At 70.8% G+C, this 91,097-nt stretch carries 88 protein-coding genes and 1 tRNA gene (1 of these 89 cut by a window edge); 28 read left to right on the forward strand and 61 right to left on the reverse strand.

The genetic code is table 11. The features are described 5' to 3' along the window. Nucleotides 1–3,251 carry the 5' portion of a pyruvate carboxylase gene (locus ACFWJ8_RS14040; protein WP_378812456.1) on the reverse strand. The gene continues 157 nt to the left of window position 1, outside the view, so 3,251 of the gene's 3,408 nt are visible here — the first part of the coding sequence; it begins with the start codon at nucleotides 3,249–3,251; its stop codon lies off the left edge, out of view. Between the two features lie 109 nt (nucleotides 3,252–3,360). Here ACFWJ8_RS14040 and ACFWJ8_RS14045 point away from each other — a divergent pair, with 109 nt between their 5' ends. Further along, nucleotides 3,361–4,170, forward strand: a complete 810-nt coding sequence (locus ACFWJ8_RS14045) for a ParA family protein (RefSeq protein WP_220300764.1) — start codon at nucleotides 3,361–3,363, stop codon at nucleotides 4,168–4,170. A 143-nt stretch (nucleotides 4,171–4,313) separates the two neighbouring features. Then, nucleotides 4,314–5,528: a trans-sulfuration enzyme family protein gene (locus ACFWJ8_RS14050; RefSeq protein ID WP_378812459.1), complete on the forward strand. Its 1,215-nt coding sequence runs from the start codon at nucleotides 4,314–4,316 to the stop codon at nucleotides 5,526–5,528. A gap of 1 nt (nucleotide 5,529) precedes the next feature. Here the strand turns inward: ACFWJ8_RS14050 and ACFWJ8_RS14055 are convergent, their stop codons facing one another. The 3 genes from ACFWJ8_RS14055 to ACFWJ8_RS14065 form a co-directional block, all read right to left on the reverse strand. Further along, a complete protein-coding gene (locus ACFWJ8_RS14055) occupies nucleotides 5,530–6,072 on the reverse strand; it encodes a MerR family transcriptional regulator (RefSeq protein ID WP_378812462.1) in 543 nt (180 codons plus the stop codon). Between the two features lie 121 nt (nucleotides 6,073–6,193). Continuing rightward, a complete protein-coding gene (locus ACFWJ8_RS14060) occupies nucleotides 6,194–6,886 on the reverse strand; it encodes a MerR family transcriptional regulator (RefSeq protein WP_378812464.1) in 693 nt (230 codons plus the stop codon). Then, nucleotides 6,886–7,389, reverse strand: a complete 504-nt coding sequence (locus ACFWJ8_RS14065) for an FHA domain-containing protein (RefSeq protein WP_378812467.1) — start codon at nucleotides 7,387–7,389, stop codon at nucleotides 6,886–6,888. Before ACFWJ8_RS14065 ends, ACFWJ8_RS14060 begins: the two co-directional genes overlap by 1 nt. A 201-nt stretch (nucleotides 7,390–7,590) precedes the next feature. Here ACFWJ8_RS14065 and ACFWJ8_RS14070 point away from each other — a divergent pair, with 201 nt between their 5' ends. Then, complete coding sequence (locus ACFWJ8_RS14070) at nucleotides 7,591–7,938, forward strand: hypothetical protein (RefSeq protein ID WP_378812470.1); 348 nt, start codon at nucleotides 7,591–7,593, stop codon at nucleotides 7,936–7,938. A 41-nt stretch (nucleotides 7,939–7,979) separates the two neighbouring features. On the opposite strand, the gene ACFWJ8_RS14075 is transcribed toward ACFWJ8_RS14070, so the two are convergent. After that, nucleotides 7,980–8,381 (reverse strand): hypothetical protein, encoded by a 402-nt coding sequence (locus tag ACFWJ8_RS14075; RefSeq protein WP_378812473.1) that lies wholly within the window; start codon nucleotides 8,379–8,381, stop codon nucleotides 7,980–7,982. Nucleotides 8,382–8,487: 106 nt separating this feature from the next. Between ACFWJ8_RS14075 and ACFWJ8_RS14080 the strand changes: the two genes are divergently transcribed. Both ACFWJ8_RS14080 and lpdA read left to right on the forward strand, forming a co-directional pair. Beyond that, nucleotides 8,488–9,195 (forward strand): copper resistance protein CopC, encoded by a 708-nt coding sequence (locus ACFWJ8_RS14080; protein ID WP_378812475.1) that lies wholly within the window; start codon nucleotides 8,488–8,490, stop codon nucleotides 9,193–9,195. Nucleotides 9,196–9,204: 9 nt separating this feature from the next. Then, a complete protein-coding gene (gene lpdA / locus ACFWJ8_RS14085; protein ID WP_378812478.1) occupies nucleotides 9,205–10,602 on the forward strand; it encodes a dihydrolipoyl dehydrogenase in 1,398 nt (465 codons plus the stop codon). Nucleotides 10,603–10,816: 214 nt separating this feature from the next. Here lpdA and ACFWJ8_RS14090 read toward each other — a convergent pair whose 3' ends face one another. Beyond that, entirely contained in the window at nucleotides 10,817–11,455 is a 639-nt protein-coding gene (locus ACFWJ8_RS14090; RefSeq protein ID WP_378812481.1) for a CYTH domain-containing protein, read from the reverse strand. Beyond that, complete coding sequence (locus ACFWJ8_RS14095; RefSeq protein WP_378812483.1) at nucleotides 11,445–11,672, reverse strand: response regulator; 228 nt, start codon at nucleotides 11,670–11,672, stop codon at nucleotides 11,445–11,447. The genes ACFWJ8_RS14090 and ACFWJ8_RS14095 overlap by 11 nt, the downstream gene beginning before the upstream one ends. Nucleotides 11,673–11,758: 86 nt before the next feature. Between ACFWJ8_RS14095 and glgP the strand changes: the two genes are divergently transcribed. The 4 genes from glgP (at nucleotide 11,759) to ACFWJ8_RS14115 (ending at nucleotide 18,192) form a co-directional block, all read left to right on the forward strand. Beyond that, nucleotides 11,759–14,311, forward strand: coding sequence for an alpha-glucan family phosphorylase (gene glgP, locus ACFWJ8_RS14100; RefSeq protein ID WP_378812485.1), 2,553 nt, complete (start codon nucleotides 11,759–11,761; stop codon nucleotides 14,309–14,311). Nucleotides 14,312–14,501: 190 nt separating this feature from the next. After that, nucleotides 14,502–17,048, forward strand: coding sequence for a rhamnogalacturonan lyase (locus tag ACFWJ8_RS14105; protein WP_378812487.1), 2,547 nt, complete (start codon nucleotides 14,502–14,504; stop codon nucleotides 17,046–17,048). 66 nt (nucleotides 17,049–17,114) lie between these two features. After that, the gene (locus ACFWJ8_RS14110; protein ID WP_378812490.1) at nucleotides 17,115–17,846 is read left to right on the forward strand and encodes a glutamine amidotransferase; all 732 of its coding nucleotides are present in this window, start codon (nucleotides 17,115–17,117) and stop codon (nucleotides 17,844–17,846) included. A gap of 79 nt (nucleotides 17,847–17,925) precedes the next feature. Then, nucleotides 17,926–18,192 carry a hypothetical protein gene (locus ACFWJ8_RS14115; protein ID WP_378812492.1) on the forward strand — a complete coding sequence of 89 codons (267 nt, stop codon included), beginning with the start codon at nucleotides 17,926–17,928 and terminating at the stop codon, nucleotides 18,190–18,192. Between the two features lie 5 nt (nucleotides 18,193–18,197). Here ACFWJ8_RS14115 and ACFWJ8_RS14120 read toward each other — a convergent pair whose 3' ends face one another. Next, the gene (locus ACFWJ8_RS14120; RefSeq protein ID WP_378812494.1) at nucleotides 18,198–18,959 is read right to left on the reverse strand and encodes an NAD(P)H-hydrate epimerase; all 762 of its coding nucleotides are present in this window, start codon (nucleotides 18,957–18,959) and stop codon (nucleotides 18,198–18,200) included. After that, the gene (locus ACFWJ8_RS14125) at nucleotides 18,956–20,005 is read right to left on the reverse strand and encodes a YihY/virulence factor BrkB family protein (protein ID WP_378812496.1); all 1,050 of its coding nucleotides are present in this window, start codon (nucleotides 20,003–20,005) and stop codon (nucleotides 18,956–18,958) included. The genes ACFWJ8_RS14120 and ACFWJ8_RS14125 overlap by 4 nt, the downstream gene beginning before the upstream one ends. An 85-nt stretch (nucleotides 20,006–20,090) precedes the next feature. On the opposite strand from ACFWJ8_RS14125, the gene ACFWJ8_RS14130 reads away from it, so the two are divergent. Beyond that, nucleotides 20,091–21,764, forward strand: a complete 1,674-nt coding sequence (locus tag ACFWJ8_RS14130; protein WP_378812499.1) for a GspE/PulE family protein — start codon at nucleotides 20,091–20,093, stop codon at nucleotides 21,762–21,764. Between the two features lie 63 nt (nucleotides 21,765–21,827). On the opposite strand, the gene ACFWJ8_RS14135 is transcribed toward ACFWJ8_RS14130, so the two are convergent. The 11 genes from ACFWJ8_RS14135 to ACFWJ8_RS14185 all read right to left on the reverse strand — a co-directional run bounded on the left by ACFWJ8_RS14135 (nucleotide 21,828) and on the right by ACFWJ8_RS14185 (nucleotide 31,272). Continuing rightward, nucleotides 21,828–23,066: a type II secretion system F family protein gene (locus tag ACFWJ8_RS14135; RefSeq protein WP_378812501.1), complete on the reverse strand. Its 1,239-nt coding sequence runs from the start codon at nucleotides 23,064–23,066 to the stop codon at nucleotides 21,828–21,830. Nucleotide 23,067: 1 nt separating this feature from the next. Further along, nucleotides 23,068–24,351, reverse strand: a complete 1,284-nt coding sequence (locus ACFWJ8_RS14140; protein ID WP_378812503.1) for a type IV pilus twitching motility protein PilT — start codon at nucleotides 24,349–24,351, stop codon at nucleotides 23,068–23,070. Nucleotides 24,352–24,353: 2 nt separating this feature from the next. Continuing rightward, nucleotides 24,354–25,022, reverse strand: coding sequence for a type 4a pilus biogenesis protein PilO (gene pilO, locus ACFWJ8_RS14145; RefSeq protein ID WP_378812504.1), 669 nt, complete (start codon nucleotides 25,020–25,022; stop codon nucleotides 24,354–24,356). Then, complete coding sequence (locus tag ACFWJ8_RS14150; RefSeq protein WP_378812507.1) at nucleotides 25,022–25,669, reverse strand: hypothetical protein; 648 nt, start codon at nucleotides 25,667–25,669, stop codon at nucleotides 25,022–25,024. Before ACFWJ8_RS14150 ends, pilO begins: the two co-directional genes overlap by 1 nt. Beyond that, entirely contained in the window at nucleotides 25,666–26,739 is a 1,074-nt protein-coding gene (pilM, locus tag ACFWJ8_RS14155) for a pilus assembly protein PilM (protein ID WP_378812509.1), read from the reverse strand. The genes ACFWJ8_RS14150 and pilM overlap by 4 nt, the downstream gene beginning before the upstream one ends. Nucleotides 26,740–26,764: 25 nt before the next feature. Beyond that, entirely contained in the window at nucleotides 26,765–27,727 is a 963-nt protein-coding gene (locus tag ACFWJ8_RS14160; protein ID WP_378812511.1) for a prepilin peptidase, read from the reverse strand. A 9-nt stretch (nucleotides 27,728–27,736) separates the two neighbouring features. Then, entirely contained in the window at nucleotides 27,737–29,293 is a 1,557-nt protein-coding gene (locus ACFWJ8_RS14165) for a hypothetical protein (protein WP_378812513.1), read from the reverse strand. Beyond that, on the reverse strand, nucleotides 29,284–29,835 hold the full coding sequence (locus tag ACFWJ8_RS14170) for a prepilin-type N-terminal cleavage/methylation domain-containing protein (RefSeq protein ID WP_378812515.1): 552 nt from the start codon (nucleotides 29,833–29,835) through the stop codon (nucleotides 29,284–29,286). The genes ACFWJ8_RS14165 and ACFWJ8_RS14170 overlap by 10 nt, the downstream gene beginning before the upstream one ends. Beyond that, nucleotides 29,832–30,224: a type II secretion system protein gene (locus ACFWJ8_RS14175; protein ID WP_378812518.1), complete on the reverse strand. Its 393-nt coding sequence runs from the start codon at nucleotides 30,222–30,224 to the stop codon at nucleotides 29,832–29,834. The genes ACFWJ8_RS14170 and ACFWJ8_RS14175 overlap by 4 nt, the downstream gene beginning before the upstream one ends. A gap of 86 nt (nucleotides 30,225–30,310) precedes the next feature. Continuing rightward, nucleotides 30,311–30,736, reverse strand: coding sequence for a type II secretion system protein (locus ACFWJ8_RS14180; RefSeq protein ID WP_378812520.1), 426 nt, complete (start codon nucleotides 30,734–30,736; stop codon nucleotides 30,311–30,313). A gap of 275 nt (nucleotides 30,737–31,011) precedes the next feature. Continuing rightward, nucleotides 31,012–31,272 carry a hypothetical protein gene (locus ACFWJ8_RS14185; protein ID WP_378812523.1) on the reverse strand — a complete coding sequence of 87 codons (261 nt, stop codon included), beginning with the start codon at nucleotides 31,270–31,272 and terminating at the stop codon, nucleotides 31,012–31,014. Nucleotides 31,273–31,425: 153 nt separating this feature from the next. Here ACFWJ8_RS14185 and ACFWJ8_RS14190 point away from each other — a divergent pair, with 153 nt between their 5' ends. The 3 genes from ACFWJ8_RS14190 (at nucleotide 31,426) to ACFWJ8_RS14200 (ending at nucleotide 34,948) form a co-directional block, all read left to right on the forward strand. After that, a complete protein-coding gene (locus ACFWJ8_RS14190; protein ID WP_378812525.1) occupies nucleotides 31,426–32,037 on the forward strand; it encodes a class I SAM-dependent methyltransferase in 612 nt (203 codons plus the stop codon). A 61-nt stretch (nucleotides 32,038–32,098) separates the two neighbouring features. Beyond that, complete coding sequence (locus ACFWJ8_RS14195; protein WP_378812528.1) at nucleotides 32,099–33,586, forward strand: DUF222 domain-containing protein; 1,488 nt, start codon at nucleotides 32,099–32,101, stop codon at nucleotides 33,584–33,586. Between the two features lie 87 nt (nucleotides 33,587–33,673). After that, nucleotides 33,674–34,948 carry a Fic family protein gene (locus ACFWJ8_RS14200; RefSeq protein WP_378812531.1) on the forward strand — a complete coding sequence of 425 codons (1,275 nt, stop codon included), beginning with the start codon at nucleotides 33,674–33,676 and terminating at the stop codon, nucleotides 34,946–34,948. 18 nt (nucleotides 34,949–34,966) lie between these two features. On the opposite strand, the gene ACFWJ8_RS14205 is transcribed toward ACFWJ8_RS14200, so the two are convergent. From ACFWJ8_RS14205 to ACFWJ8_RS14220, 4 genes are all read right to left on the reverse strand, one after another. After that, on the reverse strand, nucleotides 34,967–35,599 hold the full coding sequence (locus ACFWJ8_RS14205) for a hypothetical protein (RefSeq protein ID WP_378812533.1): 633 nt from the start codon (nucleotides 35,597–35,599) through the stop codon (nucleotides 34,967–34,969). A 146-nt stretch (nucleotides 35,600–35,745) separates the two neighbouring features. Next, on the reverse strand, nucleotides 35,746–36,042 hold the full coding sequence (locus tag ACFWJ8_RS14210) for a DUF1905 domain-containing protein (RefSeq protein ID WP_378812535.1): 297 nt from the start codon (nucleotides 36,040–36,042) through the stop codon (nucleotides 35,746–35,748). After that, entirely contained in the window at nucleotides 36,039–36,470 is a 432-nt protein-coding gene (locus ACFWJ8_RS14215) for an SRPBCC domain-containing protein (protein WP_378812538.1), read from the reverse strand. Before ACFWJ8_RS14215 ends, ACFWJ8_RS14210 begins: the two co-directional genes overlap by 4 nt. A 213-nt stretch (nucleotides 36,471–36,683) precedes the next feature. After that, nucleotides 36,684–37,478 carry a glycosyltransferase gene (locus ACFWJ8_RS14220; protein ID WP_378812540.1) on the reverse strand — a complete coding sequence of 265 codons (795 nt, stop codon included), beginning with the start codon at nucleotides 37,476–37,478 and terminating at the stop codon, nucleotides 36,684–36,686. A 49-nt stretch (nucleotides 37,479–37,527) separates the two neighbouring features. On the opposite strand from ACFWJ8_RS14220, the gene ACFWJ8_RS14225 reads away from it, so the two are divergent. Further along, the gene (locus ACFWJ8_RS14225; RefSeq protein ID WP_378812543.1) at nucleotides 37,528–38,115 is read left to right on the forward strand and encodes a GNAT family N-acetyltransferase; all 588 of its coding nucleotides are present in this window, start codon (nucleotides 37,528–37,530) and stop codon (nucleotides 38,113–38,115) included. Nucleotides 38,116–38,239: 124 nt separating this feature from the next. Beyond that, nucleotides 38,240–40,126 (forward strand): adenylyl cyclase, encoded by a 1,887-nt coding sequence (locus tag ACFWJ8_RS14230; protein WP_378812546.1) that lies wholly within the window; start codon nucleotides 38,240–38,242, stop codon nucleotides 40,124–40,126. A gap of 64 nt (nucleotides 40,127–40,190) precedes the next feature. Here ACFWJ8_RS14230 and ACFWJ8_RS14235 read toward each other — a convergent pair whose 3' ends face one another. After that, a complete protein-coding gene (locus ACFWJ8_RS14235) occupies nucleotides 40,191–41,195 on the reverse strand; it encodes an aldo/keto reductase (RefSeq protein WP_378812548.1) in 1,005 nt (334 codons plus the stop codon). A 96-nt stretch (nucleotides 41,196–41,291) separates the two neighbouring features. Between ACFWJ8_RS14235 and ACFWJ8_RS14240 the strand changes: the two genes are divergently transcribed. Both ACFWJ8_RS14240 and ACFWJ8_RS14245 read left to right on the forward strand, forming a co-directional pair. Then, nucleotides 41,292–42,341, forward strand: coding sequence for an LLM class flavin-dependent oxidoreductase (locus tag ACFWJ8_RS14240; protein ID WP_378812550.1), 1,050 nt, complete (start codon nucleotides 41,292–41,294; stop codon nucleotides 42,339–42,341). A gap of 17 nt (nucleotides 42,342–42,358) precedes the next feature. After that, entirely contained in the window at nucleotides 42,359–43,102 is a 744-nt protein-coding gene (locus ACFWJ8_RS14245) for an NADPH-dependent F420 reductase (RefSeq protein WP_378812552.1), read from the forward strand. Here ACFWJ8_RS14245 and ACFWJ8_RS14250 read toward each other — a convergent pair. The 6 genes from ACFWJ8_RS14250 to ACFWJ8_RS14275 all read right to left on the reverse strand — a co-directional run bounded on the left by ACFWJ8_RS14250 (nucleotide 43,099) and on the right by ACFWJ8_RS14275 (nucleotide 50,513). Beyond that, nucleotides 43,099–44,007 carry a L,D-transpeptidase gene (locus ACFWJ8_RS14250; RefSeq protein WP_378812554.1) on the reverse strand — a complete coding sequence of 303 codons (909 nt, stop codon included), beginning with the start codon at nucleotides 44,005–44,007 and terminating at the stop codon, nucleotides 43,099–43,101. The genes ACFWJ8_RS14245 and ACFWJ8_RS14250 overlap by 4 nt on opposite strands. A gap of 377 nt (nucleotides 44,008–44,384) precedes the next feature. Then, on the reverse strand, nucleotides 44,385–44,777 hold the full coding sequence (locus tag ACFWJ8_RS14255; protein WP_378812556.1) for a DUF2809 domain-containing protein: 393 nt from the start codon (nucleotides 44,775–44,777) through the stop codon (nucleotides 44,385–44,387). Between the two features lie 49 nt (nucleotides 44,778–44,826). After that, on the reverse strand, nucleotides 44,827–45,789 hold the full coding sequence (speB, locus tag ACFWJ8_RS14260) for an agmatinase (RefSeq protein ID WP_378812559.1): 963 nt from the start codon (nucleotides 45,787–45,789) through the stop codon (nucleotides 44,827–44,829). Next, complete coding sequence (locus ACFWJ8_RS14265) at nucleotides 45,786–47,459, reverse strand: thiamine pyrophosphate-binding protein (RefSeq protein WP_378812562.1); 1,674 nt, start codon at nucleotides 47,457–47,459, stop codon at nucleotides 45,786–45,788. The genes speB and ACFWJ8_RS14265 overlap by 4 nt, the downstream gene beginning before the upstream one ends. Nucleotides 47,460–47,473: 14 nt before the next feature. Next, nucleotides 47,474–49,144: an amidohydrolase gene (locus ACFWJ8_RS14270; RefSeq protein ID WP_378812563.1), complete on the reverse strand. Its 1,671-nt coding sequence runs from the start codon at nucleotides 49,142–49,144 to the stop codon at nucleotides 47,474–47,476. 43 nt (nucleotides 49,145–49,187) lie between these two features. After that, a complete protein-coding gene (locus tag ACFWJ8_RS14275) occupies nucleotides 49,188–50,513 on the reverse strand; it encodes an MFS transporter (RefSeq protein ID WP_378812565.1) in 1,326 nt (441 codons plus the stop codon). A gap of 219 nt (nucleotides 50,514–50,732) precedes the next feature. Between ACFWJ8_RS14275 and ACFWJ8_RS14280 the strand changes: the two genes are divergently transcribed. After that, nucleotides 50,733–51,659 carry an Lrp/AsnC family transcriptional regulator gene (locus ACFWJ8_RS14280; RefSeq protein WP_378812568.1) on the forward strand — a complete coding sequence of 309 codons (927 nt, stop codon included), beginning with the start codon at nucleotides 50,733–50,735 and terminating at the stop codon, nucleotides 51,657–51,659. A gap of 9 nt (nucleotides 51,660–51,668) precedes the next feature. On the opposite strand, the gene ACFWJ8_RS14285 is transcribed toward ACFWJ8_RS14280, so the two are convergent. Together ACFWJ8_RS14285 and ACFWJ8_RS14290 are read right to left on the reverse strand one after the other, a co-directional pair. Then, on the reverse strand, nucleotides 51,669–53,111 hold the full coding sequence (locus ACFWJ8_RS14285) for a multicopper oxidase family protein (protein ID WP_378812571.1): 1,443 nt from the start codon (nucleotides 53,109–53,111) through the stop codon (nucleotides 51,669–51,671). 127 nt (nucleotides 53,112–53,238) lie between these two features. After that, nucleotides 53,239–53,718: a hypothetical protein gene (locus tag ACFWJ8_RS14290; protein ID WP_378812573.1), complete on the reverse strand. Its 480-nt coding sequence runs from the start codon at nucleotides 53,716–53,718 to the stop codon at nucleotides 53,239–53,241. An 82-nt stretch (nucleotides 53,719–53,800) separates the two neighbouring features. On the opposite strand from ACFWJ8_RS14290, the gene ACFWJ8_RS14295 reads away from it, so the two are divergent. Beyond that, on the forward strand, nucleotides 53,801–55,039 hold the full coding sequence (locus ACFWJ8_RS14295) for an MFS transporter (protein WP_378812575.1): 1,239 nt from the start codon (nucleotides 53,801–53,803) through the stop codon (nucleotides 55,037–55,039). Here ACFWJ8_RS14295 and ACFWJ8_RS14300 read toward each other — a convergent pair. The 5 genes from ACFWJ8_RS14300 to ACFWJ8_RS14320 all read right to left on the reverse strand — a co-directional run bounded on the left by ACFWJ8_RS14300 (nucleotide 55,036) and on the right by ACFWJ8_RS14320 (nucleotide 61,681). Beyond that, nucleotides 55,036–58,386 carry an ATP-binding protein gene (locus ACFWJ8_RS14300; RefSeq protein ID WP_378812577.1) on the reverse strand — a complete coding sequence of 1,117 codons (3,351 nt, stop codon included), beginning with the start codon at nucleotides 58,384–58,386 and terminating at the stop codon, nucleotides 55,036–55,038. The genes ACFWJ8_RS14295 and ACFWJ8_RS14300 overlap by 4 nt on opposite strands. Next, nucleotides 58,383–59,183: a DUF4194 domain-containing protein gene (locus tag ACFWJ8_RS14305; protein ID WP_378812579.1), complete on the reverse strand. Its 801-nt coding sequence runs from the start codon at nucleotides 59,181–59,183 to the stop codon at nucleotides 58,383–58,385. The genes ACFWJ8_RS14300 and ACFWJ8_RS14305 overlap by 4 nt, the downstream gene beginning before the upstream one ends. Then, nucleotides 59,176–60,648: a DUF3375 domain-containing protein gene (locus ACFWJ8_RS14310; protein ID WP_378812582.1), complete on the reverse strand. Its 1,473-nt coding sequence runs from the start codon at nucleotides 60,646–60,648 to the stop codon at nucleotides 59,176–59,178. Before ACFWJ8_RS14310 ends, ACFWJ8_RS14305 begins: the two co-directional genes overlap by 8 nt. A 31-nt stretch (nucleotides 60,649–60,679) precedes the next feature. Continuing rightward, complete coding sequence (locus ACFWJ8_RS14315) at nucleotides 60,680–61,177, reverse strand: carboxymuconolactone decarboxylase family protein (RefSeq protein ID WP_378812584.1); 498 nt, start codon at nucleotides 61,175–61,177, stop codon at nucleotides 60,680–60,682. Nucleotides 61,178–61,279: 102 nt separating this feature from the next. Continuing rightward, a complete protein-coding gene (locus ACFWJ8_RS14320) occupies nucleotides 61,280–61,681 on the reverse strand; it encodes a hypothetical protein (RefSeq protein WP_378812587.1) in 402 nt (133 codons plus the stop codon). 73 nt (nucleotides 61,682–61,754) lie between these two features. On the opposite strand from ACFWJ8_RS14320, the gene ACFWJ8_RS14325 reads away from it, so the two are divergent. After that, on the forward strand, nucleotides 61,755–62,183 hold the full coding sequence (locus ACFWJ8_RS14325) for a MarR family winged helix-turn-helix transcriptional regulator (RefSeq protein ID WP_378812590.1): 429 nt from the start codon (nucleotides 61,755–61,757) through the stop codon (nucleotides 62,181–62,183). A 74-nt stretch (nucleotides 62,184–62,257) separates the two neighbouring features. Continuing rightward, nucleotides 62,258–62,755 carry a winged helix-turn-helix transcriptional regulator gene (locus ACFWJ8_RS14330; RefSeq protein ID WP_378812592.1) on the forward strand — a complete coding sequence of 166 codons (498 nt, stop codon included), beginning with the start codon at nucleotides 62,258–62,260 and terminating at the stop codon, nucleotides 62,753–62,755. Nucleotides 62,756–62,794: 39 nt separating this feature from the next. On the opposite strand, the gene ACFWJ8_RS14335 is transcribed toward ACFWJ8_RS14330, so the two are convergent. Both ACFWJ8_RS14335 and ACFWJ8_RS14340 read right to left on the reverse strand, forming a co-directional pair. After that, a complete protein-coding gene (locus ACFWJ8_RS14335; protein ID WP_378812594.1) occupies nucleotides 62,795–63,583 on the reverse strand; it encodes an SDR family NAD(P)-dependent oxidoreductase in 789 nt (262 codons plus the stop codon). A 1-nt stretch (nucleotide 63,584) separates the two neighbouring features. Continuing rightward, nucleotides 63,585–64,385, reverse strand: a complete 801-nt coding sequence (locus ACFWJ8_RS14340; protein WP_378812597.1) for an alpha/beta hydrolase — start codon at nucleotides 64,383–64,385, stop codon at nucleotides 63,585–63,587. A 138-nt stretch (nucleotides 64,386–64,523) separates the two neighbouring features. On the opposite strand from ACFWJ8_RS14340, the gene ACFWJ8_RS14345 reads away from it, so the two are divergent. Beyond that, nucleotides 64,524–65,483 (forward strand): LysR family transcriptional regulator, encoded by a 960-nt coding sequence (locus tag ACFWJ8_RS14345; RefSeq protein ID WP_378812600.1) that lies wholly within the window; start codon nucleotides 64,524–64,526, stop codon nucleotides 65,481–65,483. Nucleotides 65,484–65,517: 34 nt separating this feature from the next. After that, nucleotides 65,518–66,273 (forward strand): GH25 family lysozyme, encoded by a 756-nt coding sequence (locus ACFWJ8_RS14350; RefSeq protein ID WP_378812603.1) that lies wholly within the window; start codon nucleotides 65,518–65,520, stop codon nucleotides 66,271–66,273. Nucleotides 66,274–66,354: 81 nt separating this feature from the next. Here the strand turns inward: ACFWJ8_RS14350 and ACFWJ8_RS14355 are convergent. Then, nucleotides 66,355–66,428, reverse strand: a tRNA-Pro gene (locus ACFWJ8_RS14355). A 154-nt stretch (nucleotides 66,429–66,582) separates the two neighbouring features. Here ACFWJ8_RS14355 and ACFWJ8_RS14360 point away from each other — a divergent pair. Then, a complete protein-coding gene (locus ACFWJ8_RS14360) occupies nucleotides 66,583–67,167 on the forward strand; it encodes a GNAT family N-acetyltransferase (protein WP_378812606.1) in 585 nt (194 codons plus the stop codon). On the opposite strand, the gene ACFWJ8_RS14365 is transcribed toward ACFWJ8_RS14360, so the two are convergent. Further along, nucleotides 67,157–68,350 carry a low temperature requirement protein A gene (locus ACFWJ8_RS14365; RefSeq protein ID WP_378812609.1) on the reverse strand — a complete coding sequence of 398 codons (1,194 nt, stop codon included), beginning with the start codon at nucleotides 68,348–68,350 and terminating at the stop codon, nucleotides 67,157–67,159. The genes ACFWJ8_RS14360 and ACFWJ8_RS14365 overlap by 11 nt on opposite strands. Nucleotides 68,351–68,387: 37 nt before the next feature. Here ACFWJ8_RS14365 and ACFWJ8_RS14370 point away from each other — a divergent pair, with 37 nt between their 5' ends. Both ACFWJ8_RS14370 and ACFWJ8_RS14375 read left to right on the forward strand, forming a co-directional pair. Further along, nucleotides 68,388–69,068, forward strand: a complete 681-nt coding sequence (locus ACFWJ8_RS14370) for a lysoplasmalogenase family protein (protein WP_378812612.1) — start codon at nucleotides 68,388–68,390, stop codon at nucleotides 69,066–69,068. Further along, the gene (locus ACFWJ8_RS14375) at nucleotides 69,065–69,439 is read left to right on the forward strand and encodes an RNA-binding S4 domain-containing protein (protein ID WP_378812615.1); all 375 of its coding nucleotides are present in this window, start codon (nucleotides 69,065–69,067) and stop codon (nucleotides 69,437–69,439) included. The genes ACFWJ8_RS14370 and ACFWJ8_RS14375 overlap by 4 nt, the downstream gene beginning before the upstream one ends. On the opposite strand, the gene ACFWJ8_RS14380 is transcribed toward ACFWJ8_RS14375, so the two are convergent. Both ACFWJ8_RS14380 and ACFWJ8_RS14385 read right to left on the reverse strand, forming a co-directional pair. Next, entirely contained in the window at nucleotides 69,354–69,695 is a 342-nt protein-coding gene (locus ACFWJ8_RS14380; protein WP_378812618.1) for a hypothetical protein, read from the reverse strand. The two genes, ACFWJ8_RS14375 and ACFWJ8_RS14380, sit on opposite strands and share 86 nt — an antisense overlap. Nucleotides 69,696–69,812: 117 nt before the next feature. Then, nucleotides 69,813–71,435, reverse strand: a complete 1,623-nt coding sequence (locus ACFWJ8_RS14385; RefSeq protein ID WP_378812621.1) for a LuxR C-terminal-related transcriptional regulator — start codon at nucleotides 71,433–71,435, stop codon at nucleotides 69,813–69,815. 241 nt (nucleotides 71,436–71,676) lie between these two features. On the opposite strand from ACFWJ8_RS14385, the gene ACFWJ8_RS14390 reads away from it, so the two are divergent. Further along, entirely contained in the window at nucleotides 71,677–73,044 is a 1,368-nt protein-coding gene (locus ACFWJ8_RS14390) for an N-acetylmuramoyl-L-alanine amidase (protein WP_378812624.1), read from the forward strand. Between the two features lie 54 nt (nucleotides 73,045–73,098). Here ACFWJ8_RS14390 and ACFWJ8_RS14395 read toward each other — a convergent pair whose 3' ends face one another. Continuing rightward, nucleotides 73,099–73,998, reverse strand: coding sequence for an NUDIX domain-containing protein (locus ACFWJ8_RS14395; RefSeq protein ID WP_378812626.1), 900 nt, complete (start codon nucleotides 73,996–73,998; stop codon nucleotides 73,099–73,101). Between the two features lie 82 nt (nucleotides 73,999–74,080). Here ACFWJ8_RS14395 and ACFWJ8_RS14400 point away from each other — a divergent pair, with 82 nt between their 5' ends. Further along, complete coding sequence (locus ACFWJ8_RS14400) at nucleotides 74,081–74,512, forward strand: GNAT family N-acetyltransferase (protein WP_378812628.1); 432 nt, start codon at nucleotides 74,081–74,083, stop codon at nucleotides 74,510–74,512. A 1-nt stretch (nucleotide 74,513) separates the two neighbouring features. Here the strand turns inward: ACFWJ8_RS14400 and der are convergent, their stop codons facing one another. The 16 genes from der to ACFWJ8_RS14480 all read right to left on the reverse strand — a co-directional run bounded on the left by der (nucleotide 74,514) and on the right by ACFWJ8_RS14480 (nucleotide 90,960). Then, on the reverse strand, nucleotides 74,514–76,052 hold the full coding sequence (gene der, locus ACFWJ8_RS14405) for a ribosome biogenesis GTPase Der (protein WP_378812631.1): 1,539 nt from the start codon (nucleotides 76,050–76,052) through the stop codon (nucleotides 74,514–74,516). A gap of 1 nt (nucleotide 76,053) precedes the next feature. Further along, entirely contained in the window at nucleotides 76,054–76,788 is a 735-nt protein-coding gene (cmk, locus tag ACFWJ8_RS14410; protein ID WP_378812633.1) for a (d)CMP kinase, read from the reverse strand. After that, nucleotides 76,781–77,902 (reverse strand): prephenate dehydrogenase, encoded by a 1,122-nt coding sequence (locus tag ACFWJ8_RS14415; RefSeq protein WP_378812636.1) that lies wholly within the window; start codon nucleotides 77,900–77,902, stop codon nucleotides 76,781–76,783. Before ACFWJ8_RS14415 ends, cmk begins: the two co-directional genes overlap by 8 nt. After that, a complete protein-coding gene (locus ACFWJ8_RS14420; protein ID WP_378812638.1) occupies nucleotides 77,895–78,704 on the reverse strand; it encodes a pseudouridine synthase in 810 nt (269 codons plus the stop codon). The genes ACFWJ8_RS14415 and ACFWJ8_RS14420 overlap by 8 nt, the downstream gene beginning before the upstream one ends. Further along, nucleotides 78,701–79,318: an SMC-Scp complex subunit ScpB gene (scpB, locus tag ACFWJ8_RS14425; RefSeq protein ID WP_378812641.1), complete on the reverse strand. Its 618-nt coding sequence runs from the start codon at nucleotides 79,316–79,318 to the stop codon at nucleotides 78,701–78,703. The genes ACFWJ8_RS14420 and scpB overlap by 4 nt, the downstream gene beginning before the upstream one ends. Next, nucleotides 79,308–80,156 (reverse strand): segregation and condensation protein A, encoded by an 849-nt coding sequence (locus ACFWJ8_RS14430; protein ID WP_378812644.1) that lies wholly within the window; start codon nucleotides 80,154–80,156, stop codon nucleotides 79,308–79,310. Before ACFWJ8_RS14430 ends, scpB begins: the two co-directional genes overlap by 11 nt. Continuing rightward, nucleotides 80,140–81,030: a ParA family protein gene (locus ACFWJ8_RS14435; protein ID WP_378812647.1), complete on the reverse strand. Its 891-nt coding sequence runs from the start codon at nucleotides 81,028–81,030 to the stop codon at nucleotides 80,140–80,142. The genes ACFWJ8_RS14430 and ACFWJ8_RS14435 overlap by 17 nt, the downstream gene beginning before the upstream one ends. A gap of 54 nt (nucleotides 81,031–81,084) precedes the next feature. After that, the gene (xerD, locus tag ACFWJ8_RS14440) at nucleotides 81,085–81,990 is read right to left on the reverse strand and encodes a site-specific tyrosine recombinase XerD (protein ID WP_378812650.1); all 906 of its coding nucleotides are present in this window, start codon (nucleotides 81,988–81,990) and stop codon (nucleotides 81,085–81,087) included. Nucleotides 81,991–82,005: 15 nt separating this feature from the next. Further along, the gene (locus ACFWJ8_RS14445; RefSeq protein WP_378812652.1) at nucleotides 82,006–82,578 is read right to left on the reverse strand and encodes an NUDIX domain-containing protein; all 573 of its coding nucleotides are present in this window, start codon (nucleotides 82,576–82,578) and stop codon (nucleotides 82,006–82,008) included. Further along, the gene (locus ACFWJ8_RS14450; protein WP_378812655.1) at nucleotides 82,578–84,275 is read right to left on the reverse strand and encodes a CTP synthase; all 1,698 of its coding nucleotides are present in this window, start codon (nucleotides 84,273–84,275) and stop codon (nucleotides 82,578–82,580) included. Before ACFWJ8_RS14450 ends, ACFWJ8_RS14445 begins: the two co-directional genes overlap by 1 nt. Before the next feature lie 78 nt (nucleotides 84,276–84,353). After that, nucleotides 84,354–86,045 carry a DNA repair protein RecN gene (gene recN / locus ACFWJ8_RS14455; protein WP_378812658.1) on the reverse strand — a complete coding sequence of 564 codons (1,692 nt, stop codon included), beginning with the start codon at nucleotides 86,043–86,045 and terminating at the stop codon, nucleotides 84,354–84,356. Continuing rightward, nucleotides 86,042–87,010: an NAD kinase gene (locus ACFWJ8_RS14460; RefSeq protein ID WP_378812660.1), complete on the reverse strand. Its 969-nt coding sequence runs from the start codon at nucleotides 87,008–87,010 to the stop codon at nucleotides 86,042–86,044. Before ACFWJ8_RS14460 ends, recN begins: the two co-directional genes overlap by 4 nt. Before the next feature lie 136 nt (nucleotides 87,011–87,146). Continuing rightward, on the reverse strand, nucleotides 87,147–87,941 hold the full coding sequence (locus ACFWJ8_RS14465) for a TlyA family RNA methyltransferase (RefSeq protein WP_378812662.1): 795 nt from the start codon (nucleotides 87,939–87,941) through the stop codon (nucleotides 87,147–87,149). Continuing rightward, nucleotides 87,938–88,096 carry a hypothetical protein gene (locus ACFWJ8_RS14470; protein WP_378812665.1) on the reverse strand — a complete coding sequence of 53 codons (159 nt, stop codon included), beginning with the start codon at nucleotides 88,094–88,096 and terminating at the stop codon, nucleotides 87,938–87,940. Before ACFWJ8_RS14470 ends, ACFWJ8_RS14465 begins: the two co-directional genes overlap by 4 nt. A 24-nt stretch (nucleotides 88,097–88,120) precedes the next feature. Further along, nucleotides 88,121–89,170: an HAD-IIA family hydrolase gene (locus tag ACFWJ8_RS14475; protein WP_378812668.1), complete on the reverse strand. Its 1,050-nt coding sequence runs from the start codon at nucleotides 89,168–89,170 to the stop codon at nucleotides 88,121–88,123. Then, nucleotides 89,170–90,960, reverse strand: a complete 1,791-nt coding sequence (locus ACFWJ8_RS14480) for a primosomal protein (protein ID WP_378812670.1) — start codon at nucleotides 90,958–90,960, stop codon at nucleotides 89,170–89,172. Before ACFWJ8_RS14480 ends, ACFWJ8_RS14475 begins: the two co-directional genes overlap by 1 nt. Between the last annotated feature and the right edge of the window lie 137 nt (nucleotides 90,961–91,097).

The following is a 91,097-nucleotide window of genomic DNA, read 5'->3' on the forward strand; positions in this document are numbered from 1 at the left end:
GTGTCGCCGACGAGCGTCTTGAGCGTCACGACACCCGAGAACGGCGCCGCGACCTGACCCGGCCGCGTGGTGTCGGCCTTCTCGGCCTGCCGCGCCTCGACGGTGATGCTCCGGTCGCGCACGAACACCGGACGCAGCTGGCCGTTGAGCGTGGTCATGACCGTGCGGATGCCCTTGTCGTCGGCCTCGCCGATCGCCTCGAGCCCCACGTACAGCTGCACGCCGCGCTCGATCTCGACGACGTGCTCGGCGCCGGCGGTCAGCCCGTAGAGGTAGTCGGCCGTGTCGAGCACGCTCAGGTCGCCGAACACCTCACGCGTCTGCTGGAACGCCCGGGTCGGTCCCGGAAACAGCAGCTTGTTCAGCATCTCGCGCCGTGATGCGGGGTCGGCGTCGAGCGCGGTCGATTCGGCGTCCGTCAGCGGCGTGATGTCGATGCTGACCTGACGGCCCTGCAGCACCTTGGTGCGGAACGGCTCCGGCCAGCCGCCCGGAAGGTCGCCGAGCTCCCCCGCCATGAAGCCCACGACCGAGTCGGGGATGTCGTAGTTCTGCGGGTTCTCGGCGAAGTCCTTCGGGTCCGCCTTGACGGCCGCGAGGTGCAGTGCGAGGTCGCCGACGACCTTCGACGACGGCGTGACCTTGGGCACGCGGCCGAGGATCTCGTTGGCGGCGGCGTACATGTCCTCGATGAGCTCGAAGTCCTCGGCGAGGCCCAGCGCGATCGCCTGCTGACGCAGGTTCGACAGCTGCCCGCCGGGGATCTCGTGGTGGTACACCCGGCCGGTGGGGCCCGGCAGTCCCGACTCGAAAGGGCGGTACAGGTGGCGCACGGCCTCCCAGTACGGCTCGAGGTCGCTCACGGCGTCCAGCGAGATGCCGGTGTCGCGCTCGGTGTGCGACAGCGCCGCGACCAGCGCCGACAGCGAGGGCTGGCTCGTCGTGCCCGACATCGGCGCGGCTGCCGCGTCGACGGCGTCGGCCCCGGCCGCACTCGCGGCGAGGAGCGTCGCGAGCTGGCCGCCGGCGGTGTCGTGCGTGTGCACGTGCACCGGGACGTCGAACCTCTCGCGCAGCGCGCTGACGAGGCGGGATGCCGCGGCCGGGCGCAGCAGGCCGGCCATGTCCTTGATCGCCAGGACGTGGGCCCCGGCATCCACGATCTGCTCGGCCAGCCGCAGGTAGTAGTCCAGGGTGTAGAGGTCTTCCGCCGGGTTCAGCAGGTCGCCGGTGTAGCAGACGGCGACCTCGGCGACCGCGGTGTCGGTGGCGAGCACGGCGTCGATCGCAGGGCGCATCTGCGCCACGTCGTTGAGCGCATCGAAGATGCGGAAGATGTCGATGCCCGACGCCGCGGCCTCGCGCACGAACGCATCGGTGACCTCGGTGGGATACGGCGTGTAGCCGACCGTGTTGCGGCCGCGCAGCAGCATCTGGATCGCGACGTTGGGCAGCGCGGTGCGCAGGCGGTCGAGGCGCTCCCACGGGTCCTCGCCGAGGAAGCGCAGCGCGACGTCGTACGTCGCCCCGCCCCACGCCTCGACCGACAGCAGCTGGGGCGTCAGGCGCGCGACGTACGGCGCGACGGTCACGAGGTCCTTCGTGCGCACACGCGTCGCCAGCAGCGACTGGTGCGCGTCCCGGAACGTCGTCTCGGTGACCGCCAGCGACTTCTGGTCGCGCAGCGCCTTCGCGAAGCCGGCCGGACCGAGCTCGAGCAGCCGCTGGCGCGAGCCTGCGGGAGGCTCGGTCGTGAGGTCGAGGGCGGGCAGCTTCAGCCGCGGGTCGACGGTGACGGGGTTGTCGCCGTGGGGCTTGTTGACCGTGGTGTCGGTGAGCCAGTTGAGGATCTTCGTGCCGCGGTCCTTGGACTCGCGCCCCTTGAGCAGTCCGGGGCGCTCGTCGATGAAGGACGTGCTGACATCGCCGGCCACGAACGACGGGTCGTCCAGCACCGCCTGCAGGAACGGGATGTTGGTGGAGACGCCGCGAATGCGGAACTCCGCCAGGGCGCGGCGGGCGCGCACGACGGCGGCGCCGAAGTCGCGGCCTCGGCAGGTGAGCTTGGCCAGCATCGAGTCGAAGTGCGGGCTGATCTGCGCGCCCGCGGCCGTGGTCCCGCCATCGAGGCGGATGCCGGCGCCGCCGGGCGAGCGGTACGTCGTGATCTTGCCGGTGTCGGGACGGAAGCCCTGGGTGGGGTCCTCGGTCGTGATGCGGCACTGCAGTGCGGCGCCGCGCAGGTGGATCTTGTCCTGCGTGAGGCCGAGGTCGGCGAGGCTCTGCCCCGAGGCGATGCGCATCTGCGACTGCACGAGGTCGACATCCGTCACCTCCTCGGTGACCGTGTGCTCGACCTGGATGCGCGGGTTCATCTCGATGAAGACGACCTCGCCGGTGCGGGGCCCCGCCGTCTCGAGGAGGAACTCGACGGTGCCGGCGTTCTCGTACCCGATCGACCGGGCGAACGCGACGGCGTAGCCGTGCAGGGCGTCGCGGACCGCGGGGTCGAGGTTGGGCGCCGGGGCGATCTCGATGACCTTCTGATGGCGGCGCTGCACCGAACAGTCGCGCTCGAACAGGTGCACCGTCTCCCCCGTGCGGTCGGCGAGGATCTGCACCTCGACGTGCCGCGGGCGCAGGACCGCCTGCTCCAGGAACACGCGGGCGTCGCCGAACGCGCTCCCCGCTTCGCGCATGGCCTCGGCGAGGGCGGGCGCGAGCTCTTCGGCACGCTCGACGCGGCGCATCCCTCGTCCGCCGCCGCCGGCGACCGCCTTGACGAAGATGGGGAACCCGATCGCTTCGGCCTGCTCGAGGAGCGCGTCGACGTCTTCGGAGGCCTCCGTCGAGCGCAGCACCGGCACACCGGCGGCGACCGCGTGCTGCTTGGCGGTGACCTTGTTGCCGGCCATCTCGAGCACGGTGGCGGGCGGGCCGATGAAGGCGATGCCGTTCGCCGCGGCCTTCTCGGCGAGCTCGGGGTTCTCGGACAGGAAGCCGTAGCCGGGATAGATGGCGTCGGCGCCCGCCTCCTTCGCGACGCGGATGATCTCGTCGACGTCGAGATAGGCCCGGACGGGATGCCCGACCTCGCCGATCCGGTACGCCTCGTCGGCCTTGAGCCGGTGCAGCGAGTTGCGGTCCTCGTAGGGGAACACCGCGACCGTGCGAGCCCCCAGTTCATACGCGGCGCGGAATGCGCGGATGGCGATCTCTCCGCGATTGGCGACCAGGATCTTGCGGAACATTCGACCTCCGTGAGCGGCGGTGCGGGCGGCCCCTGGAACGGGCCCGGGATACGGGCCCTGGAACCGGCTGAGTGTGCTCTCAGCCTAGGGGACGGTAACGTGGTGGCTTGTGCACGTCCTATCCGTCAGCTCGCTCAAGGGTGGCGTCGGCAAGACGACCGTGACTCTCGGACTCGCATCGGCGGCTTTCGCCCGCGGTGTCCGCACGCTCGTCGTCGACCTCGACCCGCAGTCCGACGTCTCCACGGGCATGGACATCCAAGTCGCGGGACGCCTCAACGTCGCCGACGTCCTCGCCAATCCCAAGGAGAAGACGGTCCGTCAGGCCATCACCTCCAGCGGCTGGGCGAAGGTCCACCCGGGCACGATCGACGTCATGATCGGCAGCCCGTCGGCCATCAACTTCGACGGCCCGCACCCGAGCGTGCGCGACGTCTGGAAGATGGAGGAGGCGCTGGCCACCATCGAGGCCGACTACGACCTCGTGCTGATCGACTGCGCGCCCTCGCTCAACGCCCTCACGCGCACGGCGTGGGCGGCATCCGACCGTGTCGTCGTGGTGACCGAGCCCGGCCTGTTCTCGGTGGCCGCCGCCGACCGCGCGCTGCGAGCGATCGAGGAGATCCGCCGCGGCCTCTCCCCCCGCCTGCAGCCGCTCGGCATCGTCGTGAACCGCGTGCGCCCGCAGTCGATCGAGCACCAGTTCCGCATCAAGGAGCTGCGCGACATGTTCGGCCCCCTGGTCCTGTCGCCCCAGCTGCCGGAGCGCACGTCGCTGCAGCAGGCGCAGGGCGCGGCCAAGCCGCTGCACATCTGGCCGGGCGACTCCGCCCAGGAGCTCGCGGCCGACTTCGACTCGCTGCTCGACCGCATCATGCGCACGGGCCGCATCCCGTCGCCCGACGAGCCTCGTCCCTGAATCGCTGCGCGGAGCGGCCGGATGCCGGGTGCCCGGCATCCACGATTCACCACTTTGCTCACCCGATGAGCACTCTGCGTATTTTGTGCACGCGACCGTGAACACGACTTGCTATCGAAGCCGATTTCACTGACCATATCGCCATGGCACCGATGACGTTGCATCCCGACAGCATTGCCGTGCACGCCGGCCGCGAAGACCTCGCGGACCTCGGCGTCCACGCCCTCCCTCTCGACCTCTCGTCGACCAATCCACTGCCCGACCTCGAGCTCGGAGGCATGTCTTACGAAGTGCTCGCGACCGGCGGCCATCCGTTCGAGGGCGGCTCCAACGTCTACGCGCGACTGTGGAACCCCACCGTCGCCCGGTTCGAGGAGGCGCTCGCGCGCCTGGAGCACGCCGAGGAGGCGGTCGCGTTCTCGTCGGGCATGGCCGCCATGACGGCCGTGCTGCTCGGCGTCTCGCACGAGTCGGCCAAGCGGCACATCGTCGCGGTGCGCCCGCTGTACGGCGGCACGGACCATCTCCTCGCCTCCGGCCTGCTCGGGCTGCAGACCACGTTCTGCGCACCGGAGGACGTCGCCGCCGCGGTGCGCGACGACACCGCACTGGTGGTGCTCGAGACCCCCGCGAACCCGACGCTCGAGCTCGTCGACCTGCGTGCCGTGGTCGCCGCGGCCGGCGACGTGCCGGTGCTCGTCGACAACACGTTCGCGACCCCCGTGCTGCAGCAGCCGCTGGAGCTCGGCGCCGCGCTGTCGCTCCACAGCGCCACGAAGTACCTGGGCGGGCACGGCGACGTCGTCGGCGGTGTCGTGGCGTGCGACGCGCCCCTCGCGGCCGCGCTGCGGCGCACGCGCGCCATCACGGGCGCGATCATGCATCCGCTCGCGGCGTACCTGCTGCACCGGGGCCTCGCGACGCTGCCGGTGCGGGTGCGCGCGCAGCAGGAAGGTGCCCGCATCGTCGCCGAGTGGCTCACGACGCGTCCCGAGGTGGCGCGCGTGCACTTCCCCGGCTTCGCCGCGTGCGACCCGCAGGGCCTCGTGGGCCGTCAGCAGGCCGGGCCCGGCGCCATGATCGCGGTCGAGCTGGCCGGAGGCTTCGAGGCCGCGGCCGCGCTCACGTCCGCGGTGGAGCTGTTCACGCACGCCGTGTCACTCGGGAGCGTCGATTCGCTCATCCAGCACCCGGCGGCCCTCACCCACCGCCCGGTCACGTCGGACGCGAAGCCCTCGGACGCTCTCGTGCGCCTGTCGATCGGACTGGAGGACCCGCAGGATCTCATCGCCGATCTTGCTCAGGCGCTGACGGCCGCGGCTCGCACGGGAGCCCCGGCGATGTCGACGACGGGCTGAGTCAGGCGGTGCGCGCCGCGCGGCGGGCCGCGAGCTCGTCCATGGCGTCGGGCTTCTCGACCTCGAACTCGACGAGCTCGGACTCGACCTCGCGCAGCACCTTGCCGACGGCGATGCCGAAGACGCCCTGACCGCGGCTGACCAGGTCGATGACCTCGTCGTTCGAGGTGCACAGGTACACAGACGCGCCGTCGCTCATGAGCGTGGTGCCGGCGAGGTCGCGGATGCCGGAGGCGCGCAGCTGGTCGACCGCGGTGCGGATCTGCTGCAGCGAGATGCCGGTGTCGAGCAGGCGCTTGACGAGCTTGAGCACGAGGATGTCACGGAAGCCGTACAGGCGCTGCGAGCCGGAGCCGCTCGCGCCGCGCACGGTGGGCACGACGAGTTCGGTGCGGGCCCAGTAGTCCAGCTGGCGGTAGGTGATGCCGGCCGCGCGCGCCGCCACGGCGCCGCGGTAGCCGACCTCGTCGTCCATCGCCGGAAGCCCGTCGGTGAAGAGGAGTTCGGCGGAGAAAGGCTCGTTGTCAGCCATGTCACGGGTCATGCCCGTCCCCCCTCCGAATCGGTATCTCCCACGCTAGATCAGCCTCGTGCCCGCGGCAACGACATCCGGCGTTCGGGCCTCGGCGTGTCGCGCGCGCGGGCCGAGAATCGACGCCCGGGCGTCAGGACAGCAGCCGGTCGAGGGCCGTCCGCACGAAGATCGCGCGCACCTCGTCGAGCCGCTTGGCGAGCTCGGGCGCCACTTCGCCCGCACGGCCGCGGGAGGCGGCATCCGTGCGCCGGAGCAGTGGCGCGAGGGCCGATTCGACCAGCGCCACGTCGCGTTCGGCGTTCTGTCGCAGCGCCCGCACGTGGCGCGGCTCGATGCCGTGCCGGTCGAGCGCGACGAGCGCGCGCAGCAGCGCCACCTGCTGCTCGGTGTACGACTCCGCGCCCGTCATGACGCCTGTGCTGATCGCGTCGTTGAGCAGCTGCGGCGCGGCGCCGGCGGAGGCCAGCAGCTCGTCGCGGCGGTATCGGCGCGGCGCGGGGACGATCGACGGCGGCGGAACCGCCGTGGGCGTGGCCGGGTCGCGGCCGGCATCGACGTCCTCGAGGTAGTCGCGGATGACCGACAGCGGCAGATAGTGGTCGCGCTGCAGCGTCAGCGCGAGACGCAGCCGCTCGAGGTCGGCCTGCGAGAACTTGCGGTACCCCGACTCGGTGCGCAGCGGCGTGACGATGCCCTGCACCTCGAGGAACCGCAGCTTGCTCGACGTGAGCGCGGGGAACTCGGGCGACAGGCGCGCCAGAACCTGACCGATGCTGAGAAGACCCGCGGACGTCGCGTTTTCACGGACGGAAGCCGCGGGCATCAGGCGTCCGCCGCCCGCGCGAGGTCTGCCGGCGAGACGAAGAAGTTCAGGCGGAACTTTCCGATCCGCACCTCGGCGCCGTTGCTCAGCGTGGCGCGGTCGACGCGTTCGCCGTTGACGTACGTGCCGTTGAGAGACCGCTGATCGACGAGGTCGAACGTCGTGCCCGCGCGGGTGATCTCGGCGTGACGGCGCGACACGGTCACGTCGTCGAAGAAGATGTCGGCCTCGGGATGCCGTCCCACCGTGGTGACGTCGGCATCGAGCAGGTAGCGCGCACCTGCTGTGGGTCCGGAGCGCACGAGCAACAGCGCGGCGCCCGACGGCAGCGCATCGATCGCATCGAGCTCGGCCTCGCCCAGTTCGCTGCCGAACGGCACGAACGACAGGTCGGAGTCGTGGCCGAAGGTCTGCGTCGTATCGGCCGCACGGTCGGAATCGTGTGCGTCGGCCCCCGCTGCGCGGCGGATGTCGCCCTCATCGGGTCGGCGGTCGTGCTCCACGGTGTCCTCCTCTGTTCGTTCAGCCTATCCGATCGACTCGGCCGCGGACGAGGTCGAATCCGCGTGCCGGTCACGCTCCGTCCACCGCGCGGACCTGATCGCGCAATGTTTCGCCCCGTGTCGCGCGGGATGCCGCCGATCCCGCACCCGTCTTAGCCTGGCTTCACCGATCCGAACCGATCCGCATTCAAGGAGCACCCCGTGTCCAGCCCGTACAGCCGCATTCCCGCCCTCGAGGTGCGTGAGCGTGCGGCGTGCATGTGCGACCACGGCGACACCTGCTCCTCGTTCGCACCGGGTCACGCGCTGCACCTCATCCAGGCGCGCCTCGCCTCGGCGACGCCGTCGGACTGGGCGGACGCGATCGTCACCGAGGCGGACGCCCGCTCGGGCTTCGTGGTCGTGCGCACGCTCGCAGGCGACGAGATCGCGCTGTGGAACGGCACGGGCGCCGCGGGATCCGTGGCACCGGGCACGCCGGTCGCACTGCACGAGCGCTATCACGTGCTCGCGGTCGGCACCACGCGCTTCAACGTGCTGCGCGGCTGAGCCGGCCGCCGGCCGGCCCGTCGGAACTCTGAGGACTCCGCTCAGCTCATCGCCATCATCATGTCCTTGACGGCCATGCAGGCGTCCATGCACGCCTTGCAGGACTGAGCGCACATCTTGCAGACCTCGCTGTGGTCGGCGTGCTCCATGCACTCGTCCATGGTCATCTGGCACATCGCCATGCACGCGTCGAGCATCGACATCATGACCGCGGGGGTCATGCCCTGCATCCGCATCATCGAGCGCATCATCGTGTTGCACATGTCGGCGCAGTTCATGCAGGCCGTCGCGCACGACATCATCTGCGTGGAGCACACCGTGCACGCCTGCTCGCAGGCCGAGCAGGCGTCCATACAGGCCTGCATGACGGCCATGTCCATGCTCTGCATACCGGGCATCGACATCATGTCCTTCGACATGGCGCCCATCATCATCGCGTCCATCCGCCGCTTCCTTCCGTTGCCGGGTCGGCGGGCAGATCCCCCGCCTTGCCGCCATGCTAGACCTCGGCCGTGCCGGATCGAAGGGCCGGTTAGGCTCGATCGGGTGATGTCACAAACTCTTCACAATCCCCTCACAGCCCGTCTGTCGGCCGCGCTGGCCGCCCTCGCCCTGGCCGTCGTGGCCGTGCTGGCGACGGCATCCCCCGCCGCCGCCCACGACGCGATCATCGGCACCGATCCCGCGGACGGCAGCACGGTCGCCACCCTCCCCGCGCAGCTGACGCTCACGTTCAGCGCAGACATCGCCGACGACCCGGGCGCATCCGAGGTGCAGGTCACGGACGCGTCCGGCGCGAGCCTGGCCGACGGCGCGCCGACCACGACCGACAACGTGCTGACGCAGCCCCTCACCGGCGAGGCGTCCGGCCTGGTGACGGTGCTGTGGAAGGTCGTCTCCAGCGACGGCCACCCCACGTCGGGACAGTTCACCTTCACGGTCGAGGGCGGTGCACCCACGCCCACCCCGTCGCAGTCCGCGACCGCCGCGCCCACGCCGACCGAGAGCACGGCGCCGTCCGAGTCGGCCGCGCCGTCCCCGACGGCGACCGACGCCGATTCCGACACGACGTCCGGTGAGGCGTGGCCGTGGATCCTCGCCGGCCTCGCGGCGGTCGCCGTGCTGGGAGGGGTCGTCTACCTGCTGGTGTCGCGCGCACGGCGCGAGAAGGACCTCTCCGAGCTGTCCGACGAGCAGGCTCGGGATGCCGCCGGCCAGGGTCCCACGCCCGGCTCCGAGTCCGATTCCGACCACTAGGCTGGAAGCATGCCTCACTACGACGTCGCCATCCTCGGCGCGGGGCCCGGCGGGTACGTCGCGGCCGTCCGTGCTGCTCAGCTCGGCCTCAAGGTCGCGATCATCGAAGAGAAGTACTGGGGCGGTGTGTGCCTCAACGTCGGCTGCATCCCCTCGAAGGCTCTGCTCAAGAACGCCGACCTCGCGCACCAGTTCCACCACAAGGCCGAGCTCTTCGGCATCTCGGGTGACGTGCACTTCGACTTCGGGGTCGCGTGGGATCGCAGCCGCACCGTGGCCAACGGCCACGTCAAGGGCATCCACTACCTGATGAAGAATAACAAGGTCGACGAGTACGAGGGTCGCGGCTCCTTCACGGGCCCCAACGCGATCCGCGTCACGAAGGCCGACGGCACCACCGAGGACGTCACGTTCGACAACGCGATCATCTCGACCGGTTCGAAGGTGCGCCTGCTCCCGGGCGTGCAGCTCAGCGAGAACGTCGTGACGTACGAGGAGCAGATCCTCGACCGCGACCTCCCCGAGTCGATCGTCATCGTCGGCGCCGGCGCCATCGGCATGGAGTTCGGCTTCGTGCTGACCAACTACGGCGTCAAGGTCACGATCATCGAGTTCCTCGACCGCGCCCTGCCCAACGAGGACGTGGACGTCTCGAAGGAGATCGCGAAGCAGTACAAGTCGTACGGCGTCGACATCCTCACCTCGACCAAGGTGGAGTCGGTCACCGACCACGGCGACAAGGTCACCGTCACGTACACGGCGAAGGACGGCACTGCCGGCTCCATCGACGCCGACAAGGTGCTCATGTCGATCGGCTTCGCGCCGAACGTCGAGGGCTTCGGCCTGGAGACCACGGGTGTCAAGCTCACCGAGCGCGGCGCCATCGACATCGACGACTACATGCGCACGAACGTGCCGCACATCTACGCGATCGGCGACGTGACGGCGAAGCTGCAGCTCGCGCACGTGGCCGAGGCGCAGGGCGTGGTGGCCGCCGAGACGATCGGCAAGGCCGAGACCCAGACGCTGGGCGACTACCGCATGATGCCGCGCGCGACGTTCTGCTCGCCGCAGGTGGCCTCGTTCGGCCTCACCGAGCAGCAGGCGCGCGACGCCGGCTACGACGTCAAGGTCGCGAAGTTCCCGTTCTCGGCCAACGGCAAGGCCAACGGCCTGGGCGAGCCGATCGGCTTCGTGAAGGTCATCGCCGACGGCGAGCACCTGGAGCTCCTGGGCGCCCACATGATCGGCCCGGACGTGTCGGAGCTCCTCCCCGAGCTGACCTTGGCGCAGAAGTGGGACCTCACCGCCCTCGAGGCCGCCCGCAACGTCCACACGCACCCGACGCTGTCGGAGGCCGTGCAAGAGGCCTTCCACGGCCTCGCCGGTCACATGATCAACCTCTGAACCGACGCACGCAGAGCGCCCCGGACTTCATCGGAAGTCCGGGGCGTTTCGTCTGCGGGCGCTGGAGCGCCCTCCGCTCAACGACCGACACCCGGTCGTTGAGCGAGCGAGGAACGAGCGACACCCGGTCGTTGAGCGAGCGAGGAACGAGCGACACCCGGTCGTTGAGCGAGCGAGGAACGAGCGAGACGAAACGCCTCGATCGCACGAAGGCTCAGGCGCCGAGCGCCCTCGCGAGCTTGGACGCGGATGCCGCTTCCCGGCCGCCCGCGGCGCTCACGGCACGCTCGACGGCGGCGAACAGCGCGGCGCGATCCGCGGGGGCTGCCGGACCGAGCTCGAACTCCCACTCGCGCCATGTGCGCCGCATGCCGTCGCGCTCGTCGGTGGCGACGACGCGGTCGTCGACGAACTCGGCGACCAGTCCCCCGTCGGCATCCCGCAGCGCGTACGCCGTGCGCTGGTTGCGGATGCGCGCGATCGGGGCGTAGTCCGTGGATGCCGCGACCGACGCGAGCGCGGCGGCGACGGCATCCGGAACCGTCCCCTCGGCGCCGAGGGGCCAGTGCAGCTCGATGCGGCCGCCCTCGGTGTCGCGCGGTCCCTTGATGTGCCACCCCTCGTCGGGACCGCCGGTGCGGCGACGGACGGCATACCCGGCACGCGCGAGTGCGAGGTCGGCGGTGTCGAGGTAGACGGCGTCGAGGTCGCGCGGTTCGGCGGCGCCTACCGATGTCACGCCGGGCAGGCCTGACCAGTCGGGCAGCGCCGTGTCGTCGTCGACGTCGAACTTGAGCTCGATCTCGACCGAGCGTGCCGGGTGGGCGTGCGGCCCGCCCGGCTCAGTCGTCACGGCCGTCGGGATTCGGGTCGATGTCTTCGGTGGCCTCGACGTAGACGAAGCGCGTCTCGGTGGGCCCGTCGGCGTCGCCGGTGTTGGCGTCCTCGCCTTCGCGGCGGTAGACGAGCTGTCCCTCGCCGTAGGGAACGATGTACGCGTCGTCGATGGCGGGGTCGAGCGGGATGATCTGTCCGTCGAGGGGTCCGCCGTGCAGTCGTGCGATGGCCATGACGCCAGCGTAGACCCGAACCCTCGTCGGCCCCCTCGGACACGGGCGTGCAAGCGCTTCCAGCTTTTGCCCCTAGAATCGCGAGCGTGAAGGCCATCCGAACGTTCACCGTCCGTCCCGTCCTCGCCGCCCCGCTCGCCCCCCTCGACAGGCTCGCCTCGAACTGGCGCTGGTCGTGGAGCCGGGCCACCCACTCCTTGTTCGCCTCGATGGATCCCGCCCTGTGGGACGAGATCGGCGCGAACCCCGCCCGCATGCTCGGCGCCCTCGGGCAGGAGCGGCTCGACCAGCTCGCGCAGGACGAGACCTTCGTCGCCCGCGTCCGCGAGGAGGACGAACGGCTGACCGCCTACCTCGAGGGCGATCGCTGGTTCCAGCGCCTCGAGGGCGACAAGCCCGTGCACATCGCGTACTTCTCCCCCGAGTTCGGCGTCGACGGCTCGCTGCCGCAGTACTCCGGCGGGCTCGGCATCCTCGCCGGCGACCACCTCAAGAGCGCCTCCGACCTCGGCGTGCCGCTCACCGGCGTCGGCCTGTTCTACCGCGCCGGCTACTTCCGCCAGTCGATCGGCGACGACGGCTGGCAGCGCGAGAGCTACCCGCTGCTCGACCCGTACGGGCTCGGCCTCACGCTGCTGCGGGACCGCGACGGCGTGCCCGTCGAGATCGCCCTCCAGCTGCCGGGTGACCGCCGCCTGCACGCCCGCGTGTGGGTGGCCGACATCGGCCGCATCCCGCTGCTGCTGCTCGACTCCGAGACCCCGTCCAACACCGACGAGATGCGCCGCGTCACCGACCGCCTGTACGGCGGCGGCGGCGAGCACCGCCTGCTGCAGGAGCTGCTGCTCGGCGTCGGCGGCGTGCGGGCCGTGCGGGCCTTCAGCGAACTGACGGGGCGTCCGACGCCCGACGTCTACCACACGAACGAGGGCCACGCCGGGTTCCAGGGCCTCGAGCGCATGTCGGAGCTCATCACGCACGACGGGCTCACGTTCGACGAGGCCCTCGCGCAGGTGCGCGCGGGCACGGTGTTCACGACGCACACCCCGGTGCCCGCCGGCATCGACCGTTTCCCCCGCGACCTCATCGCCGACTTCCTGACGAGCGGCCTCTTCGAGGGCCTCGACGCCGGCCGGGCGATCTCGCTCGGGCTGGAGACGTGGGACGGCGGCGACCAGGGCGTCTTCAACATGGCGGTGCTCGGCCTGCACCTCGGTCAGCACGCCAACGGCGTCTCGGTGCTGCACGGCGAGGTGAGCCGCGGCATGTTCGGGATGCTGTGGCCCGGTGTCGACACCGACGAGGTGCCGATCACGTCCATCACGAACGGCGTGCATGCGCCGACGTGGGTGCATCCGGCTCTCAAGTCCGTGAGCGAGCGGGCGTGGGGCGACGCGTACACCGACACGCACGACTGGAACGACCGCGCGGTCGTGAGCGACGCCGAGCTGTGGGGTGTGCGCCAGCAGATGAAGGGCGAGCTGGTGGCGGAGGCACGGCGGCGCGTGGCGGCATCCCTCTCCAACGGCCACACGCCGGCGTGGATCGAGGACCTGCTCGACCCCGAGGTCCTCACCATCGGCTTCGCGCGCCGCGTGCCGACGTACAAGCGCCTGACACTCATGCTGCGCGACCCCGAGCGGCTGACACGCCTGCTCACCGACCCCGAGCGGCCGGTGCAGATCGTCATCGGCGGCAAGTCGCACCCGGCGGACGACTCGGGCAAGATCCTCATCCAGGAGCTCGTGCGCTTCAGCCGCGACCCGAAGGTGCGCGGTCGCATCGTGTTCCTGCCGGACTACGACATCACGCTGGCGAAGGATCTGTACCCCGGCTGCGACGTGTGGCTCAACAACCCGCTGCGTCCGCTGGAGGCGTGCGGCACGAGCGGCATGAAGGCCGCGCTCAACGGCGCACTCAACCTGTCGATCCTCGACGGCTGGTGGGACGAGTGGTACGACGGCGAGAACGGCTGGGCGATCCCGACGGCCGACACGGCGTCGAACGACGAGGAGCGCGACGACGCCGAGGCCGCGGCCCTGTACGACCTCATCGAGCACCAGCTGGTGCCGAAGTTCTACGACCGCGAGGGCGGCATCCCGGTCGCGTGGCTGAGCATGGTGCGTCACACGATGACCGACCTCGGCACGAAGGCGACGAGCGACCGCATGGTGCGCGACTACGTCCAGCGCCTGTACGTTCCGGCGGCGGCGCACGATGTCGCGCTGCGGGCCGATGGCTTCGCCGAGGCGCGCACGGTGGCGGCGTTCGTGACGCGCGTCAAGGACGCATGGGACCGCGTGTCGATCGCGAGCGTCGAGGGGTCGGGCATCCCGCAGCAGGCGCAGGCCGGCGACACGCTCGAGGTGCGCGCCGATGTGCGCCTGGACGGCCTGTCGCCCGACGACGTCGTTGTCGAGCTGCTGTACGGCCGCACGAACGAGGACGACGCGCTCGCCCGCGACCACTCGGTGCACGTCCTCTCGCCCGCAGGCGATCCGGTCGACGGCGTGACGGCCTTCACCGCCACCCTGCCGCTGTCGGTCACCGGCACGTTCGGCTACACCGTGCGGGTGCGTCCGGCGCACGCGCAGCTGGTGTCTCCGGTGGAGCTCGGGCTGGTCACGTACGCGTCGTAGGACGAACGAAGGGATGCCGGCGGCCGCGGCCGCCGGCATCCCTTCGTTAAATCGTTCCAATGTTCGGGGCGGATCGCTTGACCCGCTCGGCCGAACCGGGCTACGGTCGGTGCGGAAAACGTATTCCCACGTCTCTGACCTGGGTCTACAACGATGCACAGATCCTCACGATTCCGAGAGCGGTTCGACGATGAATCTCCGTAAGACACCCGTACTGCTCGTGGCCGGCACGGCCGCGTGCGCCCTCACCCTCGGCTTGGCGCAACCTGCGGTGGCCGCCCCCTCCGTCCCAGCCGGGACGAAGACTCCGGCATCCACCGGTCCGCAGCTCGAGTCGCTCGACCGCGGGCTCGTCGCCGTCTCGACCGATGAGGGCGTGTTCCTCAGCTGGCGCCTGCTCGGCACCGAGGCCGGGCCCGCCACCGACACCGGCGTGAGCGGTCCCTCGTTCGCGGTGTACCGCGACGGTGAGCGCATCGCCACCGTCGACGACAGCACGAACTACGCGGACCCCGACGGCACATCGGCCTCCGTCTACACGGTGGCTCCGACGTGGCACGACGTGACCGGTGAGCAGTCCGCGCCGGTGGCGGTGTGGGGCGACGGCTTCTACGATCTGCCGCTCACGAAGCCGGCCGACGGCGTGACCCCCGCCGGCGAGGCGTACACGTACTCGGCCAACGACGCGTCGGTCGCCGATGTCGACGGCGACGGGGCGTACGAGTTCGTCGTCAAGTGGGATCCGTCCAACTCGAAGGACGTGTCGCAGAAGGGCTACACCGGCCCTGTCTACATCGACACCTACGAGCTCGACGGCACGCTGCTCAACCGGATCGATCTGGGTGTCAACATCCGGGCCGGCGCGCACTACACGCAGTTCATGGTCTACGACTTCGACGGCGACGGCCGCGCCGAGACCATGCTCAAGACGGCGCCCGGCACGAAGTCGGTCCGCTACGACGCGGACGGCACGGTGGCGGCCGAGTCGTACGTCACGATGCTCGCCGACGACCTCGCCGCCGGGTACACGAACGACGACGACTACCGGATGAGCGCCGCCGACTACCGGCAGCACCTCATCGAAGTGTTCCAGGGCTGGTCGTCGCATCCCGAAGTCGTCGCCGGGCACTGGCCGGCGACGCTGGAAGAGGCGTTCGGCATCCCGGTGACGCACGAGTATCCGCTGTCGGAGGCATCCGCCACCGAACTCGTCGACTACTTCATCTCGACGTACGCGCCCGCCCGCAGCGCCCGCAACGACCTCACGACGTTCGAGGGCTTCATCGTCGACGGTCCCGAGTACCTGACGGTGTTCGACTCGGCGACCGGCGAGGAGCTCGAGACGGTGCGGTACGAGCCCGGGCGCGACGACGACGGGCTGCTGTGGGGCGACTACGCCATGGCGCGCATCGAGCCCGGCAACCGGGTCGACCGCTTCCTCGCGGGAGTGGCATACCTCGACGGGCAGCATCCCTCGGCGATCTTCGCGCGCGGCTACTACACGCGCACGACGGTCCGCGCCTACGACTGGGACGGCGAGCACCTGAGCACGCGCTGGGCGATCGACAGCGGCCACGTGCCGATGACGAACCCGTTCAACGACAGCCCGCACGGGCGCGACGGCACCGACCCGGTGTACGGCTCGATCACGACGCAGGGCTTCCACTCGCTGAGCGCGGCCGACGTAGACGGCGACGGCAAGCACGAGATCGTGTACGGTTCGGCGACGATCGACGACGACGGCGGCCTGCTGTACAGCTCGACCGACGTGCTGCCCGAGGGCAGCGCGGCCCCGGGTGAGGACGTCCGGCTCGGCCACGGCGACGCGATGCACGTGACCGACATCGACCCGAACCGTCCGGGCCTGGAGATCTGGACCTCGCACGAGGGCGCCACGTTCGCCCCCTACGGCTCCGACCTGCGCGACGCGGCGACCGGGCAGGTGCTGTTCGGCGCGTACTCGGGTCGTGACACCGGTCGCGCCATGATCGGCGACGTGCGTGCCGACGTGCCGGGTCTGGAGACGTGGGCGAGCATGCCCGGCGGCACCGAGGCCTCCGGCCTCATGAGCGCGACGGGTCAGATCCTCGGCTCGGCCATCCCCGGCACCAACCAGTCGATCCGCTGGGCGGCCGACATGACGACGCAGATCGTCAACGGCAGCGGCGACCAGACGCCGACGGTCGACGACTGGACCCGCGGCACGGTGCTGACGGCGACGGGCACGCGCGCCAACAACGGCACGAAGGGCAATCCGTCGCTCGTGGCCGACGTGTTCGGCGACTGGCGTGAGGAGCTGCTCGTGCGCACGACCGACTCGCACGCTCTGCGGATCTACACCAGCACCGAGGTCACGACGCACAAGCTGCCGACGCTCATGAGCGACGTGCAGTACCGCGCCGAGGTGGCCCGCCAGAACACCACCTACAACCAGCCGTCGTACACGAGCTACTACTTCGCGAGCGACATGGACTTCGCGAAGGTGCCCGTCCGTACGACGGCCGCGACGCCGAAGCAGCCGAAGTTCGTCGATCCGAAGGGCTCGGCCTCGGACCACGTGGTGGTGACGCCCGACGCGTCGTTCGACTACTACGTCAACGGCGTCAAGGCCGACAAGCCGCTCGTGAAGGTTCCGGCGGGCTCCGCCGTGCAGGTGACGGCGGTGCCGAAGGCGGGCATCGCGGTGGCCGCCGGCGCGGCCTCGACCTGGACCCACCAGTTCGGCGCCGACCGCTGAGACCCGTGGATGCCGGCGGCCGCGGCCGCCGGCATCCACTGTCCCTGTCGCCTCTAGGCTGGAGGGGTGAAGCCGTTCGTCCTCCTCGCGACGCGTGCCGAGGATCTGCCGGCCGACGAGGAGTACGCGCTGTTCCTGCGGTACGCGGGGCTGGAGCCGGAGCAGCTCGTGCGGGTGCGGCTGGAGGCCGACCGGATGCCGCGGCTCGATCTCGACGCACTGTCGGGCATCTTCGTGGGCGGCGGGCCGTTCAACGCGTCCGATCCTCCCGAGAAGAAGTCTTCGGTGCAGCAGCGGGTCGAGGCGGAGTTCGCGACGCTGCTGGACGAGGTCGTCGCGCGGGACTTCCCGTTCCTCGGCGCCTGCTACGGCATCGGCACGCTCGGCGCTCATCAGGGCGCGGTGATCGACCGCACCCACCCCGAGCCGATCAGCGTCGTGCCCGTCACGGTGACGGCGGCCGGGGCAGCCGATCCCCTGCTCGCCGACATGCCGTCGACGTTCGACGCGTTCGTCGGCCACAAGGAGGCGATCTCGCAGCTGCCTGCCTCGGCGACGCTGCTGGCGTCGTCGCCGGCCTGCCCGGTGCAGATGTTCCGCGTCGGCGAGAACGTGTACGCGACCCAGTTCCACCCCGAGCTCGATGTCGAGGGCATCACGACGCGCATCCACGCCTACGCCGAGCACGGGTACTTCGCGTCCGACGAGCTGGAGCTGACGCTCTCGGCCGTGCGACGGGTCGCGGTCTCACACCCGAGCCGCATCCTGCGCGCGTTCGTCGAGCGCTACACGCGCTAGCGACACCTCTACGCACGGCGGAATCGCGGTGGTACGCTCCCCGCATCGACGGCATCCGTCTCCCGAACCGAGGTGCGTCATGAGCCCGAAGAAGCTGCTCGTCACCGCAGCCGCGATCGCGGTCGCCGCGGGCGCCGCGATCCTCGCTCCCGGTGTCGCAGCGGGGGTCCCGCTCGCGCTGGTTCCGGCGTCGTCCGTCGTCGCGCCGCACATCGCGCCGGGCGATGACGCCGGCGGGCACGGCAACGGCAAGGCCTGGGGCCATCACAAGGACGACCCCGGCTTCCCCGGCAGCAACGGCCGCGGCCACGGCCACGGCCACGCAAAGGACTCCCCCGACGACTGACCCCCTCAGCCGCGAGCGTCGACGACCCGGGCGACCTCCGTCTCGCCGATGGGCTCGACGTCCGCGAGGCCGGGCCCGAGGCCGATGTCGACGAGCACGAGCTCGCCGGCGAGCTCGGGGCCGCGCCCGGCGGCGAGCCCTGCCTTGACGGCACCGAACGTGACGGTGAGGGATGCCGCCAGCACGGCCGCGTCCGCGACACCGGTGTCGGGGTGCAGCCCGCTCGGCAGATCGACGGCGATGACGCGCGGCATCCCCCGCCGGGTCTGCGCGAGCGATTGCAGCGTCGTCACCGCCTCGCGCGCGAAGCCGTGCAGCGCCGGGTCACGGGTCGCGCCGATGCCCAGGACGGCGTCCAGGACGAGGGCGTACCGGGCGTCGCGCACCTCGGGCAGGTCCACGCGCCGTGCGCCCGCGGCGAAGGCGGCGGCGAAGGCGTGCTCGTGGACGCGACTGCCGACGAGCAGCACGTCGACATCGGCGATGTCGCCCACGAGGGATGCGGCGTAGAGGGCGTCGCCGCCGTTGTCGCCCGAGCCGACCAGGACGAGCACGCGCGGGCGCGGTGCGTCGGGGTCGTCCTGCAGGAAGGGCTCCAGCACGATCGAGACCGTGATCGGAGCGATGGGGGCGCCGGCGAGCTCGTCCCGCACGATGTCGGCGAGTGCTCCGGCAGCACGGCGCATGAGGGGCACCCCGGCATCGAGCAGCGGCCGTTCGGCGGCCCGCACCTGCTCGGCCGTGTACGTGGGGACGCGCCGGCTCACGACGACTCCTCGGTCACGCGCTCGCGGGTGCGACGCGCGAGACGGTCCTGCCGCTCGCGGTCGGCGTCGGCCTGTGCGAGCGCGAGCTCTGCCGTGGCGACGCGGACGGCGTCTTCGGCGCGCTGCACGCGCCGGCGGGCGAAGGTGAGCGCGCCGTACCGTTCGCGCACGGGGTCGACGCGCTCGGCGACGCCGACGATGATCCAGGTCGAGGCGATCAGCATGACCTGCGCCGACAGGTTGAACCACAGCAGTAGGGCGATGAGCCCCGCGAACGTGGCAAACAGCGGGTTCGAGGCCGCCCCGCGCACGAACAGGCCCGACAGCTGCTGCAGGACGGTGAGCCCGACCGCGCCGATGAGCGCGCCCGGCCACAGCACCCGGGCGGGCGCACGTACGCCGCTCAGCACGACGAACCCGAGTGCGATGATGCCGGCGTCGAGTCCGAAGATCGCGAGCAGGGCCAGGGTCCACGATGCCAGGTCGGCGACCCAGCCCTCGCCGCCGAACCAGTCGTTCATGGCGTCGATGAGCGCCGAGCCGTACATCGTGGCGGCCGCCGACAGCACGAACCCGCCGCCGATCGCGAGCGCCAGCAGGAGGTTGCGGACGATCACCCAGATCCAGAAGACGTCGTCGTGGATCTCGTCGGCGAGGGTGCGCAGCGCCGCGCGCAGTGACCCGATCGCGCCGATCGCGGCTCCGGCGAGGGCGATGAGCGAGGCGACGCCCGTGAGGGTGAATGCGATCGGCTGGCTGAGCGCCTCGGGCTTGATGAGGCCGTTCTCACCGATGAGCCCGGGGATCGCGGCGTTGACGGTGTCGATCATCGCCTGCCACGCGACCGGGTTGTCGTGCAGCCAGAGCCCGGCGAACGAGAACCCGAGCAGCACCGCCGCGAACACCGAGAACAGCGCCCGGTAGGTGATGCTGTCGGCCAGCATGAAACCGCGGCGCTCCAGATAGTGGAACCATACGCGCACGGGCTTGAGCACCAGCGCCCACGCCGTGACGCGGTCGACGGTGTTCGCGATCCACTGCGGCATGCGCTCACCCTACCGATCGTGCGGCGGACTCCCCCGGGGGTTGACGTGTGCGCCGTAGGATGTCCCTGGGGATTGGGGAATCACTATGCGAGGTCTTGCACAGACGCTCGTGCTCACCGGAGCCGTACGAGCCGCCGACATGTCCGCCGCGATCGCGCAGGCGGGTGGGGCCGACGGGCCCGAGCTGCAGCAGCTCCTGGTGAGCCAGAAGCTCGTGACCGAGGCGCAGGTCGCCGAGGCCATCGCCCTGCACACGGGGCACCGCTACATCGATCTGGCGAATCTGCCGCTCGACCCGGGCGTCGTGGCCCTCGTGCCCGGCAACCTGTGCCGCAAGTACGGCCTCATCCCGGTCGACCGCCGCGGCGACCGCCTGACGGTGGGCGTGCTCGACCCGACCGACATCGTGGCGCTCGACGACGTCGCGAGCATCACCGACCTGTTCGTCGAACCGGTCGTGGTGGCGCAGGACGCGCTGACGCAGATGTTCGAGCGCTTCCTGCGGTCGGACGAAGAGCTCAGCGAGCTGTCGATGACGATCGAGGAGTCGAGCGAGTCGAACCAGGCGGCGTTCACCGAGAGCCTCGAGGAGCAGGACGACACCGCGCCGATCGTGCGGTTCGTGAACCTGCTCATCGCGCAGGCGATCAACGACCGTGCGAGCGACATCCACGTCGAGCCGGGCGAGAAGCAGCTGACGGTGCGGTTCCGCATCGACGGCGTGCTGCACGAGATGCAGAAGGCCGACCGCGCGATCCAGGACGGCATCATCTCGCGCCTGAAGATCATGTCGTCGATCGACATCGCCGAGAAGCGCAAGCCGCAGGACGGCCGCCTGTCAGTCGCGCACGAGGGACGCACGGTCGACCTGCGCGTGGCGACGCTGCCGACGGTGTGGGGCGAGAAGATCGTCATGCGCATCCTCGACAACACCGGCCAGGTCATGACGATGCGCGACCTGCTGTTCTCGACCACGAACGAGCGCCGCTTCCGTGACGCCATCTCGAAGCCGCACGGCATGATCCTCGCGACGGGCCCGACGGGTTCGGGCAAGTCGACCAGCCTGTACACGGCGTTGCGGGCGATCGCGAATCCGAAGATCAACGTCATCACGGTCGAGGATCCGGTGGAGTACCGCATCCCGGGCATCAACCAGGTGCAGGTGAACAACCGCGCCGGGCTGACGTTCTCGACCGCGCTGCGGTCGATCCTGCGGTCGGACCCCGATGTCGTGCTGGTGGGCGAGATCCGCGACTTCGAGACGGCGAACATCTCGATCGAGGCGGCGCTCACCGGTCACCTGGTGCTCTCGACGCTGCACACGAACGATGCGCCGTCCGCCCTCACGCGTCTGACCGAGATCGGCTGCGAGCCGTTCCTCGTCGCGACGGCGCTCAGCGCGGTGATTGCCCAGCGTCTCGCCCGACGCCTGTGCATGCGCTGCCGCGAACCGCTGGTCGAGACGAGCGAGGTGCTGTCGTCCCTCGGCTTCCCGCACGACCCCGACGACGTGCCCCAGCTGTACAAGGCCGTGGGATGCCCCGCCTGCAGCGGCACCGGCTACCGCGGCCGCGTCGCCCTGCACGAGATCATGACGCTCTCGGACGACATCGAGTCGCTCGTCGTGACGCGGTCCACGGGTTCGGAGATCCGTCAGGCCGCGCTGCGCGAGGGCATGGTGTCGCTCCGCCACGACGGCTGGTCGAAGGTCGCGCAGGGCCTGACGACGATCGAGGAGGTGCTCCGCGTCTCGGTGTGAGACCCGGAGCACCCCTGCCGCGCCGGGGCGCGGCATCCCGAGCGGTCGCTGGATGCCGGAGAGTCAGGCCTGCTTGGCGAGCTCTCCGTAGAGGGTGAAGATCGGCAGGTACAGCGAGATGACCATGCCGCCGATGACGATGCCGAGGCCGACGATGAGGATGGGCTCGATCGTCGACGACAGCTGCGCGGTGGCGGTCTCGACCTCGTCCTCGTAGAAGTCAGCGATCGACGAGAGCATGTCGACGAGGGTGCCGGACTCCTCGCCGACCGACACCATCTGCGGCACCATCGCCGGGAAGACGTCGGCCTTCGCGAGCGGTGCGGCGAACGAGCGGCCCTGGCGGATCGATTCCTGCACGTCACGGACGGCCTGCTCGATCTTCCAGTTGTTCGAGGCCTGCCCGACGATCGCCAGCGCCTGGATGATCGGCACGCCGGCGTTGAGCATCATCGACAGGTTGCGGGCGAACCGGGCGACCGCGATCTTCGTGGTCAGCTTGCCGAAGACCGGCATCTTGAGCTTGATCGGGTCGACGAAGCGCCGGTACTGCTCGGTGTGCCGGTTGGCACGCCACCAGATGACGGCGGCGATGACGACGAGCGCGATGGCGGGCAGCACCCACCACATGTTGTTCGACAGCGTCACCAGGATCTGGGTGGGCAGCGGCAGCTCCGAGCCGAGCCCCTTGAACATGCCCTCGAAGATCGGCACCACGAACGTCACCATGACGAGCACGCCGATGATGGCGATGACGAGCACGATCGCCGGATAGGTCACGGCGGCGCGGATCTTGTTGTGCAGCTCGGCTTCGCGCTGGTAGTTGTCGGCGATGGAGCCGAGCGCGCTGCCGAGGAAGCCGCCGGCCTCGCCGACCTTCACGATCGAGAGCATGAGCGGCGGGAACGTCTGCGGATGCCGCGCGAGCGCCGCCGAGAACGACGACCCGGATTCGACGTCGGCCTGCACCTGGACGAGCGCCGGCTGCAGACGCTTGTCGTCGGTCTGCTCGATGAGGATCGCAAGGGTCCGCATGAGCGGCAGGCCGGCGTTGATGAGGCCCGCCATCTGCCGCGAGAACACCGCGAGGGTGCGCGCCGAGACGTGCTTCGTCGCCCCGGGCAGCTTGATCTCGCGGTTGAGGCCGGTGGTGGACTTGAGGGTCACCTCCAGTGGCGTGAGCCCCTGCGCCTTGAGCTTGCCGGTGACGGCCGACTCGCTGGCCGCCTCGATGGTGCCCTTGACGACGGACCCTGCGCGCGGGTCGACCGCGCGGTAGACGAACTCCTGGACGATGGCCATGTCAGACCCCCTCCGAACCCGGCCAGCCGGTGTCGTCGTCGGCCCAGTCCACGTCGCGCGCGGTCGGGTCCACGCGCCCGCCGACGGTGGGGGTGCCGAACCTCGAGCCCATGCCGATGCCGGTTCCGGCGGCGGCGTTGGGGGTGGATGCCGCGAGCTCGCCTTGACGCCATTCCCCGGCGTGATGCGCCCAGTCCTCGGCGTCGAGGTCGCGCGGCTTGATGTAGACCCCGTCGAGGCTCTTCGGGTCGACGGCGAAGTCCATCGCGACGTTGCGCGCGATGGTGCCGTCGGCGACGAGGCGGCGCAGGTCCTGGTCGAGCGTGTGCATGCCGATCTCGGATCCGGCCTGCATGGCGGAGTAGATCTGGGCGACCTGGCCCTCGCGGATCATGTTCGCCACGGCCGGGGTGTTGATGAGCACCTCGGTGGCGATCGTGCGTCCGTCGGTCTGCGCGAGCGGCAGCAGCGTCTGGCTGATGATGCCCTGCAGCGTGTCGCCCAGCTGTGTGCGGATCTGGTGCTGCTGGTCGGCGGGGAACACGTCGATGATGCGGTTGATGCTCTTGGCGGCGCCCTGCGTGTGCAGGGTCGAGAGCACGAGGTGGCCGGTCTCCGCCGCCGACAGTGCGGTCGAGATGGACTCGGGGTCGCGCAGCTCGCCGATGAGGATCACGTCGGGGTCCTGGCGCAGCACCCGGCGCAGGGCCTCGGCGAACGAGTTCGTGTCGCGTCCGACCTCGCGCTGGTGGATGAGCGCGCGCTTGGATTCGTGGTGGAACTCGATCGGGTCCTCGATCGTGATGATGTGGGCCGGCACGAGCTGGTTGACGATGTCGACCATCGCGGTGAGCGTCGTCGACTTGCCCGACCCGGTGGGGCCGGTGAGCAGCACGAGCCCGCGCGGGCGCAGGGCGAGGTCGGCGGCGATCGCCGGCGCGCCGAGCTCTTCGAGCGAGTACACCCGGTCGGGGATGTAGCGCAGGGCGATCGCGATCGACCCGAGCTGGCGGTACACGTTGGTGCGGAACCGGCCGATGCCCGGCGTGGCGTGGGCGAGGTCGACCTCGCCGCTCTCCAGGAACTCGCGGTGCTGCTGCTCGCTCATGAGGTCGAACGCGGTGCGCTCGACCCATTCGGCCGACAGGGCGTCGGGGTAGCCGGGGACGGGCACGAGGTCACCGTCGATGCGCAGCAGCGGCGGCGCCCCGGCGGTGATGTGCACGTCCGAGGCGCGGTGCCGGGCACCGCGTGCGAGGAGCGTCTCGAAATCGAGGTCTTCCATCGTCATCCCTCCGCATCCACGTAGGTGAGCGCCGAGATCTGCAGCGACACCGTGCCCTCGCCCGACTGGGTCGAGGTGGCGGTGATGCTGCTCAGCAGGCGGGGCCCGGCGCGCAGCGCGTCGAGGAACGCGGTCGCCTGAGCCATGTCGCCCGCTGTGGCGCTGATCGTGAAGTCGACCTGCTCGCGCGAGTCCGTGGCCGCCGGCGGCGCCGGGGTGGCGGCATCCGTCGTCCCCGTCGTGTCGGTGGCGGCGTCGGTCGCTGCGGGCGTGGGCTCGGGAGCCGGGGCGGCGGCGGTGCCGTCGGCGCTCTCCGCCTCCGTGCGCACGACGAACGCGACCTGCTCGCCGGCCGTGACGGCGGTGAGCTGGACCCCGGTGGACTCGGCGGCATGTCCCACGACCTCGAAGACGTCGTCGAGCTGGCCGTCGGCGGGGATCTGGGCGCGCAGCTCGTCCACGTCGGAGTTGATCTGGTCGAGGTTCTCCTGCTGCGCGGTGAGGTTGTCGACCTGGGCCTGGTAGATCGTGTTGGTGCCGGCGACGGTGGCGGTCTGCGCGTCGACGTCGACCGCCTGGAAGTACAGCGGCACCGCGACGAGGAAGACGCCGAGCGCGATGATGCCGAGCGACACGACGAGGCCGATGGCGGTGACCAGGTGCTTGGGCATCACTCATCACCTTCCTTCGCGGCGTACTCGTTCGAGTACACGGTCTGATCGAACTGCACCGTGAGCTGGTACGCGTACCGGCCGGCCGACACCTGGCTCGAGGTCACCGACTGGCCGTCGGCGAACAGCACGCCCTCGACGCCGCGCAGCGACCGGATGATCGAGACGATGTCGAGCGGGGTGGCGCTGTCGACCGAGATCGTGCCGACGAGTCCCTGCTCGAGCGTCGGGTCGTCGCCCTGGGGCGCACCGCCGACCGCGACGTCGAAGCCCGTGAGGGTCGCGTCGGGGGGAAGGATGCCGGTGACCTTGGCGATCACCGGCGACCACGCGAGGTCGCTGGCCATGGCCTCGGTGCGGAAGTCGGTGAGCTCCGACTGCGTCGACAGCGCTTCACTGACGTCGGAGAGCGCGGCGATCTCGCCGAGGAGCGTGTTGGTCTCGGTCTGCTCGGCGACGAGCCGCTGGTCGGCGACGAACTTGAGCGCGAACGCGCCGGCGATGATCAGCAGGGCGACGACGAGCGCGCCGAGCACGATCCACGCCCACAGGTTGACGAGCTTGTCGCGTTCGCGCCGTGCGACCTCGCTGCGCGGCATGAGGTTGACGCGGGGCGTCCCCGAGAACGGGGCGGGGATGGCGGTCATCGCTGCACCTCCCCGAGTGCGATCCCGACGGTGCCGACGAGGTTGAGGGCGACTTCGCCGGCGGGCGGCGGCGTCGACATCGAGATGACGTCGCCGACCGACACGACCTGCATGGGCGTGTCGATGGCGGAGGTGAGGGCGGGCATGACGCCGTCGACGACGGCTCCTCCCCCGGTGACGAACACGCGGGTGAGCGGTTCGGAGGTGGCGCGGCTGGCGAAGAACGCGAGCGTCGAGCGCAGGCGGGCGGCGAGGTCCGAGACGCCGGGCGGCGTGTTGGCGCGGATGGCGCCGCGCGTGCGGTTCTGCGCCGAGAGCCCTGCACCGTTGCCGGCCGGGCTGCCGACCGAGCCGGTCGCGGCGACGCCTGCGACGCCGCTCGTGACGGCGGCGAGCTCGAACTCGGGAGTGGATGCCTCGGCCGTGTGCCGGCGGACGGCCGCGGTGGCGACGTCGATCGGCAGCAGGCGGACGAACTGCGGCACGCCGCCCCGTGAAATGACGACCTGCGTCGTGTGGTCGCCGATGTGGACGGTGGCGACGGTCTCTTCCGGTGCGGCGAGCGGTGCGGTGGCGCGGGCGAGGCCGAACGCGGCGAGGTCGACGGCCTGTGCCTTCACCTTGACCTTCGAGAGGGTCGAGATGATGTGCTCGATGTTCTCCGACACGGCCGCGACGAGCAGGCCCGAGACCTGGTCGCCGGTCTGCGACAGCGGGAAGAAGTCGAGCACGGCCTGGCTGGCGGGCACCGGGAGCAGGTCCTGCACCTGGTAGGGCAGCGCTTCGCGCAACAGGTCAGGGCGCATGGCCTGCGTGGTGTACTCGCGCACGAGGATGCGTCTGCTGGCGACGCCGAGCACGGCATCCTTGCTCTTGAACTTGGCGCCGGTCCACAACTGGCGCAGGGCGACGGCGACGGCGCCCGCGTCGAGCACTTCAGAGTCTTTCGCGGCGTCGGCCGGCAGCGGCACTTCGCCGTAGGCGATGAGCTGGGGCCTGCGACCGAGTGAGATCTCCGCTGCGCGGACGCTCTCTTCGGTCACCTCCAGCCCGACGATCGTCTTCCCCATGATTTCCCTTCCCCAAGGTCGCCGGTCAGGTCCCGACGAAAAGATTCACGTACCACCGTCCGACGGCTTCGCCGGCGAACACTCCCGTCCAGGCGCCGAGGATCATCCACGGGCCGAACGGGATGGCGGTCTTGCGTCCGGCGCGGCGCAGCAGGATGAGCGCGACGCCGAACAGTCCGCCATACAGGAAAGCTGCGAACGCTCCGACGGCGAGTGCTCCCCAGCCGATCCAGCCGAGGTAGATCCCCACGACACCGGCGAGCTTGACGTCTCCGCCGCCCATGCCGCCCGGTCGGGCGAGGCGCAGGACGAAATAGAACGAGTACATCGCCGCCATGCCGATCGCGGCGCGCAGCAGGGAGCCCCAGTCCCCGAGCAGCCACGCCGCGATCGTGAAGAGGATGCCGGCGACGAGGTAGCTCGGCAGCACGATGCTGTTCGGCAGCCGGTGCGTGTCGAGGTCGATCAGCGTGAGCACGATCGAGACCGCCGCGAAGTACAGGAACGCGACGATGATCAGCGCGAGCGCCCATGCCTCGATCGCTGAGCCATCCAACGTCGCTGAGCCGGTTTCGGTCGCTGAGCCTGTCGAAGCGCCGATCGCTGAGCCGCCCCCGGTCGCTGGGCCGCCTCCGGTCGCTGAGCCGCCTCCGGTCGCTGAGCCTGTCGAAGCGCCCAGCACCGCCGGATACGTCAGCCCCACCCACGTGATGACCGCGAACGCGATGCCGGTGATCGCCTCGACGATCGGGTACCGCGGCGAGATCGGCGCCTTGCAGTTCCCGCACCGGCCGCGCAGAACGATCCACCCCAGCACCGGCACGTTGTGCCACGGCTTGATCGCCGCATCGCAGTGGGGGCACCGGCTCTCGCGCATCAACGACACCTTCGCCGGCACGCGGTACGCGACGACGTTGAGGAACGACCCGATGAGGAGGCCGAACACCCCGGCGATGACGACGAGGAAGATGATGAGCGAGCTGGGCATCCGCGCAGGCTACTCGGTCTGTGTCAGCAGGGTCGGCGGAAGCAGCTTCGTGATGATGTCACCCGAGCCGTCGGGGGCTTCCGCGAGGTAGCAGCCCAGGTCGATCCGAGGCTCCCAGGTCATCGGTTGGCAGGAGAAGTCGGGCTGCTCGAGCTTGGTGCTCCCGCTGTCGCCTGAGTAATACTGACCGCGGAAGTTGTCCTTCTTCGGTGCGGTCTTGATGCCGCACGGGGTGTACAGCATGAGCTTCGCCGACGGACTCACGTTCTGGTTCAAGGCATCGCCCCCCGAGCCCACGCTGGTGGGGCAGGTCACAGCCCGGTTGGCCGTGTTATCGGCGTGCACGAAGAACAGCTGGCGATCAGGCGTATCAGTCGTCAGTCCGTTGATGTTCACCGTCATCGTCGCGCCCGGAGGAACAAGGAACAGGACGTCCTTGGTGATCGTCGGGGATGCAGACAGTGTGATGACCACCGAGCCCGTGCAGGCGGAGTAGTCGATCCCCACGCGCGTGGTCCCCGCGGCGAGGGCCGCCGCAGCCTTCGCGGTCGCGTCTCCGGAGCACGACGCCGGTGTTCGCCAGTCCACGCCAGTTCCCCAGGCGCTTCGGGTATTCGGGAAATCGACCCACGTCGTCATGTCGTAAACGGCCTGAAGGCTCGGGACGAATGCGTTCGCAGGCAACGGAGCGGTCGTCACGGTGCCGCTGACGAGACCGGCCGACTTGATATCGGGCGCCAGCGGCGACTGGACATTGCCATTGACATGCATGTCTTTGACGGTCACCTTCGTGCCTGACATGGCGTTGCCGCCCACGGTGCCACCCGTCGATTCGAGCTTCACTTCGCCGTTCGCGACGATGTTCTTGTCGACGAGCGCGTTCGATCCCGATGTCGTGACGGTCCCGTTGGCGTAGACGTTGCCGGTCACATGGCACTTGGCGCTGAGGAGGATCGAGCCCTTCGGCGCCCACAAGTCGCCGTCGATCGTGGTGTCGGAGTTGCAGGTGTAGTCACCCGTGCGGATGACCAGGTCGCCCTTGTAGGAAGACTGCGTGAGCTTGAACTGGCCCGCGAAGTACGCCAAGGTCCCGCCAGGCTGACGCTCATATGTGACGGCGCGCTGATAGTCCGAGACGATCGTCGTCTTCGAGCCGTCCTTGGCCTTGCCCGTCGCTGTGATGCGGATGACGGACGACGCCGAGGCGCTGAGGCATGCGTCAGTGAGGTGATCGGCGTCAGCGCCGAACTGTGCGCTCACGCTCTCATACAAGGGTTCCGACGAAGCGTTCGCGATCGTCTTCGTGCAGGGATTCGCGATGACGGCCTGGAGCATCATGTCGCGTCCCGACTCGGCGGAGACGAACGCTTGCGTGTTGCTCTTGTTCTGCACGTTCGTCTGCATCGCGAAGATGACGGAGCCCGCGATCACGGTGGCTGCGATGACGCCGACCATCATCACGACAACTACCGCGACGAGGGCAGCGCCCGAGTCGTCGTGCCGTCCGACTCGGGGTGATGACGCGGCATCCGCGACCCGGATCGGGTGAAGATGATTCACCAGCATGGCGACATCGTCCCTTCTGCAGCGTTTCTCATGTACGCATCGCCGGTGAAGTGCACCGGTCCGGTGGAATCCGCGTGCGAGCTTTCGGACGTTGCGTCGAACGTGTAGGTCACACCGTTTGCGCCTATGGCAGCGAAATATGGAGTGGTCCCCGCTTTTCGGACCTGGTCTTGCCAGACCGGCCACGTCGCTGGCGCCGGATCGTCGCTTACGACCATTCGCACCTGACCGGAATCGAACCTGAAAGCCTGACACTGCATTGACCCGTCGGTGAGTGAGGTGTTCACCTTGAGCGTGTTTCCGGCATCCTCGATCTCGAACGCGATGGCGTTTCGCATCGCACGTTCGATCTCACTCGCGATCAGCTGCCCGCGTGTGGTCGCTTGAGTCTGGTCCGTGACGTTCGCCTGCGTGCGCCAGGTGTTGGCGAAGATGATCGCGATCGCTGATCCGAGAATGCCGAGTATGACCACGACAACGATGAGCTCGACAAGAGAGTATCCCGCGTCGCGTGACGTCGATCCCCGCAGAACGCGGGTCATGAGCTCGCCGGAACGTAGATGATGGCGTCGATCGAGGCGAGCGTGGAGCTCCCCTGAACGGCCTCGAGTGAAATCGAGACAGCCGAACCGGCGGTGCACGACCCGTGCACGACGCCTTGCGTGGAGAACGCTCGGCCCGAACCGTCCGTGAACCCAGTCTTTATAGCGACGGCATTGGCGATCACGGTGCAAGTCGGCGACTGGCGGGCATCCTCAACCAAGCTGTTGAGCTGCCGTGTCGCCGTTGCGACCGCTGATTGCTGAGTGGACAACTGAATCCCCTGCCAGAGCGCAGGCAGGATGGCGACGGCGATGAGTCCCAGCAGGAACATCGCGATGATCACCTCGACAAGGCTGAACCCCGCAGCATCGGCGCTACGATCCCTCATCCGCGCACCTCCCCAAGTGGCAGAATCCCCAACAGCAATAATGCCACGAGGGCCGGGGTTCGCACCCCGACCCCCTTCGACAACTGCTACCAGCTCTGCGCAGCCAGTCCGGCGGCAGCGCACCCGGGGCCAGCGTGAGCGACCAGGGAATCCTTCGTCGCGGATACACAGATGTTCGTCGTCGTTGCATCGGCCTCAGCCGCGGGCGCCGCCAACGCAGTGGCGATACCGTTCGTTCCCGCGGAGACGGCGGCAGCGCTTACGCCCACGCCCGAGTCCGGGTCAGCCGCAGCTGCAGCCGCAGCAGTCGCTCCGTTTGCGGCTGCGGCAAGGACGGCGTTCTGCTCCGCGGTCTGCTGAATGTTCACAAAGATCGGCACTGCGATCGCGACAAGGATGCCGAGGATCACGACGACGATGATGAGTTCGATGAGCGAGAAGCCGCCATCGCGACCCTCTTCCTCTCGGCGTGCTTTCTCGGCCTCGAGGTAGTTCTTGATAGTTGCACGCATGGCGTGTCTCTCCCCAGTGTGAGTTGAAAGGTCAGCTCTAACCGACCGGCACCCCAAGTACCGGTCCTCAACCACTTCAGTTATAGATCCCAGACTCCGTTAGAGCTGGGTTCGAGACACACGCCTGAGCGTGAATCCCCTCCCACGCAAGAGAGTCGCAAATCGCCGCCGCAGAAGTCAATGCAGGCGGATGCAACGTTCCCTCAAGACTTGCTCAAGACGACCGCAGCGCAGGGCGGTCGTCGGACAGGCTCTGGGCGCCGGCATCCACTCGATCACTTCGTCGGAGTCGGGCGGATGATGGGTCCCACGACGACCGGCGTCGGGTCGGGGTCGTGGCGCAGCAGCCCTGTCTTGCGCAGTTCTGCCTTGCGCCACGCGGTGCGGAGGCTCGAGCGGCGCGCGATCACGGCGATCCCGCCGAGGTATACCGCCAGCCCGCCGATGCAGCAGCCGAGCGCCCACCAGATGTTGAAGTCGATGAGGGCGTTCAGCATCTGACCGCCGACCATGACGAGCAGCCCCAGCGCGACCATCGTGATGCCTTACCGTCGGCGCTGGCGCGCCGGTAGTGCCGGAGCACCAGCAGCGGAGGCGCGTCACAAGAGCCCGGGCCGATCGGCGATGCCGAGGTTCGGGCACCGCTAGGGTGGCTGACAATCGCGTCTCTCCCGATCGCAAGGCGGACCATGGCGGACCTGTCGAATGACCAACCCCACACCGCGGGCGCGGAGTACGCGGAGCGGCTGAGGCGGCTGCAGGGTGCCCGCTGGAAGCAGGTGCTCGACGTGCAGGCGCCGTACCGGCACAACCTGCAGCGCATGACGCTCGGCCGCACGATCGACGTCGGGTGCGGCATCGGCCGCAACCTCGCGTACCTCTCGCCCGACTCCCTCGGGGTCGACCACAACGCCACCTCGGTCGGCTTCGCTCGCGAGCGCGGCCTCAATGCGATCACCGTCGACGAATACGCCGCAGATCCCGACCGCTACGCCGGCGGCTTCGACGCGCTGCTCGCAGCCCACCTCATCGAGCACATGCCGTACGACGTCGCTCTGAGCATCCTCCGGAGCTACCTGCCGGCGCTGCGCCCTCATGCGCGCCTCGTCTTCATCTGCCCGCAGGAGCGCGGATACCGCAGCGATGCCACGCACGTGGCGTTCGCGGACTTCGCCGTGCTGCGACGGCTGGCCCGCGAGCTCGGAGCCACCCCCGAGCTGCAGTATTCGTTTCCCTTCCCCCGGTCGGCCGGGCGCCTGTTCATTTACAACGAGTTCGTGGTCGTCTCGCGGATGCCTTAGCAGCGATCTCTGGAATCGAACATATCTTCCAATGTCAGAGGGGCTTTGGTAGGCTCGACATGTGAGCATTTCATCGAACCCCGAGAGCGATCTCGAGTGGCGCGCTGAACACTCCGAGGACTGGCGCTTCACTCCCGATCCGCGGGATTCCGACCCGGTTCACCCCGACGACGCCCTGTTCGCGCTGGAGTCCAGCGGTGAGGCGCATGTCGTGGCCGCCGTCGCGCTCGAAGGCCTCAGCATCCGGGCGCGCGTGCTGGTCGCCGATCAGTACGCGGCGATCGCGACGATCCTGCGGGATGCCGCGGCCTGCCCTGATCCGTGGGTCGGGCCCGATCCCACCCTCGACCCCGCGTGGCGCGATCCGCAGGACCGCACGCCGGCGCAGGTCCGCGCCGAGCGCCGCGACATCGCGGGGCGTGCGGCGGCGCTCGACCTGTCGGTACGACTCGGGTTGTCGGAGTCGATGATCCGCGGACGCGCACACGACGCCGACACGCTGCAGGAACGGTGCCCGAAGGTGTGGGCGGCGTTCCGCGCCGGGGGCGTGTCCGAGCAGAACGCCGGCACCGCGGCCCAGCACGCGGCGACGCTTCCCGCCGACGACCGCGGCAGCTGGGCGGCCTTCGACGACGCCGTCGAGCAGGCCGCCCGCAGCCTCACGCCCGGGCGGTTCCGCCTGCGCGCGCGGATCGTCCGCGAACGCGTGCACCCCGAACACATCGACGAGCGCCATCAGCGCGCCACGGCCGACCGCACCGTGTGGATCACGGGCGAGCCCGACGGCATGGCCACGCTCAGCATCTTCGGCCCTGCTGCCGGCCTCCACCGCTCCTATCGCCGCATCGACGACCAGGCCCGGCACCTGCGCGCCCAGCCCGACGAGACACGAACCCTCGCCCAGCTGCGCACCGACGTCGCCGCCGACCTGCTGCTCGACGGCGATGTCGAGGTCTCCGGCATGCCCGTCCGGAACATGGATGCCGCCACCTCGGCACCCATCGACCCGTCGGGCTCCGCGACCGGCGTCGCACCCGCGCACGACTCCCCCGCCGCACCTGCAGCTCGCCGCCGCGACCGGGTGTCCATCGCCATCACGGTTCCCGTCATGACGCTGCTCGGCCAGGGCGACGAACCGGCCGTGCTGCACGGCTACGGCCCCATCGACACCGAGACGGCGCGGCGGCTGGCGGGCGAGGCATCCAGCTGGGTCCGGATCCTCACTCACCCGGTCACCGGCACCGTGCTCGACGTCGACCGCACCACGTACCGCGTGCCGAACGCGCTGCGACGATGGCTGGGGGTGCGGGATCCGGTGTGCATCGCGCCCGGGTGCCTGCGCCTCGCGCGCGACTGCGACATCGACCATCGACGGGACTGGCAATACGGCGGCATCACCGCCGACACGAACCTCGCACCGCTGTGCGAGAGTCACCACGTCGTCAAAACGAAGAGCAGGATGACGCTGTACCGCGACGAGACCACCGGCGCACGCTGGTGGGTGACGCCGACCCACCTCGCCGTGCCGGTCGATCCGCCTCCGTTCTGAGCCGTCGCCGCTTGCCCGCCGAGATTAACGTTAGTACCCTTAAAGTTAATTTGAACCGATGCCGACGAACGTTAGGAGGTCCGCGCCATGCCTGCCCTCGTCGAACGCCTGTGGGACGCCCGTGATGCCGCGCACCTCGGTCGCCGCGATCGCGCGGCCGGACGCTACCTGGCGTTCGTTCCCGACGAGCTCGGGCGGTCCGTGCCGCCGATCGGCCCGGACGCTCAGGCGGCCGCAGAGGACGCCCTCGCCGTGCTCGCCCGCGCCGACGAGCGCATCGGCGCGCACGGCGCGTATCTCAACCACCTGCTGATCCGCTCCGAGAGCATCTCCTCCTCGTGGATCGAGGGCAACCGCATCACGCCGAAGCGGCTCGCGATCGCCGAGACGCTCGACACCGGCACGCGGGTCGCCCTCGATGTCATCGGCAACGTCCGTGCCACCGAGGCGGCCATCGCCGCCCTCGCCGATCGCTCCCGCCCCGTCACGACCGACGACATCGTCGCCCTGCAGCACGTGATCGAGCCGACCCTGCCACCGGGCCTGCGCACCGAGCAGAACTGGGTCGGCGGCCCCGGATGGAGCCCGCTGCGTGCCGAGTTCGTGCCGCCGCCCGAGACGGAGGTGCGCCGCCTCGTCGACGACCTCGCGTCGTTCGTCACCGATACGACGGGCAACCCCGTCGTGCGCGCGGCCATCGCGCACGCCCAGTTCGAGACCATCCACCCGTTCATCGACGGCAACGGCCGCACCGGCCGGGCGCTCATCCACACGGTCCTGCACCGCGCCGACGCGCTGCGCGGCATCCTCATCCCCATCAGCACCGTCTTCGCCGGCGACACCGACGCGTACATCTCGGGGCTCACCGCGTTCCGGGCCGACCCGCCGCGGCTCGATGACTGGATCATCGGCTTCGCACAGGCCACGGAACGCGCCGCCGCGAACGCCGTGCAGCTCGCCGCCGACGTCGCCCGGCTCGACGAGCAGACGCTCGCCGAGCTCATCGCCTACCGCGAGAGTCGCGGCCTCTCCCCCGCCACGCCCCGCCGCGACGCGGTCGTGCTGCGCATCCTCGCCTCCCTCGCCGCCGACCCCGTGCCGACGATCGAGTCGGTCGCACTCACGCACGGCGTCTCGACGGTCGCCGCCCACCGGGCGCTGACCGAGCTGGCGGATGCCGGCATCCTCGGGCGCACCAAAGACCAGCGCGGCCGCCTCATCTGCTGGACGGCCGACCGCCACCTGGCGCTCGTCGCGCTCACCGAGCGCAGCAACCGCATCGGAGGGGGCAACACCGACCACCGCCGCCCCGCCGGCGGACCGGCGATCCCCGACGCCGCGCACGTCGGCCGCCTGCGCTGACGCGGGCGCGCCGCCCGGTCAGCTCACGATCGCGAGCGCCTGCGTCACCGTCATCACACCGAGCCACGCCACGAGCAGCAGCGCCAGCACGAGCGCGACGATCGAGGCCGTCTTCTTCGTCGGCCGCTGCACCGCGACCACCAGCCCGCCGATCGCCAGGAAGAAAGCCGCCACCGCCAGCGTGAGGCTCACTAGAGCCACGACCCCGGCGACGGTGGGCGCCGCCTGCGCCCACCACAGCACGACCGACGCGCCGCCCAGCGCGGCCAACGGGATCAGCACCAGGGCGATCCGCGCCGGCACGTTCCGCCCCGTCGGCTCGGGCAACGGCGGCGCCAACTCCCCCACATACGCACTCGACACCGGGCGGTACACGATCGGCTCCGGCGGACGGTCGACCGGCCCCGGCGCCCGACGCGGCGCGATCTGGTCGGGCATCGGCGTCACCGGGATGCCCTGCGTCTCGAGCGCTGCCGCAGCAGCCCTGGCAGCCTCGGCCGCGCGAGCAGCCTCGGCCTCCCGCGCAGCCTCCGCCGCCACCGCGGCCTCCACCGCCTCCGCCTTCGCGGCTTCGGCGGCTGCCGTCAGCGCCGTCTCCGTCGCAGCGGCCGTCTCCCGCTCACGCGCGGCACGCAGCTCGGCACGGCTCACGGGCGCACCAGGTGCCGGGCCAGGCTCCCGGGCATTCCCCTCGTCCGCCTCCCCGGGGCGGTCGCTCGAATCAGACATCATGCTCCCCAGCAGAATGACGGTCGATCGAGCGCAAACTTACCGGAACCGGCCCCGCTGCCGGGAGGCTACCCGTCGAGCACTTCGAGGCGCACCGACACCGGTCCGCCGTCGACCAGGCGTTCGGCGGTGCGCACGGCCTTCTTCAGCGGCAGCACGTACTCGCCCGACGCGCTCGGGAAGATCGAGGTGCGCCATTCGCTCGCGCCGACGCGAGCCTGGACGCGTACCGATCCGAAACCGCGGTAGGGCCGCGGAATCTCGCGGATCTCGGCGCTCAGTTCGACCGGTACGGCCGTGAAGAACCACGCCGCATCGTCACGGGCATCCCACCGGAACACGTCGCCGTCGAACTCGATGATCACTGCAGCCGCTCTCCCGGTGCTCCGCCGTGCCGGTCGACCAGACGCTGCAGGCAGTCCGCCCAGCCCTCGATGTGCCGCTCGCGCTCGTCGGCCGTCGCGAACCCGGCATGCCGCACGATCACGCGGGTGGTCGCGTCGGCGGCGGGTTCGAGCGCGATGCCGACGTCGGTGACGGCATCCTCCCCCGCCCAGCGCCACTCGAGCCGCAGCGCTCGGGGTGCGTCGACCGCAACCACCGTCGCCTCGACGGCGAGATCGGCGGGCTCGGAGCGCACCTCCCACCGGCCCAGCTCGCGCAGGTCGACGAGCGCCGTCATCTGCATCCGCGGCGGCCAGAACCACTCGGCGAGGGGGCCGGAGCGGGTCAGGTCACGCCAGACGTCGTCGATGGATGCCGCCACCAGCGCCTCTTCGGTCAGCTCATGCATGAGGCCACCGTACGCCGTGCCCCCGACACGTGGGCGAGGAGTCCCGGTCGTTGAGCGGAGCGAGGAACGAGCGAAGACGAAACGCCCCGCACCTTGCGCAAGGTCAGCCCACCCCGGTCGTTGAGCGGAGCGAGGAACGAGCGAAGACGAAACGCCCCGCACCTTGCGCAAGGTCAGGCGCGTTGCGACTTCGGGCGCTGGAGCGCCCTCCGCTCAACGACCGGGAGAGAGCTCGGGCTCCCATTCCCCGCCGGGATCCGGCTCATCCCGAAGTCGCCCTTCGAGCTCGGCGCGGCGCCACGCGGCGCCCTCGGGCCAGCTCGCGGCGAACGTCGAGGCGACCTTGAACACGCGCCGCGACAGCCCGCCGAGCGTCTGCACCGGACGAGCCGACACCGGCATGCGCAGCTGAGGGTCGTACCGCACGCCGTCGGACGAGCGCAGGCGGATCGTGAGGTCGAGGTCATCGTGGATGCGCGCGTTGCCGCGATCGACCTGGTCGCGCACCCGCTCCCACACGCGGGCGCGCATGGCGAAGTTCGACCCGAAGACGAGCGGGATGCCGAGCCACTTGCGGATCCAGTAGTGCCCGCCGCCGATGTACCACCGCTCGCCGAGGTAGTTCTGCAGCGGAGATCCGCCGTAGAACTCGGCCCCGCCGGTCAGCACGCCGAGCGACGGGTCCGACACGAACGCCCTCACCAGCCGCCCCACCCAGTCCGGATGCGGGCGCGAGTCGGCATCCAGGCGCGCGATGATGTCGGCGCCCTCCAGCGCCTCGTCGTAGCCGCGCGCCGCGGCCGGCCAGATGCCGATCTCGGGCTCGCTCACCACGACGGCGCCGAACCGCCGGGCGACGTCGGCCGAGGCGTCCGTACTGGCGTTGTCGACGACCACGACCCGGTCCGCAGGGTGCGTCTGCGCCGCCAGAGCGGTCAGGCAGGCCTCCAGATACACCGCATCGTTGCGGCACGGAATGACCACGGCGACGCGAGGAGCGAGGGGCACAGGCACACCCTACTCCCGCGGTGTCGCGGGTCGGCGCTACCCTGCCGACATGGACGGGCTTCGCTTCGTCGCCGCCAACGAAACGCCGTGGGACGACCTGCAGGCGATCCTGACGGGCGCCGCGAAGCGCTGCCAGTGCCAGCGCCAGCGGCTCGGCGACCACGACTGGTGGTATATGCCCGAGACGGAACGCGCCGCGATCCTGCGGGCCGAGACCCACTGCGGCGACCCCCGCGCGACCGAGACGATCGGCATCGTCGCGTACCAGGACGACGAGCCGGTCGCGTGGTGCGCCGTCGATCGTCGTGGCGTCTACGGGCGCCTTCGCGGCTCGCCCGTGCCCTGGCAGGGGCGCGATGAGGACCCCGACGATCCTGCCGTATGGGCGATCGCGTGCCTCGTCGTCCGCAAGGGCCACCGCGGGCAGGGCCTCACCTACCCGCTCGTCGCCGCGGCGACGGAATTCGCGCGGGACCGCGGCGCGACGGCGGTCGAGGGGTATCCGATGCTCACGGCAGGCCGCAAGGTGATCTGGGACGAGCTCAGCGTCGGGCCTGTCGGGCCGTTCGTCGCGGCCGGGTTCCGCGAGGTGACCCATCCGACGACGCGTCGTCTCGTGATGCGCCTCGACTTCTGAGGCCCGCGACCAGGGCGGCAACCGCTCTCCTCGAAATGAGGGTTGAGACCGCTCTCATGGTTGGTTACAGTCCGGTAAGTAAGCGGCACCGAGGCCGCGCCCACCTCGACGGAGAGGACTTCCCATGCCCACCCCCGTTAACCGCCGAGTCGTACGATTCGGCGCCGTGGCGACAGGAGCCGCGCTCATCGCGAGCGCCCTGCTCGCCACCCCGGCCGTCGCGGCGCCGCCGCGCGCGGTCGACCCGTTCCACCCCGACTTCGGGCCGAACGTCACGATCTACAGCCCCGCCACGCCGGTCGCGCAGATCCGGTCCGAGCTCGACGCGCTGAACGCCCAGCAGGTCGACGCCGAGATGAGCACCACCCGCAAGGCGGTCTACTTCCTCCCCGGCCAGTACGGGTCGGCCGCCGACCCGCTGCAGGTGAAGGTCGGCTACTACACCGAGATCGCGGGCCTCGGCGCGTCGCCCGACGACGTCACCCTCACCGGCGGGCTCGAGGTCTACAACCGCTGCCTCGCCGACGGCGGCACGAGCAACTGCCTCGCGCTCGTGAACTTCTGGCGCACGATCTCGAACCTGCACGTCGCGGTCGCCAAGGCCGGGCAGGACGGCTGCCGTGCGAGCGCGAACTTCTGGGCCGTGTCGCAGGCCGTCTCGATGCGCCGCCTCGACATCACGGGCGCCAACGTGTCGCTGATGGACTACTGCACCGCCGGCCCGCAGTACGCGAGCGGCGGATTCATCGCCGACTCCAAGCTGCCGTTCGTCGTCAGCGGCTCGCAGCAGCAGTGGCTGACCCGCAACACAGAGGTCGCCGGCTGGTCCAACGGCGTGTGGAACCAGGTGTTCTCGGGCGTCGTCGGCGCACCGGATGACGCCGGCTTCCCGAACCCGCCGTACACGACGATCGACAAGACGCCGATCAGCCGCGAGAAGCCGTACCTGTACGTCGACGCCGACGGCCGCTACAACGTCCGCGTCCCGGCAGCGCAGCGCAACACCAGCGGCGTCAGCTGGGCGAACGGGCAGACCGCGGGGCGCAGCATCCCGATCACCGACTTCTACATCGCCAAGCCCGGCGACTCGGTGCAGGAGATCAACAACGCCCTCTCGCGCGGGCAGAACCTGATCCTCACGCCCGGCGTCTACGACATCGCGAAGACCATCCAGGTCAAGCACCCCGGCACGGTCGTGCTGGGCCTCGGCCACGCGACCCTCACCGCCGTCGGCGGCGCCGTGCCGCTGGAGGTCAAGGACGCCTCGGGCGTCGTCGTCGCGGGCATCTCGATCGACGCCGGCTCGACCCTGTCGCCCGCGCTGCTGCGCGTCGGCAACCCGCACGGTGGCAAGAAGCTCGACGCGAACGACCCGATCACTCTCAGCGACGTGTACTTCCGCGTCGGCGGGCCGCACATCGGCAAGGTGACGACCGCGCTCGAGGTCAACGCGGACGACGTGCTCATCGACCACATCTGGGTGTGGCGCGGCGACCACGGCGTCGAGGGCTTCGACCCGAACGACGGCGTGAACGGCGACAACCAGCGCTGGGCGACCAACACCGGCACCAACGGCGTCATCGTGAATGGCGACAACGTGACCGCGACCGGCCTGTTCGTCGAGCACTTCCAGCAGTACAACACGCTGTGGAACGGCGAGAACGGCCGCGTCATCCTGTACCAGAACGAGCTGCCCTACGACCCGCCCACGCAGGCCGACTGGACGCAGCCCAACGGCACGCTCGGCTACCCCGGCTACAAGGTCGGCGACAAGGTGAAGACCCACCGCCTCGACGGCGCCGGCGTGTACGTGTTCAACCAGAACAACCCGTCGATCATCACCGCCAACGGCTTCGAAGCACCGCAGACGCCAGGGGTGCAGCTGCACCACATCATGACGGTCAACCTGTCGGCCGGCACGGTCCAGCACGTCGTCAACGGCGTGGGCGGCCAGGCAGACAACACCAACACGGGCACCCCGCAGTACGTGGTGAACTACCCGGCCCCGTAACCCGCGAGATGTGGATGCCTCGACCCGGCGCGAGCCGCCGGGTCGAGGCATCCCTCATGAGAGGTCACCAGAGCGGGTGGATCGCCGCGCGCAGATCGCGGTCGTACACCTCGCGCACGACGCGGTCGAACGCGGCGACGTCGAAGTCGGACCCGCCTTCGCCTGCCAGCAGCCCCGCGGCAGCCGCGTTGGACTCGGCCTGGCGCACGTTCCGCGCCCCGGGGATGACACTCGTGACGCCCTGCTGCGACGCGATCCACGCGAGCGTGGCCGCCGGCAGCGAGACCCCCTCCGGCAGCGCCGCCGCGAGCTCTGCAGCGGCGGCGAGGCCGACCTCGAAGTCGACGCCCGAGAACGTCTCGCCGCGGTCGAACGCCTCGCCGTGGCGGTTGTAGGTGCGGTGGTCGTTGGCGGCGAACGTCGTCTGCGCCGTGTACCTGCCCGACAGCAGGCCCGACGCGAGCGGCACGCGCGCGAAGATCGCGACACCCGCAGCGGCGGCCGCCGGCAGCACCTCGTCGAGCGGCTTCAGCCGGAACGGGTTGAAGATGATCTGCACGTTCGTCACGTGCGGCCGGGCGATCGCGGCGAGCGCCTGCGCACACGTCTCGACCGACACGCCGTAGGCGGCGACAGCCCCGTCGGCGACGAGCGCGTCCAGCGCGTCGTACGTCGCCTCGGACTCGATCACCGCGGTCGGCGGGCAGTGCAGCTGCACGAGGTCGAGCGTGTCGACGCCGAGGTTGGTGCGCGACCGGTCGGTCCACGCACGGAAGTTCTCGGGTGTGTAGTTCTCGGGCTCCTGCGCGAGGCGTCGCCCCATCTTGGTCGCGACCGTCACCCCGTGCCCCGGCCGCGCCGCCAGGAACCGCCCGATGAGCGACTCGCTGCGCCCGTCGCCGTAGACGTCGGCGGTGTCGAACAGCGTCACGCCGCGATCGAGGGATGCCGCGAGCACCGCCTCCGCGTCCTCTTCGGTGACGGCACCCCAGTCCGCGCCGAGCTGCCAGGTTCCGAGTCCGATCGCCGACACCGTGCGTCCGGTGCGGCCGAGTGCGCGCTGCTGCATAGCCCCAGCATCCCACGCCGGCGTGACGGCATCCGGTCTTCTGGAGAGCACTGCATTCAGGGGAATGGATGCCGTCACGCCGCGGTTGACCACGACATGAGCGACATCGAGTTCGGACTGGACACCTTCGGCGACGTCCCCGAGGGCGACGACGGCGAGCTGCTGAGCTACGGCGCGGCGATCCGCCAGGTCGTCGACGAGGCCGTGCTGGCCGACGAGCTGGGCGTGGACGTGTTCCTCGTCGGGGAGCACCACCGCCCCGAGTACGCCATCTCGGCCCCCGAGACGGTGCTCGCCGGCATCGCCACGAAGACCGAGCGCATCCGCCTCGGCTCGGGCGTCACGGTGCTGAGCTCGGACGACCCGGTGCGCGTGTTCCAGCGCTTCTCGACCGTCGACGCGCTGTCGAACGGGCGTGCCGAGGTGATCCTCGGGCGCGGCTCGTTCACCGAGTCGTTCCCCCTCTTCGGCTACGACCTCGCCGACTACGACGTGCTGTTCGAGGAGAAGATCGAGCTCTTCTCCGAACTCCTCACCGAGAAGCCGGTCACGTGGCAGGGCACGACGCGCGCCGCGCTGGTCGACGCGGACGTCTTCCCCAAGACCGAGTCCGGGCACCTCCGCACGTGGGTGGGCGTCGGCGGCTCGCCGCAGTCCGTCGTCCGCACCGCGAAGTACGGGTTCCCCCTCATGCTCGCGATCATCGGCGGCGACCCGCGCCGGTTCTCGCCCTACGTCGACCTGTACCGTCGCGCGTCCGAGCAGTTCGGGACGGCCCCGCACCCCGTCGGCATGCACTCCCCCGGCTTCATCGCCGATACCGACGAAGCGGCGCGTGAGATCGTCTGGCCGCGCTACAAGGTGATGCACGACCGCATCGGCGCGCAGCGCGGCTGGCCGCCCCTCAGCCGTGGCCACTTCGAGCAGGAGGTGCGCACCGGCTCGATGTACGTCGGCTCGCCCGAGACCGTCGCCCGCAAGATCGCGAAGGCCGTGAGCGCCCTCGACGTCGGCCGCTTCGACCTCATCTACACGTCGGGCTCCACTCCGGCGAGCGCGCGCCTGCGCTCGGTCGAGCTGTACGGCTCGAAGGTCGTGCCGATGGTGCGCGAGCTGCTGGCCGAGCAGGCGGCGATCCCCGCGTGACCGATACGCTGACCCGCGTGGAACCTGAGCCCGCCGACACGAGCGACGGGAGGGATGCCGCCTCCGCCCGCATCGGCACGCTCGGCATCCTCGGGGCAGGCAAGGTCGGAACGATCCTCGCGCGCCTGGCCGCCGCCGCCGGGTACCGCGTGCTCGTCGCCGGCTCCGGCGACCCCGGCCGCATCGCGCTGACGGTCGAGGTGCTGGCGCCCGGCGCGACGGCGGCCGCGGCATCCACCGTCGCCCACGAGGCGGACGCCGTGCTGCTGGCGCTGCCCCTCGGCAAGCACCAGACTCTGCCCGTCGAGGAGCTGCACGGCAAGCTCGTCATCGACGCCATGAACTACTGGTGGGAGGTCGACGGCCTGCGCGACGACCTCAACGACCCGCGCACGTCGACGAGCGAGATCGTGCAGCGCTTCCTCCCCGACGCGCGCGTCGTGAAGGCCTTCAACCACATGGGCTACCACGACATCGACGAAGAGGCCCGACCCGCCGGCGCCGAGGGGCGCAAGGCGATCGCGATCGCCGGCGACGACGCGCGCGACCTCGCGGTCGTGGCGCGTCTGGTCGACGACCTCGGCTTCGACCCTGTGCTCGCCGGCGACCTCTCGGCCGGCATCATGCTCGAGCCCGGCGCAGAGGCGTTCGGCGCCGACGTCGACGCGGACGAACTGCAGGCGATGCTCGACCGGTTCCCGACGTCGCAGCGGGGCATCGTGGTCGCCCGGGCACGCGCGGCGGGCCCCGACCGGCCCTAGGGGGTGATCATCACCGGGGTCCCCGATGGCAGCGTCGCCAGCTGCGTGATGGTGTCGGGATCGACGCGGATGCATCCGTTCGACACCGGGCCCGACCTGTTGTCGTGGTAGTGGAACGCCGCCGGAGCGACGTCCGCGCCGTCGAAGCCGTCGAGCGTCGGCGACTGCACCGCCCAGTACACGATCGGGTAGCCGCGTGTGTACGCGTACTCGGGCACCGTGCGCGTCGTCATCACGAACGTGCGCCCCATCGGCGTGGGCGTCCGCTCGGTGCCCCACGCGAAGTCCGTCGCCACGCGCTCGTGCGCGCCGTCGGCGTGGACGATGTCGATCGTGCGGTTCGCGATGCTCACGACGACGCTGCGCCCCGACGATGCGGTGAGCTCGACGTCCGACATCCGGAGCCACCCCGCGACCTGCGCCGGGTCGCCCTGCGACGGCACCGCCTGCCGCCCCGTCAGCAGCACCTTCACCCAGTGCGCCTGCTTCTCTACGACGGGCAGCACCGTCCCGCCGTACGGGAACTCGTGCGGCACGTACGCCACCGGCTCCCCCGTCGGGTCCGCCCACACCGGCGCGCCGATGCCGCGCGCGACGGCGCTCTCACCGGTCGGCATCGTGAACGGTTCGTCGTCGACCGGCAGCGCCGGGATCACCGCGAACACGTTCACCTGCGGCATTGTCGTCACGTCGTAGCCGGTGGTGTTCGCCGGGTAGCCGTCGGCGGTCGGGGTCGGGCCGGGGGTGGGCGTGCGGTGGGCGCTCACGGACGGCATCGGCGTGGCGGAGGGAATGGATGCCGCCGGCCCCGGCTGCCCGTTCGCCAGCGCGACCCCGATCCCGGCCACGACCAGCACCGCGGCGAGCGCGGCGACCAGCCACACCCACCGCCTGCGCTCCCCCATGCGTTCCATGGTCGGCCGCGTGTGGTGCATGACGCAACCCGCGTGTGTCTGTGCACGCGCTTCGTCTCGCTGGCGCTCGCTCAGCGACCGCGTGCGCACCCCCCCTCGTGGCACGGCCAGCCCCAGTCCGCCGGCCGTCGAGCGAGCGACCGCGTGCGCACCTCCTCGTGGCACGGCCAGCCCCAGTCCCCCGGCCGTCGAGCGAGCGACCGCGTGCGCACCCCCTCGTGGCACGGCCAGCCCCAGTCCCCCGGCCGTCGAGCGAGCGACCGGGCGCGCACCCCCTCGTGGCACGGCCAGCCCCCGTCCCCCGGCCGTTGAGCGAGCGAGGAACGAGCGAGACGAAACGCCCCGACCGCACGGACGACCTCGGCTGCTCAGCGACGATCCGACCGGCGCAGGAGCGCGTGCGCCGCGGTCATCACGGCGACCGTGACGACGTAGACGAGGATGTCGCGGGGGTCGAACACGGTGCCGAGCAGGAGCATCACGGGAGCGAACCGCGCTCCCCACTCCAGCGGCAGGCCGGTGAGCTGGAACAGCTCCACGGCGACGCACCACACGGCTGCGATGCCGCCGATGGCGAGCACCGGCAGGCCCGGCGCGATCAGCACCACCGCAAGGTACGCCGCAGCCGCGTACAGCACGTCGCCTGCGATGTCGGTCGCCGCCGTGTCGGGCAGCGCGGCGTGCACGACGAGTCCGACGACGACGACCGCCACCAGCAGCCCGGCCGCCGGCATCCGTCGTCGTATCGCGGGAGGCAGCATCCCCTCAGTCTCGTCCATCCGCGCGGGACGCCCGCGCCGATGGGCAGGATCAGCGCGTCGCGCCGAGCTGCGCCGCCATGAGCGACACCAGCTCGTAGACGACGTGGCTCGCCGCGATGCCGGTGACCTGGGCGTGGTCGTACGCGGGCGACACCTCGACCACGTCGGCGCCCACGACGTTCCGGTCGCTCAGGGCCCGCAGCATCCGGAGCAGCTCCCGGCTCGTCATGCCGCCGGCCTCAGGGGTCCCGGTGCCGGGGGCGTGGGCGGGATCGAGCACGTCGATGTCGATCGAGATGTACAGCGGCTTGTCGCCGATGCGGCGGCGCACGCGCGCGATGGCCGCCTCGATGCCGTCCACCTCGATGTCGACACTCGACACGATCGAGAAGCCGAGGCGCTCGTCGTCGACCAGGTCCTGCTTCGAGTACAGCGGGCCGCGGGTGCCGACGTGGCAGCTGGCCGTCAGGTCGATGAGACCCTCTTCGCTCGCGCGGCGGAAGGGCGTGCCGTGCGTGACGGGAGCCCCGAAGTACGTGTCCCACGTGTCGAGGTGCGCGTCGAAGTGCAGCACCGCCACCGGCCCGTGCTTCTTCGTCACCGCCCGCAGCAGCGGCAGGGCGATCGTGTGGTCGCCGCCCACCGTCACGATGCGCTCGACGCGGTCGCCGAGAGCGGTCGCCGCCGTCTCGATCTCGGTCACGGCCGCCTCGATGTCGAACGGGTTCGCCGGGATGTCGCCGGCGTCGACGACCTGCGCCTCGGCGAAGGGCGACACGTCCTGCGCCGGATTGTAGGGCCGAAGCAGCCGCGACGACTCGCGCACGTGCGACGGGCCGAACCGTGCGCCCGGGCGGAAGCTGACGCCCGAGTCGAACGGGATGCCGACGACGGCGATGTCGGCCTGCGGCACCTCCTCGATGCGCGGCAGCCGCGCGAACGTGGCGATGCCGGCGTAGCGGGGGAAGACGGACGCGTCGACGGGGCCGACGGGCTCGTGGTGGTCGGTCATGATTCGCCTCTCGGGGTGGACGATTCGGCTGCGGGATGCTGCGAGCCGGCGTGCTGCGGGATGTGGACGAGCTGCACCCCGCCGGCGTCGATCGCGGCGGCGAGCGCGGGAGCGATGTCGGCCGGCGCGTCGGCGCGGCGCCCGGTGGCGCCGAACGCGTTCGCGAGGGCGACCCAGTCCGGCTGCACCAGATCGACGCCGACCGGGCGGATGCCGCGATCCACCTCGTTCTGCTTGATCTCGGCGTACCCGCCGTTGTCGACGCACACGACGGTGAGGTCGAGGCGCTGCTCGACGGCGGTGGCGAGCTCGTTGACGCAGAACATGAGCGCCCCGTCGCCGACGACGGCCACGACCGGGCGCCCTCCCTCGGGCTGTGCGACCCGTGCGCCGATCGCCGCGGGCAGCCCGTATCCGAGGGTCGCGTAGGTGGGCGTGTAGAGCATCGAATGCGGCCTCGGCTGCGTCAGGACGTTCGCGAGCGCCAGGTACACGATCTGCGACGAGTCGCCGGCGACGATCGCGTCGTGCGGCAGGGCGGCCGCGATCGTGTGGGCGAGCGCCACGGTATCGGGCGCGGCCTCCGCGATCTCGGCGGCGATGGCGATGTGCTCGCGCGTGAGGTCGGGCTGCCGTCTCGGCGCATCGGGCAGGAGCTCCGCCAGCAGTGCGAGCAGCTGCTCCGCCACGGCGGTGCAGTCCCCCACGATGCCGACGGTCGCGTCGAGGTTCTTGTGCAGCTGTGCGGCGGAGATGTCCACCCGCACGACGGCACCGCGCGCCGCCAGCGCGGGCGCCCACAGCTCGGCCTCGCCGAGCTTGGAGCCGAGCACCAGCAGGACGTCGGCGTCCTCCGCGACGCCGCGGGCGGCGGCGAGGCGCAGGTTGGAGCCCAGCGACAGCGGGTGGTGCTCGTCGACGGTCGCCTTGCCGTTGAGAGTCGTGACGACGGGTGCGCCGAGGCGCTCGGCGAGCGCGGTCACGGCCCGGCCGGCGCGCGACGCGCCGCCGCCCGCGAGGATCATCGGGCGCTCGGCGCCGGCCAGCAGACGTGCGGCCTCTCGCACCGACGCGGCGTCGCCGGCCGCCGGCGCAGGAGCAGGCCGTGCGGCCCGCGCCGCGGCGGCGACACCGGCCGGAGCTTCCAGCACGTCCAGCGGGATCTCGATGTGCACCGGACGCGGGCGCCCGCTGCGGAACAGCGCGAACGCGTCGTGCACCGCGTCGACGGCATCCGTCCCGCTGGTCACGCGACGGGACCACTCCGCGATCGCACCGACCATCGCCGTCGCGTCCTTGGTCTCGTGGAGCGTCCCGACGTCGCGGAACTCGGCGCCCAGCGCGACGCCCGGCGAGAGCACGAGCAGCGGCCGCGACTCGCAGAAGGCGGTGCCGATCGCGCTCATCGCGTTCTGCAGGCCCGGCCCGGACGTCGTGATCACCACACCGGGCAGCCCGGTCTGCTGCGCCCAGCCGTCGGCGCCGTACCCGGCGCCCTGCTCGTGGCGCGTCGTGACCACGCGCATGCCGAGGTCGTCCAGCGGCCGGTACAGCTCCAGATTGTGCGTTCCCGGGATGCCGAACACCGCCGTCACCCCGTAGGCGCGGATCGTCTCGAGCACCGCCCGGCCGGTCGTGTCGGCGTACTGCGCCGCGATGTCTGCGTTCATGTCGCCCCCTCGATTCAGGATGCCGCGTACCGGCGTTCGCCGCCGACCCACGTCTCGAGCACGGCGAGCTGCGAGATCGTCGCGGCGTCGACGGCGAGCGGGTCGCCCGAGAGCACAGCGAAGTCGGCGTACTTGCCGGGTTCGAGCGAGCCCAGGTCGTCCTCGCGGCCGAGCGACACGGCGCCCTCGTAGGTGTGGGCGCGCAGGGCCGCGTCGGCGGGCACCCGGAGACCGTCGGGGCCGAGCTTGTGGCCGCGACGGGTCACGCGCGTGACGGCCGTCTGGATGGCCTCGAGCGGGATGGGCTCGGCGACCGGCGCGTCGGACGAGATCGTGAACGGGACCCCCGCCGCCGCGAACTCGCCGAGCGGGTTGAACCGCTCTCCCGGCGTGCCGATCGCCTGCTCGACGCCCTCGCCCCAGTTGAAGTAGTGCTGCGTCTGATTGACCGGACGGATGCCGGCGGCCGCCATGCGGGCGATCTGCGCGGGCGTCGGCAGGCCGCAGTGCTCGATGCGATGACGGGCGTCGTCGTCAGGGTGCTCGGCGAGCGCCGCCTCGATCGCCGACACCACCATCTCGATGGCCGTCGGCGACTGCGCGTGCGTCGCCGTCTGCAGCCCGGCGGCGTGAGCCCGGCTGATCAGCGCGGCGTACTCGGCGGGCTCGTGGTACAGCTGCCCGGTGCGGCACGGGTCACCCACGTAGCCGTCGGGGAAGTACGCCGTCCAGCCGCCCAGTGTGCCGTCGGCGTACAGCTTGATGCCCGCGAAGCTCAAGTGGGCGTTGCCGAACTGGCCGACGAGGCCCATCTCGAGCGCCTCGTCGAGCAGATGAGACAGCAGGTACATCGACACGCGCAGCTCCAGCCGCCCGGCCTCGGCGAGCCGCAGGTACATGTCGAACTCGCGGCGCGACACCTGCGCGTCGCCGATCGTGGTCACTCCCCCGGCGAGGAACCGCTGCGTGGCGGCATCCAGCTGCCGCAGGTGCTCCGCGGGCTCGTCGGCCAGGTGGAAGTTCGGCCCGTGGTGCCCGATCTTCACGCCATGCACGCCGGTGAGCATGTTGCACGCGGCATCCGAGATCTCGCCGGTCAGCTCGCCGTCCGCATCGCGGAAGTACTCGCCGCCGTCGGGGTCGGGGGTGTCGCGGTCCACGCCGTTCAGGGCGAACGTGTACGAGTTCACCACGCCGCCGTGGCCCGACGCGTTCATGAGATAGACCTCGCGGTCGGTTGCGACCTCGTCGAGCTCGAACCGGGTGGGATGCCGCTGCTCGGCGAGGTTCCGGTGCTCGTAGCCGTAGCCGCGCACCGGCCTGCCTGCCGGCTGCCCGTCGGCGGCCGCCTTCAGCAGCGCGACGATCTCGGGGATGCTCGCGGCCTTCTCGGGACCGCAGTCCACCCACGTCATGAGCTGGCCGTACATCAGCGGGTGGGCGTGCGCGTCGACGAAGCCGGGCACGATCACCGCATCGCCGAGGTCGACGACCTCGGGGTCGATGCCGGCCGCGCGGGCGGCATCCCGGCACTCCGTCACCGTGCCGACGGCCACGATCCGGCCGCGATCGGTGAGCATCGCCGTCGCCGTCCGGTCGGCCCTGTCGACCGTGCGGATGACGCGGGCCGTCAGCAGGCGCGGAGTCTGCTGCGCGGGGCGGTCGAACGGGGCGAGCTTTCTCATGGTGTCCTCACGGTGGGGAGAGTCGGGATGCCGCGTGCCGGCGTCAGACGGTGCGGGCGGCGGTCGTGTCGGTGCGCGGCGTGAACGAGTCGGTCACCGGCGCCTCGTCGGAGTGCTGCGGCGCGAGCCACGTGCAGAGCCCCGCGAGCAGCGCCATGCCGACGAACATCGCGATCACCGACCAGACGCTGCCGGTCCAGGCGATGAGCATCGTCGCGAACCAGGGCGAGAAGCCGGCCCAGATCGCCGCCCCCACGCCGTACGACAGCGCGATCGACGTGTACCGGGCCTGCGGGCGGAACATCTGCGCCAGGATCGCGGCGATCGGCGCGTAGGTGGCGCTCATCGCGATGCGCACGAGCGAGGCCAGCAGGAAGATGACGGGCTCGATCTTGCCCGGCAGCACCAGCATGAAGGGCACGAACGTCAGCACCGAGGTCACCAGGCCGATGTACATGATGTTCTTGCGGCCCCACTTGTCGCCGAGCCACGCGACCGGCAGCGTCACGACGAACTCGATGAACGAGGCGATCGTCATGGCGTCGAGGATCAGCTGCGGGCTCATGCTGATGGGCTCCCCCGTCGCGTACGAGGTCGCGAACGTGGTGGCGAGGTAGTAGCCGCCGGTCGAGATCGGCAGCAGGCCGATGCCGAGGAGGATCGGCTTCCAGTTGACGCGCAGTGCGAACGCGAGCGGCATCGTCTGCTTGCGCCCCTCGACCTTCTGCTCGAAGACCGGCGACTCCTCGACGCGGTAGCGGACCCAGAAGCCGACGGCGACCAGCACGATCGACAGCAGGAACGGGATGCGCCAGCCGCCGTTCATGATGAAGTCGTCGCCGAAGCGCGACATGATCGCGAAGATGCCCGAGGCCAGCAGCGCGCCGGCCGGGTTGCCCAGCTGCGTGAAGCCGCCGTAGAACGTCTTCTTGCCGGCCGGAGCGTGCTCGACGCTCATGAGCACCGCGCCGCCCCACTCGCCGCCGACCGCGAGGCCCTGCAGGGCGCGCAGCAGGATCAGCAGCACGGGCGCCATGAAGCCGATCGCCGCGTACGTGGGCAGGCAGCCGACGAGCACGGTCGAGACGCCCATCAGCAGCAGCGTGATGACGAGCGAGACGCGGCGGCCGAGCTTGTCGCCGATGTGGCCGAAGATGATGCCGCCGAGCGGTCGCACGAGGAAGGCGACGGCGAAGGTCGCGAACGCCGCCGCCGTCTCGGCCAGCGGGTCGCCGCTCGGGAAGAACAGCGGCCCGAACACGAGCGCGGCCGCGGTGGCGTAGACGTAGAAGTCGTACCACTCGATGGTGGTGCCCACGAACGCGGCGATGCCGGCGCGCCGCGCCCTCGCGGTGGTGGTGGAAGTCATGGCCGCTCCTTTGCGGAATCTGTCGGGATGCGATGGATGCTAGGGGCCGACGGATGTCGGCGGCAAGGGCAGAACTCCAGTCCCGAGCCGGTTCCACTGGCGTTCTGTAGACCGCGGCGAGCAGATGCGCATGTCGCGTCCTGTGCAGGACACCGTAGACTCGACTTCTGCGCCCGACCACGTGCGTTCCCGGGGAAATCGACGAATTCGAGGATCGCGATGGATTTCGACGCCGAACTCATCCGCGAGCTGCAGGTCGACGGCCGCGCGAGCATCCATGCACTCGCGGGCAGGCTGGGCCAGACCCGTGCCGCAGTCTCGACGAGGCTCAACGCGATGCTCGCCGACGGCACGGTGCGCGTCATCGCGGCCGTCGACCCCGTCTTCCTCGGCCAGCATGTGCTCGCACACGTGTCGATCCGCACGCACGACGGCGTCGAGCCGGTCGCGCAGCACCTGCGGGGCCTCAGCGAGACCGTGCTCGTCTCGGCCGTCGGCGGCGCGTACGACCTCGTCACCGAGGTGCGACTCGGATCGATGCCCGCCCTGCACGACCTCCTCGCCCAGATCCGCGCCCTGCCGGGCGTCGCCGACATCAACACCCTCATCTACACCGACGTCGTGAAGGGATTCTTCGTCTCGGAGTACCACGGCGACATCACCATCGACGGGATCGACACCGCGCTCATCGAGCAGCTGCAGCGCGACGGCCGCACCAGCTACCGCGCGCTCGGCGAGGCCGTGCGACTGTCGCCCTCCGCCGTGACGACGAGGGTGCAGCGCCTCATCGACGCCGGGGTCATCAAGATCAGCGCCGTCGAGGCCCGCGGCCTCGCGCATCGGCAGCTGTCCATGGGCGTCGGGCTCAACCTCGCGGGAACGGACGACCAGGTGGCCGAGGCGCTGCGGACGTGGCGCGGCGTCGACTTCGCCGCCCGCACGCTCGGCCGGTTCGACGTGGTCACGACCCTCGTCGAGCCGTCCGCGGGGGCGCTCTACGCCAGCCTCGAACGCATCCGCGCGATCCCGGGCGTGGAGAGCCTGGAGGCGTGGTTCCATCTGGCGGTCCTCAAGGAGGATTACGCCCGCACGCTCCGCTCGCCGGGCGGCGGCATCCCGCAGCCCATCGGCTCGGCGCGCGGCTGAGCCCTCGGCCTACTCCGGGTCGTTGCCCGAGTCCCGTCCCAGCCGGAACGGCGTCGTCACCCCGACGTAGGCCAGGTGGGTCATGAGGCCTTCCGCCGCGTGCGGCAGGTTGTGGCAGTGGTCCATCCAGATGCCGGGGTTGTCGGCGACGAAGGCGACCTCGTACGTCTCGCCGTGCTCGACATTCAGCGAGTCGACCCACCACGGGCTGCCCGACGACGGCACGCCGTCGCGCGACAGCACCAGCAGATGGTGTCCGTGCAGGTGCATCGGGTGCACCTCGCCGCTGTTGTTCGTGATGGTCATGACCACGACGTCGCCCTCCTGCACCATGTACATCGGCACCGCGGGCAGGATGCCGCCGTTGATCGTCCACCAGTACCCCGGGGCGCCGTCGAGGAAGCCGGGCAGCCGCCCGATGTCGTAGCGGAAGCGGCGGTCGGCCGCCGCGGGGTCGAACCCCACGTCCGCGGGCTCGCCGTAGGTCAGCAGGTCGACCTCCTCGCGCGGTGCCGGAGAAGTGGATGCCTCGGCCCGCTCCGGTCCGAGCACGAGCGAGCCGCCCGGAACCTGGACGCGGACGGCTCCGCTCCCGGGCACGGTCACCTCGAGGTCGGCGCGGCCGCCCGCCGTGAGCGGGACCGCCGTGCGGTCGACCGGCGTCGGCGCGTTGAGCTCCGCGCCGTCCACCGCGAGCACGCGGAACGACGACCCGGTGACCCACACGGAGGTCGGCGTGCTGTCGGTGTTCACCAGACGCACGCGCACGACGTCGCCCGGTGCCGCCGTCTGGCGCGTGTCGCCGACGACCCCGTTGACGGTCCGCTGCCCTCCCGGGTAGGTGTGGACGGCGACGATCGCGTCGGCGGTGAGAGCGCCATCCCCCTCCGCCGGCTCCAGGATCAGCGCGCCGTACAGCCCGCCGACGACCTGCGGGTGCGACGCCTGGTGCGAGTGGTACCAGAACGTGCCCACCTGCTCGGCGACGAAGCGGTAGATGAAGCTCTCGCCGGGCGGCACGGCATCCTGGGTCACGCCCGCGACGCCGTCCATGGCGTTCGGCACGTCGACGCCGTGCCAGTGCACGGTCACCCCTGCCGGCACGTCCTCGTTGCGCAGCACGACCTCGACGAGCTGCCCCTGCCGTGCACGGATCGTCGGACCCGGTGTCTGCCCGTTGAGCGTGAAGCCGTCGAACGCCTCGCCGCCCTCAGGCGTGACGCGGTCCGCGCGGGCGACGAGCTCGACGTGCACATCGGCGGGGCGATCGGGGTCGACGGCCAGCGCGGTGACGCTCGTCGCCGCGCCGGCGGCGGCGGAACCGATGCCGACAGCACCGGCGCCACCGGCCGTCCCCGCGGCCATCGCCTGCGCCCCGTGCCCGCCGTGGCCGCCGGCCGCGTGGTCATCGGCACCGGGACCGCCGCCGAAGTCGGGGGTTCCCATGTCCATGACGGAATACGATCCGGGCAGCACACTGCCCCACCACGCCCAACCCACGAGCGCCAGCGCGATGACCGCCGCCGCAACGGCGAGCCGGCGGGCGAACCACGCCCACCGACTCGCCGCGGATGCAGTCCTAGGCGGCAGCACCGGCCGGCACCGACTCCGTCGACGCAGCCGCGGCTGCCGCCTCGACGCGACGCTTCGACACGTTGAGGCCCGCCAGCAGCGCGGCCGTGAAGAGCAGCAGCGCGTTGATGCCGTGCAGGGAGCCGAGCAGCGGGATGCTGTGGCCGAACAGCCCCAGCGTCACCTGCACCACGACGAGCGCGAGCACGCCGCCCGCGAAAGCGACGGCACGGGGCGCCTTCACGAAGAACGAGAAGATGAACAGCAGGATCGCCAGCGTCGGGATCACGAACATGCCGTTCATGCCGTGGATCATGAAGCCCACGACCTCCGGGAACGGCGGCGGCCCCTCCAGCGCGGAGCCGTCGACCACGCCGCCCTCGGCGATGTAGACGTCGAGCCCGGCCGACCCCCACGCGTGCGAGGCGGCCTGCAGCGCGACGAGGGCACAGATGGCGAACGAGAAGATGCGATAGGTGATGCGCATGCGATTTCCCCCAGGTTTTCTGCCGGCCGCGTGGCCGACAGAACTCCAGAGAGCCGATGCCCGGAGTTGATACATTGCGAGCGTGACCCGCCTGCGCCCGTGGCACTTCATCCTCGCGTTCGGGATCGTGAGCCTGCTCGCCGACATGGTCTACGAAGGCGCACGCAGCATCATCGGCCCGTATCTCGCGACGCTCGGCGCGTCGGCCGTCGTCGTCGGCCTGGTCGCGGGCCTCGGCGAGTTCATCGGCTACGGCCTGCGCGTCGTCACCGGCTACGCGGTCGTGCGCACGAAGCACTACTGGACGTGGACGATCGTCGGCTACGCGCTCACGGTGCTGAGCGTTCCGCTCATCGGCGTGACCGGTGCCCTCGCCCCCGCCCTGCTGCTGTACGCCACCGAACGCCTCGGCAAGGCCGTGCGCTCCCCCGCGAAGGACACACTGCTCTCGTTCGCCTCGGCGACCACCGGCCGCGGCAGCGCCTTCGGCGTGCACCAGGCCCTCGATCAGACCGGCGCCGTGCTCGGACCCCTGCTGCTGGCGGCCGTGCTCGGCTGGCGCGAGGGCGACTACGCCCTCGCGTTCGGCGTGCTCGCCGTGCCGGGCGTCCTGGTGCTCGTGCTGCTGTTCTGGCTCCGCCACCGCGTGCCCGACCCGCTCTCGTACGAGGAGCCCGAGGGCGCCGAGGCTGCGGGACCGGTCGAGACAGGGGATGCCGGGCCGCCGGCATCCACGGATCCCACGGTCTCACGGCGCCTGCCGGCGCGGTTCTGGGTGTACGCCGCGGCGATCGCGGTGCTGTCGTGCGGGGTGGCGTCGTTCCCGCTGCTGGCCTACCACGCGCAGACGACGGGCCTGCTGACCGACGCTCAGGTTCCCATCCTGTTCGCCGTGGCGATGCTCGTCGACGGCGCCGCCGGACTCGTCATGGGGCGCGTCTACGACCGCCTCGGCCCCTGGACGCTGCTGGCCGTCCCGCTCGCGGCCGCGGCATCCGTCATCGCGTTCACCGACGAGGTCGTGCTGGTGTGGATCGGCGTCGCGATCTGGGGCGTCGTGAACGGCGTGCTCGACTCGACCGTGAAGGCGGTCGTCACCGAGCTCGTGCCCACCGGCTCACGCCCACTCGCGTTCGGCTGGCTCGCGTTCGTCCGCGGCGCCGGCCTGCTGATCGCGGGCGGCATCCTCGGCTTCGCGTACGAGGTCAGCATGACGGCCGTCATCACCACGGTCCTCGTCGCCAATGCGGTCGGCCTCGCGGTGCTCGTGCTCGCGCTCCGGCGGGTCGGTCCCGCAAAGCCGGTCGAGCCGGCCCGCTAGGAGGGCAGCCCCACCTTCGGCTTGGCCCACGAGCGCCCGAGGGTGTCCTTGAGGATGTCGTACTCGACGTCCACGTGCGGCTCGATCGCGCTGTACTTGTCGTTCGGCGCGCCGATGACGAGCTGGAAGCCGAGGCCCCGCCACGCGCCGATCGCCCGCTTCGTGAAGTGCGCGTCGGCCTTGATGAGGGCCTCGTCCATGAAGACCGGGGCGTAGCGCGGGCGCTCGGCGCCGGCATCCCCGAGCTGGTAGCGCAGCGCCGCACCCACGATGAACGCGATGAGCTCCTGCGACTCGCCGCCGGACTTCTCGCCGATGTGGTCGTACAGGGCGATGTGCTGCTTCGTCTCGGCATCGACGCGCTCGGCGCTCACCCGCACGTGGTTGCGCACGTCGACGAGGTCGCCGAAGTCGGGGGCCGACCGTCGCATGCGCCCGATCAGCCGCGTCATCCGGCGGTACACCTGCTCGCGGTCCTCGTCCGAGGCCGCGGCATCGATGAGCCCGCGCACCTCGCGCAGCTCGCGCCGGAACCGCTTGCGCGGCTCGGACTGGTTCTCGCGCGTCGTGATCTGCAGCCGGTGGCCGTCATCATAGAACGGCAGGTCCTGCATGATCTCGTTGATCGGCTCGATGCGGTCGCGGATCTCGCGCAGCGACCGGCTGAGCGTCGCGTCGAGGTTGGTGAGGTCGTTGCCCGAAAGCTTCAGCAGGCTGTCGCGCCAGTCCGCCTCCAGCTCGTGCAGGCCGCTCGTCTCCAGCGCCTCCAGGATGCCCTCGAAGTCGTCGAGCGACGCGTCCGGGTCGGGCAGCAGGTTCGGGTTCGGCCAGCGCTCCAGGAACCCCGTCATGATGCGACGGACGCCTTCGCGCTGCTCGGCGTGCGCGGCCACGCTTGCGCCGTGGTCCTCCTCGAGCCGCTGCGCGGCCGACGCGAGCGCCGCATCGAAACGGGTGAGCACGACCGACGGGCTCGCCGCTGCGGCCGCGTCGCGCAGCGTGAACCGGACGTCGAGGAACCCTCGCTGGGCCTCGTCGAGCACGAGCCCGGCGTCCTCGGCGGCGTCGATCGTCGACTGCGTGGCGTCCACGTCGTCGGTGATGTCGCCCCAGCGCGCCTCGATCCGCTCACGCTCGGCCTCGGTGCGCCCGATCTCCTCCCGCAGGCTGGTCGCCTTGCCCTTGGCCGCCGCGATCTGCCCCTGCAGCCGTGCGATCTCGGGATTGGATGCCGTCACGTCGTCCTGCACGGCCGTCCAGCGATCCCGCTCCGCCGTGACCGTGTCGACATCGAGCTGCTCCCACGTCAGGTCGCCGACCTTCGCGTAGACGGCGAGCCGCGCGTCGACGGCATCCAGCGCCGTCTCCGCGTTCTTCGCCGCGGCGGTCGCGCGCTCGACCCGGGTGCGGGCGTCCTCGAGCCGGCCGGCCAGCACGTGCAGCCGTCGCTCGTTCGAGAAGCCCAGCACGTTGTCGCGGCCATGCCCGCCGTGCGCACCGCGGGTGCCCTGCGAGATCTGGCCGGTGATCGTGAGCGCCATGCGGTGCTTCGCGAGCTCGCGGGCCGAGTCGACGCACACGAACCCGAAGCGGTCGTCGAGGCGCTCCTGCAGCCAGCCCGTGAAGGGCGACGCCTGGTAGTCGAGGCGGCCGGGCAGGGTGTCGGCGTCGCGTCCACCGTGGGTGTCGAGCCCCGTGTGCACGCCCTCGTACCGCAGTCGCACGGGCGTGCGCACGGCGTCGATCGCCGCACGGAACGCCGGCAGATGCGCCACGTCGATCAGCAGGGTCGTCGCGAAGCCGCCGAGCGCGAGATTGAACGCCTCGCGCCACGGCTCGAACTCGGTGCGCACCTCGACGAGCTCGCCGACGAACGGCAGCTCCTCGGGGTCGAGGCCCGCCGCTTCGGCGAGCAGCTCGCGCGACTCGTGCAGCGCACGCGGGATGTTGTCGCGGCGACCGGCGGCGCGGCGGATCTCGGCCTCTAGCTCGGTCACCTCGGATTCGGCGGCCTTGAGCTCGAGCGCCGCGTCCGAGAACGCGTTGCGGGCCGTGCGCTTGGCGTCGGCGTCCGCGAGCCCCGCCCGCGCCTGTGCGACGAGGGCGTCGAAGTCGGCCCGCGTCGACACCTCGGCGTCGAGCGCGCGGAGGTCCTCTTCGAAGCGGATGCGGTTCACCTGCACCGTCGACAGCCGCCGCTCGACCTCGCGGAGCTCGCGCTGCGCCGTCTCGAGGCGGTCGCCGCCGGACTGCCGGAGCACGTCGGCCAGGCCGTCGCGCTCGATCTCGGCCGCGTCGGCGAGCGCGCGCTTCTCACGCAGGGCGACGTCGGTCGCGTGCTTGCTGTCTCGCAGCTCGCCCTCGACGGCGCGCAGCAGCTCGAGGCGCCGGTTCGCGCGCCACAGCGTGGCCAGCGAGCGCTCGTCCGAGAAGTCGCCGATCTCGTCGATCAGCCGCACCCGCTCGGCGGCGGCGGCGATCTTGATGCGGAGGTCGCGCAGCGGCTCGAGCGTGCTCACCTGCTGGCGCGCCGTGAGCATGCGCGTGCGCGTGCCCTCGAGTTCGTCGAAGTGCGCCACCACCGCATCGGCGGTCGTCATCGTCTCCGGCTCTTCGAGGACGAGGCGCTTGTACAGGTCGTCGACGGTCGTGATCTGCTGCCCCGCCTGGATGCGGGCGAGCAGGCTCATCGCCTTCGACCCGGCACCGGCCGCGCCGATGCCGAGCACCGCGTGCAGGCGCGCCGAGAACTCCCGGTCGGTGCTGTACGGGTCGAGCCCCACGGAACGCAGCGACGTGTCGGTGAAGCGCTGCGGCACCGCACGCTCGAGCGTGCTGAGGTCGAAGCCGTCGTCCGCCGTCGCACGGACGCGGACGGTGTCTTCGAGCACCCGCGCACCGGCCGGGATGTACCACGCGCGCACGGCCGTGAAGCGCGACCCGTCGTGGTCGAGCCAGGTCATCGCCACGGCGGTCCAGGTGTCGACGCCGTCGCCGCGCAGCACGCGCATCCTGGTGCCGTCCTCGGTGCGCGACTCGTCGAGCTTGCCGCGGGCGTACGACAGGATGTTGCGCTGCTCGTCGCCGCGCGGACGCCCGGTCACCCCGCCGTTCGAGGCGCCGTTGAACGGAGTGGTGTGCGGCATCATGAGCGCGATGTACGCGTCCATGAGCGTCGACTTGCCCGACCCGGAGCCGCCGCACAGCAGCGTCGCCGTCGGCGAGAACCGCACGCGGTGCGCGCCGTCGTAGCCGCCCCAGTTGACCAGCTGCAGGTCTTCGGCCAGCCACTGCTGACCCCGCGACGCGGCCGGGATGAGCCCGAACAGCGTGTCGATCATCGTCACAGGGCGGCCCCTTCCAGTTCTGCGGCTTCCCGCTCGAGATCCTCCGACGCGTCGTCGTCCGCCTCGGCCGGGGCTTCCGCATCCGCATCCGCCTCGGCGTCTTCGAGCTCGGGCAGCGCCTCCTGACGCCGCAGCCAGTCGCGCAGCTCGCGCAGCTTCTCGGCGCTCAGCACGATCTCGACCAGCGGGCTGATGCGGAACCGCCCCGCCGACTCCTCGTCGACGATGCCGTCGCGATCGAGCCGCTCCATCGCCCGGCGGATCGCGCGCTGCCGGCGCGCCGTGTCGCCGTCGGACTCCGCGAAGTAGCTCAGCACCGTCTGCTCGACGTCCTCGATGTCGACACGCGCCGACGGCTCGCCGGCGGCCGTCTCGCGCTGGTACACCGTGCGCAGGTGGACCAGCACCAGCGTCTCGGCGCGGTTGTACGCCGAATCGCGCAACAGGATCGGCACCTCGAACTCGTCCGAGCGCACCTGCTGCTTGTACGCGACGCCGCGGTCGTGGTCGATCACCAGGCGCACGAACAGGTCGTTCAGCCGTGCCTCGATCAGCTGCTGGTTGTCGAGCAGCACCTTCCACGTATCACGGTGCCGGTCGGCCTGCACGAACCGGCGCTGCAGCACGTGGACGAGCACCCGACGCACCTCGGCGTCGAGCACCCCGCGGTCGCCCGGGAACAGCTCGTCCGGATCGTCCTCCATCGACACCGGATCGATGAACGGAGGGATGCCGGCGGCCTCGGCTGCGGCATCCCCCTCGATCTCGGGTGCCGTGTCGGCGGCGGTGTCACTCATCATCGCTCCCTCTCGAGGTGCGGGCGGTCACGGCTCCGAACGCGAAGCGGCGGGTCGTGCCGTCAGGACGGAGGGCTTCGACGACCGACACGGTGTCGCCCTCGCTCATGCCGTTGCGGTGGGCGATCTCGAGCAGACCCAGCAGGTCCACCGGGCGCCGGGTCTCGTCGTCGGTCCCCTCGAAGGCCCTCGCGAGGTCGAACTCGTCACCCAGCCCCGCGACGTACGCCTCCAGCTCGACATACCGCGGCCCGCCCCATGCCCGGGTGTCGGCATCCACGAACTCCGCGTCGTCGACGCTGCCTGCCAGCGCCGCAGGCATGCCGGGAGGGCGGATGTCGCTCACGGACTGCCGCAGGTGGCCGACGCCGGCGATCGGCAGGCTGCGCACCGGCTCCACCGCGGCGTCGGACGACGAGCTGCTCGTCCACGCCTGCAGCCCCGACATGACGTCGCGCAGCAGGTCGTCGACCTGACGGTCGCGCACGGGATCATGCGTGCGCACCTGACCGGTGATCACGTGCGAAGCGCGGCGCTGGGCCGTGAGCACCTCGAGCACGCCCAGCTCCACCCGGCGGCCGATGGCGTCCAGCTCGGCCCGCTGGTCGGCATCCATGAGGCGCGTGAACGGCTGCGCCAGCACGGTGTGCAGCTGTTCGGTGAGGTCGTCGATGCGCTCCGGATCGCCGAGCAGGCGCAGTGCACCGGCGAACGCCCGACCCTCGGGGGTCGACTGCATGACGTGCTGGCCGCGCTCGAGGTACTCGCGCAGCACCTCGCCGGTGGGGCGGATGTCGCGGCGCAGGTCGGCGACGACATCGCGCTGCATCGCCTTGATCGACTCGGCGACACGCGCGAAGTCGGCGGGCAGCTCCCGTGCCAGGTGCAGCACGTTCTCGGCTTCTTCGAGCAGCTGCTCGTCGTCGACGGGCGCGGCACCGTCGGCCTGGATCCGCAGGATCTCAGCATCCAGCGCGTCGCGCTCGGCCGTGAGGCGGGCGATGCGCGCCTGCGGGTCGGTCTCGGAGTCGGCGGCCAGCCGCTCGACGGCTTCGAGCAGCGTGCGCACGCGTGAGTTCGACACGCGCGTGCGCCCACCCCCGGTGCGACCGGTGATCTCGAGCGCGCTCACGGCGTGGGCGGTGAGGCGGTACACCTCGACGTCGCCGTCGATCTGCGGCACCAGCCACCCCACACGCACCCAGTGCCGGCAGACCTCGCGGGCGGTGCCCGACGGCAGCGCCCGGTCGTCCTCGTCGTAGCCGGCCGCCCGCAGCTCGTCCAGGATCTCGGCGATCTCGGCGTGCGCGTCGGCGACAGCGACCGCAGGGCGGTCGACCGTGAACACGACGGACAGAGCGGCGACCACGAAGGGCGCGTACCGTCGGTGCAGGAGGTCGAGGGTGGGGGTCCGGAACGCCGCCACGGAGCGCAGGTACGCCGCCTCGGCACGCGTGTTCGTCATCGACTCCAGCGTATCCGGCGCGGGGCCCTGCTCAGTCCGCGCTGCGGGGCGCGACGCGCCACGGCCTGGCCGTGACGCCGATCGCGTTCCACACGTTGATCGCGATGATCAGCGACAGCAGCGCCGCAGTCCCCTCCTCGCCGAACGCCGCGACCGCCCCGGTCACGATCTCTTCCCGCGCGTGCGTCTCCGACAGCCGCGTGACCTCCTCGGTCAGCGCGAACGCCGCTCTCTCGGCCGCCGTGAACAGGCCCGACTCCAGCCAGACGGCCACTGCATCGACGCGCTGCGCCGGCACGCCCGCCCGGCGCGCCGCCCGCGAGTGCACGTCGACGCAGTACGCGCAGCCGTTGAGCTGCGAGGCCCGCAAACGCACGAGCTCGCGCAGCCCCGCATCGATGCCCGCCAGGTCGAGCTGATCGGTGGCGGCGTCGTCGAGCTCGGTGACGGCCCGCGAGAACGCGGGAGCAAGGGCGTCGAAATCGAGACGTACGGTGACGGGCACGAGCGCGTCGGTGAGTGTGGTCATGCCTCGACGCTACGTCGCGCGCGCCCCGCACGACCTGGCCAATCCGCGGCGGTGAACCTGTGCCAATCCGTCACTCCGCTCCCCCGGTGCCGGGGGCACGGATCACACCCTCGCATCGAGCACGGCACGAGCCCGCTCGGCGACGGCGTTCAGCACGCGTTCGGTCGCCGCCACGTCGACGGGGTCGAGGTCGGCCCACACGTGCGCCGTCGCCAGCTTCACCTCTCGCTGGACGTCGGCGATGAGCTGCGTCCCCGCCTCGGTGATCCCCGAGCCGTCCACGAGACCCCGTCTGTTGACCGCAGCGACGAGCTCCCCGGCATCGTCGTAGCGCGCCTTCTCGGCGACGACGGCGATCAGGTCGTCCGAGGCGGACGCCTGGGCGGCCAGGCGGACCGTGACCCACACGGGCTCCGCCAGACCGCGGCCGGCGAGGATCTCGCGCAGGATCGCGTTGAGGGCCTTCTCGGTCTCGCCGATCAGCTGTGGTCCGAACGTCGTCATGATGACTCCTTACCGTTGGTGCAACCAACAATAGCAAACGTTGGGGTCACCAACAACGGCGTAGGCTGGCGGCATGCCCTCCGAGTTTCCGACGAACACCGCGACGTGGCTGCTCAGCCGCGCCAACGCCCGCGCGCAGGCCATCCTCGCGCGCGCCTTCGCGCCGCTCGAGGCGCGTCCTCTGCACTTCCGCGTCCTCGCCGCGTTGGACGAGCACGACGCACTCAGCCAGGCCGACCTCGGTCGCCGCCTCGATCTCGACCGGAAGGATGTCGCACTCGTCGTCGAGGTCCTCGACGAGCGCGGGCTGGTGCAGCGCGATCCCGACCCCGACGACGCCCGTCGCAAGATCGTCTCCCTCACCGCCGCAGGGCGCGAGCTGCTCCCCTCCCTGGAAGAGGCGGTGGCCGCGGCCCAGCACGCTTTCCTCGCACCCCTCGACCCGCACGAACGGGCCACGCTCACCGGCATCCTCGCGAAGCTCGGAGAGAGCCCGGACTGACCGCACGCCGTGCGACGGCTCACCCCATCCGGTCCCGCTTGTATCACGCAAGCCGCCTGATCTAGATTGAGGGCATGCTCGGCAGGACGTACGAAACCCAGGTCTGCTCGATCTCGCGCACGCTCGAGGTGTTCGGCGAGCGCTGGACCTTCCTGATCCTGCGCAACGCCCTGTTCGCCGAATCGACGCGGTTCTCGGAATTCCAGAAGAGCCTCGGCATCGCCACCAACGTGCTGTCCTCCCGCCTGGACCACCTCGTCGACGAAGGTGTCCTTGAGCGCATCACGAACGACGCGGGCGAGGGCGAGTACCGCCTCACCGAGCGCGGCCGGGACCTCGCCCCCGCCCTCATCGCATTGACCGAGTGGGGCGACCGCTGGGCCGCCCCGAACGGCGCGCCCATCCTGTACCGACACGGCCGCGATGAGCACCCCGTCCGCATGCGGCTGGTGTGCGACGTGTGCGGACCGCTCGACGACGCGATCGAAGTCGAGGCCCTCCCGGGGCCGGGCATGCCCGAGGCCCTCGCCGCGCGGGTGCTGGAACGGCACCGGCTGCGCCACGCCGGCTGACGCCCCGCAGGCCTGCTCGCGCGGACGCGGGCACGAGTGTCACAGTTCTGCGGTGAGCCCCCCGTCGATCACGACGTCCGATCCCGTGATGTTCCCGGCGACGAGGTCGCTCGCGAGGAACGCCACGAGCGCCGCGACTTCCTCCGGCTTCGTGAATCGCCCGGTGACCATCGATGCCTCCGCGCCGCCGACCACGTCGGCCCGATCCGCGCCACCGGCGGTCGACAGCGTCGCCGCGACACCACCGTCGCCCAGCCAGAGGTCCGTGGCTACCGGGCCGGGGCTGACCGTGTTCACGCGGATGCCGTCGGCGCCGACCTCTTTCGACAGCGACTTGGAGAAGCTCACGAGCGCGGCCTTCGCCGCGCTGTAGTCGATCACGACCGGGTCGGGCAGCCGGGCGTTCACCGACGCCACCGTCACGACAGAGCCGCCTCCTGCCTCACGCAGCGCGGGCAGAGCAGCCCGCGTCATCCGGATCGCCGTCATCGCGTCGAGCTGGAACGTCGCCGTCCACGCGTCGTCCGTGACCGAGGCGAAGCCGCCCGGGCGGGGATGCACGCCACCCACGTTGTTCACCAGCACCCGCAGCTGCCCCAGCCTCGTCGCCCGGGCGACCAGGGTGTCCGGCACGGTCGGATCGGTGAGGTCCGCGACGACCGCCTCCACCGTTCCGCCGCCGGCGAGGGTCGCCAGCTCAGGCGTGATGGTGCGCGATGCCGCGACGACGCGGGCACCCTCTGCGGCGAGCGCCCGCGTCACCGCGAGCCCGATCCCTCGCCCCGCCCCCGTGACGATCGCGACGGCGCCGTCCAGCCCGAGATCCATGTCACAGCCCCTGTGCTCGCAGCCAGTCGAGCACGGCGTCCGCGACGTCGCCCCAGCCATGGTCGATGGTCAGCGAATGGCCGCGCCCCTCGAACTGCGTGAACTCGGTGACGGCCATCGAATCGCGGTACTGCTTGAGGGTGGATCGGGTGACGACGTCGGGCACCGTGTGATCGGCGGTGCCGGAGATCAGCAGTAGCGGGCCGCGGGGCGCGCGCTTGGTGTCGACGGCCGCCGGCGAATGCATGACGAAGTTCGCCGCCGCGGCCTGGAACAGCGGCCGCGCCGGCGAGGGGATGGTCCACTGCTCGAAGAGGGCGTCGGACTCGGACGCCTCCACGGCGTTGCCGAACCCGTAGCGGAACTGGGCGGCGGTCAAGGAGACCGCGCGGTGCAGATTGGCCGGGTTCCCGAGCGCAGGGAAACCCGCCCGCAGTTGCGCGAGCGGGAGCGGAAGCACGCCCTTGATCTGCGCCGGGTCGATCGCCACGGCCGCGGCTCCGATCCCCTCGCCGAGGAGCTTCTCGGCGATCAGCCCGCCGAACGAGTGGCCGATCACGATGGTGTCGTCGCCGAGCTCGTTCACGATCGCGGCGAAGTGTGCCGCCGCCTCGTCGATTCCGATGTCGGCGACGGCCTCGGGGTTCGCACGCGCCTCGGCGACGCTCGCGGGCTCGTTGGGCCACCCCGGCGCGACCGGCTCGTAGCCGGCGGCGCGCAACCGCTCGACCCACGGCTCCCAGCTGGTGGCGTGAAGCCACAGCCCGTGGACGAAGACGACGGGACGGGGGTTCTCAGGCATGGATGTGCTCCTCGCACTCGATGTACGAGATCAGCACACACCCGCGCGATCGGCGGCGTCCAGGACCTGTGCGATGCGGATCGATAACCGAACTTGCATGGATCGTCCGGCCACGCCAATCTTCGTACAGGAGGACAGGTGGACCTCGATCTTCGACTCGTGCGCTACTTCGTCGTCGTCGCCGACGAGCTGCACTTCGGGCGGGCCGCCGCGCGGCTGCACATCAGCCAGCCGGCGCTGTCGAAGCAGATGCGCCGGCTGGAGGACGAACTCGGCTTCCGGCTCCTCGCGCGCGACAGCCGTCACGTCGCGCTCACGCCCGACGGTGCGCGCTTCCTCCGCGAGGCGCGGGTGCTGATCGCCCATGCCACCCGCATGACACAGGTCGGCGGTGCCGGCATCCGCATCGCGCACATCTTCGATCTCGACACGAGCCGGCTGGTCCTCGACGCGTTCGCGGACCGGTTTCCGGGCGTCGCCGTGATCGCGAGCTCGATGGACAGCCGCCGCCAGTTCGACGCGCTGATGAACGGGCTGCTCGACATCGCGATCCTGCGCCTGACCCCGGAGATGGTGCACGCCCACCCCCTCGGCTGGCGGCATCGCCCCATGCGCCTGGAGCCGCTCGTGCTCGTCGGCCGATCCGGCGACCCCGTGTCCGACACGGTCTCGCTGTACGAACGCCCCGTCGAGGTCTTCGCCGATCCGCGCGGCTCGGCGCTGTTCAATGCCCAGGGCGAGTACCTCACCGCCTTCGAGGCCTCAGCCGGACTCGGCCTCCACTGGCTGGGAAACCCCGGCACCTTCGATCAGTGCCTCTCCAGGATGCTGAGGGCGCCCGCCGGTGCCTACCTGCTGGAGTTCGAGTCCTACGCCCTCCGCTATCGCGGGATCGGGATGCCGGTCCACCGGCCCGCCGAGGTGCAGCCGGTCTACCCGTGGTCCATCGCGTGGCGGGACGAACCGCTCGCTCCCGCGACGGCCGGATTCATAGAGGTCGCCGCCGAGGTCGCGGCACAGCGTGGATGGCTGACTCCCGACGCACGCGCACCGCTGTGGCAGCCGCCGGCCGGTGAGTCCGTGAACGCACTCCGCTGACGGCGCAGGGCCGCTTGCACCTAGGGTTCTCCTCATGCAGGAGCACACGGCATCCCCTCGAAGGAGAACCGCGCGCCTCATCGTGGTCCTCGCCGGCGTGCTCGCGATGCTCGGCGTGCTCGCGGTGCTCCTCGCCAGCGGCGTCATCTGGCCGGGGCGGATCTTCGCCGCCGGCTACTCCGTGCGCGGAGTGGACATCTCGAGCTACCAGGGCGACGTCGACTGGGACGTGCTCGCCTCCCAGGACATCGACTTCGCGTACATCAAGGCGACCGAGGGGTCCTCATCGGTCGACTCGCAGTTCCTCCGCAACTGGGAGGGCGCCATGAACACCGAGCTGCTGGTCGGCGCGTACCACTTCGTGAGCTTCGACAGCAGCGGCGAGACGCAAGCCGCCCATGTCATCGACACCGTCCCTCTCGGCGCGACGCTGCCGATCGCCCTGGATCTCGAGTACTACGGGGACTACTTCCAGCACCCGCCGCCGCGCGCGCAGGTCGACGCGGTCCTGGTGCCGCTGCTCGAGAAGCTCGAAGAGCACTACGGAGCACCGCCCGTCATCTACGCGACCCCCGAGGCCTACGACCGCTATCTCTCCGGCAGATACGCGGAGTACCCCATCTGGATCCGCTCCATCGTCCTTCCTGCACACCTGGAGGACGACCGTGAGTGGACCCTCTGGCAGTACTCGAACCGTGACCGGCTCGAGGGGTACGACGGCGTCGAGCACTACATCGACATGAATGCCTTCAACGGCACACGAGAGGAGCTCGCGGCGCTCGCGGGGTGAACCGCGATGGCGATCTCACAGCGCGGGGTCCAAGAACCGACGAAGCCCTGGTAGATCTTTCGATCTACCAGGGCTTTTCTGTCGGGATGACAGGATTTGAACCTGCGACCCCTTGACCCCCAGTCAAGTGCGCTACCAAGCTGCGCCACATCCCGTTGTTCTGTTGTCGCTGCCGCACCTGCGTGCGGACAACTCGACCATCCTACCCGGTCCGCGGAGGCCTCGCGAACACGGCGACCGCCGGGCGTGGCATCCCGTTGGCTTGTCGATGTCGGCGGGCCCGACTACCGTCGCGGCAGGAGGCACGACATGGCTCACATCACGATCGAACCCGCCACCGCCGACCGCTTCGACGACGCCCAGCACGCGCTGAGCGGAGGGGGCGACGGGCACGGCTGCCAATGCCAGTGGTGGACGATCACGAACGCCGAGTTCAACCGCACGACGCTCGACGAGCGGCGCGAACTGCTGCGCGACGAGGTCGCGGCCGGTCCCCCGCCCGCGCTGATCGCCTATGTCGACGGCGAGCCCGTGGGATGGGTGAGGGTCGGCCCCCGCACGCGTCAGGTGCGGCTCGCGCGTACGCGCAGCTTCGTCGCATCCGAGGAGGACTGGGACGACCCCGACGTGTGGGCCGTGAGCTGCTTCGTCGTGCGCAAGGAGCACCGCAAGCAGGGCCTCAACGCACGACTGCTGGACGCAGCGCTGGACTACGCCCGCGCCGCCGGCGCCCGCGTCGTGGAGGCCTACCCGATGGACCCGCACGCGGGCAAGAAGGTGCCCGTGAACGACCTGTACCACGGCGTGCTGTCGACGTTCGCAGCCGCCGGGTTCCGTGAGGTCGCGCGCCCGCGGCCTGAGCTCGCGATCGTGTCGCTCGACCTCAGCGACTGACCTCGCTCGCGGCCTCGCGACCGGCCGCCCGCGCCCCGTCGACCTCCAGCACCACCACGACGCCGGCGAGCAGCGCCGCGGCCACGACGTACTCGTTGGACGGCAGCAGGCCGCTCAGGGCGATCAGCACAGCGCCCGCGAGCACGGCGACCGAGGCCCAGCGCGACAGCGACGCACGCAGCAGAACCAGCCACGCCCCCGCCACCACGATCGCGATCGGCAGTGTCAGCGCGAGCCCAGCGACCGCGGGCGACACCGACGTGTGCCCGGTGATCTCATCGATCTCGACCTCGACGCCGGACGACACCGCGCCGACCGCCGCGAAGATCCCGTAGTGCAGATACCCGAACCGGAACGCCGACTTCCGCCCCTCCAGACGACCGTGCTGCTCCCGCGCGAAGTACACCCACCAGATGCCGGCCGTCACGATGATGCCCGAGATCGCGAGGGTCAGCAGCTCCGGCACGTGCTCGCCCTCGCCCAGCGCGTCGAAGATCGCGTTCGCGGACGCGAGCAGGCTCTCGCCGAGCAGCAGCAGGGTGAACAGGCCGTAGCGCTCCGCGATGTGGTGCGGATGCCACGGCGTCCGCCCCGCCGACTCCCCCCACACCGGTACGAGCAGCTCGAGGGCGACCAGCACGAAGAACGTCCAGAACTGCCCTGCCTCGTCCAGCAGATAGATGCGTGCGACCCACAGCACCTGCACCGCCGATACGCCGGCGGCCATGCGCAGGGCGGTGCGGCGGGAATCCGGATCGGATGCCGCGGCCCGCAGCCACTGCGCGACCATCGCCAGTCGCATGATGACGTAGCCCCACGTGACGACCGCGTAGTCGAACGAGACCATCGCGTCGTGGACGCCCGCTGCCAGGACGAGCACACCGCCCATCTGCACGATCGTGAGCACGCGGTAGAGCCAGTCGTCCGTGTCGAACGCCGACGCGAACCACGTGAAGTTCATCCACGCCCACCAGATCGCGAAGAACACCATCAGGTACGACAGCACGCCCTGCCCGACGTGGTCGTCGCTGATCAGGTGATGCAGATTCTGGGATGCCTGCGACACCGCGACGACGAAGACGAGGTCGAACAGCAGCTCGAGCGGGGTCGAGACGCGGTGCGGGGTGCCGGTGTCGCGGGCCGACATCCGGATGAGGCCCATCCGGGCGAGCACATCGGTCATGCGACGATTATGGTGGCCCTGCACATCGAGGAGGATCATGCGCCGGCTCTGGATCGCGTTCGCCCCCTACATCGCGCTGTCGATCGTCCACGTCGCCGCGCTCGCGGCGGACGCTGACGCGATCGCGGCACCGACCAAGCTGACGCTGATGCCCCTGCTCGCCTTCGCCGTCGTGTGGGGCTCGCACGGCACGCCGTGGACGACCCCGCTCACCCTGCTCGTCGTGGCGATCGGCCTGTCGTGGCTCGGTGACGGCGCCGGAACCTTCTTCCCGTTCGCGCCGGAGCTGCCGATGATGCTGCTGTTCTTCGGTCTCGCCCACATCGCGTACATCTGGCTGTTCTGGCGCCGGCTCGCCGTGCGCCGCGTGCCGCTGTGGGCGGCCGTCTACGCCGTGTGGTGGGTCGCGCTCCTGGCCGTGCTGTGGCCGCACCTCGGCGGCCTCTCGATCGCCGTCGCGGTGTACGGCCTGGTGCTCGGCGGCACGGCGGTGGCGGCATCCCGCTGTCATCCGCTCGTGGCGTGGGGCGGCGTCTTCTTCCTCGCGTCGGATTCGGTGCTCGCGTTCCGGCTGTTCCTGCCCGCGGCGATGCCCGACTGGACCAGCCCGCTCGTGATGCTCACGTACTGCCTCGGTCAGGGGCTCATCGCCGCGGGTGTGCTCGCCGCGGTCCGTGCCCGGCGTGCGGCCCCCGCTGCGACACCGGTGACGGCGTGACCGACGCAGCCACGCGGCCGGTGCGGGTGGATGCCTGGCTGTGGGCCGTTCGGATCTACAAGACCCGCTCCGCCGCGACCGCGGCCTGCCGGGCGGGGCACGTGCGCGTCGGCGGCGAACGCGCCAAGGCCGCCCAGACCCTCAAGCCGGGCGACGAGGTGCGCGTGCGCATCGACGGGTTCGACCGCATGCTGGTCGTGCGTCAGACGATCGCCAAGCGCGTGGGCGCGCCGCTCGTCGCGGCTGCGATGGAGGATCGCACGCCCCCGCGCGACCCGACGCCGATCATGGCGCAGCGCGACCGTGGCGCAGGACGCCCGACGAAGCGCGAGCGCCGCGACATCGATCGGCTGCGTGGTCGCGCGGACTGACCCGTCGCGGCGCGAGACACAGCACCAGCAGGATGCCGCACGAGACGGCATAGAACGTGTGCAGCACCCAGATCGGACCGATCGGCAAGCTGAAGACGTAGAGCGAGTAGACGACGTTCGCCGCGTTGATCATCGTGACGCTCGGCACGCTGTACGACGACACGTCACGCGTGCGAATCGCTTTGGCCAGCATGGGCAGGTTGCTGACCGCGAAGACGACGGTCGAGACCGTGCCGGCGATCAGCGGGATGTCCATGCCACCGACGTTACGGCGCCACTCGGGCTCGTCGCATCGGGCGATGCGCGCATCTTCACCGTCTCGCACGCATGGGTCATTCGATGCAGATCAGGCCGCCGGAGACACACCCGAAGCTCAGACCAGCCCGTGCTCGTACGCGTACGCGGTGGCTGCCGCCCGGTTCGGCAGCCCGAGCTTGCCGAAGATGTTGGCGAGGTGACGCGCCACGGTCTTCTCGCTGAGGGAGAGCTTCTCGCCTACTCCGCGATTGGTGAGGCCGGTCGACACGAGGCGCAGCACCTCGAGCTCGCGGGATGTCAGGGTGCCGGGACGTCGATCCCCCGCTTCACGCGCAAGACCGTCGGCCGCGGGCTCGGCACGGAGTGCGAGGAACACCCCACGGGCCGCGTCGAACTCCGCCTGCGCGGCCGCCTCGTCGCCGGTCGCGCGCAGCGCACGCCCCAGGATCACACGGCTGCGCGCGGCCTCATACGGGCTGTCCACAGCATCCCACGCCCGGATCGCGGAACGCGCCTGCGTCGCGGCTTCGGCCAGGAGCCCTTCGGCGAGCAGGACCGCGGACTCCGTGGCGGCGACGAACGCCTCAAGCATCGGCGTCTCCCCAACCCGAGTCGCCTCGCGCAGCTCGTCGACCGCGCGACGGGCGCCGGCAACATCGCCCGCGGCGAGGTCGATCTCGGCGACCGCGGGCAGCAGAGACAGACGGGTGAACGGGTCGCTGCCGGCCGCGCTGCGGCGGATCCCGTCGTGGGCGCGCTGCGTGCGTCCCGCGGCGAGATGCAGCAGCGACAGCCCGGGCTCCGGGTCCCAACCCGATTCGCCGGCGCGCCGGTAGTACTCTTCGGCGGCGTGGAAGGCACCGCGCAGGCGGGCGAGCTCGCCCGACCGATAGGGAGCACCCCATATCGCGCGGTAGTCGCCGGCACGCAGGCGCGCCATCGCGAACTCCGCCGCGGCCGACGCCTCGTCCCAGTGCCCGTGGATCAGCAGCAGCGCGGCCTTCAGCGCGCGGCACTGCCCGCTGAAGGCGATGAGCTGGGGCTGCTCGACGCACCATCGATCGAGCGCCGCCGTCCACGCGCCGGCGCGCTGCAGATCGAACGCCATGATGGCGTCGGAGATCGAAGCACAGCAGATGACGCCTGACGGCACCGGCGCGACATCGCCTGCGACGACGGCTGCGACCGCGAGGTCCAGGCACGCCAGGCCGTCGATGACACGCCCTGCCTCGAGCAGGGACTTGCCCAGGCCCAGCCTCGCCACGGCCGCCAGCTCACGATCGCGCTCGCGATCGGCGATCGCGACGATCTCCTCGAATCGCGGCACCGCCTCTGCGGCGTCGCCCGCACCGAACTGCGCGACGCCGGGCGCCATCCGCACGAAACCCGCCAGCGACCCCGGCTGAGGCACCGCGCTCGCGACGCGCATCGCCCGCGCCGACCACATCACGCTGTTCGTGAAATCGCCGAGCTCGATCAGGTCGAGCGCGAGCCACTCCGCCGATCGGGCCGCGCCCACGTCGTCCCCCCGCAGGAGGTGGGCCGAGTAGGCACGCGACCGCGCCGCCACCGATGCAGCGGAATCGCCCCGCAGCATCGCAGCGACCGCGAGCAGGTCGAGGTCGCCGGCCTCCAGGCCATCGCGCGCATCGACGCGGGCCAGTAGTTCGAGCGCGTCGGCCCAGCGCCGATCGGCCACGGCCGCTCGACCCGCATCGATGTCACTCGAGGAGGACATGCCGCTCCCCACCTCTGCCGCACGCCGCACGGGATCGCGCCGCGCAGGCGATCTGCGCGAAACGTACCGCCGTTGCCACGAGCGGCGCAAGGCTCCCCCTGACTTACGCGAACAATCTTCGGCGGCGAGCGCCGGGAAACCCGCTCGGAACAAACTCTCACAGGAATCTTACGTTCCGGATCTTCCCTCCGAGCGCACGCCGGTGTTGACTGTGCGCTGTTCACCTTCCGAATGGAGATCCATGAAGAGCTCACCTCCCCCGCCGTCGACCCGACGCCGGAAGACACGCACCCTCGCGACGGTCGCCCTCGCCGTCGTCGCCGGCACCGCGATCGTGACCGCAGCGGCGCCGGCCTCGGCCGAGCCTCGTGCGCAGAAGCCGGGCAGCACCACCGACTGCCCCAGGTCGTTGGACTGCGAATGGCTCCCCGCCCCGTACGAATCGCTCAGCGACGACCCCGGAGACTACGGCAACCACGACCTCGGCGACCGGCCGAACGGTCCGTCGATCGACTACATCGTGATCCACGACACCGAGGGGTCGTACAACGGCACGATCGGGCTCGTCAGCGACCCGACCTACCTCGCGTGGAACTACACGATCCGCTCGTCCGACGGCCACGTCGCGCAGCACCTGGATCCCAAGGACGTCGGCTGGCACGCCGGCAACTGGTACGTGAACATGCACGCCATCGGGATCGAGCACGAGGGCTACGCGGCGGACGGCGCCTGGTACACCGAGGAGATGTACGAGTCGTCGGCGAAGCTCGTGAAGCATCTCGCAGCGGAGTACGGCATCCCGCTGGACCGGGCGCACATCATCGGCCACGACCAGGTCCCCGCGCTGAGGGGATCGAGCGTGCCAGCGATGCACTGGGATCCAGGCCCCTACTGGGACTGGGAGCACTTCTTCGAACTGCTCGGGGCGCCGCTGCAGCGCGGCACGGTCGGCAACCAGCGCGGCGACGTCGTGCGGATCCTCCCCGGGTTCGAGGGCAACACCCAGACGCTCACCGGCTGCGGCGACAGCCCGTGCGACACGGAGAACACGAACTTCGTCCCACTGCACACCGAGCCGAGCGAGGATTCCCCCCTCGTCCCCGACCCGGGTCTGCATCCCGGCGCCGCGGCGAGCACCACCACCGTTTCCGACATCGGCCCGCGCGCGACCGCCGGTGTGGACTACGCGGTCGCGGAGCGTCGTGACGGCTGGACGGCGATCTGGTACCTCGGAGCGAAGGCCTGGTTCCGCGACCCGACCGAGGCACCCGTGTCGCGCTCGGTGAAGAACGGCCAGTGGATCACGCCGAAGGCGGGCCTCACGAGCATCCCGGTCTACGGCGCGGCCTACCCCGAGGCATCCGCGTTCCCCGAGGGCGTCAGCGTCGTCGCACAGACTCCCGTCGCGCCATACGCGGTCCTCGCGGGTCAGCGCTATGCACTGGTGGATGCAGCCGTCTCGACGGACTACTACAAGGCCGTCACCTTCTCGCCGGACACGCCGAACGACCACGTCGACATCCCCGGCCAGGAAGAGTTCCTGCTGATCTCGTACGGGCACCGCCAGTACTACGTGAAGGCTGCCGACGTCGAGATCCACGGAGGCTGATCCGACACGGATCCGCCCGTCGCCCAGCCGAGACCGGGCTTCGGGCGGATCCCGCTACGGCAGCTGATCCAGCAGCCAGCGGGCTCCGCGCACCACCCCGCCGGCATCCACGACCCGCCCCGCGAGCCCACGGTCGCTCGTCACGACGGTGACGGACCGGCCGGATGCCGCCAGCCGCGGCGCCTCGGCGACGATCGTGTCGTCGCCTTCGCCGTCGGCGCGTACGACGTCGATGCCGGCGATGTCGTCGGCCGAGCGCGCCTGCCCCTCGACGACCGCCGACCACTGCGGGTACCAGACCTGCTCGGGAAGATCGAGAGAGGAAGCCGCCACCCCGCCCGCCGCCAGTGCGGCGATCCGGGCGAGCAGCCGGGACGCCGCCGCCGGACGGTCGCGCCACCAGCCGTCGGGCACAGAGCCCATGACGTTCGCGACGTCGACGACCACAGCAGGGCGCACGTCGATGAGGGACCGCAGGCGCTCCCACGACGCGGCGAACCCGGGGTGGAGCGGATAGTCGGTGACGAGCTCGACGGGCACCCACGCGAGCTCGCGGCTCTCGGGGTCGCTGATGACCGGCTCGAACGGCACGACGACATCGCCCACGACCGTGGTGTAGCTCCAGTAGCCGAGATCGAACGCGCTGAGCACGCGTGGCCGGACGGCGTCTGCAGGGACCCCGGCTTCTTCGGCGGCCTCGCGCAGTGCGCCGTCGCACGCCGACTCCCCCTCGTGACGTGCGCCACCGGGCAGCGCCCACGTATCGCCGAAGTGACTCCACGACACGCGGTGCTGCAGCAGCACGCCGCGCTGCGGGTCGACGGCCAGCAGCCCTGCGGCGCCGAAGCGACCCCAGTAGCGCTCTCCGCTGGGCGCGACCACCCACGCGTCGCCCGGATCCCGCGGACCGTGCGGGCGGCGCGGCTCACCGGGGGCGAGAGGCTCGATCGTCACCCGCCCAGCCTGTCACACCGTCAGGCCACCGGCCCCCGACCGGCACGCCGCGCGTCACGCGGCGACTCGCCACAATGGTCCCATGCACGACGAGTACGACACCGGCTACGACCTCGACGACGACCCTGCGCGCATCCAGCCGGATGTGGTGTGGGACTGGCTCTCGACGGAGGCGTACTGGGGGCGTTGGCGCTCGCGCGCGGATGTGGAGACCCAGATCGCGAACTCGTGGCGCGTGGTCGGCACCTACCGCCGCGACACGGGCGAGCAGGTCGGGTTCGCGCGCGCCGTCTCGGACGGCGTCGGCTTCGCCTACCTCGCCGATGTCTTCGTGCTCCCGGAGCACCGCGGTCACGCGCTGGGCAAGCGCCTCGTGCAGCTCATGATCGACGACGGGCCGGGCGCCGCCATGCGCTGGACGCTGTTCACCGGCGACGCCCACGGCCTCTACCGGCAGTTCGGCTTCACCGAGCCCGACGCGACGGCAATGGTGCGGCCGGCCTCTCCCCGCTAGCTCAGCGCTGGCGGCGCTCCCGCACCCGCATGTTGATCACGATCGGCGTGCCCTCGAAGCCGTACAGCTCACGCAGACGTCGCTGGATGAACCGGCGGTAGCCGGGGTCGAGGAACCCGGTCGTGAACAGCACGAACGTCGGCGGACGCGTCGACGCCTGCGTGCCGAACAGGATGCGCGGCTGCTTGCCGCCCCGCAGCGGGTGCGGGTGCTCGGCGACGAGCTCGGTGAGGAACGCGTTGAACTTGCCGGTCGGGATGCGCTGATCCCACGACTCGAGAGCGGTCTCCAGCGCGGGCACCAGCTTGTCGAGGTGACGGCCGGTGCGCGCCGAGATGTTGACGCGGGGCGCCCACGCCACGTGCGCGAGGTCCTGCTCGATCTCGCGCTCGAGGTAGCGGCGACGGTCCTGGCCGTCCATGTCGTCGTCGTTGAGGCGATCCCACTTGTTGAACGCCAGCACCAGGGCACGGCCCGATTCGAGCACGAGGTCGATGATGCGCACGTCCTGCTCGCTGAGCGGCTGCGTGACGTCGAGCACGACGACGGCGACCTCCGCCTTCTCCAGCGCAGCCGAGGTGCGCAGCGACGCGTAGAAGTCCGCGCCCTGCTGAAGGTGGACGCGACGACGGATGCCGGCGGTGTCGACGAAGCGCCACATCTTGCCGCCGACCTCGACGATCTCGTCGACCGGGTCGCGCGTGGTGCCCGCGAGCTCGTTGACGACGACGCGCTCCTCGCCCGCGGCCTTGTTGAGCAGCGACGACTTGCCGACGTTCGGGCGTCCGAGGATGGCGACGCGGCGCGGGCCGCCGATCTCGTGCTTGGCGACGGCGGAGACGTCGGGCAGCACCTTCATGATCTCGTCGAGCAGGTCGGCGACGCCGCGACCGTGGATCGCCGAGACCGGGTACGGCTCGCCGAGGCCGAGGTTCCACAGTGCCGCGGCCTCGGGCTCCTGGCGGGCGTCGTCGATCTTGTTCGCCACGAGGAAGACGGGCTTGCCGGTCTTGCGCAGCAGGCGCACGACGTGCTCGTCGGTCGAGGTGGCGCCGACCATCGCGTCGACCACGAACAGCACGACGTCCGACAGATCGATGGCGACCTCGGCCTGCAGAGCGACGGAGCGGTCGATGCCCTTCGCGTCGGGCTCCCAGCCGCCGGTGTCGACGAGGGTGAAGCGGCGGTCCATCCACTCCGCCTTGTACGTCACGCGGTCGCGCGTCACGCCGGGCGTGTCCTCGACGACGGCCTCGCGGCGGCCGAGGATGCGGTTCACGAGCGCGGACTTGCCGACGTTCGGGCGGCCGACGATCGCCACGACGGGCAGCGCGGGGAGGAACTCGATGCCGTCCTCGCCGCGGATGACGCCGGCGAGCAGCTCGGCATCGGCCTCGTCGAGCTCGTAGTCCTCGAGGCCCTGGCGGAGCGCGCTCGCGCGCTGCTCGATGAGCTCGTCGTCGAGGGCGGCGATGTTCTCGGCGAGGTGGTCGTCGCCCGCCTCGAACTCGTCGAAGTCGGAACGGTTGTCAGCGGCCATCTCAGGCTCCCGTCTGTGCGGTGTCCGCCGCGGGGGCCGCCAGTGCGGCCCCGATCACGCCGAGTACGGCGTCCACGGTCTGGTCGAAATCAAGGTGGGTCGAGTCGACGACCTCGACGCCGGGGGCGGCGGTGAGGAAGTCGACGACGGCCGAGTCGGAGGCGTCGCGCAGGTGGAGCGCCGCGGCGACGGCTGCGGCATCCTGCGTCCTCAGCTCCAGGCTGCGACGCGCGGCGCGCACCTCCGGCGCGGCGGTCAGCAGGATGCGCACGGGAGCGTCCGGCGCGACGACGGTCGTGATGTCACGGCCCTCGACGACGACGCCGGGCCGGCCTGACTGCGCAACGAGGGCGCGGAACAGCGCATTGACCGCCTCACGGATGGCCGGCACGCGCGCGACGCCGCTCACGGCGTCCGACACCCGCGGCTCGCGGATCGCGTCGGTGACGTCGGCCTGTCCGACGCGCACCCAGTACTCGTCGGGGTCGAGCGAGATCGCGTAGTCGAAGTCGCCCGAGACGTCGAGGACGGATGCCGCATCCGACGTGTCGATGCCGTGCTCCAGGGCGTGCCACGCCAGCGCACGGTAGGCGGCGCCGGTGTCGAGGTAGCCGTAGCCGAGCCGGCGCGCGGCCTGCTTCGAGACGCTGGACTTGCCGCTGCCCGCGGGGCCGTCGATCGCGACGACGACGACGGCCTCGCGGCCGCTCCCCGCGCTCGTCGAAGGGTCAGTCATTGGTGGTGCTCGCAATCTTCCAGCCGCGCGCTTCGAGACCGTCGACGGCACGGCGCACCGCGCTCGGGACGACGCTGATCTCGGCGAGGCCGAACTGGGCGCCGGGCGAATGCTCCAGGCGCAGGTCTTCCACGTTCACGTCGAGGTCGCCGAGCTCGCCGAACAGGCGACCGAGCTGTCCGGCCGTGTCGTCGACCATGACGACGACCTGCTCGAACCGGCGGTTCTGACCGTGCTTGCCCGGGAGGCGCTCGACGCCGTCGTTGCCGCGGCGGATCGTGTCAGCCACGGCGCGCCGAGCTCCCGGCGCGTCAGGGTCGCGCAGCGCGTCGGCCACCGACGTGAGGTCGGCCGCGAGCAGGTCGAGCACGTCGACCACCGGTGCCGCGTTGGCGCCGAGGATCTGCACCCACAGCTCGGGGGCGGATGCCGCGATCCGGGTCGTGTCGCGCACGCCCTGGCCGGCCAGGCGCAGCGAGCCGTCCGGCGCGTCCACGAAGCGGCCGGCGAGCAGGCTCGCGACCAGCTGCGGAACGTGCGACACCAGGGCGACGCTGCGGTCGTGGTCCTCGGGCGTCATCTCCAACGGGGTCGCACCGAGATCGAGCGCGAGGCCCTCGACCACCGCGAGGTCCGCCGACGACGTCTCGCTGTCGCGGCACACGACCCACGGGCGCCCGACGAAGATGTCGGCGCGGGCGGAGATCGCTCCCCCGCGCTCGCGTCCGGCCAGCGGGTGCGAGCCGATGTAGTGCGTGAGGTCGACGCCGCGCTCGCGCAGCGTGCGCAGCGGCTCGAGCTTGACGCTCGCGACGTCGGTGACCACCGCGCGCGGGTAGCGGGCGAGCTCGCGCTCGATGACGTCGGCCGTCACGTCCGGCGGTACGGCGACGACGACGAGCGTCGGGTCGTCGTCGTCGGTCGCGTGACGCCCGGCGCCGTAGTCGACCGCGAGGCGCAGCTGCGACGGCGACGTGTCGTCGAGCGCGACGTCCACGCCGTGCGCCCGCAGCGCGTGCCCGATGCTCGCGCCGAGCAGGCCGGTGCCCACGATGCGCACCGTGCCGTGCACGCGCGACGCCAGGGCAGGCGACGCCTGGACAGCCTCAGTCACGTTTCTCCTCGTTCGCCAGGGTCTCGGCAGAGCCGGTTTCGTGGCGCGCGAGAGTCAGCAGAGCGCCCTGCTCCATTTTAGTCAACTCGCGGGCGCGCCCGGCTGGCAGCGTTCCCAGGTGCAGGGGCCCGAACTGGCGGCGGACCAGTTCGACGACCGGATGCCCCACCTCGGCCATCATGCGACGCACGATGCGGTTGCGCCCGGAGTGCAGGGTCAGCTCCACCAGCGACCCGCCACCCTCTGCCGACGCTGACAGGAGCCGCGCCTTGTCGGCCGCGATCGGCCCGTCCTCCAGCTCGACCCCGCGCAGCAGCCGTTGGACGGTCTGGGGCGTGACCTTTCCATCCACCTTCGCGATGTACACCTTGGTGACACCGAACGAGGGGTGCGCGAGCACGTGCGCCAGTTCGCCGTCGTTCGTGAGGACGAGCAGGCCGCTGGTCTCGGCATCCAATCGCCCCACGTTGTACAGGCGCTCGGGCCAGTCCTTCGTGAAGCGCCGGAGGTCGGGGCGGCCGCGGTCGTCCTTCATGGAGCTGACGACGCCGGTGGGCTTGTTGAGCATGACGTAGCGCTTGGACTGGTCGAACTGCACCGCCGTGCCGTCGACGTCGACGAGATCCTTCTCTGGGTCGATGCGCGAGCCGAGCTCGTCGACGATCCGGCCGTTGACCCGCACCCGACCCTCCACGATGAGCTGTTCGGCCACACGGCGCGAGGCCACCCCTGCGTTCGCGAGCGCCTTCTGCAGCCGCACGCCCTCGCCCTCCCCCGGTCCCTGAGCCTGTCGAAGGGTCACCGTCGTCCTCCTTCTTCCGCGCCCTCGGCCACCTCGTCGGCTCCGTCCAGGAGCGGTGAGATGTGGGGCAGTTCGTCCAGCGAGTTGATGCCGAGGTGCGTCAGGAGCGCATCCGTCGTGCCGTAGTTGATGGCGCCCGTCTCGGCATCCGCGAAGAGCTCGGTGACGAGCCCGCGCGCGAGCAGCGTGCGCACCACCGAGTCGACATTCACGGCGCGGATCGAGGCGACCTGGCTGCGCGTGACCGGCTGTTTGTACGCGATGACGGCGAGGGTCTCCAGCGCCGCCTGCGAGAGGCGTGACGGCGCCTGCCCGCCCACGTACTCGCTCACCAGGTCGTCGAGCTCCTCACGCACGTACAGCCGCCACCCGCCGCCGACCTCGCGCAGCTCGAAACCGCGCACGGGTCCGCCCGATCGGCCGTCGTAGTCGTCGACGAGCGTCTCCAGCGCCTGGCGCACGGCGGGCACGGGTGCCGATACGGCGGCGGCCAGGCTCACGAGGCTCTGCGGCTCCTCGACGATGAGCAGGATCGCCTCCAGCCGTCGCGCGACGTCGGCCGTGTCGACGACCGCGGGCTCCGCCTCGGTCGCGGTGGTCGGGTCATTGGTCATAGTCGGCTCCCAGGGTGGCGAGGTTCTCGTCGCTCCAGCGGTGGGCGCTCCAGCGCAGGGTCAGCTCGCCGAGCGGTTCGAGCTGTTCGAAGGACAGGGCGGCGTGGCGGTACAGCTCCAGCACCGACAGGAAGCGGGCGACGACGACACCGGTCTGGCCCACGCCGGCGATGAGCTCGCGGAAGGTCAGGGAACCGGCATCCCGCAGCAGCGTCACGACGATCGCCGCCTGCTCCCGGATGCTCACGAGCGGCGCGTGCAGGTGGTCGAGTCCGACGCTCGGCAGCTCCTTCGGGGTCATCGCGAGCAGCGCGAGCGCGGCGAAGTCCTCGGGGCTCAGCGACCACACGAGCTCGGGGACGGCATTGCGGTACTTCTCGTCGAGCCGCACCGAGCGCGTATGCCGGCGGTCCTCCCGGCGCAGGCTCCGCTCGAACCACGCCGACACCTCCTTGAACGCCCGGTACTGCAGCAGCCGCGCGAACAGCAGGTCGCGCGCCTCCAGCAGCGCCACGGCCTCCGCGTCGACGAGCTCGCCCTGCGGCAACAGACCGGCCACCTTCATGTCGAGCAGCGTGGCGGCGACGACGAGGAACTCGGATGCCTCATCCAGCTCCTCCTCCGGCCCCACGGCCCGCAGGTACGCGATGAACTCGTTCGTGACGAGCGAGAGCGACACCTCCGTGATGTCGAGCTCGTGCTTCGAGATCAGGGTGAGGAGCAGGTCGAACGGGCCGTCGAAGTTCGACAACGACACGCGGAACCCGTCTGCGGGCTCGGGACCGCTTCCCGGCTCCCCGGTCGCTGAGCTTGTCGACGCGTCAGGCGACAGCGCCACGGGCGACCAGCTCCCGCGCCAGTCGCAGGTAGGCCTGCGCCGCGGCGTGCTCGGGCGCGAACTCGGTGATCGGCATGCCCGAGACCGAGGCGTCCGGGAACTTCACCGTGCGGCCGATCACCGTCTCGAGCACATCGTCGCCGAACGCGTCCACCACGCGCTCGAGCACCTCGCGCGAGTGGAGCGTCCGCGCGTCGTACATCGTCGCGAGCACGCCGTCGAGCTCGATCGTCGGGTTGAGGCGGTCCCGCACCTTGTCGATCGTCTCGATGAGCATCGCGACGCCACGCAGCGCGAAGAACTCGCACTCCAGCGGGATCACGACGCCGTGGCTCGCAGTGAGGGCGTTGACGGTCAGCAGACCGAGCGACGGCTGGCAGTCGATGAGGATCACGTCGTAGTCGCCGGTGATCTTGCGCAGCGCGCGAGAAAGCGTCTGCTCACGCGCGACCTCGTTGACGAGGTGCACCTCCGCGGCCGACAGATCGATGTTCGCCGGGATGACGTCGAGGTTCTCGACGCGCGTGTGGACGATCACCTCGCGCGGATCGCGTTTGCCGTCCAGCAGCAGGTCGTAGATCGTCGGGATCTCGTGCGTCTGGATGCCGAGGCCCGCCGACAGCGCGCCCTGCGGATCGAAGTCGACGGCGAGCACCTTGCGGCCGTAGCCGGCGAGCGCGGCCGCCAGGTTGATGGTGGTCGTCGTCTTGCCGACGCCGCCCTTCTGGTTGCACAGCGCGATGATGCGGGCAGGCCCGTGGCCGTCGAGCTTGGGCGGAGTCGGGAACCCCTGGTAGGGGCGGCCGGTGGGGCCGATGGGGACGTCGGACTCCGAGGCCTTGACCGTCCTCGTCTTCGCCGTGCTGTCAGCCACCGTGCTCCCGCTTCCTCGTGCTCGCTCGATCCTAGTGGGCTGTTGGGGAATCGTTCACCGGGCACGCGGGTGACTGGTGGCGTACACGTCCCGCAGCGCGTCGACGGACACGTGGGTGTAGATCTGCGTCGTCGCCACCGACGCGTGCCCGAGCAGCTCCTGGACGACGCGCACATCGGCGCCGCCCTGCAGGAGGTGGGTCGCGAACGAATGCCGCAGCGTGTGCGGCGACACGTGCGCGGTCAGGTGCGCGCGTTCCGCGGCGGACTGGATGATCAGCCACGCGCTCTGCCGCGACAGCGGAGCGCCGCGGGCGCCCAGGAACAGCCGCGGCGTCGCGCGTCCGCGGCGCGACAGCTGCGGACGCGCCCGCGTCAAGTACGCGTCGACGGCGGCGCGGGCGTACGACCCGACCGGCACGATGCGCTCCTTCGATCCCTTGCCGCGCACGCGCAGCACGTCCCCGTGCGACAGGTCGTCCACGTCGAGCTGCACGATCTCGGACACGCGCGCACCCGTCGCGTAGAGCAGCTCCAGCAGCGCCCGGTCGCGCACCCCGAGGACGTCGTCGGCGGGGCCGGCGGCCTCCAGCAGCGTCGAGACCTGGTCGATGGTCAGCGCCTTCGGCAGCCGCCGCGGCTGCTTGGGCGGGCGCAGATGCGATGTCGGGTCGGCAGGCTCGATGCCCTCGCGGGTGAGGAAGCGGTGCAGCCCCCGCACCGAGGACTGCAGCCGTGCGAGCGACGAGGCCGCCATCGGCGGGTGCGCGGCCGCCCGATCGGCGACGAAGCTGGCGAGCATGACGGGCGTCACCTCTGCGGTGTCGCGCACCCCCTGCTCGTCGAGCCACGTGGCATAGCCCGCGAGGTCGCGCCGGTATGCCGCGACGGTGTTCTCCGACAGCCCGCGCTCGATCGAGACGTGCCGCAGGTACGACTGCACCGCACGCTCGATCTGCACGTCAGGCTCCTGTCCTCAGGCGCGCAGCCGTTCGGATGCCGCCAGCACACCGGTCGCGAGGATGCCGTTGCGCATGCGCCCGGCGAAGACCGCCGCGACGACGTCGGGCAGCGGCATCCACTCGATCCGGATGTCGGCCTCCTCGGCCTCGCGGGCGTGAGCCTCGCTCGCGGCCGACAGGCCCCGCGCGAGGAACAGGTGCACGATCTCGTCGTTGCCGCCCGGTGTGGTGAACACGCTCACGAGCGGCTCCCACGACGCCGCGACGAGGTCTGCCTCCTCGGCGAGCTCACGCTGCGCGGTCTGCAGCGGTGACTCGCCCGCGACGTCGAGCAGTCCTGCCGGCACCTCCCAGTCACGGGACCGGATGGGATGCCGGTACTGCTGGATCAGCAGCACGCGGTCGTGCTCGTCCAGCGCCACGACGGCCGCCGCCCCGGGGTGATCGACGTACTGGCGCACGATCTGCCCGTCGCCGTACGCGACGGTGTCGCTGCGGACGTCCCACACGCGTCCCTCGTACACGAGGTCGCTGTGCAGGACGGCCGCCTCGACGGGCTCGTCGGCGAGCGTCCGCTCCCCCGTCATCAGTCGTTCTCGACCTCGAACAGCTCGCTGGAGCGGTGGCGCTCCAGCGCGGCGCCCACGAGGCCGCGGAACAGCGGGTTCGCGTTCGTCGGCCGCGAGCGCAGCTCCGGGTGCGCCTGCGTGGCGATGTAGTACGGGTGGACGTCACGCGGCAGCTCGACGTACTCGACGAGGTCGAGGTCCGGGTTGATGCCCGAGAACACGAGGCCGGCCGCGGCGATCTGGTCGCGGTAGCGGTTGTTCACCTCGTAGCGGTGACGGTGACGCTCCGACGCGCGGCCCGAGCCGTACACCTCCGCCGCGATCGACCCCTCTGCGAGATCGGCCGGGTACAGCCCCAGACGCATCGTGCCGCCGAGGTCGCCGTGGTCGAGGATGTCCACCTGCTCCTCCATCGTGGCGATCACCGGGTGCTGCGTGTCGGGGTCGAACTCGCTCGACGACGCGTCCTCGATGCCGGCGACGTGGCGGGCGTACTCGATGACGATGCACTGCAGGCCCAGGCAGATGCCGAGCGTGGGGATGCCCTGCTCGCGCGCGAACTTCAGCGCGCCGATCTTGCCCTCGATGCCGCGGATGCCGAAGCCCCCGGGGATCACGATGCCGTCCAGCGGGCTCAGTGCCTTGGCGGCACCCTCGGGCGTCTCGCACTCGTCGGAGGGGATCCACCGGATGTTGACGTGGGTCTCCTGCGCGAAGCCGCCGGCCTTCAGCGCCTCGGTGACCGAAAGGTACGCGTCGGGCAGGTCGATGTACTTGCCGACGAGGCCGATCGTCACCTCGTGCTTCGGGTTGTGCACGGCGTTCAGCACGCGCTGCCAGCGCGACCAGTCGACGTCCTCGGCCTTCGCGAGACCGAGCGCGCGCACGATGTACGCGTCGAGGCCCTGCTCGTTGAGCATCGACGGGATGTCGTAGATGCTCGGCACGTCGACAGCATTGACGACCGCGTCCTCGTCGACGTCGCACATGAGCGCGATCTTGCGCTTGTTCGACTCGGTGACGGGACGGTCGCTGCGCAGCACGAGCGCGTCGGGCTGGATGCCGATGGAGCGCAGGGCGGCGACGGAGTGCTGGGTGGGCTTGGTCTTCTGCTCGCCCGAGGCGCCCATGAACGGCACCAGCGACACGTGCACGAAGAACACGTTCTGGCGGCCGAGCTCGTGACGGATCTGGCGGGCGGACTCGATGAACGGCTGCGACTCGATGTCGCCGACCGTGCCGCCGATCTCGGTGATGATCACGTCGGGCTTGGGCGACTCGTCCGCCTGCAGGCGCATGCGCCGCTTGATCTCGTCCGTGATGTGCGGGATGACCTGCACCGTGTCGCCGAGGTATTCGCCGCGACGCTCCTTGGCGATCACCTGCGAGTAGATCTGACCGGTCGTGACGTTCGCGGCCTGGCTCAGCTCGATGTCGAGGAAGCGCTCGTAGTGGCCGATGTCGAGGTCGGTCTCGGCGCCGTCGTCGGTCACGAAGACCTCGCCGTGCTGGAACGGGTTCATCGTGCCCGGGTCGACGTTCAGGTACGGGTCGAGCTTCTGCATGACGACGCGGAGGCCGCGTGCGGTGAGCAGGTTCCCGAGGCTGGCGGCAGTCAGACCCTTGCCCAACGAGGAAACGACACCACCGGTCACGAAGATGTGCTTGGTGGTGTCGTTCGAAGAGTCGCCGCGGAAAGAATCAGAAGTCTGCATCACGGGCTTTTATCCTATCAGGCGGTTTTTCGAAGAGCTTCGCAGAAGCTGAGGACACGCGGAAGCGTGTGCTGTTCCTCACTCGGCGTCGGTGCGGAGGCCGAGCAGCTCGCGCGCGTGGCTGAGAGCCGCCTCGCTGTCGGGCATGCCCGACAGCAGCCGCGCCATCTCCGCCTCGCGATCGGCGCCCTCCAGTCGCCGCACGTCGGAGGCGGTGACCGACCCGTCGTTCGCCTTGACGACGGTCAGGTGGTTGGCCGCGAATGCCGCCACCTGTGCCAGGTGGGTGACCGCGATGACCTGCGACGACTGCGCGAGCCGGGCCAGGCGACGGCCCACCTCGATCGCCGCAGCCCCGCCGATGCCGGCATCCACCTCGTCGAAGACGAACGTGGGCACCGGGTCGACACCCGCGATCACGACCTCGATCGCGAGCATGACGCGGCTGAGCTCGCCGCCGCTCGCGCCGCGCGACACGGCACGAGGCTCCGCGCCGGGGTGCGGGGCGAGCAGGATCGCGACGTCGTCGCGCCCGGACGCCGACTCGGCCCCCGCGGTGACGGCGACCTCCAGTCGCGCGTCGGGCATCGCGAGGGCACGCAGCTCGGTCGTCACGGCCGCGCCCAGGCGCCCGGCTGCCTCGGTGCGGACCTCGGTGAGCGCGGCGGCGGCGTGATCGAGAGTGGATGCCGCGGCATCCCGTTCCGCCGTCAGACGCTCGATGCGATCGGAGTCGTCGTCGAGCTCGGCCAGACGCGACGAACCCGTGTCGAGCAGCTCGATCGCCGCGTCGAGCGTGCCATGGGCGCGGATGAGCGCGGCGAGGACGGCACGACGCTCTTCGACCGCGGCGAGCTCGTGGGGGCCGGACTCGTCGAGGTCGGCGAGGTACCCGGCCAGCGCGGCCGCGATGTCGGCGGCGCGATAGCCGAGGTCGGCCACCTGGCCGGCGAGCTCTTCGAGCACGGGGTCGTGGACGCGCTCGAGGGCGCGGCGGGCGTCCGACAGCAGCGCGCCGGCGTCCGGTCCGTCCGCCTCGCCCGAGAGCGCGTCGTGCGCCGTCGCTGCGGCCAGGCGCAGTTCTTCGGCGTTCGCGAGGCGCTCGGCCCGGGTCGCAAGGTCGGTGTCCTCCCCCGGCTCCGGGGCGGCCTGCTCGATCTCCGTCAGCTGGGCGCGCAGCTCCTCGGCCTCGCGGGCACGCGCGTCGCGGTCGTCGGTGAGGCGCGACAGCTCGCGGTCGATGCCGCGCCAGTGCTCGAACGCCTGACGGTACACGTCCCGCGCCGACTGCACCGGTTCGCCGCCGAACCGGTCCAGCGCATCGCGCTGCGCGGCCGCGGACTTGAGTCGCAGCTGGTCGGACTGCCCGTGCACCACGACGAGGTCGTCGGCGAGATCCGCGAGCACGCCCGCGGGCGCCGAACGCCCGCCCACCGAAGCCCGGCCACGACCCTCGCTGGAGATCGAGCGGCCCACGTACAGCTCCGCACGGCCGCCGCCGATCGGCTCGACCTCGCCGCCCGCCTCGCGCACGCGTTCGGCGACTGCGCCGTCCTCGGGGACGATCCAGACGCCGTCGACCGTCGCCTGCGACGCGCCTGCGCGCACGGCGCCGGAGTCGGCGCGCTGACCCAGCAGCAGGCCCAGGCCGGTGACGACCATGGTCTTGCCTGCGCCGGTCTCGCCCGTGATCGCAGTGAATCCCGGTCCCATCGGCAGCGTCGCCTCGGCGATGACGCCGAGGTCGCGCAGGCGCATCTCCTCGATCACAGCGCCTCCTGCCGATCTCCCGCGACCGGCATCACACCGGTGATCGCGGCGGGGCCGCGCCAGCCTTCGACGGGAAGGTGGAACTTGCGCACGAGACGGTCGGTGAACTGGGCCGGATGCAGCCGCGCGAGTCGCACCGGGCGGTCGGACCGGCGCACGACGACGCGCGCGCCCGGCGGAAGGTCGTGCGAACGCCGGCCGTCGCACCACAGGATGCCGGTGCCGTTGGTGCGCTCGAGCACCTCGATCGCGACGGAATGCTCCGGCCCGACGACGAGCGGCTTCGCGAACAGCGCGTGCGCCGACAACGGCACCACCGCGATCGCCTCGACAGTCGGCCAGATGACGGGACCGCCCGCCGAGAAGTTGTAGGCCGTCGAGCCCGTCGGCGTCGAGACGACCATGCCGTCGCAGCCGAAGGACGACAGCGGTCGGCCGTCGATCTCGACGACGACCTCGAGGAGCCGCTCGCGGCTGGCCTTCTCGACCGTGGCCTCGTTGAGGGCCCAGGTCTCGTAGATAACGGAGTCGCCGGTGTCCTTCACGCGCACCTGCAGCGCCATGCGCTCCTCGACCCCGTAGTCGCGCTCGATCACGCGACGGACGGCCTCGTCCATGTCGTCGCGCTCGATCTCGGCGAGGAAGCCCACATGCCCCATGTTGATGCCGAGCACGGGCGCCGTGCCGTCGCGGACGAGTTCGGCGGCACGCAGGATCGTGCCGTCGCCGCCCAGCACGATCGCGAGCTCGATGTCGGTCACCGGCACGTCCACGCCGAGGATCGCGACGTCCAGAGAGGATCCCGCGGCGGCGAGCTCCTCGCGGTCGTCCGCGGCGAAGACAGGACGCGCGCCCGCGGCGCGCAGCGCCTCTACGACCCGCTCGGCCGCGACGACGGTGTCGTGACGGTGGGCGTGCGCGACCACCAGGATGCTGCGCTCGGCCTGCACGTCGACAGTGTTCATCGGCTCCCCGCCAGTCGGTACATGTCTCCCCATTCTGTCGGATCGTCCGACACCCGGGGCAATCCGACCCGGCCTGGGGACGACCTCTCCTCCGGTCCGATCGGAGCGCCGCTGGGGAGGAGACCCTGCCTCTGCGTCATGCCGTCAGTCGGTCGATCTCGTCCCGCCAATGCTCCGGGATCGCCCCTTCGCGCGCTGACAGGTGCACGACGTACTCGCGGTTGCCGTGGGTTCCGGCGATGGGCGAGGCGATGAGCCCGCGCGTTCCCAGTCCGAGATCCCACGCGGTCCACAGCACTCCGGCGACCGCGTCGGCGCGCAGCACCGGATTGGTCACGAGCCCGCCTTTGACGGCGGTGCGCCCGACCTCGAACTGCGGCTTGATCAGCAGCACGACGTCGGCGTCCGGCGCCGCCACGGCGCGGACGGCCGGCAGCACGTGGGCGAGCGAGATGAACGACAGGTCACCGGTGATCACCCACGGCGGACTGTCGACGCCGCTCGCCTCGGCGAGGGAGGCGGCCGTCATGTACCGGACGTTGAACCCCTCGATCGAGATCACGCCCGCATCCAGGGCGATGGATGCCGCCAGCTGTCCGTGACCGACATCCACGGCGATCACCGGCTCGGCGCCGCGTTCGCGCAGCACCTGGGTGAATCCGCCCGTCGACGCGCCCATGTCGAGCGCGACCCGGCCGCGCACGTCGACACCGAACGCGTCCAGACCCGCGAGGAGCTTGTGGGCGGCGCGACTCACGTAGTGGTCGGCGCCGGCGACCTCGAGCACGCTCTCATCCTCGACCGGGGTCGAGGACTTCACCACCGGCCGGCCGTCGACCGAGACGAGTCCGTCGGCGATCAGGGTCGCGGCGTGCGTGCGCGAGCGCGCGAGACCGCGCGCGGCGAGAGCCGCATCCAGTCGCTGCGTCATGCGGGCGCACCGGGGGTCGCCTCGAGACGCCGCGCCAGCGTGTCGTGGAGCGCGCCGTATGCGTCGGCCCGGGTGGACAGCGGCTGCGCCTCGATCACCTCGAGCGTCGACAGCAGGTCGCCGGTCTCGTCCTCGGGCACGCGGGGCTCATCCATGCCCCCAGAATACGGCGGCGCGGCTCAGGGGCGGTGGAACGGGTCCGCGTACAGCTCCTCCGGCACGCGGAAGCCGAAGATCGCACGCCCCGTGGACCAGATCGCCGCAGCTCCCGCGCGGACGAGGTCGATGGGGCGCGTGCCCGCCGACACGATGCGCACATCGGGGCCGTCGATGGCGACGATCGCATCCCGCACGGTGGCCACGCCGTCCAAGACGCGCACCTCCGGGTACGGCTCGTGGAGCTCCCGCAGGTCGCCCAGGATGAACGTCGGGCGCGATCCCTCCGGCGCCGCCAGCACGTGCTTGGGCCGATCGATCCCGGTCAGCACCAGCGCCGAGGCGATGCCGGCGCGGTTTGCACCGAGGATGTCGGTGTCGAGCCGGTCTCCGAGGAACAGTGGATGCTGCGCCCCGAACCGTGCGACGGCCTCCTGGAAGATCGGCACTTCAGGTTTGCCCGCCACGGTCGCCAGGCGGCCGACGGCGGTGTGCACGGCCGACACCAGCGTGCCGTTGCCCGGCGCGATGCCGCGCGACTGCGGGATCGTCCAGTCCGTGTTGGTGGCCACCCACGGGATGCCGCCTTCTTCTTCAGGCGTCTTGAGCGCGAAGGCGGCCTCTGCCAATTGCGTCCAGCCGACCTCGGGCGCGAAGCCCTGTACGACGGCGGCAGGTGCGTCATCGGCACTGCGCGTCACGACGAACCCGGCCTTCTCGACTTCCGTGACCAGGCCGTCGCCGCCGACGACGAGGACCGCCGAACCGGGCGCGATCCGCTCGGCGAGCAGCCGCATCGCGGCCTGCGGGCTCGTGACGACATCGCGGGGCGCGGTCACGAGACCGAGGTCCGTCAGATGCGCGGCGACCGAGGCGTCCGTCCGGGCGGCGTTGTTGGTGATGTAGCCGATCGTCCGGTCCCCGCGCGCCTGGTTCAGGCTCTCGACCGCGTACGGCAGCGCGCCGGGCCCGGCGTACACGACACCATCGAGGTCCGCGAGCACCACGTCCACGCCGGCGAGCGGCGCGGGTGCGAGTCCTTCGGTCTGCGTGCGGCGCCCGAACAGCGCCATCAGTCCCGTGCCTCGTCGTCCGCAGCCTCGGGCTCGTCGACGCCGGCCTCGACCAGGATCTCTGCGACCTCGTCGGCGACCGACGGCTCGACGCCCAGCGGCGCCTCGTCGTCGTGCTCGTCGTCTTCGTCGTCTTCGACCTCATCGATGTCGTCGTCCTCGTCGACGTCGTCGTCCTCGTCGTCCTCCTCGAGGATCTCCTCGACGACGATCGTCTCGAGATCGCCGTAACCGGATGCCGCATCCAGCGCCTCCGCGGCGACCACCGCGCGCTGCTGCCACTGCGCGGCCTCGTCGGCGCGACCAAGCTCGGCGAGCACTGCCGCGCGAGCGGCGAACAGTCCCGGGCTCCACTCGAACGCGCGGTCCGGATCGAACTCGGGGATGTCGAGCTCCTGCAGCGCGCGCTCCGGCTCGCCGAGATCCAGGCGGGCACCCGACATCGCGATCGCCAGCTCGACGCGCTCCGCGGTCTCCAGCGTCATGCGATCCACCGAGCGACCGACCTCGAGGGCGCGGTCGGGGCGGCCGACACCGCGCTCGCTGTCGACCATGAGAGCGATCTGATCGTCGTTGCCGGAGATGCGGCGATAGGTCCGCAGCTCGCGGAGGGCGAGCGCGTAGTCGCCCGTCGCGTACGCGGTGATCGCGAGCGTCTCACGGACGATCGCGATCCGGCCGGCACGGCGCGACGCCGACAGCGCGTGCTGGTGCGCGAGCTCGGGGTCCTCGTCGATCAGCTGCGACGCCATCGCCAGGTGACGCGCGACCTGGTCGGCGTTCTCCTTGCTGAGCGTCTTCAGCTCGTTGCGGGCCCCCGGCGGAAGGTCGCGAGCGGTGACCTCTTCGGGAATGACCGGATCGTCGTGACGCGCGCGCACCGGACGGATCTCGCCGTCGCGCACCGCGCGATCGGGCCGATCCGCTCCCCCGCGGGTCGGGCGGTCCTTGCGCTCGTAGGGCTTGCGGTCGTAGGGCTTGCGGTCGCCGTCGCGGTTCGCGTAGGGACGGTCGCCGTCTCGACGCTCGTACGGCTTCTTGTCGCCGTAGGGCTTGCGGTCACCGTCGCGGCTGCCGTGCGGACGGTCGCCGTCTCGACGCTCGTACGGCTTCTTGTCGCCATACGGCTTCTTGTCGCCATACGGCTTGCGGTCGCCGTCGCGGTTCGCGTAGGGGCGGTCGCCGTCGCGACGCGCGTACGGCTTCTTGTCGCCATACGGCTTCTTGTCGCCATACGGCTTGCGGTCGCCGTCGCGGTTCGCGTAGGGACGGTCGCCGTCTCGACGCTCGTACGGCTTCTTGTCGCCGTACGGCTTGCGGTCACCGTCGCGGCTGCCGTGCGGACGGTCGCCGTCCCGACGCTCATAGGGCTTCTTGTCGCCATAGGGCTTCTTGTCGCCAAACGGCTTCTTGTCGCCATACGGCTTCTTGTCGCCATACGGCTTGCGGTCACCGTCGCGGCTGCCGTACGAACGGTCGCCGTCCCGACGCTCGTACGACTTCTTGTCGCCGTAGGGCTTCTTGTCGCCGTCGCGCTTCGCGTACGGACGGTCGCCGTCGCGACGCTCGTACGGCTTCTTGTCGCCGTACGGCTTCTTGTCACCGTCGCGCTTCGCGTACGGACGGTCGTTGTCGCGACGCTCATACGGCTTGCGGTCGCTGTCACGACGCTCGTAGGGTTTGCGGTCGCCGTCGCGCTTCGCGTACGGCTTGCCGCCACCAGAGGTCGCCTTGCCCCCGGATCGCTGACGCGGCGCGCGGTTGTCGTCGCGCGGCTCGTGGTCTGCCATTATTCGATCCTCCTGGATGCGGGCGGCCTCGGCAATCACCCGTGTTAACGCGGAATGGCCACCCAGGGTGTGGGTGGCCATTCCGTGAATGGGTGTCCGGCGGTGTCCTACTCTCCCACAGGGTCCCCCCTGCAGTA

This window comes from Microbacterium sp. NPDC058389 (assembly GCF_042722305.1).
Classification (GTDB): domain Bacteria; phylum Actinomycetota; class Actinomycetes; order Actinomycetales; family Microbacteriaceae; genus Microbacterium.

Bases quoted from the DNA above. Each gene is read 5' to 3' on its own strand.
- pilM (WP_378812509.1), bottom strand. From the start codon at position 26,739: ATGGGGAAGACGATCGTCGGGCTGGAGGTGACCGAAGAGAGCGTCCGC.
- ACFWJ8_RS14055 (WP_378812462.1), bottom strand. From the start codon at position 6,072: ATGACCCGTGACATGGCTGACAACGAGCCTTTCTCCGCCGAACTCCTC.
- ACFWJ8_RS14445 (WP_378812652.1), bottom strand. From the start codon at position 82,578: ATGACGGGGGAGCGGACGCTCGCCGACGAGCCCGTCGAGGCGGCCGTC.
- ACFWJ8_RS14460 (WP_378812660.1), bottom strand. From the start codon at position 87,010: ATGAACACTGTCGACGTGCAGGCCGAGCGCAGCATCCTGGTGGTCGCG.
- lpdA (WP_378812478.1), top strand. From the start codon at position 9,205: ATGCCTCACTACGACGTCGCCATCCTCGGCGCGGGGCCCGGCGGGTAC.
- ACFWJ8_RS14170 (WP_378812515.1), bottom strand. From the start codon at position 29,835: ATGACCCGCGTTCTGCGGGGATCGACGTCACGCGACGCGGGATACTCT.
- ACFWJ8_RS14125 (WP_378812496.1), bottom strand. From the start codon at position 20,005: ATGCCGCAGTGGATCGCGAACACCGTCGACCGCGTCACGGCGTGGGCG.
- ACFWJ8_RS14285 (WP_378812571.1), bottom strand. From the start codon at position 53,111: ATGGACATGGGAACCCCCGACTTCGGCGGCGGTCCCGGTGCCGATGAC.
- ACFWJ8_RS14075 (WP_378812473.1), bottom strand. From the start codon at position 8,381: ATGGACGCGATGATGATGGGCGCCATGTCGAAGGACATGATGTCGATG.
- ACFWJ8_RS14330 (WP_378812592.1), top strand. From the start codon at position 62,258: ATGCTCGGCAGGACGTACGAAACCCAGGTCTGCTCGATCTCGCGCACG.
- ACFWJ8_RS14290 (WP_378812573.1), bottom strand. From the start codon at position 53,718: ATGCGCATCACCTATCGCATCTTCTCGTTCGCCATCTGTGCCCTCGTC.
- scpB (WP_378812641.1), bottom strand. From the start codon at position 79,318: ATGACCAATGACCCGACCACCGCGACCGAGGCGGAGCCCGCGGTCGTC.
- ACFWJ8_RS14305 (WP_378812579.1), bottom strand. From the start codon at position 59,183: ATGAGTGACACCGCCGCCGACACGGCACCCGAGATCGAGGGGGATGCC.
- ACFWJ8_RS14475 (WP_378812668.1), bottom strand. From the start codon at position 89,170: ATGGCGCTGTTCGGGCGCCGCACGCAGACCGAAGGACTCGCACCCGCG.
- der (WP_378812631.1), bottom strand. From the start codon at position 76,052: ATGGCCGCTGACAACCGTTCCGACTTCGACGAGTTCGAGGCGGGCGAC.
- ACFWJ8_RS14250 (WP_378812554.1), bottom strand. From the start codon at position 44,007: ATGGGGGAGCGCAGGCGGTGGGTGTGGCTGGTCGCCGCGCTCGCCGCG.
- speB (WP_378812559.1), bottom strand. From the start codon at position 45,789: ATGACCGACCACCACGAGCCCGTCGGCCCCGTCGACGCGTCCGTCTTC.
- ACFWJ8_RS14270 (WP_378812563.1), bottom strand. From the start codon at position 49,144: ATGAGAAAGCTCGCCCCGTTCGACCGCCCCGCGCAGCAGACTCCGCGC.
- ACFWJ8_RS14135 (WP_378812501.1), bottom strand. From the start codon at position 23,066: ATGGCCATCGTCCAGGAGTTCGTCTACCGCGCGGTCGACCCGCGCGCA.
- ACFWJ8_RS14320 (WP_378812587.1), bottom strand. From the start codon at position 61,681: ATGACGACGTTCGGACCACAGCTGATCGGCGAGACCGAGAAGGCCCTC.
- ACFWJ8_RS14185 (WP_378812523.1), bottom strand. From the start codon at position 31,272: ATGGTCGCGCTGGGGCTGCTCGTCATGGTCGGCGGTCAGATGCTGAAC.
- ACFWJ8_RS14310 (WP_378812582.1), bottom strand. From the start codon at position 60,648: ATGACGAACACGCGTGCCGAGGCGGCGTACCTGCGCTCCGTGGCGGCG.
- ACFWJ8_RS14335 (WP_378812594.1), bottom strand. From the start codon at position 63,583: ATGGATCTCGGGCTGGACGGCGCCGTCGCGATCGTCACGGGGGCGGGG.
- cmk (WP_378812633.1), bottom strand. From the start codon at position 76,788: ATGACTGACCCTTCGACGAGCGCGGGGAGCGGCCGCGAGGCCGTCGTC.
- ACFWJ8_RS14385 (WP_378812621.1), bottom strand. From the start codon at position 71,435: ATGTCCTCCTCGAGTGACATCGATGCGGGTCGAGCGGCCGTGGCCGAT.
- ACFWJ8_RS14080 (WP_378812475.1), top strand. From the start codon at position 8,488: ATGTCACAAACTCTTCACAATCCCCTCACAGCCCGTCTGTCGGCCGCG.
- ACFWJ8_RS14280 (WP_378812568.1), top strand. From the start codon at position 50,733: ATGGATTTCGACGCCGAACTCATCCGCGAGCTGCAGGTCGACGGCCGC.
- ACFWJ8_RS14370 (WP_378812612.1), top strand. From the start codon at position 68,388: ATGCGCCGGCTCTGGATCGCGTTCGCCCCCTACATCGCGCTGTCGATC.
- ACFWJ8_RS14255 (WP_378812556.1), bottom strand. From the start codon at position 44,777: ATGCTGCCTCCCGCGATACGACGACGGATGCCGGCGGCCGGGCTGCTG.
- ACFWJ8_RS14465 (WP_378812662.1), bottom strand. From the start codon at position 87,941: ATGACGCAGCGACTGGATGCGGCTCTCGCCGCGCGCGGTCTCGCGCGC.
- ACFWJ8_RS14390 (WP_378812624.1), top strand. From the start codon at position 71,677: ATGAAGAGCTCACCTCCCCCGCCGTCGACCCGACGCCGGAAGACACGC.
- ACFWJ8_RS14115 (WP_378812492.1), top strand. From the start codon at position 17,926: ATGAGCCCGAAGAAGCTGCTCGTCACCGCAGCCGCGATCGCGGTCGCC.
- ACFWJ8_RS14350 (WP_378812603.1), top strand. From the start codon at position 65,518: ATGCAGGAGCACACGGCATCCCCTCGAAGGAGAACCGCGCGCCTCATC.
- ACFWJ8_RS14215 (WP_378812538.1), bottom strand. From the start codon at position 36,470: ATGCATGAGCTGACCGAAGAGGCGCTGGTGGCGGCATCCATCGACGAC.
- pilO (WP_378812504.1), bottom strand. From the start codon at position 25,022: ATGCCCAAGCACCTGGTCACCGCCATCGGCCTCGTCGTGTCGCTCGGC.
- ACFWJ8_RS14360 (WP_378812606.1), top strand. From the start codon at position 66,583: ATGGCTCACATCACGATCGAACCCGCCACCGCCGACCGCTTCGACGAC.
- ACFWJ8_RS14060 (WP_378812464.1), bottom strand. From the start codon at position 6,886: ATGCCCGCGGCTTCCGTCCGTGAAAACGCGACGTCCGCGGGTCTTCTC.
- ACFWJ8_RS14470 (WP_378812665.1), bottom strand. From the start codon at position 88,096: ATGGATGAGCCCCGCGTGCCCGAGGACGAGACCGGCGACCTGCTGTCG.
- ACFWJ8_RS14315 (WP_378812584.1), bottom strand. From the start codon at position 61,177: ATGACCACACTCACCGACGCGCTCGTGCCCGTCACCGTACGTCTCGAT.
- ACFWJ8_RS14050 (WP_378812459.1), top strand. From the start codon at position 4,314: ATGGCACCGATGACGTTGCATCCCGACAGCATTGCCGTGCACGCCGGC.
- ACFWJ8_RS14105 (WP_378812487.1), top strand. From the start codon at position 14,502: ATGAATCTCCGTAAGACACCCGTACTGCTCGTGGCCGGCACGGCCGCG.
- ACFWJ8_RS14225 (WP_378812543.1), top strand. From the start codon at position 37,528: ATGGACGGGCTTCGCTTCGTCGCCGCCAACGAAACGCCGTGGGACGAC.
- ACFWJ8_RS14400 (WP_378812628.1), top strand. From the start codon at position 74,081: ATGCACGACGAGTACGACACCGGCTACGACCTCGACGACGACCCTGCG.
- ACFWJ8_RS14450 (WP_378812655.1), bottom strand. From the start codon at position 84,275: ATGCAGACTTCTGATTCTTTCCGCGGCGACTCTTCGAACGACACCACC.
- ACFWJ8_RS14365 (WP_378812609.1), bottom strand. From the start codon at position 68,350: ATGACCGATGTGCTCGCCCGGATGGGCCTCATCCGGATGTCGGCCCGC.
- ACFWJ8_RS14480 (WP_378812670.1), bottom strand. From the start codon at position 90,960: ATGGCAGACCACGAGCCGCGCGACGACAACCGCGCGCCGCGTCAGCGA.
- ACFWJ8_RS14160 (WP_378812511.1), bottom strand. From the start codon at position 27,727: ATGCCCAGCTCGCTCATCATCTTCCTCGTCGTCATCGCCGGGGTGTTC.
- ACFWJ8_RS14235 (WP_378812548.1), bottom strand. From the start codon at position 41,195: ATGCAGCAGCGCGCACTCGGCCGCACCGGACGCACGGTGTCGGCGATC.
- ACFWJ8_RS14380 (WP_378812618.1), bottom strand. From the start codon at position 69,695: ATGGACATCCCGCTGATCGCCGGCACGGTCTCGACCGTCGTCTTCGCG.
- ACFWJ8_RS14230 (WP_378812546.1), top strand. From the start codon at position 38,240: ATGCCCACCCCCGTTAACCGCCGAGTCGTACGATTCGGCGCCGTGGCG.
- ACFWJ8_RS14200 (WP_378812531.1), top strand. From the start codon at position 33,674: ATGCCTGCCCTCGTCGAACGCCTGTGGGACGCCCGTGATGCCGCGCAC.
- ACFWJ8_RS14265 (WP_378812562.1), bottom strand. From the start codon at position 47,459: ATGAACGCAGACATCGCGGCGCAGTACGCCGACACGACCGGCCGGGCG.
- ACFWJ8_RS14190 (WP_378812525.1), top strand. From the start codon at position 31,426: ATGGCGGACCTGTCGAATGACCAACCCCACACCGCGGGCGCGGAGTAC.
- ACFWJ8_RS14150 (WP_378812507.1), bottom strand. From the start codon at position 25,669: ATGACCGCCATCCCCGCCCCGTTCTCGGGGACGCCCCGCGTCAACCTC.
- ACFWJ8_RS14140 (WP_378812503.1), bottom strand. From the start codon at position 24,351: ATGGAAGACCTCGATTTCGAGACGCTCCTCGCACGCGGTGCCCGGCAC.
- ACFWJ8_RS14240 (WP_378812550.1), top strand. From the start codon at position 41,292: ATGAGCGACATCGAGTTCGGACTGGACACCTTCGGCGACGTCCCCGAG.
- ACFWJ8_RS14175 (WP_378812518.1), bottom strand. From the start codon at position 30,224: ATGAGGGATCGTAGCGCCGATGCTGCGGGGTTCAGCCTTGTCGAGGTG.
- ACFWJ8_RS14095 (WP_378812483.1), bottom strand. From the start codon at position 11,672: ATGGCCATCGCACGACTGCACGGCGGACCCCTCGACGGACAGATCATC.
- ACFWJ8_RS14180 (WP_378812520.1), bottom strand. From the start codon at position 30,736: ATGCGTGCAACTATCAAGAACTACCTCGAGGCCGAGAAAGCACGCCGA.
- ACFWJ8_RS14275 (WP_378812565.1), bottom strand. From the start codon at position 50,513: ATGACTTCCACCACCACCGCGAGGGCGCGGCGCGCCGGCATCGCCGCG.
- ACFWJ8_RS14340 (WP_378812597.1), bottom strand. From the start codon at position 64,385: ATGCCTGAGAACCCCCGTCCCGTCGTCTTCGTCCACGGGCTGTGGCTT.
- ACFWJ8_RS14325 (WP_378812590.1), top strand. From the start codon at position 61,755: ATGCCCTCCGAGTTTCCGACGAACACCGCGACGTGGCTGCTCAGCCGC.
- ACFWJ8_RS14165 (WP_378812513.1), bottom strand. From the start codon at position 29,293: ATGCTGGTGAATCATCTTCACCCGATCCGGGTCGCGGATGCCGCGTCA.
- ACFWJ8_RS14130 (WP_378812499.1), top strand. From the start codon at position 20,091: ATGCGAGGTCTTGCACAGACGCTCGTGCTCACCGGAGCCGTACGAGCC.